This is a genomic window from Paenibacillus sp. 2TAB23 (genome assembly GCF_052115165.1).
In the GTDB taxonomy this organism is placed as follows: Bacteria; Bacillota; Bacilli; order Paenibacillales; family Paenibacillaceae; genus Pristimantibacillus.
Map to the genome: position 1 here is coordinate 1 of NZ_JBFRGD010000014.1, position 115,343 is coordinate 115,343.

Sequence of the window (115,343 nt, forward strand, 5' to 3'; positions counted from 1 at the left end):
ATCTATCTAAGCGTGAAGCCCCCCTCAAGATGAGATTTCCCAGTATGTAAGACCCCTTGAAGACGACGAGGTTGATAGGTTCGGGGTGGAAGCACAGCAATGTGTGCAGCTGACGAATACTAATCGGTCGAGGGCTTATCCTAAACAGTTTGAGAAGCAAACGGACGTCGTAAGCATAGACTTACATTTGCCCCGGACCCATACATCCGGCAAACAGCAGCTATTTAAGGTTCAGCAACCTAATCTTTCGTATCCAGTTTTCAGGGCGCAATGTGCCTGTCCGTGCTTAAACGTTAGATCTTACATAAGATTCATGTTTATGCTTAGGGCCCTTAGCTCAGCTGGTTAGAGCGCACCCCTGATAAGGGTGAGGTCGGTGGTTCGAGTCCACTAGGGCCCACCATATTTTCCCTGATAGCTCAGTTGGTAGAGCACTCGACTGTTAATCGAGTTGTCACAGGTTCGAGTCCTGTTCGGGGAGCCAAGTTTGGAGAGATACCCAAGTGGCTCAAGGGGACCCTCTGCTAAGGGGTTAGACTGCGTAAGTGGTGCGAGGGTTCGAATCCCTCTCTCTCCGTTCTCTATTTTTTCAAGGCCCGTTGGTCAAGTGGTTAAGACACCTCCCTTTCACGGAGGTAACAGGGGTTCGAGTCCCCTACGGGTCACCAATATTTTCTTGTAACGACGCGGGGTGGAGCAGCCCGGTAGCTCGTCGGGCTCATAACCCGAAGGCCGCAGGTTCAAATCCTGCCCCCGCAACCATTCACCCTCCAAAGGTGATCATAATGGATATGCCGTTGTAGCTCAACTGGTAGAGCAACTGACTTGTAATCAGTAGGTTGGGGGTTCAAGTCCTCTCGACGGCACCACTTTTTTTCTAGATACTACAAGGTATTACAAAGTAGTATCGCAAACCGCCTCATAAAGGCGGACATAATCGATGTGCCGTTGTAGCTCAACTGGTAGAGCAACTGACTTGTAATCAGTAGGTTGGGGGTTCAAGTCCTCTCGACGGCACCATTTTTTCTCGGGACGTAGCTCAGCTTGGTAGAGCACCTGGTTTGGGACCAGGGGGTCGCATGTTCAAATCGTGTCGTCCCGACCATCTAACAAACAATGAATAACATATAAACCGCTATTTCAATAAGTCCAACCGACTTACGGAATAGCGGTTTTTTTGTGCATATATGGGGAAATATAATCGCAGCATGCCATTTACCCGCCATAGTGGAACAGATGAAGGAGGTCACTGCTGTTGAGTTTGAGACTTAAAGTAATAACTTGGTGTGCCCTGCTTTTATGCGTTATAAGCCCGATATCTGCTTGGGGACAGCCTGGTGTGTATCATTTCGGCTTTAAGAAAAGCGTGGAGGGACGATTGCCATCGATAGACGAAGAGGGCTTCAAAAATATCGTCACTAAGCACGGAGCGCTTTTTTTAGGCAACACAAGCCAAAAGGAGCTTTATCTCACCTTTGACAATGGCTACGAGAATGGTTTTACTCCGCGCATACTGGATGTGCTTAAGGAGAAGCAAGTGCCCGCCGCTTTTTTTGTTACCGGACATTATGTCAAAGAGCAGCCGGAGCTTATTAAACGGATGGCGGCGGAAGGGCATATTGTGGGGAATCATTCTTGGAGCCACCCTGACATGTCGCAGCTCTCACAGGACAGCATTAAGACTGAGCTTGAGAAAGTTAAAGCACAAGTGGAGATACTCACCGGGCAGAAGGAAATGAAATACCTTCGACCGCCAAGAGGCATTTTTAGCGAACATGTACTTGCAGCAAGCAAGCAGCTTGGGTATACGAATGTATTCTGGTCTGTTGCCTATAAAGACTGGGATGTTAATGCGCAAAGGGGATCCCAATATGCGTACAGCGAAGTAGTGAAGCAGCTTCATCCCGGAGCTATCATATTACTGCACTCGGTATCGAGGGATAACACGGAGGCACTTGGTCGAATTGTGGATGAGGCAAGGCGGCAAGGGTATGAATTCAAGAGCCTTGATCAGCTGTCAACCGAGCAGAACCCAACGAATTAGCAGCAAAAGCCTATATTCACTTGCTGAAGCTTCGCGTAAGCTCAGTGAAAAGAAGGTTTGGCAGAAGCTTTAACTCCTTGCGAGTTAAGGCTTTTTTGCTGCAAACCTATATTCAGATGCTGAAGCTTGGCGTATGCTCAAGTGAAAAGAAGGTTTGGCAGAAGCTTTAATTCCTTGCGAGTTAAGGCTTTTTTGCTGCAAACCTATATTCAGATGCTGAAGCTTGGCGTATGCTCAAGTGAAAAGAAGGTTTGGCAGAAGCTTTAACTCCTTGCGAGTTAAGGCTTTTTTGCTGCAAACCTATATTCACATACTGAAGCTTGGCGTATGATCAAGTGAAAAGCAGGTAGGGCAGAAGCCTGAAACGTCTTTAGAAAGCTGCCCTCAATCCGTGATTTCCCGCATATATCCGTTTTGCGGCAGACGCTATAATGAAAAAGAGTGTGTCTAAAGCAACGTGAGTCGAAAGAGGTGTAAGAGGATGATGAATCAGATGAAGGCAAGAACCGCAGCACAAAGGTTATTTTATTCGATATCGCTCAAACATCGTATTTGGTTGGCCTTTGTCATTCTCATCATGTTCGGAATTACAGCGACCGGAAGCATTGCTTATTTGATAGCCTCAAAGGAAATTCAAAGCAACGCGCTGAAGTCCAGTCAGGAAACAGTGAACCAATCCGCTCAAATTGTGAATGAAAGGCTCAAAAACATCGGCATAGCGGTAAGAGCACTTATGTTCAGCGACCCCTTCAAGCAGGTTATGGCCGATGCCCAGAATAAAGACAGCAGCCGATATTACAAAACGTGGACGGCGCTGCAGCCTGTTTTTTCACAGGTGAAATTTAACGATTCCATGATTGACAGCATTCTGATCGCATCGCCGATCGGTGATTATTATCATACCTCGAATGTACGAGACACAGAGCAATCATTTTATGAATCGGACTTATATGAGCATTTCAAAGATATTAAACGAGGCTTTTGGACGAAAGGCCACGAGGATACTTTTTTTATGGACAAGCAGAACGTCATTTCTCTCGTTGTAGAGGGCGTTAATGATTTAGGCGAGGTTGCAACGGATGTGTATGTGGTCATTAACGTGAAAGAAGATGATCTGCTGGATTTGTTTATGGAGAATCTCTCGACTATAGAAAAACAATACTATTTCATTGATTCCGCTGGGGATGAAGTGAATATGTCGAGGCAAACCGAGGACAAGCCTATTACGAAGCAAGCTGGATTTGTAAATCAGCTGACGGATGCCATGAGCAGCTCGTTTTTTTTCAGCGACAGCAGGAAGGAGTATTTGGTCAACTATTCTCGGCTTGAAGCCAAGGAGGATTGGATGATTGTCGGAGTTCAGTCGCGAACAGATCTGCTTGCCAAGCTGAATGGCATTAAGAGAGGCACTTCGTTTGTCATCTTAGGCTTCCTGCTGCTGTCATTATTTATTGCGAACAATCTGACGTATGTGCTGCTTAGGCCGTTATTTCGGTTGCAGAAATTGATGAAACGCGTAGAGGAGAACGATCTTAGCGTACGATTCGAGAGTGAATACAAGGATGAGGTATCTCAGGTCGGTTTTCGCTTCAACCGCATGCTTGATGAAATCCAGCAGTTGATTGCGGATATGAAGATAAGGGAGAGGGAGAAACGAAAAGCGGAAATTAAGGCGTTGTCCGCCCAGATGGATCCGCATTTTTTCTATAATACGTTAAATACGATTTATTGCAAATCAGTGCTTGGCGAGAATGAGGATGTTAATGAAATGATATTGGCGCTGTCGCAAATGTTCCAGCTTAGCTTAAGCGGAGGCCGGGATCTAATTACGCTGAATGACGAGCTGGATCATGTTCGGCAATATTTGGCGATACAGCAATTATCCTATGAGGAGCTGTTCGTTTGTCATTTCGATGTGCAGCCTGAGCTGCTGGAATACGAGATACCAAAGATTATGATTCAGCCGCTTGTTGAAAATAGCATCTTGCACGGTTTCCAAAACCGCGTGTCGGGCGGAGAAATTCATATTGTTGCGCATGTGGAGGAGCAGTGGCTGTATTTGAAGGTGGAGGACAATGGCGAGGGTCTCGTACCTGAACGGCTCAAGGCGGACATCATACATCCAACAACGCTGAAAGAAGGCTATGCGCTTCGTAACGTTTATCATCGACTGCAGCTCTATTATGGCGAGCTGCAGCGAATGGAGATTAGCAACAACGAACAAGGCGGAGCAGTCGTCGAGATTTGGATTCCGAGACAAATGGAAGGGAATGGTTCAGATGAAGCAGCTGGTTAAACTATGCATCGTTGACGATATTCGCAGCGTGGTAGACATGTTCAAAAACAAAATCCCATGGGGCCAATACGGAATCGAGGTCGTAGGCAGTGCAATGAACGGCGAGGAAGGACTCGAAGTCATTGCGAGAACGAAGCCGGATATTATTCTAACTGACATTCGTATGCCTAAAATGGATGGACTGGAGATGACGCGCCGTATCGTAGAAATGCTGCCGCATAGCAAAATTGTTATATTAAGCGCGTATACCGATTTTGAATATGCGCGTAAAGCGATTCAATATGGTGCGCTCGACTATGTAAAAAAGCCATTTTCGATCGATGACATCATTAAAGTTGTCGTCAAAGCGAAAGAAGCGTGGGAGCAGGACAAGCAGGACAGGCTGCATGTCGTCGAGCTGGAGAAGAAGATGAAGGAGAGCTTGCCGGCGCTTCGCCAGGAGTATATGTCTTTGCTTGTCCACCATCAGACGGATGAATCAGACATCGCGCAATGGTGGGGCTTCCTTGATCTGCCGTCTTTGCAGGCGCCATATGCCGTGATGGTTATTCAGATCGATCAATTTATGGATAAATACGGATCGTTGGTCGTGAAGGAGCTGGAGCTTGCCCGGTTCTCTCTGCAAAATATCGTGGAGGAAACGATGTCCACTTATACGCCGTCTATTGTGTTTCGGGAAACACTCAACCGCTATGTTTGTATCCTTCATGTGCAGTCGCAGGAGCATCTCATTCAGCTTGCTGACGCTTGCTGCGAGAATATCGCTAATTATACGAAATTTACGATATCGATTGGAATCGGGCAAGAAGCAAGCCAAGTGCGTGAGCTTCCACGGAGCTACCAGCAGGCGCTCAGCGCGTTATCCTATCATTTCTATACTGGAGGCAATGGCGCATTCCTCTCCAGCACCCATACGCAAGCAGGCTCAGCAGCTTGGGTATATACGGCGGATAGTGAGAATGAGTTTCTATTCAGCTTCCGTTCCGGCAATCGGGAGAAGACGATGGCGTGGCTGACGGCTATATTCGATGAGATGCAGAATCAGGCCGTGCTGCCTGAGCCTAGCGACGTCGAGCATTTGTTTCACGGGCTTTCTCTCAAAATGCTTCGCGTGCTGCTAGAGAAGCTGCCGCGCCAGCAATTGACGGAGTTTGAAGCCAAAGTTAAGGAAGCTAGAGGGGGCAGTCGCGCTTCTATGTTCGAATATCGGCAATGGCTTTTTGAATTATGCGATATTGGCTGCCGACTAGTGGATAAAGAGCACGCCAGCGAATCACAAAAAATCATTTACCGATCCATCGAATACATCAAATCGCATTTGGAAAAGGATTTGACTTTAGAGCATTGCGCCAGACAAGCCAATCTGAGCTGGGGCTACTATTCGAACTTATTCAAAAAAGTGTCAGGCACCACCTTTCAGCAATTCGTTACACAAGCAAAAATCGAAAAAGCCAAGTCGATGCTCATCGATGATTACCAGGTGCAGGAGATCGCACAGGAGCTCGGCTACGAGCATCGTCGCTATTTCAGCGAGGTGTTCAAAAAACAAACGGGCCTGACGCCTACCGAATTCAAGGAAATTTCGCTCGGCAGATCGGCCAAAACCGAATGAATATAAACACGAAATATCTGCCCCTATTCGCAAGCTACCCTCATTACCTATTCGGGGCCGATCTTTTATAGTTAAGAAGCTAGCAATAAAGCTTCACCTACAAAGGGAGGATTACACATGTACAAAAAAATCGGAACGGTTGTGCTCAGCGTATTTCTAGCGGTTGCACTAGCAGCATGCGGCAATTCAGTGGGCAACGCTGGTAACGAAGCGACGAACAAGCCAGCTGAATCAAATGCAGCGACAGCCCCAGCCAGCAACGAGAAAAAAACAAAGATCGTATACTGGACCGGGGATCGTCATGACATGGATTACATTAAAGAGGTTATTCAAAACTTCAATGACACGAATGATTCCAACATCGAGGTAGAGATGGTCGTTAAAACAGACGACTACAACCAAGCGATTGATCTAGCCTTTGCTTCCGGACAAGCGCCGGATTTGCTTCGCGTCAAAGAAAATACGATCCAAGCTTACGTAACAAAAGGCTACTTGGCTCCAATCGATGATCTGATGACAGAACAAATGAAGCAGGAGTTCCCGCTCATTCAGGACTTTAACCAAATTGGCGGTAAAGTGTACAGCTTGCCGAATTATGGCTCAACACTCCGGCTCGTATATAACAAAGAATTGTTCGCCAAAGCAGGCATTGCTTCACCTCCGAAAAGTCTAGCCGAAATGGTTGACGCAGCTAAGAAAATTACGGAGGTAGGCAAAGCGGATGGCGCATACGGCTTCGCCTTGAACTTTAAAAGCCCTGACAGCGCATTCGGACGTTCGGCTCGCGTCATTGCGGAAGTAAGCGGAATCGGCGGCTTCGGCTATGATTTCAAAACGGCACGTTTCGACTTCACAGGCTTTAAAGATATCATTCAAGCTTATAAACAAATGTATGACGATGGCAGTACGCTTCCCGGTATGGAAGCGCTCGATATCGATCCGTTACGCGCGCAATTCGCAGAAGGCAAAATCGGTATGTACATCTCCTTCTCATCGGAGCCCGGCGTCTACAAAAACCAGTTCCCAGCGAAGATCGAATGGGCTGCGGCACCTGTGCCATCCATTGACGGAACCATCAAAGGCGCAAGCTCTTTTGTAGGTGGTCAGTGGCTTGCAATCAACAGCTCCTCTAAAAACCAAGAGGCGGCTTGGAAGTTCATGGAGTATATGTACGCAGAAGAAATTCTGAAAACATACCATGAAAAAGGTTTCGGCATTTCGATGGTTCCCTCCATTTCCGCAGTAGCAAGCAAACCGGACATTAACGGCATTGAGGGCTTCCTTCCAACTGAAAATGATGGAACCTGGCCGCTGAACCCGACTGTAACCGTGGAAGGCATCAAAAGCAATGACGCATTCTTCAAATACATGCTCGGCGAAGGCAATTTGGATGAGATCATCAAAGACTTGAACACAAGATACAATGCAGCGCTTGATAAAGCGATTGCAAGCGGCGAGGTTAAAGCGGAGCCTAAACCGGATTTCGATCCGATGAAGCTAGGCGCGAAATAATCGCATGGCTATGAAGTAATTAGGAGGGTGGAGTGCAGACTCCGCCCTTTCCTATCTCTAAAAGACAGACTGTACGGGAGTGGAAACGATGAATAAAGTGCGTCAGATCGGGTTTTCTTATGCGTTCCTTTTTCCGAGCTTTATATTAACGCTGGTTCTCGGCATTTATCCGCTTGGGTGGGCCATTCGCTTCATGTTTTACGATTACAAAGGGTATGGAGAAGCGAAGTTTACAGGCTTGTACAATTTTCAAAGACTATTTAGAGACACGCAGTACTGGGAATCGGTCGTCAATACGTTCGTTTATGCAGGCGGCAAGCTAATCATTACGATTCCTCTCTGCTTGGCGCTCGCGGTTATTTTAAACCAGAAGCTGAGAGGCCGGAATTTTCTTCGAGCCATTTATTTCATGCCTACGATTATTAGTTCAGCTGTTATGGCAGTTGTGTTTTTTATCATCTTCAACTCCTATAATGGCGTATTAAACCAATATTTGATGAAGTTTAATATCATTTCCGAAAGAATCGACTGGCTCGGTCCGAAACACGCGATGATGACCACGATCTTGATTGCCGTGTGGGGCGCCGTTGGGAATTACATGCTGTTATTCCTAGCAGGTCTTCAAAATATTCCGAATGACGTCTATGAGAGCGCATCGCTTGACGGGGCAAACAAAAGGCAGCAGTTCTGGTATTTGACGATTCCGATGCTTGGCCCGGTGCTGCAAATCGTTATTATGCTCGCTATCATCAACTCGTTAAAGGGCTACGAGACGATCATGGTACTGACCGAAGGCGGGCCAATCGGCAAAACAGAGGTTATGTATTTGTACGTGTATAAGCTGTTTTTCCCGACCCCGTCCTCAGGAACCGTTGTAGACCAGCAGTTTGGCTACGGCAGCGCGGTAGGGTTTACGACAGCCGTTATCGTGGGCATTATTACGCTTCTGTACCACATGCTGTCAAAACGATTGAATAAGATGCATTAAGGGAGGACGCTATGAAGACGGAAGCAATACCTTACACGAATAAGAACATGAGACGAAATCCGTTTCGGGAAGGCGGCTGGGGAGGACGCGTGCTCCTCTGGATCTTCCTGCTGGCAACGGCGCTTCTCATCATTTTCCCTATCGTTGTGACCTTGTTCGGATCCTTTATGTCCAATGCGGAGCTAACGACCGGGGGAGCGATCCTGCCTTCGGTCTGGCATTTCGAGAATTTTGCGGAGGCTTGGGTACAGGCTAACTTTTCGCGGTTTACATGGAACAGCCTGATGCTAAGCGGCGTGACGACGATCGGTACTCTCATTGTTGCTTCCATGGCGGCTTATGTCGTAGATCGGATGAATTTCCCTGGCAAAGCGTTGTTTGTCGCTATACAAGCTTCGACTATGTTTATTTCTATCGGAGCGGTCGTTATTCGCCCGCAATATGAGCTGATGATCAAGCTGCATCTGCATACCTCCTTGTGGGGTGTCATTCTTATTCTGATTAGCGGACACGCCTATATTTTCTTTATTTTGCTCAGCTTTCTCAAGGGGATTTCGAGAGAGCTCGATGAGGCTGCTAGAATTGATGGCTGTTCCAATGCGGGCATCTTCTGGAAAATTATTTTGCCGCTGCTTCGACCAGGCCTTGGGGTAGGCGCACTTTTCACATTCTGTGGGGCGTGGAACGAATATTTGCGGCCGCTCGTGTTCACGATGAATACGCCCGAGCTGCAAACGTTGACCGTAGGACTGTCCTATTTGCGCTATGGGGCATCGGCTGCGGTACAGACGCACTACATGCTTGCAGGGGCATGCCTGTCGATTCTTCCTTTGCTTATCGTCTATATGATCGCCAATAAATCCTTTATGCAGATGACGGCTGGATCACTTAAAGGGTAAGGAAATAACGAGAAGCGCTTGTGAAGGAGCTGAACGCAATCAATGCGGGAGCTGCGGATGGAACAAGGCGAGAACATTCACGATTTTTTAGCGAATGCGTTTAATCATCCGAGCAGGCTCTTTCATAAGAAGATGGCGGATGAGCTTTTTCGCATGGTATGCGGATATGTAATAGAGCTGTTCAAACGGAAATAGATCCCGTTTGAGCGGCTCTATTTTTTTGCGTTTATCTAAAGCGGGCAACTACGGGCAACACTACATAGGAAGCAAGCGCCAAGATTCAAGGCAGCGTGATTGTGATATATAATGAATATTGAAAATGAAGAAACAAACGAGGAGTTTAGCTTATGAAAAATATGACGTTGCTGCGTGAGCCCAAGCAGCGGAAATTGTTAATAAGCGCAGGTTTTAGCTGGCTGTTCGATGCGATGGAGGTCGGCATGATCTCGTTCATCGTAACGGCGCTTGCCGTGGAATGGCAGCTAGGCGCGCAGCAGGTCGGACTATTGATGGCGATTAATTCTATCGGCATGGCAGCTGGAGCAGCGATTGCGGGGTTAATGGCTGATCGTTACGGACGGCGTGCCATACTGATGTGGACGCTCATTATTTTCTCCGTAGCAAGCGGATTATCGGCTTTGGCGGCAGGTTATGCCATGCTCTGCGTACTGAGGTTCATTGCGGGCTTCGGGCTTGGCGGCGAGCTGCCCGTTGCCTCAACGCTCGTTTCCGAGTCCGTGCCAGCGGCAGAGAGAGGGCGTGCCGTGGTGCTGCTCGAAAGCTTCTGGGCAGGCGGATGGATCGTGGCTGCCTTGATTTCTTATTTTGTGATTCCGCATTACGGCTGGCGGCTGGCTTTCTTGATTGGCGCATTGCCTGTTTTTTATGCGCTCTACTTGAGGAGAGCGATTCAGGATTCGCCAAGCTATATAGCGCAGCAAGGCAAAAGAATTTCCATTAAGGAACGAGTGGCCTCGATCTGGTCTATGAAGCATCGACGGGCAACGATTACTTTATGGATCTTATGGTTTACGGTCGTTTTCTCCTACTATGGCATGTTTCTGTGGCTGCCGTCCGTTATGGTGCTGAAAGGGTTCGATCTGGTTAAGAGCTTTCAATATGTGCTCATTATGTCGATAGCTCAGCTGCCGGGATATTTTGCAGCCGCCTATTTCATCGAGAAGTTTGGGCGCAAGTTCGTATTGGTTACGTTTCTTGTTTTGACGGCTGGAAGCGCGCTATGGTTTGGCAATGCCGAGACCGAAGGAGGCTTAATTGCCGCCGGCGTTTGCTTATCGTTTTTTAATCTTGGAGCATGGGGTGCGATGTATGCTTATACGCCTGAGCTGTATCCGACTGCAGTGCGAGGTACGGGTGTCGGATTCGCGGCATCCTTTGGCCGTGTCGGCGGTATTATCGGCCCGTATCTGGTAGGCATGCTGGTCGCTGGGAAATTCGAAATCACATCGATATTTTTAATTTTCTTCATTACGATTCTAATCGGAGCGTTTGCCGTCCTGATTATGGGTAAGGAAACGAAAGGGACGGACCCCGACAGGGAGGACGCGTAATCAAAAAAATCCGGCCTTGCCGCGAAAGCAGCGTGGCCGGATTTTTTAACATATAAGACTATTTAGGTTACACGCGATAAAGCTTTCTTCTATTTCTACGAGAAACGGATATCCTCATCTTGCAGAGGACGGCGAAGCCGTTTCTTCTTGTTTAGGCTCCGGTTACTTGCTTAGAGAAGAAGGTTTTAAGCGCCTTATAAACCTCGCCTTTTTCCTTAATAACCGAATACATAAATTTTTTATGGCTGATATGCTTATAGGCGGACATAAGCGTACTGCTGCGATTGTATTGGTTAACCTCGCCATAGCCGAACATATTGCTGCGCTCCATAAGCTGCCCGATGAGCTTGACACACCGCTCGTTATCGGAGGTTAGATTGTCTCCGTCTGAGAAATGGAAGGGATAAATGTTCCAATTCGCGGTGGGATAACGGCTGTCGATGACGTCAAGCGCCTTCTGGTACGCAGAGGAGCAGATCGTGCCGCCGCTTTCACCACGGTTGAAAAACTCCTCCTCCGTAACCTCCTTGGCTTCCGTATGATGCGCGATAAATACAATTTCTACATGCTCATATTTACGGCGCAGGAAACGTGTCATCCAGAAGAAAAAGCTGCGCGCGCAATATTTTTCAAAAGAACCCATGCTTCCCGAGGTATCCATGAGCGCAAGAATGACAGCATTCGATTGCGGCTTTACGATTTCATTCCATGTTTTGTAGCGCAAATCATCCGGTGAAATACCGCCGATGCCGGATTTTCCTGCATTGGCATTGCGGCGCAGGTTTTCGATTAAGGTGCGCTTCTTGTCGATATTGGACATTATGCCTTTCTTCCGAATATCGTGAAACACGATTTCGGTCGATTGAAGCTGGTCCTTTTGTTTCTGCTCGAGATTAGGCAGCTCCAACTCCTCAAACAGCATATCCTCGAGCTGATCAATGCTTATTTCGGTATCAACGACATCATCGCCCGGCTGATCGCCGGCATCCTGCCCTTTGCCTGGACCTTTGGCCGCTTGCGGGTCTACGCCTAATACGTCGCCTACCTGCGAATCTCCATCGCCTTGTCCGACATGCTGCTTCTTGTTGTAGTTGTATATAAAGTGGGATTCGTCGAGACTTTTAATAGGAACCTTAATCGTACGCCTTCCGTCTGACAAAACAATGCTTTCATCAGAGACGAGATCGGGAAGATTTTGCTTAATTGCTTCATGCACCTTCTCCTGATGCCTCGCTTGATCCTCATAGCCTTTGCGGTGGAGCGACCAATCCTCTCGTGACACAACAAACAGCGGCTCTGACTCCATTCCCTCACCTCATTCCAATAAGTTAAAGCTGCGATATGCGAGACCCTTAAGCTGACCTTTACTTATTTGTTGTCTGTTACTCAATATATTCAAGAGTGTAGAGGTTATGTGAACGAAAATTAGTCTATATCTAGCAATCTATTGAACAGCTTGAACAGACCGAAGAAAGAATGGATGAACCATTTTCTACGCCCGATGAACCTACAAAGAGAAGCTGCGGCAGCAATCGACAAAACAATTTTGGCAGATGCGGCGAGGTTGCCGCATAGGCTAGTCTGTAAGGATCGCGGAGGCGCTCTTCCGCGGTCCGCTCTACTATAGAAGCGGCTGACGCGAAGAAGGAGATGCAGGCTATGGGCGTGAATGAGGCAGCAGGGGATACGGAAGAAAAGGAAGCGCTGCTGGAGAAGGACCGCAAATATTTGTGGCATCATATTTCGCCCCACAACGAGAATCCGATGGTCATCGTTTCCGGGGAGGGCAGTTGGATTACGGATATGGAAGGGAACCGATATTTGGACGGCATGTCGGGGCTATGGTGCGTCAACGTCGGTCACGGGCGTACAGAAATTGCCGATGCCGCCGCGAACCAGATGAAGACGATTGCTTACTCAACACTCATTCAATCGCATGTTCCAGCAATAGAGCTAGCCGCCAAGCTGAACGAGTGGCTGGAGGGCGAATACCGCATTTTTTTCTCCAACTCAGGCTCTGACGCGAATGAAGTTGCATTCAAGATCGGACGCCAATACCATCACCAGCGGGGGAAGGCTTCCAAGCACAAGTTTATTTCGCGGCACAGAGCCTACCATGGTAACTCGATGGGGGCGCTAAGCGCAACAGGGCAAGCGCAGCGGAAGCTCAAGTATGAGCCGCTTGGAGCTGGCTTCACGCATGTGCCGCCGCCTTATTGCTACCGTTGCCCGTTCGGTCAGAAAAAGGGGGCTTGCGAGACGCAATGCGCGCAGGCATACGAGGATGCGATTGTATGGGAAGGCCCGGATTCCGTAGCGGGGATTATCGTGGAGCCGGTCATTACAGGCGGAGGGATGATCGTCCCGCCTGACAATTACTTGGCGAAGCTTCGCCAAATTTGCGATAAGCATGACGTACTGCTCATCGTAGACGAAGTCATATGCGGCTTTGGGCGCTCAGGCCAAAAGTTCGGGCATCTCAACTTCGGCGTGCGTCCGGATATCGTGACGATGGCGAAGGGGCTGACGAGCGCCTATTCCCCGCTTTCGGCAACCGCCGTGTCGGCAGAAATGTACGAGAGCTTCAAGGAAAGCGGACCCGACAGCCACTTTCGCCATGTCAACACCTTTGGAGGGAACCCGGTATCCTGCGCGGTAGCTCTGAAAAATCTTGAAATACTTGAGCGGGAAAACCTGGTTAGCCGCTCTGCTTTTATAGGGAAAGAGCTTCTAAACCGAATGAAGCCGCTTCAATCACATCCGCATATCGGCGAAATTCGCATATTCGGTTCGGCTATCGGGATTGAGATGGTAGAGGATAAACAAACGAAGGAGCCGGCCTCCGCGGCTAGGGTGACCGCTATCCTAGCAGGCTGCAAGCAGAGAGGGCTGCTTATTGGCAAAAACGGAGATACCGTCCCAGGCTTTATGAATATATTGACGCTCAGTCCTCCTTTATCGACAACCGATGACGAGATTGTGTTTATTGCCGACACGCTGCTTCAGGTTTTTGGCCGGAGTGAGAGTGAGGGGGATGAGCGAGTTGAAAAGGATGAGCATTAACGAAAAGAGGCTGCACGAGCGTATTTATGCGCTAGGGCAAATTGGAAGAATCGGAGATACCGGCGTCTGCAGGCTTGCCCTCTCCCATGAAGACCGTGAAGGAGTGCGACTTGTTCAAGCTTGGATGGCCGAAGCGGGTATGGAAACCTTTATCGATCCCTTTGGCAATTTGATTGGCGTGCTGGAAGGCGTAGATAAGGAAGCTCCTGTGCTTATGTTGGGTTCGCATATCGATTCGCAGCCGTATGGCGGCAGGTACGATGGCGTGATCGGCGTTCTCGGTGCGATCGAAGCGGTTCAGACGATGGTCGAAGCAGGCATCAAGCCTTCCGCGAATATCGAGGTTGTTGCCTTCTGCGACGAGGAAGGCTGCCGCTTCAACAAAGGTTTGTTCGGTGTTAGAGGGATGACGGGAAGGCTGGAGCAGGGCGAGCTTGCGCGAACGGATAAAAATGGGGTAACGCGCAGAGAAGCGCTGCTGGGCTTCGGATGCGATCCTGCAGCGTTCGCTGGGTATGCCTTTGAAGAAGGCAGGATCGGCACATTTCTGGAGCTGCATATCGAGCAAGGCCCCATTCTCGAGGCGCTTGGCGAGCCGGTTGGCATCGTCAGCGGCATATCCGGCCCCGTCTGGTGGACGGTCGAAATGACTGGCTTCGCAGGGCACGCAGGCTCCGTTCCGATGCCGATGCGTCAGGATGCGTTGGTCGGCTGCGCCAAAATTATAGTTGGCCTGAACGAGCTAGCTTCTTCAGATCCTGATGCGCCGACGGTCGGAACAGTCGGCTCGCTTTCTGTATTTCCGGATTCACGCAACATTATTCCCGAGAAGGTCAGCTTTACCGTTGACTTCCGGGATATTGACGTAACACGCAGAGACAGCTTGGAGAATCGGCTGATTGCCCTTATGGATTCAACCTGCGCGGAGCATGGCTTGACGTATACAATTCGGGAGGATACAAGAAGCGATCCCAGGTATTGCGCGCCGCGGCTGCGGACATTGCTGCGTGAGCAGGCAGCTTTGATGGGACTTGCGCCTCCAGAGCTCATGAGCGGACCTTTTCATGATGCATTGATCATGTCTTATGTTTGCGATTACGGGATGATATTCGTCCGGTGCAAGGACGGTATCAGCCACAACCCGAAGGAATTCTCATCTGAGAAGGACATAGCGCTCGGAGTAGAGCTGCTCTACCAGACGGCGCTTCGATTAACGGAATAGCGTCTTCATGATTCTGCTGTCCATGTAGGAGCCTATGTATGATCAGAATGTGAGCTTATAAGGAGGATACGGCATGAGCATGAAGGTCAAAGCGGCGTATATACCTGTTGACTCGCTTAGGCGAAATTTCGCCGAGGTGAAGGCGGGCATGAAGCCAAAGGAAGCGATGGAAGAATCCAACCGCTGTCTATATTGTTATGATGCCCCATGTATTAAAGCATGCCCGACGGGAATCAACATCCCTTCCTTTATCAAAAAAATCGCTTCCGGCAACATGAAAGGATCGGCCCGCGCAATCATGGACGCAAACCCGGTTGGTGCCACCTGTGCCCGTGTATGCCCGACGGAAGAGCTGTGCGAAGGAGCTTGCGTACTGAATCATTCGTCGAAGCCGATAATGATTGGCGATTTGCAGCGCTATGCGACGGATTGGGCGATCCATAATGACGCGCTCTTGTTTAGCGCAGGTGCTGGCAACGGGATGTCGATTGCCGTCATCGGCGGAGGTCCGGCCGGGCTTTCAGCGGCGCGGGAGCTTGCGCGATTCGGCTTCGCCGTTACGATATTCGAAGCGAAGGAGCTGGCTGGGGGCTTGGATACGTACGGCATCGTATCGTTTAGACTGCCGCAGCGCATCTCGTTTTGGGAGATTGAGCAGGTGAGAAAGCTTGGGGTCGATATTCGGACGAGCACCAAAGTCGGCATTGACGTAAGCGTGGAGGAATTGCTAGCGAAGCATGATGCGATTGTACTTGCCATTGGCATGGCGAAGGTGCCGTGTCTCGGCATCGAGGGCGAGCAGCTATCCGGTGTATATGACGCGATCGATTTCATTGAATCGACCAAAGCAGAGCTTCGGGAGGATCTGATCGGCAAGAGGGTTGCGGTAATTGGAGCAGGCAATACAGCAGTTGATGCGGCTACCTGTTCCGTGCGGTTAGGTGCATCCCTCGTGAAGATGATCTATCGCCGGAGCAGTGAAGAGATGACGGCTTACGATTTCGAATTCGAGTTCGCCAAGCAGGACGGCGTTGAGTTTGCATGGCTAAGCTCTCCGCTTCGGATTATCGGGGATGAGGCTGGCAACGTAACGGCTATCGAATGCCAGAGGATGAGATTGGAAGAGGACGAAGAAGGAGGAAGAAGGAGGCCGGTTCCGATCGATGGGTCTACCTTCACGCTGGAAGTCGATGCGGTTATCAAGGCGATTGGGCAGCTGCGGCATCTTCCGCTTATCGAACAGCTTGGCCTTGCGCATAAACGCGGAATCGTAACGATAGACACCGCAACATACAAAACCTCCAATCCGCGTGTGTATGCGGCAGGCGACGTCGTTTTTGGCGAGGGGCAAGGCGAGGCAATGGTCGTATCGGCAGCACAGCAAGGGAAGAAAGCAGCATACGCCATCTATAATACGCTTGGAGCGAGGAGGGAACGGCATGGCTGATTTGCGCATCAACTTGGCTGGCATTGCATCACCGAATCCATTCTGGCTCGCTTCGGCACCGCCAACGAACACAGGTTATCAAGTCCAGCGCGCATTCGAGGCAGGCTGGGGCGGAGCCGTCTGGAAGACGCTCGGCGATCCAATCATCAATACATCGTCCCGATTTGCAGCGGTTCATTTCAACGGGCAGCGCGTTGCGGGCTTCAACAATATTGAGCTCATCTCCGATCGCCCGCTGGAGATTAACCTAAAGGAAATATACGAAACAAAAAGAAAATTTCCGAACCATGCAGTCGTCGTATCGCTCATGGTCGAGCCGAAGCAGGAGAAATGGCATGAGATTGTTAAACGTGTCGAAGACATTGGCGTGGACGGCTTGGAGCTGAATTTCGGTTGTCCCCACGGGATGGCTGAGCGCGGGATGGGTGCTGCTTCTGGACAGCAGCCCGATTTGGTGGAAATGCAGACGATGTGGGTCAAGGAGGTAGCGAGGACGCCTGTAATCGTTAAGCTTACACCCAATATCACCGATATTACGGCAACGGCTAAGGCGGCCGTTCGCGGCGGAGCAGATGCGATCTCGCTTATTAATACGATAAATTCACTTGCTGGCGTTGATATTGATACATGGAACACGATTCCGCATGTTGGCGGGAAAGGAGCGCATGGAGGCTACTGCGGTCCAGCCGTAAAGCCGATTGCATTGAATATGGTGGCGGAATGCGCACGCAATCCGTTAGTCGGCGTTCCAATTTCGGGTATAGGGGGCATCTCTGGCTGGAGGGACGCGGTTGAATTTCTGCTCATGGGTTCGACAGGCGTGCAGGTATGCACCGCGGCCATGCATCACGGCTTCAGCATTGTAGAGGACATGATCGATGGCTTGAACAATTATCTGGATAGCAAGGGGCTTCTATCGGTCAACGAGCTGATCGGCAAATCGGTTGAGCGGTACTCGGATTGGGGAGACCTGGATCTAAATTATGCGGTAGTCGCACGTATCGAACAAGAAACTTGCATCTTGTGCAATAAATGCCATATCGCTTGCGAGGATACGTCTCACCAATGTATCGAGCGGCACACGGACGAGAATGGCGCGGCGTATCTCAAGGTTCGCGAGGAGGATTGCGTTGGCTGCAATCTCTGCTCGATTGTTTGCCCGGTAGAAGGAGCGATTACGATGCTAGAGGTTCCTGCTGCGGAGCTGCCGCTCAGCTGGAACCAGCGGCAAGCGGCAATTGCGGCTCTGGGAAAAGGCAAGGATTCGGATAATCCAGGCAAGCAGGAGGCGGTATAAGTGGCAAAGAGACTCATTAAGAATGGGATCATCGTTACTGCAGCCGATACGTTCAAAGCAGATGTGCTGATCGAGGATGGCGTGATTGCGCAAATCGGTATCGGGCTTGATGAGACTGCGTCGGAAATCATTGACGCGAAAGGGAAATACATATTCCCCGGTGGCATTGATCCGCATACCCACCTGGAAATGCCGTTTGGCGGGACGGTCACGGCAGACGACTTTGCGACGGGGACAACGGCTGCTGCTTTCGGAGGAACGACAACCATCATTGATTTCTGCCTGACGGCAAAAGGAAAGCCATTGCGCGAATCGATTGCCGCATGGCATAAGAAGGCGGACGGGAAAGCAGCGATAGACTACGGCTTTCATCTCATGATCGGGGAAATCAATGACGAGGTGCTTGCTGAGCTTCCATCCATTGTGGCAGAGGACGGCATTACCTCCTTAAAGGTGTTTATGGCATACAAACATGTATTCCAAGCCGATGACGGTACATTGTTCCGGACTATGCTGGCCGCAAAAGAACTTGGCGCAATGGTAATGGTACATGCCGAGAACGGCGATGTCATTGAGTTCTTGATCCAGAAGGCTTTGGAAGTGGGACAGAAAGAACCGATCTATCATGCGCTTACTAGACCATCAATACTAGAGGGAGAAGCGACGGGACGCGCTGCCAAGCTTGCTGCGCTTGCCGGCGCGAGATTGTACGTCGTCCATGTGACCTGTGCGGAGGCGGTGCAGCAAATTGCGGAAGCCCGCTTGCGGGGCGTGGACATATGGGGCGAGACATGCCCGCAGTATTTGGTGCTTGATAAGTCCAGTCTAGAGAAGCCGGATTTCGAAGGTGCGAAGTATGTATGGTCGCCACCGCTCAGGGAGCCATTCCACCAGGATGTGCTGTGGCATGCGCTGAGCAGCGGTCAATTGCAAACGCTCGGCTCCGATCATTGCTCCTTTAATTTCGTGGGACAGAAGGATCTAGGTCTCGGTGACTTCAGCAAAATTCCGAACGGAGGACCGACGATCGAGGATCGGTTCTCGCTCTTCTACTCGGAAGGCGTCCATAAAGGACGGATCACGCTGAACCAATTTGTAGATATCGTATCCACGCGAAGCGCCAAGCTGTTCGGTCTCTTCCCGCAGAAAGGGACGATAGCGGTTGGCAGCGATGCGGATATCGTCATCTTTGATCCGTTGGCGCAGCGAACGCTGTCTGCCGAGAAGCAGCATATGAACGTGGATTACAACCCGTTCGAGGGGATGACGGTCACAGGTCTGCCAGTAAGTGTCATGTCACGCGGGGAGTTCGTGATCCGCGACCGGCAATTCGTCGGCTCTCTTGCTGCAGGCCGTTATTTGAAGCGAGCATCTTTTCATTCAGCGAATGAGGCATTATCCACAGCGGATGATGAGCCTGCCACTTAGGAAGAAATATCTCACTAGCACGCGAGGAGGCTGCCGAATGTCAGCATATGAGCAGTATGCCGAAGAAAAGAGGAAAATTGACGCTTATCTGAAGCAGCAGTATGTGATTGCCGGTGTTCGGGAGGGGCTCAGCGGCGATTGGCTGGAGTTTAAGCATCCCGAAGGAGATCAAGCGGCGATGCTGGTCGAAACGGCGGATGCCCGGAAATATTTCGTCAATATGCTTTTGAAGCAAGCACGTCCCACTTAATCAATGGATTCGTGCACATATGCATAGGCGTGCAGAGCGAGCTCAATCACTCTATATAGTCACTGTTCATATAAACAGTTCGGCTTTCGCTCTCTGCTGCATATGCGGGATAAAATACGGTTCCGCGACAAGCGGGAAGAAGGCGATCTGCACACCAATCGTTTGGTCCAGCTGTTCATACGCTTACGAAAAAAAAGCCCCGAGTTATGCTGCATAAGCATAAGCTCAGGGCTTGTTTCTGTTTCTGTTACAATATCTGCTGCGCACGCCTCAGCATGCGATAAAGGATGAGTGAGATAACCGAGCAAAGCAAAGCGCAAGCACCAATAAACAAATATCCAGCCTGCAAGCCCGCGACGAGACTTTCCTGCGAGCTGCCGCTGCCTGCAAACAGCTGCTTGGTCCATTCGATTATGCCGCCTATGGCTAGATTCCCGATAACGCTCGCAATTCCCATCAGGGTTACGGTGAACGTAATAGCCATGTCGGCATTTCTCGGATAACGTTTCGCCAGCAAAGCCATAACCGTAGGGTAAATGGGGGCGATGCCCACCCCGGCCAAGGCGAATAGGAAGGCGCCAGACTCCCCTGCAATAATGGCAGCAACCGAGCATATCCCTGAAAAAGCAGACAAGATGATAAGAGACATCGTATATCCAATTTTGTCCGTTATCGGACCGAGCACGAGCCGTGCAAGCATAAAGCAGAAGAAGAAGGCGGACAGCATTTTGGATGAGGAATCATTGCTCCAGCCGTATGCTTTCTCCAGGAAATTGACGAGCCAGCCGCCGACGGCGAGCTCGGATACGACGCCGAATGACAATACGGCGACGATTAGCCAAGCGACTTTGTCCCGAGCGAACTCTTTCAAGGAAATGCGTTCTGCCGCAGGCTCCTCCTCATTCTTATAGCGTGCGAATAGTCCTGGCAGCATCGGAAGGATAGAGAGGGCGAGCATGAGCATATACATGCCCCGCCAGCCGAGCTCGGAGCCGAATATTTCAACACCCATGAGCGATGCTGCGATTATCGGGGCGAAGGTTGAGCTGAGCCCATAGAAGAAATGGGCCAAATTCATCATCGTGCCTGTATTTTTGATGAATATTTTTGCTGCGAGTATGGCGAGGCCAATCTCCAGCATTCCGTTTCCTATATACATAAGAAAATAAGCAGAGGAAAGAGCGGTATAATTGGCTGCGAAATAAATACAAACGCCGGAAATAACCATGGAACCGAATGCAAGCGAGAGCGTCAGCTTCATCCCGGCACGGTTGGACAGCCAGCCGGTGAACGTGCAAGCGAGCAAGTACCCTAGAGAATTGAAAGCAAGCAAAACGCCGATTTGAAGCTCGTCGAGTTTTAGATCGCTTTGCATTCTAGGCAATGCAGGACCTTTAATATTTTCGGAAAAACCAAAAATGAGAAACCCGCCGAACACGACGATTAGCAATAAGATGTAGTTTTTGGATAAACCAGCTGAGAAGCGTGACAATGTTGTGAACCTCCAGTTTGCGATAGTCATGAAAATAGGATGGAAAATTGAAGCTTGGTTAACTTTATCGCGTATTGGCGGGATGCGCAAGCCATAAGCTGCCTTTGCGCTGTACGATGTGCTGCACTATGCGATGCATATACACGAATGGTAATATAAAGATTAGGGAGTTAGCGTGAATTGAGTGGATTTCACTGTGCGAGGAAAGGGTGTTTGCAACGAATGAAAATATTTCATACCGCGGACTGGCATTTAGGCAAGCTCGTGCAAGGTGTATATATGACGGAGGATCAACGTTACGTACTGGAGCAGCTGCTCCAAGCGATCGAGCTGGAGCGTCCGGATGCGGTTATTATTGCTGGCGATCTTTATGACAGGGCGGTTCCGCCTACGGATGCCGTTGAGCTGCTGGACGAGCTGCTTAGTCGCATAGTCATTGATCTAGAGACGACGGTGCTTGCTATTTCAGGCAACCATGACAGTCCTGACCGTATCAATTTCGGTACCAAAATGATGGAGAAGCACGGATTGTATTTGGCCGGTCAACTGCGCGAAAGTATAGAGCCAATTGTGCTCCAAGATGAATATGGAGAGGTTCATTTTCACCTCGTGCCGTTTGCAGATCCCGCTCAAGTGCGCTATGTGCTGAATGATGAATCGGTCAAAACACATGATGATGCTATGCGTGCGATCACGAGCAGGCTTGCAGCAGGCATGCAGCAGAATGCGCGGCATGTGCTCGTGGGCCATGCCTTCGTGACGGCTACTGGAGAACCCGAACAGAATACGAGCGATTCAGAGCGGCCATTGTCGGTAGGCGGGGCTGAGCATGTGAGTGCCGCATATTTCGAGCGGTTTCATTATACGGCGCTCGGCCATTTGCATCAGGCTCACTTCGTGAAGAACGATACGATAAGGTATGCGGGCTCGCCGCTCAAATATTCGATCTCGGAAGAGAATCATATTAAAGGATATTTAGTCATTGAGCTAGACGCATCGGGCGGAGCGAAGATTGAGAAGCGTGAGCTGCAGCCGCTGCGCAACATGCGCCGCATCGCTGCTACCATTGAAGAAATCGAGAAACATGCGGTAAATGAGGATTACGTATTCGTCACGCTTCTCAATGATAATCCCGTACTGTTCCCGATGGAGAAGGTCCGCGCGGTATATCCGAATGCGCTGCATGTGGAGCGTCGTTCGTCCTATTCGGGAAGCGGCGCTATAGCTGCTGACGGCTTGGATTGGGGCGGTGCCTCAAGAAGGCGCGAGGCGGATCCGATTGAGCTGTTCTCAGCTTTCTATCAGGAGGTCAAAGGCCAGCCGCTTGCCGAAGCCAAAAGAAAGCTATTCGCGGAAACCTATGAAGAGCTTCTGCGTGAGGAGGGAGGCGCCATATGAGACCGATCAAGCTGTCGATGACCGCGTTTGGATCTTATCGAGACGCAGAGACGATTGATTTCAGCGAGCTGGAGGACCGGCGTTTATTTGTCATTTCAGGCAATACGGGAGCTGGCAAAACGTCCATATTCGATGCGATATGTTTTGCAATCTATGGAACGGCAAGCGGAGAGGACCGGGCGGATGCGCGGATGCTCCGAAGCCATTTTGCCCCTGAGGACGTACATACCTCCGTTCAGTTTGAATTTGCGCTAGGACGCAGAAGCTATATGGTCATCCGGCAAATGCCGCATCGCAAGGGCAGCAATAAAAGCGAGACCGGCGGCAAAGCGGAGCTTTACGAAACGACGAGCGGTGCGGCTGTGCCGGCAGTCGACCGTTTCATCATATCCGATGTCAACATACGGCTGGAGCAAATCATCGGCTTGACGAAGGAGCAGTTCAGCCAGATTGTCATGCTCCCGCAAGGTGAATTCCGTAAGCTGCTGACTTCAGATACGGATAATAAGGAAGAAATATTGCGCCGAATATTTCGAACGGAGCTCTATGAACGACTGGAGAATCGGTTCCAGCAGAAGCACCGCGCACTCCAAGATCAGCTGAAGGAAGCGAAGGCGACTGAACAGGCCTATCTCAAGCAAGTGCAGGAATCACTTCCTGAACGAATCGAAGGACAGCTGTATAGCACGCTCAAGCAGGATATATTCAGCGCGGCTCAGGTGCTTGAGGCGCTGGAGCTGGAATTAGCGTTCTACACCAGGGTTGCAGGCGAAGCAGAGTCGCAGAAGGCTGCGCTTGCGGTGCGGCTCGAATCAGAGGAATTGAAGCTGCGCTTAGCGGCGGCAGTTAACAGCAAGCATGAAGAGCATGACCGCAAGAAGAACCAGCTTGAGCAATTAACCGTACAAAAACCCAATTATGAGGCAAAAGAAAAGCAGCTCGCGCTTGCGGAAAAAGCAGCTAATCTTGCGCCCTACAAGGAGCAGGCGGAGCGGGCAAGCGCGGATGCCTCAGCCAAACAAAATCAGCTGTCCATCCGAACCGCCGAACGGGAGGCTGCCGAACGGGGGCAGCTTCAGGCTGTCGAAATGTATGCCGCAGAGGAGCAGCGGGCAGCAGAACGCCGCGAAGCTGAGCGCGAGCTTAACCGATTGCAAGAGCTTGTGCCAGTCGTTCAAAAGCTTGCTGGCCAGCAGCAAGCGATCGACAAGTTCATACAAGCGGAAGGGCTGTGCGAAATAAGGCTGCAGCAATCAGAAGCGGAGCTTATGCAGCTCCGCGAGACGCGTCAGTCTGAGAATGAGCTGATTAAGGCTACCGAGCTTGAAACAGCTGGGCTCGGTGATCTGCAGGACAAGCTTCGCCTGGTGGAGCAGCAAGGAAAGCAGCTCAAGCGTCTCGTCGAGGTGGAGAAGGAAATGGCGCGCATTGCACAGCTGGAGAAGCAATTCGCATTAAGCTTCTCCAAAGCGAAGGAGGAGCATGACCTTCTCGAATCCGCTTGGATTGAGGGACAGGCCGCTTTGCTTGCTGCTCACTTGCATGATGGGAAGCCATGCCCAGTATGCGGAAGCGAAGAGCATCCTATCAAGGCGAGTTCAGGAACTGAAGTGCCTAGCAGGCAGAGGCTTCAGGAAGTGAAGTCGCAGCTAGCTGCTGTGGAGCGAGAGTGGCTTGAAGCGCGTGCGCAAGCCGCGGCAGCGCTCGCAACAAGGGAAGAAGGGGCGAGAGAGCTTGCGGAATTCGGCCTGCAAGCCGAAAGGCTGGAAGAGCAGCGGGCAGAGCTTGCGAAGCAGTGGCGTTCACTTAAGGATGAATCGGATAAGCTGCTAGCGAAAGCAAAGCAGCTGCCTGAGCTTAAGCAGCTATATGAACGTCAGGAACAGCAGCTAGAGAAACAGATGGTTGCGAAGGATCAGCTTCAACAGGAACGGCAGCAGCTTGCTATCGAGAAAACCTCGCAGCAGTCTGCACTGGAGCGGGAGCTGCTGCGGGTGCCGGATACGCTGCGCTCGACTGAGCAGCTAAGCAAGAAGCTCAATGAGCAGCAGAGCTTGTCGGATCGTATGCATAAAGCCTGGGCTGCCGCACAGGAGCAGCTTCAAGCCAAGACCGCAAAGCTCGCTGAGCACAAAGCGTATGCCGATCAAGCGGAGCAGCAGCTGCGGGAAGCGGTGCTCAGCAAGCAGCAAGCAGAGCAGAGATTGTTGAACGAATTAGAGAAGGCAGGGTTTACGACGATTCAGCAGTACACCGAGGCGGTACTGCCGGAGGGTTCAAGGGAACAGCTGAAGAAAGAAATTTCTGCTTATCAAACTTTGCATGCGTCCGTTATGCAGCAGCTTATAGAGCTGCAAAGCGAGCTTGCGGGCAAACCGCGCATGCCATTAATGCAGCTAGAGGAATCTCTTTCGGCTGCTAAACGCGAGTTGGAGGAGTGGCTGTCAGCCGCGCAGGGCGCATCGCGAACGGCCGAGACCGCGCAGCGGCTGGCTGCATCAATAAACAGAGCGAACGAGCAGGTGAAGAGGCTGGAAGGCATGCTGGAGGAGATGATGGATGTATTCCATATGCTCAAAGGAGATAATGCTTTGAAAATATCGTTCGAGCGCTATATTCTTATCGAATATCTGGAACAAATCCTTCATGCGGCAAACGCGAGGCTTCATGATTTGTCGAATGGCCAATTCTCCTTACAGAGAAGCGACAGGCTGGAAACGCGAGGCAAGCAAAGCGGGCTTGGTCTGGACGTATATGATGCCTATACAGGACAGAACCGCGACGTGAAGACGTTATCGGGCGGAGAGAAATTCAATGCTTCACTTTGCTTGGCGCTTGGCATGACCGACGTCATACAATCCCATATGGGTGGCGTGACGATTGAGATGATGTTTATAGACGAGGGCTTCGGATCGCTTGATGAGGAGTCGCTGCAAAAGGCGATTGCCACACTTGTGGATTTGCAAAAGGCGGGCAGAATGATTGGCGTTATCTCGCATGTGCAGGAGCTGAAGGATGCATTTCCAGCCTGTCTCGAAGTCATAAAAACCAAAGAGGGCTTCAGCAGGACGAGGATGCTGGTCAAATAATACGCAACTAAAAAGTCTGCTTCGAGCACGCTTAGGCGGCTGAAGCAGACTTTATCAAAAGATTTTCTATTGAACGATGTTGGCGGCAAGGGAACCGATGCCTGCTATGAATAAGCTGATACCGCCGACGATGACTGCAACGTTAAGGACAATGCCAATGACTCCGAATATTTTGCGTCGTTTGCTGGAGCATGCTGCAATAATCGCTAGGATCAAGCCTACGAAAGCGATGAAGCCGGCTCCGAATATGCATAGAACAGCGATGACCATCGAAGCGAACACGTTTTCTCCAAGCGAATCAAGGGCTGCCTGAACGGCTGCAGGATCCTCGGGATCCGTGATTAGAATGTCAGAGCCCGCAAGTTGATCCGTGAAACTGCTGCCTGTGACAAAAGCGATGATTAGCAATACAATTGCAACCAACCCAATGATGAAAGCTGCAATGCCGAGACCGGATTGCTTCTTGGGACCGAAGTCTGAAGCCGGTTCGTTGGTGAAAATCGGTTTGGATCCAAAAGGCTCGGTAGGCGAGTTTTGATTAGGGAAGTTATTAGGCTCATTATCCATTTATATCGTCTCCTTTACTAATTACGGTAAAATTATACACAAATTTGAAAGGATTGAAAACTACATGTTTCCAAAATATTTTGCAATTGGCGCGTTAAATGCCGCAATAGCTATCGCTTTAGGAGCCTTCGGGGCACATGGGCTTGAACAGAAACTAACGGAGCATTATTTGGAAATCTTCGAAACAGGTGTCCGTTACCATATGTATAACGCATTGGGACTTATGCTGATCGCTTTGTTTGCGAAGCAAATAGCAGCAGGAAAGCTGGTTCTAAACGGTGGCCGGCTCATTTTAACAGGGATGATTATTTTTAGCGGCAGTCTATATATCCTTGCTCTTACGAGCTTTAGCAAGCTTGGGATGGTAACCCCGCTAGGCGGTGTAGCGATCCTCGCAGGATGGACATGCGTCATTATTGCCGCTATGAAAAAAACTAAAGAATAAGCGTATAAAATGACATTAAAAGGAATGAAGACGTAATACTAGGCATAGAAGTTGCATAATAATTCGTTTTAGTAAATATTTCTATACCAGAAGGCATACTTCGTTTATAATAAAGCGAACACTCACTTGACTCGAAATAGAGGAAGGACGTTTGTGCGTAATGAAACGGATGGATGGTTTTCCTAATCAAACAAAACGGCAGCAGCTGAGGCAATCGTTTAATGGGTCATTTGTTATCAGCTGTTTGCTTACTGCGCTAGCATTAGTATGGGTTGCTGTTTCATTGCTGCTTATATCTAACGACATGTACAAATGGACGGCTGCTGCTATTGCGGCATCGTTATTCGTTACAGCGGTAATCGTCTATATAAAACGAAGCGAATCGTTAAGCTTCCAAAACTATCATACGGCCATCGTAGAAACATTGCTTCGATCAGATGCAGTACCATTAGCTGTGCTTGATAAAAAGGGCATGTTCATGGAAATGAACGAAGCATCAAGCCGCACGCTGGGGTATCATCGCTCTGAGCTGCTTGGCGAGCCTATTGATCGCATCGTTGATCCAGGCAGCAGGCCATTATTGAACGAAACGTTCGAGAGTGCCCTTCAAGGCGAAACGAAACAAATTAATATCAACATTACTCACGGATCAGGCTTCCCGCTCGAGCTGCAGGTCGTTTGCTCACCGATGATGCAAGAGGACGAAGTAGTCGGCACGGTGATCATCAGCCAAGATTTAAGCGATCGCAAGCGGAACGTGGAACGAATCCGTTATATGGCCTATTACGATGACATGACAGGATTGCCGAATCGAACCTTATTTCAGATGAAGCTGACGGAAACGCTGGCGAGAGCAAAGGAAGAGGAACGGGTAGTTGGCATTTGTTATTTGGACTTGGACCGATTTAAGCTAGTCAATGCGTCATTTGGTCGGGAGTTTGGCGATATACTGCTCATGCAGGTTGCAGAACGGCTCAATCGCGACTTTTCCGACAATGATTTCGCGGCTCGGATGGAAGGCGATGAATTTGCCTTATTGTACTGTAACGTGCAATCGGAGAAGCATTTGCTGGAGTTGTCCAGACAGCTGCTGAAGGCCATAGAAGAGCCGTATGAACTTAGCGGGTTTCCCTTACATATTACGGCAAGCATAGGACTTGTCACGAACAAAGATGAGAATGATGACAGCTACTCCATGATTAAAAAGGCAGATATGGCGCTTGTCAAAGTAAAGGAAAGCGGCAAAAACGATTGCATGCTGTATTCAGACAACTGGAGTAATTCTTCGCTGGAGCGGCTTACGCTGCAGCATGAAATGTACCGTGCGATACAGCGCTGCGAATTCGTTCTTCATTACCAGCCGCAATACGATCTTGGATCGGGAACGATGGTTGGCGTTGAGGCGCTCGTTCGTTGGAATCATCCGCAAAGAGGTATGATCCCGCCAGGAAGCTTCATTCCATTAGCCGAAGAAAGCGGCATGATTGTTCAAATCGGTGACTGGGTGCTCGAGGAAGCGTGCCGCCAAAACAAAGCTTGGCAGGAAGCTGGACTTCCATCTATACCTGTATCCGTGAACTTATCGATAAGACAATTCGTGCAGAATGATCTAGCGAGCAAGGTATCCGATGTACTCACAAGAACAGGGCTGGATCCAAAGTATCTTGACCTTGAAATAACCGAATCCATGACGATGGATGTCAGCCATGTATCAAGATGCTTATTGGATTTAACGGAGTTAGGCGTCAATATTAGTGTAGATGATTTCGGTACGGGGTATAGCTCCTTTCATTATTTGAAGAACTTTCCAATTGACCGTTTGAAAATCGATCGCTCTTTTGTACGTGATATCCAGCAGGATCCAAACGATGCCGAAATCGTCGCTGCGATTATCGCAATGGCGCATAACCTTAATATACAAGTTATCGCCGAGGGAGTAGAAACAGAAGGGCAAATGGAATTTTTGCGCAAGCACAAATGTGATGAAATGCAGGGCTTCTTCTGGAGTCCACCCGTTTCGAGCGACAATATCGAACAGATGCTTACCCCCGGCTATGCATAAAAAGAAGGTGATTCAAGCGGCTTTAAAACGCTTGAACCACCTTTTTTTTCGAAATATAAGTCTTTATATGTTGCACGCGATGATATATTCTTCTATTTCTGCGAGAAACGGATACCGCCCTCTTACGGAGGACGGCGAAGCCGTTTCTTTTTGACGTATAGGAAAGTATTTGGGTTTGCTCGTCCTTTCTCTATACGTTTCGCCGAAACGACGGCGTCTATGGAAAGGACGCCGTCAGGCGTTTCTACTTATTCATCAATAAAAAAAGTCTTCAATTTCATTCATTCGAAACGTATAAACCTGCTTCTCGTCAACGTGATAAACGGTTATGATGTTTTCGGATTCATCCATATTGATGATTCTGCAAGGAATATTAAGCTTTATGCCGAGTCCTTTGTTGACGATCAGCCTAATTAACGTGTTGTTTTTCATAATTGCTTTAATTTTGTCAAAGTAGCTTAATTCGTCTAACGGTTCTGCCTTGGGCTTGTCCGTTTGGTTTGCAGGCTTTTTGTCTTCTTTGCTGGCTGGTGCTGCTAGCTGCTGCTCTGAAATGATAACGTTTTCAGTGGTTTTCGGCTGAACAGGGATGTCATGGATCTCTTTAGCGTTCTTTTTCCTTTGATCGATTTGCTCTCCCAGCTGAATGCCGGATAAGATGCGAAAATCAATAAAGCCTGAACGATTGAGCGATTGAAGCAGCTGTTCCAAAGCCTCTGCGTTGTTGTTCCCTTCTACAAGCACCTCGATGTTGAACACAAAGGAAGATTGGTTGTGGGATGAGCTTTGTTTTTCCATAGGACCTCCGGACTGTTTGGTGTAGTACTAATATACCACTAAAAAGAGCATTCATGTAATGCCATTAATGTGCATTTAACCAACACTGCCAAAATATTTTTTGCATATAATGAAGTTGCAGTGCATTGCCTCTTATTATGCGGATTGAAGGGGGTGGATCCTATATGATGCGGATGGTTCCTTTCACACTTGAGAATGGAGAAACCGTTCTTGGCGTTGAAGTGAAGCTGCCCAAAACAACGCTGCTCGCCATTATGACGGACAAAGGATATATTATGTGCGGCGCACTGGACGTATCGCTGCTTAACGAGCGTCTCAAGGACCGGGAAATTTTGGCCGGGCGTGCTGTTGGCGTGCGATCGCTTGAAGAGCTATTGGCTGCCCCGTTGGAGTCCGTTACAACTACGGCAGAGTCAATCGGAATAGTAGCAGGCATGAAAGGCTACGAGGCGCTTCAGTTAATGCTGTAATCGACAGTTAAGAGCCCTAATCCTTCGGCATGAATGATGCATAGCGAAGGAATTAGGGCTTACTTTATGTGCGCTGAATTAAGATTCGAATAATTTGCGCAGGTTGACATCGTATGGTGCCTCGACGATGCCTTTCTCCGTAATGATTGCAGTTACATATTCATTAGGCGTAACATCAAACGCTGGATTATATACTTTAATGCCCTGCGGCGCGGTGCGCTTGCCGAAGCCTTCAGTAATCTCCTCTGCGCTGCGTTCTTCAATCGGAATTTCCGAGCCGGTCGGCGTGTTCAGATCAATGGTTGACAGCGGGCTAGCAACATAGAAAGGGATGCCATGCGCTTTAGCTAGTACAGCAACACTGTATGTTCCGATTTTGTTAGCGACGTCACCGTTTGCTGCAACGCGGTCCGTTCCTACGATAACCGCATCAACCCAGCCTTTGGCCATAATCATGCCTGCCATGTTATCGCAAATGAGCGTGACATCTACGCCTGCCTGCTGCAATTCAAAGGCTGTCAACCTTGCGCCTTGTAGAACTGGTCGGGTTTCGTCGGCAAATACACGCAAGGTAATGCCTCGTTCCAGCGCTAAGTAGAACGGTGCAAGCGCAGTGCCGTATTTGGCAGTCGCCAAACCTCCGGCATTGCAATGCGTAAGCACGCCCATGTCATCTTTGAACAAAGACAACGCATGCTCGCCAATCATTCTGTTCGTTTCCTCATCCTCACTTTGGATCGCGATGGCTTCGGATAACAAAGCGGCTTTGCTTTCTTCGAGTGAGAGGCCATTTGCAGCGAAGGCGGACGCGGCGGCCTTCATGCGGTCAAGCGCCCAGAACAAGTTAACTGCGGTCGGTCTAGACGTTGCCAAATATTCAGCTTGCTTGATTACTTCTGCCAGCCATGCGTCCAAGGACTGCTCATTGCGACTGCCGAGCACGACACCATAGGCAGCCGAAATTCCGATTGCAGGAGCTCCGCGCACTTTAAGATGGCGTATCGCTTCCCATACATCCTCCGCTGTCAACAAAGGCAAATATACAATTTCCTCGGGCAAAAGCCGTTGATCCAGCAAATCAAGTCTGTCTTCTCTCCAAATCACAGATTGCAAGCCAGCATAGTTTGTAGTCATGATGTCAAATCCTCTCCGTCTATTTCAGTTATTTGCTTGCGATAATGCGATATCGATAACTTCCTCGATGGATTGCGCTTCACGGTTGCTCAGGATGAGCGACGTTCCGATTGCAAGCGCTAGGCGCTGTGCCTTCTCTTTGGAAGCCGAATCAGGAATACGGTCGATGTCTACGACATGCGATAGCCCGACAATCCTGCGAACGATTTTACATCCGGCAAAGCCGATCGTATCTTGCAGCAAACGCTGCATGTAATAATCCTTGTAGCCAGGGGCAGAAGAAGCCAATCTGTCCAGCCCTTGTTCGTTCCACAATGCGCGGAATTTACGGTCAAACAGGTTCCACACATCTCGTACCGTATCTGTTAAGTATTGACGGAAATCCGCACGTTGGCCTGAATCAGCGATCCAATGCTCTTGGCCTGCGAAGTTAAGAAGCAAGTTCGCGATTACTGCGCCGATGTCGAAACCAATTGGACCGTAGTACGCGAATTCCGGGTCGATAACCTTGGTGGATTCAGGCGTAACGAATACGCTGCCGGTGTGCAAATCCCCATGAAGCAGCGCTTGCGCGTTTGTTAGAAATTTATCACGAAGAATCGCAACTTCAAGATGGAGCTGCTCATTCTGCCACAATGCTTCTGCGGCGTCTCGAATGGCAGGGTCAAAGCTGTTATTTGGAGAATCCGTGTAAGGATCATCGAAAATCAGGTCTTCGGTAATTTTACAGAGCTCCGGATTAATAAACGCTTTTACCTGCAGCTTCTTCTCCTGCTGATTCATACCTAAATCGGATGTGAAAAATAAAGTGCGGGCAATGAAGGTTGAGATGTCATCCGCGAATTTCGGATAGCGCGTACCTCCGATTAAACCTTGACGCATAATAACATGATCGCTAAGATCCTCCATAATGGTCAAATAAAGCTCTGGATCATACTTATAAACGACTGGTACGAGGCCGGGTGCAAGCTCTCCTTCTAATAAAAGCTTCTCGCTCTCAATGCGTGCGCGATCCAACGTAAGCGGCCAAGACTCGCCTACTACTTTAGCATAAGGCAGTGCTTGTTTCATAATTAGGCTCTTGCCGCTGACGGAGTCTGTTATGTGAAAAACGAGATTTAAATTTCCGTCGCCGATCTCACGGCTGGATAGATTTGCTCCGCTTGGGAAAAATCCGTCGAGGGACGATGCTATTTCAATTGCTTCTTGTTCCGTTAATGGATGATATGCAGACATGGCTGTCCACCTCCGAGTTATAGTTGTAGGGCAGCAATGCCCAGTATTCATCTCAACATAGTATAATGTATATTTTTTCGCCTTGGAATAGTTTCGTTTGATATAATATGATCAATTATAGACAGATGATGGGGGATGCACAATGGAGATACCAAATGAGGTTCTAAACATCGCATTAAAGGAATGGGCGGTCAGTGTAAAGGCGCTCGTTGAAGGTACACAAATCATTGTCATGCGCAAAGGCGGAATTATAGAGGAGACACGGGATTTTCAACTGCTGAGCCCTAACTTCTACTTAATGCCCGCTTACGAGCACCAGAAAAAGCATCTGCTTAAAGATGCTTACCAAGGCGAGATGGATGAAACGCTGGAAGACTGGTCACTCGATATGAAGACCATAAAGCTTGATGCATATGCATCCGTCGTAATGGATATCGAGGTTACCGATCAGAAGACGCTGGATGGTTTGCGCGATCTACATATATGGACAGACGAATTTGCCGAGGAACGGCTGCGCTGGAAGAAAACAAAACCGCTGCATGTGCTGGTCCTCCGCGTATACCGTTTGGAGAAACCGGTAGAAATAGCTAACCTTCCTGCTTATAATGGATGCAAATCTTGGGTAAGACTGGAAGATGAAATCATACAGCAGGCACACATCCCCGTATTAAGCGATGAAGTGTTTCAAGCTGAAGTGGACAAGGTCAAGCAGGCACTTCGCATATAAGCATTGATCTTGATAGGGGGCGGACCGTTTTAATTGAGAATAAAGGAGTGGGATATATTTTTTTTGCTCAAAAATAATCTTGACGAAGAGCAGGCTTTCATTGCATTTTCATTGATTTAAATAGACATAATCAGCTGCTGAAGGACAACTCGCATTGATTTATAACAAAAACTATATTAAAATGATTATTGAGAATCATTGAGAATCACTCTATAATAGAAAGTCTATTCTTTATAGATGTGAATGAGCGAATTAAACCAACCTTGGAGGGATCAGCATATTATGGCAACGCATTTTGTCATCGAGGGCCTGAAAGCGGCTATCGACGGAAAAGAGATTTTAAAAGGAATCAACCTTGAAATTAAAGGTGGAGAAATTCACGCGATCATGGGCCCTAACGGTACCGGTAAATCTACGCTGGCATCCGCTTTGATGGGACATCCTAAATATGAAGTGACGGAAGGCACAGCAGTGCTTGACGGTGAAGACATTCTAGAAATGGGTGTTGACGAGCGTGCGCTTGCTGGCTTGTTCCTTGCCATGCAATACCCAAGTGAAATTCCAGGCGTAACAAATTCCGACTTCCTGCGCAGCGCATTGAACGCACGACTTGGCGAAGGCAATGAAATTTCACTTATTAAGTTTATCCGCAAAATGGAAAGCAAGATGAAGGAGCTTGAGATGAACCCTGAGTTCGCTCACCGTTACCTGAATGAAGGCTTCTCCGGCGGCGAGAAAAAACGGAATGAAATCCTTCAGATGATGCTGCTTGATCCTAAAATCGTCGTGCTTGACGAGATCGACTCCGGTCTTGATATCGATGCGCTTCGTATTGTATCGCAAGGCGTTAACGCTATGCGCTCGGAAGATCGCGGTTTCTTGATTATTACTCACTATCAGCGTTTGCTTAACTATATTACTCCTGATTACGTACACGTGATGATGCAAGGCCGCATCGTCAAATCAGGCGGTCCTGAGCTTGCAGAGCGTTTGGAAAACGAAGGTTATGATTGGGTAAAAGAAGAACTTGGCATCGAAGACGAAACGGTCGGCCAGGCTTAAGCGGAGAAGGAGGCATAACGGATGAGTACACAATTAACTACTCCGACAACCCGCCAAGCTGCTGAAGCACTGGCACGCAGCAAAGGCGAGCCGAACTGGCTTGTCGAGCTGCGCGGAGAATCGGCTGAGCTTGCTGCAACATTGGGCTGGCCCAAGCCGGAAAAGGTAAGGATTGAACGTTGGAATTTGACGGCAGTAGGCAGCTACGAGCAGCCGACAGCGGTTAGCGCTACAAGCGAGCTTCCTGAGGTCGTTCGTGAATTGATTACTGAAGGCACAGAAAACTTGCTTGTTCAACGCAATTCCGGCATCGTCTGGAACGGGTTTTCAAGCGAATATGCCAGCAAAGGCATTATTTTCACGGACTTGGAGACGGCATGCAAGGAGCATGGCGAGCTCGTTCAGAAATATTTGTTCCAAGCGGTAGCGAAGAATGAAGATAAGCTGACAGCTCTTCATGCAGCATTGTGGAATGGCGGCGTATTCGTTTATGTTCCTAAAAACGTAGAGGTTGAGCTTCCATTGCAGGCTATTTTCTACAACGATTCCGCAGAGGCGACATTCGCACCGCATATTCTAATCGTTGCAGACAGCAACAGCCGGGTTACTTATGTTGACTGCGTCGTGTCTGAGCCAGGTGCTGGCAGCGCTCCTTTCGTACATCCATCCATCGTTGAAGTGTTCGTGAAGCCTGGCGCTCATGTTCGTTTCAGCTCGATCCATCATATGGGCGAGACCGGTGTAGATATGTCGATTAGACGCTCCATCATTGAGAATGATGGCCAAATGGAATGGATTATCGGTGACTTGAATGACGGCAACACGTTGTCCGACACCAAATCCATCCTAAAGGGAACCGGCTCAACTTCCGATGCAAAAGTAATTAGCGTTGGCAAGAACGCGCAGCAAAACAGCTTGACGACACAAGCCGTTCACTTCGGCAAAAGCTCGGACAGCAACATGGTTACTCGCGCAGTTATGAAAGATTCCGCTTCGGCGATCATTAATGGTATTACAAAGATCGAGAAAGGCGCGACGAAAGCGAACGGCGTTCAGACGGAGAAGGTACTCATGCTGAGCCCGAAAGCGCGCGGCGACGCTAACCCGATTTTGCTTATAGATGAAGATGACGTTACTGCCGGACATGCAGCAAGTGTAGGGCAAGTTAACCCCGAGCAGGTCTATTACCTGATGTCGCGCGGTATATCTAAGCAAGACGCTGAACGTTTAATTATTTACGGCTTTTTGGCACCGGTCGTATCGGAAATTCCAGTCGAGGCGGTTCGCGGTCAACTTCAGCGTTTGCTCGAAAGGAAGCTTGAGGGATGAATATAAATGCGATTCGGGAGCAATTCCCGATATTGCATCAAGAAATAAACGGGCATCCGCTCGTTTATCTGGACAGCGCGGCATCTTCGCAGAAGCCGCGCTCCGTCATTGATGCGGTTAATCGGTACTATGAGCTGGATAACGCGAACGTTCATCGCGGTGTGCATACGCTTGGTTCCAGGGCGACTGATGCCTATGAGGGAGCGCGCGAGAAGGTCGCTAAGTTTCTAAACGCAGGTGCGCCAGAGCAAATCATTTTTACACGGGGGACAACGACTGCTCTGAATTTGGTCGCTTCCAGCTATGCCCGCGCCATGTGCGGCGAAGGCGATGAGATCGTTATCACGCAGATGGAGCATCACAGCAACCTTATCCCTTGGCAGCAAGCTGCGAAGGCGACAGGAGCAACCTTGAAATATATTCCGATGCAGCCTGATGGTACACTTTCTTTGGAGGATATTGAGAAAACGATCACGCCGCAGACTAAAGTGGTGTCCGTTACTTACGTTTCCAACGTACTCGGTTTGATTAATCCAATTAAGGAAATAACACAAATCGCACACCGTAATGGCGCCATCATGGTAGTCGACGGGGCGCAAAGCACGCCGCATATGAAAATCGATCTCCAAGATTTGGACGTAGATTTCTATGCTTTTTCCGGTCATAAAATGTGTGGTCCTACGGGCATCGGTGCATTATATGGCAAGAAGGCGCTGCTTAACAAAATGGAACCGATCGAATACGGCGGCGAGATGATTGATTTCGTTGATCTATACGAGTCCACATGGAAAGAGATCCCTTACCGCTTCGAAGGCGGCACGCCGATTATTGCAGGCGCCGTCGGACTTGGCGCAGCAATCGACTTTTTACAGGATATCGGACTTGAAGAAATTGATCGGCATGAGAGACGTCTGGCTACTTATGCCTACGAAAAGCTGTCATCACTCGATGGCGTAACTTTATATGGTCCAAAAGAAAACCGTGTCGGCCTCGTGACTTTCAATTTGGAGGATGTGCATCCGCATGATGTTGCAACGGTGCTTGACTCCAAAGGAATTGCGATTCGCGCGGGGCATCATTGCTGCCAGCCGCTCATGAGATGGCTGAACGTATCGGCAACGGCTAGAGCAAGCTTTTATTTATATAATACAGAAGATGAAATTGACCGCTTAGCCGATGCCTTACTACAAACAAAGGAGTTCTTCGGTCATGCAATTGGATGATTTATATCGTAGAGTTATAATGGATCATTACAAGAACCCTCGTAACCGTGGAACAATGGATGAAGAATCCGTTACGATAAACCTGAACAACCCAACCTGCGGCGATCGGATCTCGCTTCAGCTCCAGGTCGTTGAAGGCAAAGTGACGAACGCGAAATTCAGCGGCGAAGGCTGTTCGATCAGCATGAGCTCTGCTTCCATGATGACAGAGGCGGTTAAAGGAAAAACATTCGACGAGGCGCTTGCAATGGCTGAGAAGTTCTCAGCGCTAATGAAGGGCGAACCGGTTGAATTTGATGAATATGAGGAGCTGGATGCACTTTCTGGTGTAAACAAATTTCCTGCACGAATCAAATGCGCGACGCTCGCGTGGAACGCTTTGCGCAAGGGCATCGAGCAGCAGCAAGAATCACATTAAAACAAGATTGAAAAGGAGCGTGAATGACCATGGCTAAATCAATGCCGGAAATGGAAGATTATAAGTATGGTTTCCGTGACGAGCACAAAGCCGTATTCGAATCAGGCAAAGGGTTAACGGAAGAAGTCGTACGTACGATTTCGGAAATTAAAGGCGAGCCTGAATGGATGCTGGACTTCCGTCTGAAATCGCTGGAGCAGTTTTTCAAAATGCCGATGCCTACTTGGGGCGGCAACATGGATGAGCTTGATTTCGACGATATCCAATATTATGTTCGTGCATCAGACAAACAAGGAAAAACTTGGGAAGAAGTTCCTTCCGAAATTAAAGAGACTTTCGATAAGCTTGGTATTCCTGAAGCAGAGCAAAAGTTTCTAGCTGGCGTATCGGCTCAATACGAGTCTGAAGTTGTTTATCACAGCATGCAAGAGGATCTTGAGAAGCAAGGCGTAATCTTCACGGATACGGACACGGCGCTTCGCGAATACCCTGAGCTGATGAAAGAATATTTCGGAACGATTATTCCTCCGAATGATAATAAATTTGCAGCGCTTAATAGTGCAGTATGGTCAGGCGGAAGCTTTATCTATGTGCCTAAGGGCGTCAAATGTGAGGTTCCGCTTCAAGCTTACTTCCGGATCAACTCCGAGAACATGGGCCAATTCGAGCGTACGCTGATTATCGCGGACGAAGATAGCTCCGTTCACTACGTTGAAGGCTGTACGGCACCGGTATACAGCACGAACTCGCTTCACAGCGCTGTTGTTGAGATACTTGCGAAGAAAAATGCACGTATCCGCTATACGACGATTCAAAACTGGGCACCGAACATCTATAACCTTGTTACGAAACGTGCAATAGCAGATGAGAATGCGACGATGGAATGGGTTGATGGCAACATTGGCTCCAAACTGACGATGAAGTACCCAGCGGTCGTTCTACGCGGTCGCGGCGCGAAAGGCATGGTATTGTCAATCGCAGTAGCCGGCAAAGGCCAGCATCAGGATGCAGGCGCCAAAATGACTCACCTTGCACCGGATACAAGCTCCACGATTATTTCGAAATCAATCAGTAAACACGGCGGTAAAGTAACGTACCGTGGTCTTGCATCCTTCGGTCGCAACTCTGATGGCGCGAAAGCGAACATCAAATGCGATACGCTCATTCTTGATAATGAGTCAACATCGGATACAATCCCTTACAATGAAATTATGAATGACAACATTACGCTTGAGCATGAAGCTACTGTGTCGAAAGTTTCAGAGGATCAGTTGTTCTACTTGATGAGCCGTGGTCTTAGCGAAGCAGAAGCAACGCAAATGATCGTAATGGGCTTCATCGAACCGTTCACGAAAGAGCTGCCGATGGAATACGCGGTAGAGATGAACCGTTTGATTAAGTTCGAAATGGAAGGTTCCATCGGGTAAAAAAAACGTAGGCGTATCAAGGGCCGAGAGGTTTCCAAAAGTCGGTTGATACCATTCGGGTAAAAATGCCTTAGTTTTTTGAAAATTTATTTGTAGTACTAGTAAAATCCGCAGATATTTTCTGTGGATTTTTTTTGTTATTCGTTAATGAGAAATGCTGAGTTTTTGGCGCACATTCTATTATTCTATGAAATTATTCGTAAGTCTGCTCATGTGAATTTTCAAAGAGTCTATAAAGTCAGTACAGATGTACCTCCGCAATTGCCTCTTTATAGAAAAATGGATAGTAGTCTACGTGATTACTAGGTATATGACATTCCAGATAGCTGCATCTCAACGTAGGATATTTCAAAATCCTAGGAGGTGCTGAATTGAGTTGTACAGGAAATAAGTTTAAGAAAAGATGTCACAAAAAAGTTGTGGTTGTGTGTAAACCGAAAAGACATGCAAAGAAAAATATCATTGTAAAAAAGAAAATCGTAAAGGTAACCTGCCCGAGACCGATTGTAAATGTAAGACCTATTGCTGGTCCAGCGGGACCACAAGGAGCACAAGGAGTACAGGGAGCACAAGGAGTGCAAGGTGCACAAGGTGTGCAAGGAGCACAAGGAGTACAAGGAGTTACAGGACCTCAAGGAATACAAGGGCTCATTGGTCCAGCTGGTGTAACGGGGCCTGCAGGACCTGCAGGAGGAATATCGGACTTTGCTTTCTTATGTAGCACAGAAGAACAAACCATTGCAGCAGCGGAAGTTCCAGGCGGGCAAGGAGGAGCAGTTACTTTCACAGATTCTCTTATTAATGCTACAGCTCTTACTTTTGCTCCTCCTTCAAGTATCGTTATTAACGAGTCGGGTATTTACAATATTAGCTGGGAAGTATTTCCTACAGCGGGTGACAGCGCGTTTGGATTGTTTTTTGATCCTGCTGGTGCGGCACCTGCAGCGCTGGTTCTTTGCAGTAATTATGGTTCTGGTTCAGGAAATCAACCGTACCAAGGCCAAGTCGTTACTCAATTATCGGCAGGCGGAGTTTTAACTTTAAATCGTATCGATAACATGGGTGCTCAGACATTGCAAAACGCTATCGGTGGGGGTACACCAACGGTAAGTGCTTCCATTGTAATTGAGAAATTAGCTTAAATACTGTTTTTGAATAATTAAAAACACTCATTGCTTCGTGCTTTCTTTCCGTGTATAAGTGGCCGAAAGTGTTGGCTGTTTGCTGAAAATCATCTTGTCGCAACCAACCTTTAACAAGATAGATAGCTACACCTTTGTTAATATGATATGAAGCATAGCTGTGGCGAAGGTCATGAATCCATCATTTTAGAAATGCCTTTTTATAGCGCTTATGAAAGTTCGGAAAATGGCAAGGTGTTAATCCACCAAAGACAAATAAAAAATCATTGAATCCGTAGATTTTTCTGCGGATTCTTTTGTTAGGTGGTAAAGCTCCAACAGCTGTTGGTCATTTGCAATAGCTCGGCGCTTCCCGCGTCCATAAGAAGATATCTTGAGTGCACTCAATGGTTTATTACTCAAAACGAATTAGCCGTAATACTGGGAGATCGCTGTTGCGTAAACATGTAAAAATAACGATAAGCTAAGAGAAATTTGAGTGTATCAACTTATTAGGATGCAATGTGATATAGGTTTAACCCATTTAAATCATCTCCTCTTGTTAAGTTAATCCAGTATGTTCATAGATTGCTGGATTTGAATGGGTGTTTTCATATTTCGAAGGAAATAGGTATGTAACAAGGATTTTGAAACAAAATGAGCCTTGTACAAAGCATGCCATTCCATAAAGAAGTCATTCAATCAATAATGGGTTACTTCACTACTTTAATATGCCCTCTAGCAATTAACCATGCTGCCGTAACACATAGATACGCAATGGAGTAGGAAATGAAAGTCCATCCTATATTCCATCCGTTCCCGTATTTTACGAGCCCGAATAGGAGAGCCATGTATTCAAGAAAAGTAGTAAATAAGCTGAAAATCATAATCACAATGACTGGATGGAGTCGAAAAGTTCTTTTACAAAGTGCGTAAATTAATAAAGTACCTAGAACAGCGTATAGACCAAAATCTAAAGGCATTGCTGAAATGGTTTCAATCTTACTGAATTTTGGTTTGTAGTTCCAAAATCCAAAATAGAAGCCAATTGTATTTATTACATTAGAAACTACTGCTGCAATAGGACTAATGATAATAAATAAGGTCGGTTGTTTTCGAACCATGAACGAGGCCAAAACCCAAGGGGTTATAAAGCCGAAAATAATGCTGTAAAGCAAATTTTGCTTCACTCCTTCGTTAAGGGTTTTAATTAAGAAGTATTGTCAAAAATCGAATATATATTCAATTAACATTATGTTCAAGTTTGAAAACGCATATGCATAGGAGGTGCGTTTATTGCGAAGTTTATTGCGAAGTATTTCCTTGCAAATAAAAATCCCCCAGCTTGTGGGGGATGAAAGGGGAACAGACATATTGCTTATACGCCTACATCAACGGCTGTAATGGCAGAAAGCTTAATATAGCGTGGTGCTCCACCTTCATTAATAATAGCAGAACCGTTGCTGATTCCTAAATAGACGCCCGTAAAGGTAGCATCCTCTGTATGAATGCGGATGTTAGGTGTGCCAACTCCGATTTTTGAAAGAATACTTTGAGTGGACATCATCCCGCCCGAACGGTTGCCGTTGCTTCTATTGCCGCCCGAACGATTGCCGTTGCTTCTATTGCCGCCTGAACGACCACCGTTGCTTTTATTCCCGCCTGAACGACTTCCACCGCTTTTGTTGCCGCCGCTATTGTTTTTAGGCAATTGAACCATCTCCCTATTCCTATTATGCGTGTTGCTGTTAGCGAAGTGACGAATGGGCTAGTACATCAAGATCTTTAGATAAATGAGTGCCGATATAGCCTTAAACGCCAACTTCAACAGCCGTAATTTTAGACAGCTTAATGTAACGAGGGACGCCATTCTCATTAATAATGGCAGAGCCATCCGTTATTCCTAAATATACGCCAGTATGTTCCGTGCCTACTGTTCGAATGCGGATATTAGGTGTTCCAACACCGATCTGTGAAAGAATGCTTTGAACATTTCCACCTCCTGAACGATTTCCACCTCCTGAACGATTCCCACCTCCTGAACGATTCCCACTGCTTCGGCTGCCACTGCTGCTGTTCTTTGACATATCCTATCAACTCCTTTGCTAGAATTAATAGTATTCTATGAGATTGATAGATTTGCGTGCGTTACTGCCATGCCCAATTTCATTTTGATCTGATCAGAAAAAGTAAGCCCTGTCGATTCCGAACATTAAGGAAATAGACCGATAACGTAAAGAGCCCGTCTCCAAAAAGAGGAGGAGGGCTATGAAAGGGTAATTCATGTTCTATAGCTGCTTGATATTATTGATAATATATACAGACCATATAATAAAAAAAATTCAACCCCGTCATAAATCGGAGTTGAATTTTGAGAGTGTTTACAGATATACGTGCTGGATTTCATATTCGCGTTCAACGGCCATATCGATAAAATCTTCACCGACTTGGATTAGCGGACGAAAGAACTCCGTTGGGTGCGTCATGACGATAATGCCGCTCTCGCCGCTCACAAGCTCTACGCGCTTCCCAATAAAGTTAGGCATCATATGGCGAATAAAAGTATGCGTAGTGGAAGGGTCAAGCTCTTTGAAGCTTAAACGGTAAAGCTCTCTTAATACATAGAGCAAATCTCGTTTCTGCTGATAAACGCGCTGGGAGATCATGGCGCTATAGATGTCGACAACCGCGATGATTTTGGATACGGGATGGATCTCATCACCGGATAATCCATAGGGATAACCGGTACCATCATTGCGCTCATGGTGCTGAAGCGCTCCGTAAGCGACAAAGGGTTCGTCGAATGATTGCAATATAATTTCATGGCCATATATCGTGTGTTTCTTAACTTCTTCGTATTCTTCTTCCGTAAGCCGTCCTGGCTTGTTCAGGACTTGATCCTCTATGCGGCATTTTCCGATATCATGGAGAAAGCCTGCCTTGCCCACCTTAACCGCTTCTTCGTTTGTATAGCCAACCCATGTAGCCAAATAGTAGGAGAGCATGCCAACCTGAACAGAATGCTGGTAGGTATAATCATCTTTCGTATTAAGCAAAAGCAGCATCGAAACAACGTCGCGTTCAAGCTGCAGGTTATTTAGAAGCGGTCCGAACATGGACGAAACCTCGGCATCATCGATCTTTCCGGAGGCAGAGGCTTTCGTGAAAAGTCCCTCGAAATTTTTGACAGCGTTTTCGTAGAGAGGCTGCACGGTTGGTAGCCATTTGGGGTTTATCGTTGATTCAATCGTTCGACCTTCAGAAGCTTCGTTAGCCCTCAAATCGATATCAACATAATCAATTCGATGTTGAAATAGTCTTGATATATCCTGATTGTTAAGTACTGTTCCTTTGGAGAGTACGTGAAGACCATAATCGTTGAATGTATCATTCGTTAAGCGGTCTCCATCTAGTAATTCTGTAACATGAACCCTCATCAAGACACCTCAATTGCATATAGTAGCGATATATACCTACAATAGTAGCAATGAATGATCATATTGGCAATATGAGGATATTACAATAGCGACTAAATACCTATTATTTCAGCATAAACTGACCTTGCGTTCGTTCGTTTATCCGCAACTTGAACTAATGCAAGGCCATTGCTATATGGGCTTATTACATGCATAGCTGGATTGTTACTCCATGTCAATCGTTTAGTTGTTTGTAAGCTGAGTTGTCGGATTCCAGGGCCCGAGCTGATGCCCTTTCCATTCCGAGCCATCCTCCCATATTTCTTTCTTCCATATAGGTACAATTTGTTTGAGGCGCTCGATCGCATAACGGCTAGCCTCGTAGCAGCTATCGCGATGCGGAGAGGATACCGCAATGACGACACTCGTCTCTGCGAGTCCAACGACACCGATGCGATGACTGATTGCGCATAAAGCACCAGGCCAGCGCTGGGCAATCTCATCGCCTATTTGGCGCATCGTAGCAATAGCCATAGGGGCGTATGCCTCATATTCAAGCCTAACTGTACGTTGTCCATGCGTCCATTCGCGGGTCGTTCCTACGAATGTAATGGCAGCTCCATGCTCAGGAACGATGACTTTGGCAAGTACGTTATCCGAACTGATGGAATCTGAGGTAATCACATATCGCTCCACGTCCTCGGCAGCACCTTCTCCGCCAGAAACCGGAGGAAGCAAAGCAAGCTCGTCTGAAAAGCACAGTATCGTTGTATCGGCTGCGTACGCATGATTACGGGCTATAAAGGCAGTCTGAATGATAGCCTTATGTTCAGGGTAGAGGGCTATGATCGCTGTTTTCAAATCAAGCGCGTTCATTTCTTCACTCTCGGTTTGCACATGTATAGAAGCAGTGCCCAGCCGCTCAGGAAGGCCGGCAAATAGTTTAATAGACCAGTCAAATGTCATGATATATAACCTCTCATCATCTAGGGTCAAAGCTGTTTATAGAATATCATAATTCAAAAAAAAATGTTATGCTAATACGTAGACAGAAAGGAAGTGAGATTCATGCCGGCATTGGTGGATCGTTTTGGACGGGTACACGATTATTTGCGAATTTCAGTTACCGATCGTTGTAATTTGCGATGTTTATATTGCATGCCAGAAGAGGGAATGGAATTCACGGAATCCGAAAACTTAATGTCTTATGACCAAATCGTAGAGGTAGTTGAGGCAGGCGCAGCGCTTGGCATTACGAAGCTGCGTATCACGGGCGGAGAACCATTGATTCGACCAGGTCTAGACGGACTGATTAGCCGATTATCTGCCATTCATGGGATTCAAGATATAGCATTAACGACTAATGGAATATTTCTTGCCAAGCAAGCTGAAGCACTGCGCGCCGCAGGCTTAAACCGAGTGAATATCAGCTTGGATACGCTGGATTCTTCAAGATTCCGTTTTATTGCGCGCAGAGGCGAATTAAAACGCGTCATGGAAGGCATAGAAGCGGCCGCAGCTGTTGGCTTCGATCCGATCAAGCTCAATTGCGTGCTGCTTAAGGAAGTCAATGAGGATGAAATTGCTGATTTCTTGAAGCTTGCCTACGAGCAGCCGATGCATGTGAGGTTTATTGAATATATGCCGATTGGCCACGCGGATGAAAACTGGAAAAAGCATTATTTGCCGCTTTCCCGTGTACTTGAAGTTGCGGAGAAGGAAGGGTATGCGATTAGCCGTAGAACTAGCGTGCACGGCAACGGTCCTTCTGATGATTGGCAGATGGAGGGAGCACGCGGCTCCTTCGGACTTATTCATCCGATTAGCGACCATTTCTGCAGCAATTGCAATCGCCTGCGACTAACGGCAGATGGATCGATTAAACCTTGCTTATATTGGGTGGATGAGCTGAATATAAAGGATGCTTTCGGCAAACCCGATGAAATGAAGCGTTTGCTGCTGCGGGCAATGGACATTAAGCCCGAGAATCATGAAATGGCTGCAAAACTGGCAGACGGCGCCCAAACCCATGTTCCTACGGAGCGCCGTATGTCCCAAATAGGAGGATGACCTTTATTTATGCATGAGATACGAATTGAGCATTTCATGCTCGGCTCCTTCAAGGCAAGCCCGGAGGATATGGCAAGCTTGGCTGGAAGCAGCTTCAAGATCGCAAATAGAGTTCCGGATACCGAAGGAGAGGCCTTCGACTGGCAGCTTTGGTATGCGAAGTGGGTAGAACAAGCAAGCGGATCAGTTTCCATTCCAGCACCGACACATCTCATTGTGGAAGCAGCGGATACGTTCGAGGCGCTAATCCCTTGGGAGGAGCTTGGCGATGCCGCGGTGCTTTATGCACTTGAAGGACAACGATTGAGCCAAACTGGACCGATTCGGCTGTATGTGCCAAACGGAAGCAGCAAGTGCCTGAACGTCAAAAGCATTGTTAAGCTGAGTATGGTGAAGCATAATGCGGAGGCGGCAACAGAAAAAGCAGCATATGGCTTTAAAAATACATTTTCTGTGAATGAATTGCGTAAAAACAAATAGAATGGCTTGCTGCGCTGGCATGATGGAATAGGGAGGCGTGCATGAATTTGACGGACAGCTTTCATACAAGAGTGGTGCTTCTGCACAGTAATGATATTCATAGCCGCTTGGAGCAAGCCGCCCGAATCGCAACGTTTATCGCCGAGGAGCGTCGATTATACGGCAGCGATCATGTGCTGGCTGTAGATTGCGGCGATCATATGGATCGGATGCGAGTGGAAACGGAAGGCAGCGACGGAGCCGTAAATGTAGAATTATTGAATCAAGCGGGTTATGAGGTCATTACACTTGGCAACAATGAGGGGCTTACTTACTCCTCTCAAATAATAAGCGATGCCTATCGCGACCGGGCGAAATTCTCGATTGTATGCGCCAATATGCTGGACTCGCAAACGGGAGAGCTGCCGGAATGGCTGCTTCCGAGTACCATTGTCCATAAAAATGGCCTGCGTATTGGATTGATAGGTGCGACCGCGTCTTATACGGAATTTTATTCTTTGCTCGGCTGGCAGGTAACTGATCCATTCAAGGCTGTACAGGAGCAAGTTAGCAAGCTGAGAGAGCATGTTGACGTTATTGTAGTCATGTCGCATCTAGGCATAAATGTAGATAAGCTGCTAGCGGAGAAGCTGGATGGCATCGATCTTATTATTGGGGCGCATACGCATCATTTATTGGAAGAGCCGCTCTTTATTGACGGAACGACGATATGCGCAGCCGGGAAATTCGGAGAGTATCTCGGCCGTGTCGAAATCGGAATCGATCCGATTTCGTCACGGCCTGTATTCCGCGCAGCAGTCGTGCCTACGGCCGCCTTGGCGGAGCATCCGGAAGCTGCCGCGATTATCGGCAGCTATCTGAAGGCGGGACAGCAGCGACTGAGCCGGGTCATTGCCCGGCTGGAATCGCCGCTGCCCGCCAGAGCCGAGCGAGAATCGCCGCTCGGCAACCTGCTGGCCGCTGGCCTGCGCCGCTGGACCGATGCCGAAATCGGCATGGTCAACACGGGGCAGCTGCTTGGCGGCCTCGCGCAGGGGGACGTGACAGCAGGCGAGCTGCACGCCCTCTGTCCTTCACCGATTAATCCGTGCCTGATGACGATTGCAGGCATGGAAATACGCATAGCGCTAGAGCAAGCGCTGCTGCCGGAATTCATTCACAAGCCGATCAAAGGTTACGGCTTCCGCGGTGAAGTACTCGGCACACTTGCAGTGGATGGCTTATCCATCACTTATGACTCCGCGAAGCCGCAGATGACAAGGCTAACCAGCGTTTCCGTCAACGGAGAGCCGCTCGAGGATGAGCGGCTCTATAGGCTGGGTACGATTGATATGTTTAGTTTCAAAGCAGGCTATGAGTCGTTAGCTAATGCCGTTCAGCAGCAGTATTATTTGCCAGAATTTATAAGAGATGTAATTGCCGCACAGCTGCAGGATCCGTCGGCAATTATCGAAAGTCGTCGTCTGCGATGGGAAAATAGATCGTTATAGTCAAAATTAGAAGTATTATCGACAATTAATGTCGAAAATATAGAATAAAATGGTTGCGATTTTCTCGATTTTCCCGTACATTAACATTACGAACGGCTTTTTCCGATGTAATAGTTAGCATATCTTTTTATGGGGAAGGATCGAGAAAATGCGTTTGCTGCCAATTACGAGATGCAGGCCGGGAATGAAGCTGGCCAAAAAAATATTTTCTCAGGAAGGTCTAGTCCTTCTCGGTGAAAACATAGAGCTTACCGAAAGACTCATTTCCCGCTTAGAGCAGTGTGGAATACAATATGTTTATATAGCGGATCCCAAGACAGAGGATATCGTATCTCCGTCCTTAATCAGTGAGGAAACGATGCAAATCGCGCTCAAAGAAATTCGAACCAATTTCCGCGAGATGATGGATCGTCCGAAACGCAAGAAAGGTGTCACGTATCCCTATATAGCGCAGCCGTTCAAACAAATGATGAATATGATTATCGATGATTTGTCCAGCCACAAGGATGCGATGATTATGCTGATGGACATGAGCTCTGTCGACCATTATTTGTTCCAGCATTCATTGAATGTATGCGTATATACGACGCTTCTCGGCATGGCTAATGGTTATTCGCGAGATGAGCTGACGACGCTTGGAATGGGAGCATTGCTACACGACATCGGAAAAACACAAATTTCCATCGATGTGCTGAAGAAGCCCGGCTCGCTCTCGAGCGAGGAATTTAATGCGATCAAGCAGCATGCGAGAATCGGTTACGAGCTGTTGAAGGATGAGCCCAACTTGCCGCTGCTTGTTGCCCACTGTGCTTTTCAGCATCATGAGCGCATTGATGGGAGCGGCTATCCGCGAGGGATCAAAGGGAACGAGATCCATGATTATGCGAAGTGGATCGGCTTAGTCGACTCTTATGACGCTATGACTACCAATCGAATCTACAGCGCTCCAATGCTTCCCCATCATGCGATTGAAAGATTGTATGCGGGCACAGGAACATTGTATGAGCAGCGGATGCTTCAGCTGTTCCGAGACAAGGTTGCCATATATCCAATCGGGATCACGGTGAAGCTGCAAACGGGGGAATCAGGAATCGTTGCTGATCTGAATCATTCTTATCCGCATCGTCCGATTATCCGCATCCTTTATAATGAAGCAGGCGAAGAGCTGAAATTGCCTTATGAGGTAGACTTGTCCAAGCAGCTGACGATGATGATCGTTAGCGTCAATGACGACTCCAATGAAGTACAGCAAGCTGCGGGTATTTAAAGGGTTTTGAGCTTAGGAGCCGAGATGGCTCCTTTTTGCTTCTTTTTTACCGTTTTATTTGCTTCCTTTACGGGCTGGCATTACAATAATTAAAGAATGTTTCATTCCAGATAATAAGTCAGGTGTTGAAGAAAATGACCATGATTGATATGCAACAAACACGCAAGCCGTTATCTATACTTTCGCCAACGAATGATCCTTGGGATCCTATTCGTTCATTGCAGGAATATGGAAGACATCGATTAACCAGTGTTGAAATGACGGTATCCAATCTATGCAATATGAGATGCGAGCATTGTGCAGTTGGCGATACGCTCGTACTATCAGAGCCGGCTAAGCTTCCGTTGAAACAAATGCTTGAGCGTCTGGATGAGGTGGAGCATCTGGAAACGATCAGCATTACAGGCGGGGAGCCGTCCTTCTCCGATCGCACGGTTCGCGAGTACATGGTACCCTTGCTTCAGTATGCTCGCAGCAGAGGCGTCCGCTCCCAGATCAATTCCAATGTTACACTCCCATACAGTCGATATGAGCAGCTTGCCCCGTATTTGGATGTCATGCATATCTCGTTTAACTACACGTCTGCGGAGGATTTCCACCAAATTGGCTTCGCCAAGGCTGGGCATCAAGTTTCGCTTGATACAGCGACAAAGCTGTATGAGCGGATGATTGAGAATACGCGCCGTCTTAGCGACACTGGAGTGCTCGTTTCAGCAGAATCAATGATTAACTATAGAACCTTTGACAAAATGGACGAGATTCATAGGCTTATCGTCGAAATGGGTTGCCAGAGGCATGAGGTGCATCCGATGTACCCAAGCTCCTTCGCCAAGGATTTGCCGGTACTCTCGCGTCAGCAGATGCTCGGGGCGATCGACCAGTTGCTGCAGACGAGGGATAAATCGGTCTGGATGCTGTTTGGGACCTTGCCATTCTATCAATGCAGCGACCATTCATCCGAGCGTGAGCTGCTGCGGCGGTTGGCGAATGAGCCTAATGTCACCGTTCGCAACGACCCAGACGGGCGCAATCGCTTGAATGTCAATTTGTTTACAGGCGACGTATTCGTAACCGACTTTTCCGATGTGCCTGCATTTGGTAACATCAACAACACCAAGCTTGAGGAGTTATTCGATAAGTGGCTGGACCATTCCTTGGCACAGAGCGTTAACTGCCATTGTCCGGCGGCTGCTTGCTGTGGACCGAATTTGCTTGTGAAGGATATGTATTACAAAGGTGTTAATTTCCATGAGCGAACTGCAATTTCCGATTAATATCAGCAGGTATAAAGGGTAGGATTAACAACGGATTTTGCAGCATATAGAAATAAAGAAAGGAGGAGAAGCTGTTGTCAATCAAGACGATTGTATTTATTGGATTAGGATTGCTGCTGCTGTACTTGTTTTTTACGGTGGGCGCTCCGTTCCTGCTCGCGCTTATCGTAGCGATATTTCTAGAGCCTCTTAATCAGCTCTTTATGAAAAGGTTTCGAATGAACCGACTACTGGCGGCAACGATTTCTAGCAGTTTATTTACGATTATTCTCATCGGTCTAATCGCGCTGCTTGGTGTCAAGGTAGTTGCAGAGCTAATCGCTTTTTTCAAAAAGGTGCCTAATTATTTCGAGGATGCCAACGGCATGGTTGATGATTTGATGAATCAAGCGCAATCGTTGTACCAGAACTTCCCGCCGGATGCGATCGAAACGCTGGAAAACTGGCTGATGGGCTTAACAAGTACATTGACTAAGATGGTCGGAACCTTATCGAACACAGTCATTGCTTTCGCATCGAGCATCCCTGGGATGTTTATCTTCTTTATTGTCTTTTTGGTCGCGGTCTACATGATGAGCTTTAGCCTGCCTACGATGAAGACGACGATATTGTCTTTGTTCGAGGAGAAATCGCAGCAGAAGGTCGACGCTTTGCTGAATAACCTCAAGAAATCGATATTTGGATTTTTGCGCTCGCAATTTATATTGAGTGCTCTTACATACATCATTTCTTTAATCGGCTTGCTCGTGCTTAATGTCAAATATCCGCTAGCTATCGCACTGCTCATCATCATCGTGGATATTATGCCGATTCTTGGCACAGGCTCGGTGCTCGTTCCTTGGGGGAGCTATTTAATTCTGACGGGCAACCTTTACGTAGGCGTAGGGCTGATCATTCTGTTCTTGGTCATTACAGTGTTCCGCCGTATCGTGGAGCCTAAGATTCTAGGTGATTCCGTAGGGATTGGATCATTGTCAGCGCTTATCAGCTTGTATGTCGGATTTAAGCTAGTCGGCGTCATTGGCGTATTCATCGGACCGCTTGTCGTTATTATATACATGGCAGCGCGGAAAGCCGGATTATTCCAAATGAAATTCAAGCTTTAGCCTTGGCGACAGGCCGTGTCAAAGCCTTATATCGATGCGTATGATACTGCAAAATAGCAGATCAGCAGGAGGCATACGATTAAATGGCACCCATCAAAGTGGCAATTGTCACCCCGGGCTCGTTCCCGATTCCATCTTCAGGAAGCAGCTCCGTCGAGCGGGTGGTAGAGAAATTCGCACCGCTGCTCAAGCCTTATGCTGAGCCGCGCATCTTTGGTAGATTAAGCAAGCGATTGCCGCGGAAGGGTCACTTCAACGGTGTCGTTTGCGAGCGTTTTGCAGCCGGCAACAAGCAGCGATATATCCGTGAGGTCGGCCGTGCGGTCAAAAGGTTCTCGCCGCAAGTGATTGACGTCGAGAACCGTCCACAATTCGTACTCCAAATGAAGCAGATGAACCCAGGCAAGCGTGTCTGGCTTTATTTGCATTCCTCTACGTTCATTTCTTCCCCTTATATTTCATCCGCAATGCTTCATAAGTGCTTACAAGCGGCTGATAGGATCATCGTCAACAGTGAATTTCTCCGGCGCGTAGTCGTATCCAAAGCTCCTGAAGTAGCGTCAAAGTTGCGTGTCATCTATCCGGGCGTAGAGACGAACCGTTTCCAGTCACAGTATTCTGCGGAAGGCTCGGCAAGACGCGAGAGCTTGCGTGAGAAGCGGGGACTAAGCGGCAAAAAGGTCGTGCTCTTTATGGGCCGGCTGATTCCGCTTAAAGGTGTTCATCACTTACTGAATATCGTGCCTCAGCTCGCCAAAAGCCATCCAGAGCTGGTTGTTGTTATTGTCGGCAGCCCCTTCTACGGATCCCATCGCAAAACAGCTTATGCACGCAAACTTGAGCAGTTGGGCCGCAGAAGCGCTGGCCACGTAAGGTTCGTTCCTTATGTTCCTTACAGCGAGGTTGCGGGCTGGATGCTGTCCGCTGATGTAGTTGTCGTTCCTTCAGGAGCACGGGAGGCATTCGGCTTAGTCAACGTGGAGGCGATGTCCTGCGGCGTTCCCGTTGTTGCGACTCGCGCTGGCGGCATGAAAGAAATTATTCGTAACGGAGATACCGGATATCTTGTTAATCCGCATCATGTCGAGCGTGAGCTGAGAGAGAGGCTCCATGAGCTGCTGCGCGACAAGCAGCTGCGGCAGAAAATGGGCAGACGCAGCAGGGAACGCGTGGAGCAGACCTTTACTTGGCGCCATACGGCGGATCGCTGGGTGAAGCTGCTTAAGGAAAGTGGCCTATAGCTTCCATATTTAAAGCTTCTTGGAAAATAGAGGGTTGACACCGCTCTCGCCGAAACGGTATAGTCAAACAAGGAAATCCACTAGGGGCGCCGTCATGGCTGAGATAAAGCGAATCGCTTTGGTCCCTTTGAACCTGATCTGGGTTATGCCAGCGTAGGAAAGTGGAATTGTGCGTTTATGAAACAACGCGTGAAAGCTCTGCTTGGCAATGGGCCGATTGGACGGCTTGTTTTTGAAATATAGAGAATGTATATCCTTAGGCTATACATTCTCTATATTTCTCGGAATGAAACGCGCCGCCAAAGTTCGGCGATAGCCGTTTCACCTTGCTCAGTCTAGTAGAGTCGTGTCTGCTCCTAGAAATTTCGGACGGACCGCACACGTTTAACGACACACTTCGACCGCTCCTTTGCTGGAGCGGTTTTTTTGTGCGGATAGCAGTTAAAGCTTCTGATAAGGGGAGCGAAGCAGACGCACATGAATCGCTTCAGCGTAGGATGCATGTGCATCGATTTGCAGCGGCGGTATTTTTAAGCTTTCTTATATGCTCGTATATGCCACCAGGGGAACCTGAAATGATTTCACTTGGGAGGTTATTATTCATGGCTATTGTAATGAGACCGCTGCCAGGCAGCCGCAAAGTTTATGTTACGGGCTCGAAGGCAAGTATTCGTGTTCCGATGAGGGAAATCGCACTTTCACCCAGCACGGCAAGAAACGGTGAGGAGCTGCCGAATGAGCCGGTTAGGATCTATGATGCAAGCGGCCCTTATACGGATGAAAGCTACGAGGCTGATGTAAGGCAGGGACTGCCGGCATTGCGCAATGAATGGATTTGCTCACGCGGAGACGTTGAGTCTTATGAAGGCAGGAACATAAAGCCGGAGGACAACGGATTTATTTCGGAGAAGCGCGTGATGGAGCGTGGGGCAGAAAGGTTTCCCGGACTGTCGAGAAGACCTCTGCGGGCAAAAGCCGGGGGAAACGTCACGCAGCTTCATTACGCACGCAAAGGCATCGTCACTTCTGAAATGGAGTATATCGCTATTCGCGAAGGAATGGATCCCGAAGTGATACGCAGTGAAGTAGCAGCGGGGAGAGCGATTATTCCATCCAACCTAAATCATCCTGAGAGTGAACCGATGATTATCGGCCGGCATTTTCACGTAAAGATCAATGCCAATATCGGGAATTCGGCTGTAGCCTCCTCTATTGAGGAGGAAGTGGAGAAAATGACATGGGCAACGCGGTGGGGCGCGGATACGATTATGGACTTGTCCACAGGCCAAAATATTCATACCACAAGGGAGTGGATCATTCGGAACTCTCCGGTACCGGTGGGCACAGTACCAATCTATCAAGCACTGGAGAAAGTGAATGGGAAAGCCGAGGAGCTAAGCTGGGAAGTATTCCGAGACACGCTGATTGAGCAAGCGGAGCAGGGTGTTGATTATTTTACGATCCATGCTGGCGTATTGCTCCGTTACATTCCGCTTACAGCTAAACGCGTGACGGGAATCGTGTCCAGAGGCGGATCGATTATGGCTGCTTGGTGCCTTGCTCACCATAAGGAAAATTTCTTGTATACGCATTTTGAAGATATTTGTGAGATTATGAAAGCATATGATGTGTCCTTCTCGCTGGGTGACGGGCTGCGCCCAGGCTCGATTGCGGATGCCAATGATGCGGCACAGTTCGCTGAGCTGGACACATTGGGCGAGCTGACCCATATTGCCTGGAAGCATGACGTGCAGGTCATGATAGAAGGACCCGGCCATGTGCCCATGCATTTGATCAAGGAAAATATGGATCGACAGCTCGAGGTGTGCAGCGAGGCTCCATTCTATACGTTAGGACCCCTGACCACAGACATTGCTCCTGGCTACGACCATATTACATCGGCGATCGGGGCTGCAATGATTGGCTGGTTCGGTACTGCAATGCTTTGCTACGTAACGCCGAAAGAGCATTTGGGATTGCCAAACAAGGACGATGTGAAGGAAGGCGTTATCACGTATAAAATCGCGGCGCACGCTGCGGATCTTGCGAAAGGACATCCGCGGGCAAAGCTGCGTGATGATGCATTGTCCAAAGCGAGATTCGAATTCCGTTGGCGGGACCAGTTTCATTTATCGCTAGATCCGGAGCGTGCAATGGCCTATCATGACGAGACGCTGCCGGCAGACGCTGCGAAATCGGCTCATTTCTGCTCGATGTGCGGACCGAAGTTCTGCAGCATGCGCATCACTCAGGATATCCGAGATTATGCGGCTCAGAATGGAATGGAAACAACGGAAGCGATTGAAGCGGGTATGAAAGAGAAGTCGGATGCATTTATTGCGGGAGGCAGCATCATTTACGGGCAATAAAGAAATCTGAATATGTACGGTAGATAAGTGGTAGAAGGTATTGTGTGTTGACGAGACAAGCGTGCTGCTTATGGAGACGGGCGGCACCGTTTCGTCACGATATGGTGTAATAATTGGATTGAAAAAACATATTAAATCTGCTATATTGAAAACGAGAATCGTTATCAGTGTAGCGGGTTTTTTGTTGTTATCCATAAAAAGTATACATACAGAAGGGTAGTTAGCAGATGTCTTCTCCATTAAACTCCAAAGCGCTGGCAGGCAGCAAGCTGCGCACAAGGCCTCTAACGGCTACGATTATTTTGTTCGGCGGTTTTGCAGCACTCTTATTCTCCTTGGCTTTATCCATTTCAGTCGGAGCAGCAGATATTAGTTTGGGTACGGTATGGAATGGTGTTTTTCACTTTGACGCGGAAAACATTCAGCATCAAATTATTAAAGAGCTGCGGATGCCGCGTGCACTCGCAGCAGCATTGGTCGGAGCGGCATTCGCGGTAGCCGGTTCCGTCATGCAAGGAATGACCCGCAATCCGCTTGCGGATTCGAGCTTGCTTGGCATCAATGCAGGAGCAGGTTTCATGCTGGCGCTTTGCTTTGCATTTTTCCCATCTATTTCGTATACAGGACTTATGTTGGTATGCTTTCTTGGAGCGGCTGTGTCTATGGGGTTGGTGTATGGCATAGGCTCAATGGCCAAGGGAGGACTAACGCCAGTCAGACTAACACTTGCCGGAGCTGCGGTAGGTGCGCTTCTGCTGGCTATTACGGAAGGAATCGCGCTTTATTATAAAATCGGGCAAGATTTGGCCTTTTGGTACGCCGGCGGGGTAGCCGGAACCAAATGGGAGCAAATCCAAATCGTCTCGCCATGGGTAATCGGCGCTTTGATTGGCGCCATCGTGTTATCGCGTTCCATTACTTTGCTAAGCTTAGGCGAGGATGTAGCCGCAGGGCTTGGCCAGCGTACGGGATTAGTAAAGGCAGCAGGCGTTATTATCGTTTTGCTGCTTGCGGGCACGGCCGTATCCGCAGTTGGCTCCATCGGCTTTGTCGGACTCATTATTCCGCATATCTCCCGCTTTCTAGTAGGCGTAGATTACAGGTGGATTATTCCTTCCTCAGCGGTACTAGGCAGCTTGCTGATGGTGCTTGCCGATATTGGCGGGCGCATCATAAATCCGCCTCAGGAGGTTGCGATCGGCATTATTATCGCTGTACTCGGCGTTCCGTTCTTCCTCTATCTTGTAACTAGAATGAAAGGGGAATAAACGTGGAAACTTTATACCTGACAGCAACGGAGCAGCGCAGAAGAAAACGCGCGGTGCTCGTTATGACCGTGCTAAGCACGCTGATTGTGGTTTCTTTTATTATTAGTATGAATACGGGCTATATTCGACTAGCGCCGATCGATGTTCTGAAGACGCTGTTCGGTGCAGGCACGGACAAGCAAGAGCTCATTTTGTTTGATTTCCGGCTGCCGCGGATCGTCATTTCCATTTTGATTGGAGCAGGCTTTGCGGTATCTGGTTGTATCATCCAAGGCATATCGCGCAACCCGCTGGCTGATCCCGGACTTCTCGGCATTAATGCGGGCGCAGGTTTAGCTGTTATTTTGTTTATTTCCTTCTACCCGCCTACGCAAAAAGGTTCGATTTTTCTGATGCCATTCCTTGCGTTGATCGGTGCGGCGTCAACGGCATTGCTGATTTTCGTGCTTTCCTACAAGCGTCATCGGGGGCTCTTGCCGACTCGTATGATCTTGGTCGGTATCGCGGTTGCGGCTGGGATCAGCGCAGCTATGCAAATTTTGATTCTTCGCCTAACGCCTGAGAAATACCAGTATTTCGCGGTTTGGATGGCGGGAAGCATTTGGGGAACGAACTGGAAATACGTGCTTGCTCTACTGCCTTGGCTCATTATTATTCTGCCATTCGTACAATACAAGGCAAAATCCTTGAATGCTTTGAATCTAGGGGATCAAATGGCGATCGGACTCGGTGCCCAGGTGAATAAAGAAAGAGCATGGCTGCTTGCCGCATCTGTGGGACTTGCCGGATCCTGTGTCGCAGTTGGCGGCGGCATCGGTTTCGTAGGACTTATTGCCCCGCATTTGGCAAGACGATTGGTCGGTCCGCAGCATCAGGTGCTTGTGCCGGCATCGGCTTTTGTCGGAGCTCTGCTCGTTATCGTTGCAGATACGCTGGCTAGGTGGGCGTTCCAGCCTAATGAGATTCCGACGGGCATCGTCGTGGCAGTTATCGGCGCTCCTTATTTCTTGTATTTGTTATCCAGATCCAAATAATCAGTATGAAATTAAACCGCGGAAGCACGCTGCTTCCGCGGTTTTTGCTGTTTGAATGGACGTTTAACCATATTTGCCATCGATTTCAGTATCCAGCCCATGGGTACCTGCATATATTACCTATGACATTTCAGGTGGAAGAAGGAGAGGACTATGACAAAAAACAGAAAAGGGAAAAGCCCGAAGGGGCGAAAGCCGCTTTTTTATGTTGATAATCCCAATACTTCCGAATTAAAGTGGTTGGATGATTTGAACAAAAGGAAGGCTGCCATTCAAGCCCAAGCCGTTAAAACATCCATAAAAACAGCTGACGAAACGGAACCGATAGCCATTATTAAAGCGCAAGCCATTCTTGAGGCAGAATTCGAGCAGGATGTTGAGCCGGATGTAGAACAGGATGCCGTGCAGGATGCCGAAATGCATGCCGTGGAAGAGGAAATGCAAGAAGAACTGCTCGAGGAGCTTCTTCCCGAGCAGGAAGAGGAGCAGGCAGAGGAGCAGGCAGAGGTATTTACTCTGGAGCAAAAGCTGGAGAAGATCGAAGAGAAGAAGGAACCAGAGGGTCCGCCTGCCTTCATTTATACCGATGATCTTGTAGATCTGTCGGTTACTTCTGAGAAGATCGCTCCCGGTTCCATAGACAGCAGCAAGCTGGCGCCGGGAAGCGTGCTAGCAAGCTCGCTTAGCGATTATGCCATACAAGCGATACATCTTAACAATGGCATTATTCATTCAGAGAAAATTGCGAACGAAGCGGTTACCAATAATCATTTGGCAGGACAGTCGGTGACCGGAGACAAACTTGCAGATAACTCGATCTCTGGCAGCAAGCTGCAGAATGGAAGCATCACCTCCGATAAGCTTGCGGATCGAACGATTGACGCAGCCAAAATCGCAGAAGGCTCAATTGAGCCAAAACATCTGAAATCGCTGATCGTTACGACAGAGCTGCTAGCTGACCAAGCCATTACTTTCGAAAAAATAAAAAGCGGTGCGGTGCGTCCTGAAAATTTGGCGAATGAAAGCATTAACAACTCAAAGCTCGCCGAGGGTGCAGTAACGACCTCTAAAATTCGCGACGCAGCGGTTACAAGTGCCAAAATTGCAGCAGAGGCAATAGAAGCCGAGCATCTGAAGCCAGGCTTACTCTTAGCCGAGCATATTGCTTCAGGCATTATTCAAGGATTGCATGTGGCCCATGGTGAAATAACAAGCGATCATCTTACAGAAGGATCGGTTGGAACAGTAGAACTGCAAGTAGGAGCCGTGAGAGCTGAACAATTAGCGTTTGGCTCGGTGTCTGCGTCACATCTCCAGCAAGAATCTATTCTAAGCTCACATATCGGAGCGGGTCAAATTGAAAGTGAGCATCTCGTTGATCAGTCCATCAATTCTTCAAAGTTAGCGGACCAATCCGTTACGACAATCAAAATCGTCGATCACTCTATTACGATTTCCAAGCTCTCCGATCAAAGCGTGAACGCGAAGAAGCTGGCTAACGATTCCGTCCTAGCCCACCATTTGGGGAGAGGGAGCGTAACGTCGGACAAAATTGCCGAGGGGCAGATTGTTGAAGGGCATTTGACGGAAGGTGCAGTAAAAGCAAAGCATATCGCATCCAGTGCGATTGCGCGCAAGCATTTGCAAAGGGGCATTATAAACGAGGATAAGATCGCTCCACAAGCTGTCAAGGAAATGCATATCGGTGATGCAGCGGTTGGAACAGCGCAGCTGGCCGAGGGCTCAGTCATACGCGGCAAGCTAGCGGATGGAGCCGTCGATGGCTTGGTATTAGAAAACGATACGTTAGAAACTAGACATCTCAAGGATGAAATCGTAACCTTTCAGAAGCTGGCACCTGAAGCGTTAAGAGCTTATCATTTCGCTGCGGACTCCGTGACGTCAGAGGCGATTGCAGATAATGTCGTTGGTAAAGAGCATATGAAGCCAGACAGCATCGAAGCCAATCATCTTGCATCCGATGCGGTTGGCAACAATCATCTGCAGGACGGCTCCGTAACGAGCAGCAAGCTGGCACAGGGGGCAGTATCGGACCGCTATATTGCACCCGGCGCAGTGTTCTCCCATCATTTGGCGGACCATGTGGTCAATTCTCTCAAGCTTTCGCCGGAGTCGGTTACAACGGATAAACTGACGGATCTAAGTGTAACATCAGCTAAGCTGGCAGACGGCAGCGTAACGAGCGGGAAGCTTGCATCCCATTCCGTTCTGCCTAGCCATATCGCAATCAAAACGGTAGGCTCCCAGCATATCCAGCCGGATGCGATTCGCTCGGCCCATATCGAAGCTAGGGCAATCATAGCGAGTCACTTATCTGAGCAATCGGTCGGTACGGACTCGCTGCAGGACAATGCAGTAACGTCATCAAAGCTGGCATTTGGCGCTGTTCAATCGAAGCAAATCGAAGACGAGGCGATACACAGCCGCCACCTTGGCAATGCGTCAGTGCTTGGCATTCATCTTAGTGAGGGCTCGGTTCATGGACCGCACTTGGTTAATGATTCGGTAACTTCAGAGAAGCTCGCTGCGGGCAGCATCGTTTCCGATCATCTTCAGAACGGGTCTGTCGGTGCGGAAGCGCTGCGTGCTGAAGCGGTATGTACGGACCATATTGAAGCGGGAGCTGTCACCTCGGATAAGATTGCTGAGCTGTCGATCAGCTCGAAGCAGCTACAGCCTCAATCTGTACACGCCGCTCATTTGACTCCAAACAGCGTAGGAGAGAAAGCGCTGCTGGATGAGTCTGTGACAAGAGCAAAGCTGGCGCAGGATTCGGTTTCCAGCGAGCATGTTCAGTTGGAATCATTGGCCGGGAAGCATCTGAAGTCGGACACGATTCAAGGCTACCACATTCGCAAGGGCACAATTACGCTGGCCCATCTAGCTGGCGACGTGCTTGCGTTCGATAAGCTGGCCGATGAGCTCATTCCGGGCAGCAAGCTGAAAAAAGGGACGATTGGGAGTAAACAGCTATCTATTAGCAGCGTAAGAACCGAGCAGATTCATGACAGATCGGTTACACAGGAGAAGCTGGCTGTGGATGCTGTAGGCAGCGAACAGCTTAAGGATGGCAGCGTAACGGGAGCGAAGCTGGCAGCAAGCAGTGTAGGAAAGTTACAGCTGACCGACGGAAGCGTGACGGAAGCGAAGCTGGCAGCTAGCAGCATAAGCGAAGCACTGCTGAAGGATGGAAGCGTGACAGGAGCGAAGCTGGCAGCAGGCAGCGTAGGTGAGGCGCAGCTGACGGACGGAAGCGTGACAGAAGCAAAGCTGTCCGTTGATAGCGTAGGCGAGGCACAGCTGAAGGATGGAAGTGTAACGGGAGTGAAGCTGTCCGTTGACAGCGTAGGCGAGGCACAGTTGACGGATGGAAGCGTGACAGGAATGAAGCTGGCAGCCGGCAGTGTAGGTGAAGCGCAGCTTAAGGACGGAAGCGTGACGGGAGCGAAGCTGGCAATAAGCAGCGTAGGCGCAGCACAGCTGACGGATGGAAGCGTGAGCGGAACGAAGCTGTCAATAAGCAGCGTAGGCGAAGCACATCTGAGGGATCGAAGCGTGACAGAAACGAAGCTGGCAGCAGGCAGCGTGGGCGAAACACAGCTGACGGATGGCAGTGTGACAGGGTCTAAGCTGGCAGTAGGCAGCGTAGGCGAGGCACAGCTGAAGGATGGCAGTGTGACGGGAACGAAGCTGACGGCTGGAAGCGTAACAGGAACGAAGCTGGCAGCAGGCAGCGTAGGGTMGGCGCAGCTGACGGACGGAAGCGTGACAGGAACGAAGCTGGCAGTAGGCAGCGTAAGTGAGGCGCAGCTGACGGACGGAAGCGTGTCAGGAGCGAAGCTTGCAGCGGGCAGCGTAGGATCGGTGCAGCTGGCGGACGGAAGCGTGACGGGGACGAAGCTGGCAGCRGGCAGCGTAGGTGAGGCGCAGCTGACGGACGGAAGCGTGACGGGAGCTAAGCTGGCAATAGGCAGCGTAAGTGAGGAGAAGCTGACGGACGGAAGCGTGACGGGAGCTAAGCTGGCAATAGGCAGCGTAGGGTCGGCACAGCTGACGGACGGAAGCGTGACAGGAGCGAAGCTGGCAGTAGGCAGCGTAAGTGAGGCGCAGCTGACGGACGGAAGCGTGACGGGAGCTAAGCTGGCAATAGGCAGCGTAGGCGAGGCGCAGCTGACGGACGGAAGCGTGACGGGGACGAAGCTGGCAGCRGGCAGCGTAGGTGAGGCGCAGCTGACGGACGGAAGCGTGACCGGATCGAAGCTTACGGATGAAAGCGTGACAGGGTCAAAACTAGCACTAGGCAGTGTAGGATCGTTACAGCTGATGGACGGAAGTGTAACGGGAACGAAGCTGACAGCCGGCAGCGTAGGTGAAACACAGCTGATGGACGGAAGCGTGACGGGAAGGAAGCTGACTGCTGGCAGTGTTGGCGAAGCACAGCTGATGGACGGAAGCGTGACGGGAAGGAAGCTGACTGCTGGCAGCGTAGGCGAAGCACAGCTGATGGACGGAAGCGTGACGGAAACGAAGCTGTCAGAAGGCAGTGTTGGCGAAGCACAGCTGATGGACGGAAGCGTGACCGGGACGAAGCTGACTGCAGGCAGTGTAGGTGAAACACAGCTAATTGACGGAAGCGTGACCGGATCGAAGTTGGCACTAGGAAGTGTTGGCTCGTTACAACTGACAGACGGAAGCGTGTCAGGAACGAAGCTTGGCGTTGATAGTGTAGGTTCATTACAGCTGACGGACGGAAGCGTGACGGGATCGAAGCTGGCACTTGGCAGCGTAGGTTCGTTACAACTGATGGATGGGAGCGTAACGGGGACGAAGCTGGCAGTTGGCAGCGTAGGCGAGGTGCAATTGACGGACGGAAGCGTGACAGGAACGAAGCTGGCGTCTGGCAGCGTAGGGACAGAGCAAATCGCACCGGGCAGCATCTCAGCGGATAAGCTTGCGCCTGATTTGCTTTCAAGCTTGATTCCGAGTGTGGTGGCATCGCCGCAGGAGCAAATCGCGAACGACTCCATTGGTGCCGTGCATATCCAGCAGCAATCGGTTGAGTTATCTGCATTGCGTTTCAATCCCGTAATCACCGGCTCAGCACTTGGGGTTATAAAGCAGCAATTTGGCTTGGCTCCATACAGCTTTGCGGTTCAAGCCGAGCAGGTAGAGCTGATCATCCCATTCGATGAGCCTTTTGCAGACAATCGGTATGTATTGACAGTTACGACTGACAATCCCGTATGTTATGCTGTGGTTCATTCCAAGGCTGTTGATAAAGCTGCCATTGTTATTATTCGTACTCGGATTAGCCATGAGCCTAGAGGAAGCATCAATTGGATCGCAATCGGAAAAGGTTAAATTTGAAAAAGGATTGCTAGCTAAGGTCGCAAAGTGACTTTGGCGGCAGTCCTTTTTTAAAATACGGCAATACTCTTCGGTTCTGTATCATGGTCTCTCTATTCCTCAGCCTTCTCATACAGACATTCCAAATGCAGCAGCATTCGTTCCAAGCCCCATGATAAGTTGTACGGTTGCCGTTACGGATCATATTCCCTTACATACAATATGATGTTGAAACGCACGACTATATGACGGATTGGAGAGGTTGACGATGAGACGCAAAAAGAGGCCGGTCCGACGTCTCAAGACGAATACTGGTTTGCGAAGCAATGCTGAAAAGCGGATGGAGCGTTATAAGTCTGGACTAATTGAGGGCTATAAGCAAGGCGTGCAAGCAGGCTTAGAAAGCTATGAAGCGTACTTTGATGGAACGAGCATCATCATTCCAAGTCATAACGAGGTCAATTCTGTAAAAGCATGCATTGAAAGCATTATGGACCAGACTGATCTGCCTTATGAGGTTATCGTCGTTGATAACGGTTCTACCGATGGAATCGAACACTATTTGAAGCAATTGGACGGACAGGTCCGATATCGTATATTACCAGATTCATCAGGCTATACCGGTGCAGCAAACGTTGGTTTCATGATGGCAAAGGGGACTACGATTTTGTTGCTGGATAACCGAATCCGTCCGACTGAAAACTGGCTTGACAATCTGCTTGTCTGTTTGAATAGCGATTCCAGTATCGGCATTGTTGGACCCGTATCTGCTGGACTGACCGGAAAGCAGCACGTGGCGCTACATGAGGATGATATGGACGATATGCAGGAGTTTGCGAGAATGAATAATAAAAGCAATTCTTCCAAATGGCATCAAGTAGAGCGGCTATCGAGCAGCTGTCTGCTGTTCCGCCGGGAGCTGCTCGAAAGAGTCGGCTATTTGGACGAAGGCTGTACGGCAGCTCCATTCGAGTCGGCGGATTATGGCTATCGAGCACGCCTTCAAGGCTATTCGCTCGTTTGTGCGAGAGATGCGTATATTCATATGCAGCCAAACTCAAATGAATCGGAGGAGCATTTCGCTGATGAACGTGAACGACAAGCATCGATGGACATTTACGAAGGTGCAAGCACGTATTTTATGAGCAAGTGGAGCGGTCTTGATGAATCCTATTTCGAGCACGATGCTTTTGCACCTTCTATCCAAGCACTGATGACCGATGAGGAGATCAGTCAGGCGAAGAAGCTGGGAGAAGCTTTATTTTATCCGCAGCAAATGGTCGTCAAGGGTCTTGGCGAAACGTCATATTGGATTGATGGCAGCATGAGGAGACCCATTGAAGGACATTATGACCAAATGTCAATTCGGTTGTCGCAGCTGGATTTATGGAGATGGTCCGTTGGCGAGAAAATAGATGCTGAAAAGGTATACGTATATATGGAAATGCTGAACGATGCAGGAAATGAAAAATTGTACAATAAAAAGGTTTGCGAGTGTGGGGACGGCAGCAGCTACTATATCGAAAACGGAAAAAAACGAATGCTTTTAAGCCGACTGGCGGCAGAGGGCTGGGGCTTGCAGCATGACCTTAACAGCATAATTCCCAAGGAGGAGCTTGAAGCTATTCCGGAAGGACTGCCCATAATAGCACCTATTACGCTCCGCCAAGCTTTGTAGCTTGCTATAAAGTACCTATGCATCGGAGCCCGCATATGCTATAGGAGCAAGGAGGGGATTAGCATGCACGATTCGATTACGGAAATGATGCAGCATATGTCCCACGCAAGTGTACAGCTCGCCCGCGTATTAGAGGCAGAACGCCATGTAACGGTCCGCCTCTCTGAAAACGTACAGGCGATTCCCGATGAGGAGCCCGGCTTCGGCGGTCTAAACGGGATACTTGAACATTCGCAGTCGGTGGGTCAGAGCGTCGTCGCTTATTTAAATAGCTTAGCTGAGTTTCAGGAAACACTTGCCGCTCAGCTTACCTTTGTTATCCGAGAGCTAAAGGAACCAAGCGCGGAAGAATAGCGGAATTATGAGGAGGTATGGTTAGCGATGACCCGCGAACAGGCGTATTTGCGGATGCTGGAATCAACCGCAAATATGCAGTGGAACATAGCTATTATGCTGGAAGCCAAGGCAGCGGAGGCCGAGAAGATGCGAAGCTGGATTTGCAATCATTTGCACAGCCATAGCTTTGACTCCGAGCAGGCGCAGCTTGGGCAGTCCATTCAGATGCATGATCAAGTCATTGAGGTTATCGACGGTATCGCCAAGCTTAATCAAGGCATGGTTTTGATTCTAAAGGCGGTACTGCAGCAGGAGGAAGAAGTGGGTGAAAGCTATGGAGATGCTATACCTTCTTTAGGAAAAGGCTTCTCTTTCGGGGATAAAAACTAATGGTCAGTCCGCATAACGAACAGGAAGCCAAAATTGCGTTTTTGACCGCGCTTGCAAGAAGCCAGAATGCGCTAGCGAGCATGCTGGAGAGCATGGCGGAAATAGCCGATAGCTCTCCTAATGCGAGCAAGCTGCTAAGAGATAATGTCAGCACGCTGACAGCGATGCAAGAATCGATTGCAGAGGCGGTTACAGGCCTTGCCTGGCGTAAACGGATTAGGCGGAGGGGGAGACCTGCTCAGCCTTGGGTGCAGCCAAAGTTATCCATATACAGCGTTTCATGGTCAGGGGGTGAAGCGGGTGCTGAGAAATAAGAGAAGTACGGCTGCGAGCATAAGCAAAGGCTCGAAAAATACGCGCAAGACGACAGGCCGAAGAAGCATAGCTTCCCAAAAGACGCTTCTGCGCCGCAAGCCTGTTGCGAGAAAGAGGTTTACCCAGAAAGAAAATGAACGGGCGGAGCTGGGGCAAACCTTTAACGATGGTTATAATACCGGATTTGCCAAAGGCTTTGAAGATGGCCATCAGGCTGCTTATAAGAAACGGCAATGAGCTGGGGCAATAAGAAAAGCGGTAATGAGCAGGGCAAAAAGAAAAGCCATATTTCTTAACGTTCGGAGCGTTAAGGAATATGGCTGACTTGGCTTGTGTTATAAAGACCAGCGAAGGATGACGCCGGCTTGGGTTAATCCACCGCCGAAGCCATAGAGCAGCATAAGCTGGCCAGGCTTTACGGTACCTGCCCGAACGCCTTCATCAATCGCAAGCGGAATTGAGGCTGCGGATGTATTGCCATATTGTTTGATGCTGGATAAGGTTTGTTCGAGAGAGAAGCCGGTTCTCTCACATAGCGATTCAATGATGCGCAGGTTGGCGCTATGCGGTATAAACCAATCGATATCGTTCGTGCTGTACCCGCTGCGGTTCAAAAGCTGTTGAATGCCTTCTGCGACGTGACTGACGGCCCAGCGGTATACTTCACGGCCATTCTGTACAATAAAGCCGTTCGTTTGTATAGCATTCTCGCCAATGACAGAAGCTAAGCTGCTGCGATAGAGCAGATGTCCACGCGCACCGTCGGTTTTGGTGAAAACAGCCGAGACGTCTCCGTGACCGTCATCAGAGGCCTCCATTAAGAATGCACCGGCGCCATCGCCGAATAAAATACAAGTGGTTCGATCCGTGTAATCCGTAATTTTGGTTAAGGTTTCTGCGCCGAGCACTAATATTTTACGATGCGCTCCCGACAGCAGCAATCCGTTGGCCAGCTGGATTGCTGCTGCAAAACCGGCGCAGGCAGCTTGAATATCGACAGAACCAGTATGAATGATTCCATAATGCGATTGAATCTGCGAAGCAACGCTCGGAAAGACGGCATCTGGGGTCGAGGTTGCTACGATTATATAATCAACATCGGAAAGCTGCACGCCATAACGCTCAATCATGTTGTCAACGGCCCCGAAGCAAAGGTGGCTCGTGAATTGGCCGTCAGCGGCCATGCGCCGCTCCTTGATGCCTGTGCGCTGGACAATCCACTCATCGCTTGTTTCCACAAGCTTCTCCATATCAACATTCGTTACAATTCGTTCTGGTACATACGTTCCGATTGCGGTGATGACTGCGTTGGATTGAAGGTTAATCGATTGTTTATCGTTCATGGCGAGCACACTTCCTTTCAAAATTAGTACCAAGTACTAGTAGTTGATACTAACTTACTTGATTCTTTGCCAATTGTCAATGAAATGATGGGTGGTGACATAATTGTTGAGAAAGTTTGCAATATTATTGAAAGTTAATTTTCAAAAATTCAGATAATATTCATTATTGTTCATGAATATTCAAATCTTTTTTAAAGTGAATACTTATGATCTAATTATTTATTTTCGAAGCATATATGTACAACTCCTATAAATGGGTCATTTTAAACTTCGGTTAGAGCAGGTTTTTTGCTGTATAAGCCTAATCTTTGCCACGCATTCATGGTAAGAGTTTTCTAATTTTCTTCCAACGCATCATTTTATATGCATCTTCATTCATCGTTCTAATTCGTCACAGGAGCAAATACGGCTCATTTTCATCACGGAGTATCCACATAAGGCTGAAGGCGTATGAAAGCCTTATAGGTAGGTTTTCAGGCTTCTACAAAGGTTTTATGGTGTTTGAATAAGTCCCAAATGGTGGATTGTTAATACAATTTATAATGAGTTGCTAAGCTGAACCTTTTGCTTTTCGTGTGGTGACACGATCGATGACTATAACTATCTTGGTATGCTCTGTACCCAGTGGTTCTGTAGATTGGGCTTTAGACACTTGACTCTAAGCGGAGTGAAATAATGAAATCGCTTCAGCTTTGGAGTCGATAATTTGGTGCGATCTGAGGAAACATTATTTTCTTTCTCAAATGAGCGTGTATCCAGGTTAATGAGTGTTTTTTTGAATTCCTTTAATTGGTACATAAAGGAAGTAGGCGAAAAATGACGAATTATAAGGGAAAAGTGTAATTATGAGGCGATTAATATGCGAATTAAAAGAGTACAGGTTAGGAACTTTAGATTGCTTCAAAATGCTGAAATCACGCTTGATGAAAAAACAACTGTTATTGTAGGTTGAAATAATTAAGGTAAAACTTCATTTACAGAAGTTTTCAGACGGTTACTGTAAGATACTACTGGATCGTCTACACTAAGTTGGACATAAAAAAAGAGGACTAGTAGAATTAGTACATAAGGAAGAAGGAGCGGATCTACTATGTCCAAACAAAGAAGAACATTTACAATGGAGTTTAGGAAGCAGATGGTCCAACTATACGAAAATGGAAAGTCGAGGGCGAATATTGTTAGAGAGTACGACCTGACCGCATCCGCATTGGATCGCTGGATTGAACAAAGCAATAAATCAGGTTCCTTCACGGAAAAGGACAATCGAACACAAGAAGAAAATGAACTGCTTGCCTTGCGTAAGGAAATCCAACAGCTTCGGATGGAGAACGACATTTTAAAGCAAGCCGCGCTGATCATGGGACGAAGGTAAAAGTGATTCGCAACAACGCGCACAAATACCCGGTATCAGCAATGTGCAAAGTCCTGGAGCTGCCACGCAGCACGTATTACTACAAACCAGAAACGGCAGATACGGAAGAAGAACAACAGCTTGAAACGGCTATCATCGAGATCTTTACGAACAGCCGAAGCAATTATGGGACACGTAAAATCAAGGTAGAACTCAGAAAGAAAGAGATTTACGTTTCTCGCCGCAGGATTGGCCGAGTCATGAAAAAGTATGGTCTGGTCTCCTATTACACAGTTGCACAGTTCAAACCGTCAAAAAGCAATCCTAACGAATCTACAGCCCGTAACGAACTCAAACGTAAGTTCCAGCAAGATGAGCCTTATGCGGTAATCGTAAGCGATTTGACTTACGTACGCGTTGCTGGAAAATGGCACTATGTTTGCTTATTCGTTGATCTATTTAACCGCGAAATCATTGGATTCAGTAGCGGACCTCATAAGGACGCCTTGCTCGTTTACAGAGCAGTAGCAAGCCTCTCCGTACCTCTTGATCGCATTCAGATGTTCCACTCCGACCCGCATAGCTTCATAATGGACCTCATTTTATTCATCTTCTTGATCTGCACTATTATAGGCGTGCATCTCTTGAAACTCCGAATTATTCATGACCAAACTCATCGTGGTTATGAAGAGAACACGGCGAAGGCGAGATCGTCCGCGTTTGCTGATCTTCATTTGCCCCGTCCATTTGCCAGAACTCACTTCCGCGAGGTTGAGTCCGGCATATCGCAGCAACGCATTTCCATGAACAAATCCACTTAAATCCCCAGCCTCACCAAGAATATCAGCAAGTGAAATGACACTAATCCCTTTAACCGAGAGCATTGATTTTGCAAAGGGAATGCGTTCTAATACGGTTGAATTCTCCTTCTCAACGACTTGCAGTTGTCCAAAAGCAGATGTTCTGTATTAGGAAAGTTTACCTAAGCACAGTCGATAATTAAAAACATTAGACCTAGATTGTTGAATATTTTATTTGTCAGTCGCTTGATCCGTTACGGTCATGAAGATCAAGCAATGGATCCAAGAGCATTTCCATGAAGAGATTACCCGCGATACGATCGCAGCGATCGTTCAATTGAAAGCAGGTTACGTCTCCCGTATTTTTCGCAGAGAAACGGGGTATTCCTTGTCGGAGTATATTTTGAACGTCCGGATGGAGGAAGCGAAATGTCTTCTTTCCCAAACAAACTTGAAGATCAGCGCGGTCGCGGAAGCAGTCGGGTTCTCTCATTTTTCTTATTTTGCCCAGCAATTCAAAAAGTGCTGCGGCTACTCGCCTCTCGATTACCTCAAGTTGACTTTGATGCGGGATGAATAATAACGGCTTTCATATAGTGGAAAGGTGTGGTTGAGATGCGTTGGCAGAGGGGAGTTAGCATGGCGATCGCCACAACATTGACCGCGGCTTTGGCTTTGGTCGCCTCTTGTTCCGGCGGGAGCGCCGAATCGAAACCGAAGGGGAATGCTGCACAGATACCGCCCGACAACTCTTCGAATAGCATGTCGAATGTAACCGTCAAAGCCATGTGGATGTATGTCTGGTTTAAAGGAAAGAAGTGGGGTGCAGATCCGGTCACGAAACGTATTACCGAAAAAACTGGCGTTCAATTCGATTTTAGCGGTCCCGACGGTGACGACGATCAGAAGGCTAATGTCATGCTCATATTCGGAGACTATCCGGAAGTGATGTGGATGGACCGCGGGCCGACGTGGGACAATTATATCAATTCGAAAGCGCTGTTGCCAATTGACGTGCTTGCGGCAAAGTACTGTTGATCATGATTTACAGAAAGGGATCTACGAGGAGAAGAAAGTGCCTGATCAGGTACAGGTCACCTATGATGACGGTGTTGTCGAGATATTAGCGGCAACAGACGAATATTGGGAGCTGACTGACAGTCCGATTACTTTCAATAACTGGTATGGTGGCGAAGATTACGATGCCATGTCAGAGGTGGTTGGCTGGGACCTATCGGACATGGTCCGATAGGTTGAAACGATGCGATCTTCACATTGGGAAAAAGATCAGATTTAACGTTACTAGGCTTGAAAATACTTACTAGGCTTGTAATACCATAACAAATGTTTGTTTTGTTATTTATTATTACTATTGCATAACATATGTTATTTATGTTATGTTGTTGATAACGAAAAACCTGTTTATCATCCTTCTTAGATGCCTGAAATAGAAAACGACGAAGTTTAGCTCTCTAAATACCATCAAAAGCTTAAGAGGAATTGTTTTTTTTTGAAAGCGTTTTATAATTTGAACGGATGGAGATAGCTACTCGAAAAGCTCAGAAAGCAGTTCTAACTAATATGATGCAGGAAAATGCAAGCGGCAAGTTATGAAGGGGGTGATTCGCAAGAATAAATAGTAAAATATTTTTCTACTATCATCCAGATTGAACACTAAGAAGCAATGCAAAATATAAAAATAGTTGGAGGGATTTAGATATTATGATAATCAGGAAACTAAGAATGACATTTATGGTTGCAATTATTTTGGCTTTAGTTGTTCCATTTATCGCTAGTGAGCAAACCAGTGCAGCTAACGGATTTTATGTAAGCGGTACCAATTTGAAGGATGCCAACGGCAATAATTTTGTCATTCGTGGTGTCAATAACCCTCACGCTTGGTTCGATACACAAGCTTATAACGCTCTAAGCACAATTAGCTCCAAAAAAGTGAATGCTGTCCGAATCGTATGGTCGACGAGCGGCTCGGCATCGCGTTTACAGCAAATTATTGATCGCTGCAAGGAGCTAGGAATGATTGCAATCGTTGAATTGCATGATGTTACAGGCTCTAACAGCGCATCCGGTTTAAATGACATGGCCAATTACTTTGCCAGCAGTGCGGTGAAATCTATTTTGACGAGCAATGAAAAATATGTGTTGGTTAATATCGCCAATGAATGGGGGGATCACAGTCTCTCGGACATCGCATGGCGCGATGCTTATAAAACAGCAATTTCGACGATTCGAAATGCGGGCATCCATAATACAATTATTGTTGACGGTTCGGGTTGGGGACAAAATGCTTCACCTATAAAAGCATACGGCAATGCGCTTCTTGCGCATGACCCGGATCATAACATCATGTTCTCCATTCATATGTACGGTTCATGGAACGATTCCAGTAAAATTGGGACCGAACTCCAAGCGATCAAAAATTTAGGATTGGCTGTCATGATAGGGGAGTTTGGTTATAACTACAATAACGGAAACAATAATCTTGGCAGTCAGGTCAATGCTCAAGAGATTATGAATCAGAGCCAAGCTAAAGGAATTGGTTACATGGCTTGGTCATGGACAGGGAATGATTCGGGCAATGCTTGGCTGGATATGACGACTAGTGATTGGCAAACGCTTACAACTTGGGGGAATCTTATTATTAACGGAACAAATGGGATTTGGGCCACATCCGTAAAGGCAACTGTATTTAATGGAAGCAGCTCGGCCTTATACGATTTTGAAAGCGGTAATACGCAGGGGTGGACGGCCTTAAACGTTACTGGCGGTCCTTGGTCGGTTACCGATTGGGCTGCTACTGGGAGCAGCTCATTAAAGGCTGATGTCACGCTCGGCGGTGGTCAATTTACGCTGCAATATACAGGTTCAAACAATTTTAGCGGTAAATCCTCGGTTTCTGCTAAAGTGAAGCATGCTGCTTGGGGAAGCGTAGGAAGCGGTCTGCAGGCGAAGCTGTTCATTAAGACGGGATCCAGCTACACTTGGTACGATTCTGGAACGGTGAATATAAATGCAACGGGGACATCAACACTCACATTAAGTCTTTCCGGAGTATCCAATTTGGGCGATGTGAGAGAAATAGGCGTTCAGTTTCTGTCACCAACGAACTCCAGCGGAACATCTGCCGTTTTTGTGGATAACGTAGTGTTGCAATAACGATTCTCTCGTAACCTAATCTGTGAGATAAAGCGAGGCTGGCTGATTCTCTATTTTTGATTGAATGGAATAGGCTGACGGAGAGTTGGGAGACATCGAAAAGAAGGTTTATCTTTAAGGCTTAAACGCTTTAAAGAGAAACCTTCTTTAATATGCATTAACTTCTTACCATAACCTCAGCTTGAATAAGTATTTTCTCATAGCTTGTGGTGGGATTGAGAAGGCGCCAAAGCATTTGATCAACAGACCGTTTTCCTAGCAGCTCCTTATCGACATTTACGGTTGCCAAAAATGGAATTTGCGGATGCATATTATCGAAGCCGGTAAAAAAAAGATTTTCAGGTATCTCTATGCCTATATCCCTCAAGGTATCCAATGTGAATAATGCAAAAGTATCATTGGCGCAAACGAACACCTCAGGCAAGCCATGCTCTAAGACAGCAGCTTTAAACGTATCATGGAAAGTATCGATCTCAGGTCCCATTAGCGAGGGGATCTGTTTTAATTCGATATCATGGTCTTCAAGAGAAGAGCGGAATCCAAGATAACGTTCGTAAAAACTTTGTGCGTCTCTGATGTTACCTATAAACTGATAGCTTGTATATCCTTTTGAAATAACGGAACTCATAATCTCTCTCATGCTGGATAAGTTATCCGTAAAAATAGAATCGCAATGAAATTTTGGATCATAATGGTCCACCATCACGACCGGAATGCCTAATCTTTTGATGTCTAACAAAACAGGCGTGGAAATTGATCCGACTGTTATTATTCCCATAATTGCTTCGGGATTCAACAGAGAAAACATGGAGTCATCCGTTGGCTCAGTTAAGGTTAAAATGTTAATGCCTTTCTGGTTGAGTCTTAGGGATATGCCGTTAAAAATTGGACCCCAATATAACGAATCAGTATTCTGATACCGCACATTCGGAAAAAGGACAAGAATCGTGCCTGACCAGCTCCGCGATTCAATGTCCAGAAGTTCTTTTGGAACGGGTGCGGTCTGTGTATCCTTAAAAAAACCGAGCTGTCCTGCCGCTCTTAATATAATCTCTCTTGTTTGCGGGCTTACGCCTGATTTTCCGGATAATCCTCTAGAGACCGCGAATTTTGATAGCCCCGTATAATCAGCAATAGATTGAATGGTTACTTTACGCCTCATGATTGTCATCCTACCTTATTTTGTTTTCATAGTTTGTAAGATTATTTTCTCATCAATGAATCATTCATCTTATTTCATTAATGAAATTTCGCATTTTGTTATTTTGTTATTTGATATAATATAACGGGTTTTTTTGTAGATTACAAGCGCTAAATCGATAAAGTGTGTTCATTGAAGAAACTCGATTTTGTTATTTAAATAACAAATAAAAAACAATTGACCAATTTTGTTATCGATGATACATTTGTTATGCATAAAAATAACAAAACGAAAAAACGGAATAACAAAAAAGAATGAGGTGGTTACTAGTAAGGTTTGAGTTACGATTTTTTTCGTATGTTATGCAAGCGCTTTAAAATGGAATTGATTACTTTATACCAACTGATGAATGTAGAAAACGGGAGGTTCGGTCATGAGAAAAATACAAGGGTTATCTATTTTGGTGTTATGTTTCATGCTTATTCTTACAGCTTGCAGCGGTGGGAACGGCGGAAATAAAGGAACGAATAACGAACCAAAAGAAAGCGCCATCACAGATGCAACAGCAGCTCCTGAGGAAGCAACTGCGACGCCGGAGCCAGTGGATATGGGTGGCCGCGTGATCAGAATCGCAGCATGGTGGGATTTGAAGCCAGCTGGAACAACAACCTCTGAGAAAGAGCGACTAGCAAAAATTGAAGAAGTAGAGAAAAAATATAACGTTAAAATTGAATTCGTAAACGTTCCCTTTGAAGAATACATGCCTAAATTCACGGCTACCGTTTTGACAGGTGAACCGTTTGCCGACATCGTTCAAATGGAATATAAAGCAGCACTGCCTGCAGTTTTGAAAGGCCAACTGCTTCCGATTAGTGAATATACGACAACGGCTAATAATATAAACAATGAAGCAAACCTAATGGCGAAAGCTCCTCCAATTGCCGGCGAGGTTTATGCATTCGATAACCCGGGCGCAGGCGGAACAGCTATGCACTACAACCGGGATTTGTTCAAAAAGCTTGGGCTTCCCGATCTTCAAGAACTATACACTGGCGGGCTTTGGAACTGGGATAAGTTTTTAGAGATCGCTAAGTTGGCGACAAAGGATACAGACAATGACGGTAAAAATGACGTGTATGGCTTTTCCGGCTGGTCGACTGACATTTTTCGTAACTTCACTGCCGCAAACGGTGGGAAAATTGTTGACGAGGCGACTGGCGTTCAAGGCTTGACAGATCCAAAAACGATTGAAGCAGCTGAATTTATAAACCGTTTATACAATACGGAGAACGTTGTTAAAGTAAAAACAGGCGACAGAATGAATTATGAAGAATTTAATACCTTTAAAGATGGCGACGTAGCAATGTTTCAATCCCCTGCTTGGAACATCGGCGAATTAACCTTTGATATCGGCGTTGTGCCAATTCCAAACGGTCCGCAAGGAAGTCCGGAAGTAACCTATGCTAACCCAGGTCAAGCCGCGAAGTTTATTCCAAAAGGCGTTAAGGATGCACAGTTGGTTTACCAGATTTATGAAGAAACATTTGACATCACTCAAACGGAAGAGTTCCCTAGCCAAGAGTGGCTGGAGGGTCTCTATAATCATGAGGAAGACGTAGCCATGCAGCGTGATCATATCACTGGCACTGGGCAAATTTTGCTGGACGACGCTTATCCTGAATTTCCTACCGGAAAGTTTCTTACCGATATTCTTGTGAATAATCAATCGGTCACTGCGACTGCAGAGAAATATAAGCCGGAAGCAGAAGCTTCGATAGCCAAGCTTGGCAAGTAATCATACGCAGCGATTTTAATGTACAGGCGGGGGGACGTCTATGTAACCTCCCCCCGCTTGTACGATTACGCGGAAAATAAACGATTGAAGATACATGGTCATATATTTCACCATAAAACGTAAGCTTCCCCGCCTAAGGACGGAGAAACCGTTTACGCTTGTAAGGAGGACTACTCGTGATTAGCAATTTGCGGCTAACCAATGTAGCAAGGAAGATAGTCCCTTTTGTTTTGGCGGTATTCATTGCACTTCCTTCAGTACCTAAGGTACATGCAGTCGGAAGTCCGAATCTTGCTTTAACGGAGGATACAGCCAGAACTGAATCTAACAAAAAATCGTCCTATAATGAACAAAAATATCATGATTATTTATCGCAATATGAAGCGGCTGCGAGACCAGAACGAGTGATTATATTGGAAGCAGCAAAATATTCCCGTGTGGAAGGGACTGAATTTAAGAAGCTTGAAGATTTCGAGGGGATGGACGGAACCTCCCTATTAACAGGGGAATCGGGCAAAGTGGAATGGTCTGTCGATGTGGAAGAAGCGGGTTTATATCATTTGTCCTTGCTCTATTATCCTATTGAAGGGAAAAGCTCGGCTATCGAACGGGATTTGAGCATTGATGGAGAACGTCCTTTCAGGGAAGCTGCCTTCTTACAGTTTGACCGTATTTGGAACAATCAGAAGTCTCAGGTTGTACGAGACAACCAAGGCAACGAACTAAGACCAAAGCAAGTAGAAAAGCCAAGATGGAGCGAAAAGTCGTTTCAAGATTCAGACGGATATGAGAACGAGCCATTCCTATTTTATTTTTCGCAGGGCAAACATACGATTACGCTTGAATCGACAAGGGAACCGATGGTAGTTAAGCACTTGAAATTATTTCAACAGCCTACGCCATTAACCTACGATCAAGTGCTTCTACAATATGAAGCGAAGGGCATGAAGGCGACGGAGGGCCAATTGATAACGGTTGAAGGGGAAGCCTCGATTGCGAAATCATCACCAACCTTATATCCTCTCAGCGAACGTTCAAGTGCTGCTGTAACTCCGTATAGCGCTTCGAAAATAAAAATCAATACCATCGGCGGCCTAAATTGGCGTCTTCCGGGCCAATGGATGGAATGGGAAATCGACGTACCTGAAACAGGGTTTTACAATATTGCATTTAAGACACAACAGAATTACGTCAGAGGCATTTACTCGACTCGAAGATTGACGATCGACGGCGAAATTCCTTTTAAGGAAATGGAAAAGGTTGCCTTCCGCTATAAAAGCGCTTATCGGCTTGATGTGATGGGCGGTGATTCTCCCTATATGTATCGTTTGGCAAAAGGCAAACATACGCTCAGGCTCGAGGTTAGCCTTGGCGAATTCGCGCCATTAATCCGAGAAGTCGAAGGCAGTCTTTATAATCTGAATGAAATGTATCGAAAAATATTGATGATTACAGGAACGAAACCAGATGAATACCGAGATTATCAGATTGACAAGAAAATTCCTGACTTGCTTAAGGTATTTGATGAAGAAAGTGCACGTCTTAAAGAAATTGCCAAACAGCTTGTCAAATTATCCGGACAGTCCAGTGACCAAGAAGCTCTTCTCAAAACGATGGCCGTTCAATTGGACGAAATGATTGAAAAACCGGAGACGGTTCCTAGAAGGCTCGGGGCCTACAAAACAAATACAGGCGGACTTGGCACATGGGTTCAGCAGGCAAGGCAGCAGCCACTTGAGATCGATGCGATTTATGTAGCATCACCTGGAAAAAAGTGGCCGAAGAAAGGAATGGGCTTTACTTCTAAGTTGAAGCATCAGACATCGACTTTCATATCCTCGTTCTTCACCGATTACAACCAGATCGGAAATATTTCTGAAAATGACGAGCAAAAATCGATTACGGTTTGGATTGGAAGCGGACGAGATCAAGCCAACACCATGAAGGCGATGATTGATGAAAATTTCACTTCGGTGACGGGCATCAATGTCAATCTCAAGCTTGTTAATATGGGTACTCTTCTGCCTGCTACTTTGGCGAATCAAGGTCCTGATATCGCAATGCAAATCGAAAATGATTTGCCGGTCAATTTTGCGATGCGCAACGCTTCAGCCGATTTGACTCAGTTTGCCGATTTCGAAGAAGTAAAAGAACGGTTCCGTTCTAGCGCTATCGTTCCTTACAGCTATGATGGCGGAGTTTACGCATTGCCGGAAACACAAACATTCAACATGCTCTTTTACCGCAAGGACGTGCTTGACGAGCTGGAATTAGATATCCCCCAAACCTGGGATGATGTGTCTAACCTACTTGCCGTGCTTAGTAAAAACCATATGCAATTCGGTTTGCCTGTCGTCGTGCAGGCTGCTGTGCAGGGGCAGAATATTCCGCCTAACTCGATGTACGCAACGCTGTTGTTTCAAAACGGCGGGGAGCTTTACCGCAACGGAGGCAAAGAATCCGATCTCGATTCACGGATTGGAATTGAAACGTTCAAGCAATGGACTGAATTTTATACGGATTACAAATTAGAGCGTGAGTATGATTTCTCGAATCGCTTCCGTACAGGCCAGATGCCGATTGGGATCGCGGATTATACCACGTATAACCAGCTTTCCGTATTCGCACCTGAGATTCGCGGTATGTGGGGCTTCGCGCCCATACCGGGAACGATTCAACAGGACGGCTCCATTCATCGCGATGTTCCAAGCGGGGGAAGCGCGGTTGTCATGATGAAAAAAGCCAAAGACAAGGATGCGGCATGGGAGTTCATGAAATGGTGGACAAGCGAAGCGACGCAAACAGTGTTTGGACGGGAAATGGAAGGTTTAATGGGCGCCGCGGCGCGTTATCCGACAGCGAACATTAAAGCTTTAGACAGCTTGCCATGGCCTGTGGACGACTATGAGAATTTGAAATCGCAATTTGAATGGGTACAAGGCGTTCCGGAAGTGCCAGGCGGTTATTTTACGGGGCGGCATCTATTTAATGCCTTTTATAAAACGGTAGTCGGGCAAGTGGAAGCTCGCGAATCCATTATGGACTATGTCCAATATATGCAGGATGAGATCAGCACGAAACGGAAAGAGTTTGGGTTACCGCAATAATGAGGGGAGGGTCAAACGTGCAAAATTGGTGGAACCTGAAGTTGCGGGAAGTGAAAGCCAATAAGCATTCCTATGTTTTGCTGGCTCCGTACATGGTGTTGTTCGCCTTGTTTACCGTGCTGCCGGTTTTGGTGTCGGTCGTACTTAGCTTTACATACTTCAATATGCTCGAGTTTCCAAGATTTGTAGGATGGCAAAATTATACGCGATTATTTTTAGACGATGACGTGTTTCTCATTGCAGTGAAGAACACGCTGCTGTTCGCCGTCATTACCGGGCCTATCAGTTATATCGCTTGTTTTGTTTTTGCATGGATTATTAATGAACTGTCACCGAAGCTTAGAGCGGTCATGACGCTAGTATTTTATGCGCCGTCCATTTCCGGGAACGTATATTTCATATGGCTCATGATCTTCTCCGGTGACCGTTATGGCATTGCGAACGGAATTTTGCTCAAATTTGGCTTTATACTAGAGCCGCTGCAGTGGCTGAAAACCGAGGATTATATATTGCCGATCATTATCCTCGTCCAACTGTGGCTCAGCTTAGGAACAGGCTTCCTTGCTTTTATTGCCGGACTGCAAACGGTTGATAGAACGTTGTACGAGGCGGGTGCTGTAGACGGCGTTAGAAACCGTTGGCAAGAGCTTTGGTTTATCACATTGCCTTCGATGCGTCCGCAGCTCATGTTTGGAGCTGTCATTCAGATTACGACCGCCTTTGCGGTTGCCGACGTTTCAATAGCTCTCGCAGGTTTTCCAAGCGTGAACTACGCGGCCGAAACGATTGTTACTCATTTGATCGATTTCGGAACTACCCGTTTTGAGATGGGTTACGCTTCTGCCATCGCATCTGTCTTATTCATGATTATGGTGGGATCGAATCTCATCGTTCAAAAACTTCTTCGCAGGGTAGGTGAATGAGTACATGAACTTCACTTTTCGAATCCCAAGAAAACGGGTCAATCGATCGTTTTGGGGCAGCTTCTCGTTATTCGTTTTACTGACTGCGTTTGGAGCATTTATGGTCGTGCCGCTTATCTATGCGGTCAACAATGCGTTCAAACCGTTGGATGAAATTTTCATGTTTCCTCCAACACTATTTGTCCGCAATCCGACTATGAATAATTTCATTGACTTATTCGGGTTGTTGGGCAATTCCTGGGTTCCGTTCTCGCGGTACATTTTCAACACCTTTTTTATAACGGGAATGGGAATAATCGGTCATGTCCTGCTCGCATCGGCTGCCGCTTATCCGCTAGCCAAGCATAAGTTTCCAGGTAAAAGCTTTATGTTCAGCATCGTAGTTCTATCACTGATGTTCACGCCAGCAGTTACTGCTATACCAAACTATATGATTATGTCGTGGTTAGGCCTGATTGACACCTATTGGGCAGTCATCATACCCGCATTCGCTTATTCACTTGGTCTGTATTTAATGAAGCAATTTATGGAACAAATTCCCGATGTGCTGCTTGAAGCAGCTAAGATCGACGGAGCGAGCGAATACCACATTTTCTGGACCATTGTTATGCCAAATGTAAAACCGGCATGGTTGACGCTTATTATTTTGCTGTTCCAAATCCTTTGGGGCAGCGATGGCAATGGTTTCATTTACAGCGAGCAGCTTAAGTCGCTCCACTTTGCCGCTAACCAGGTTGTAGCTGGAGGCATTGCCCGCGCAGGAGCTGCAGCAGCGGTAGCGCTTATTCTGATGAGCGTTCCAATCACGCTGTTTGTTTTCTCGCAAAGCAGAATCATCGAAACGATGGCTACTTCTGGAATGAAAGATTAAAGGGGGAAACGCACATGTCAGCGAAAAAATGGTTTCTCGTCATCGCGGCGGCTTCCCTATTGCTCATTCAAGCTGCGCCTGCACCAGCGTCTGCTGCGTCGACGCCATACGAGAGCTACAATTATAACTTTTGGGAAGAAGCGGTTCCTGCTCCTGCGGCATATGTACCTAAACTTTCGATTTCCGGAGCAGACATTGGCATAGGCGACTTTGTGGAGCCAAGCGATATGGTTGTCTCTTCAAGCGGCATGATCTATGTCGTTGACAGCGGCAACGCTCGCATCGTCAGCTTAAACGACCGGTGGAAAGTTCAGCATTTGTTTAACGGGTACGAGAAAGACGGGGAGACGGTAGGTTTTAAAAATCCATCGGGGCTGTTTGTTGATGAAGAGGAAAATCTTTATATTGCAGATACGGATAATGGCCGAATTGTCGTGCTTTCGAAAGATGGCAAGCTGCTAAAAACCATTGAGCAGCCTGCGTCCGATGTTTTACCGAAGGATTTTAAATTCATCCCGTTAAAGGTGACGGTCGACCGAGCCAAAAGGATCTACGTCGTAGCCAAAGGCATTTACGAAGGCATTATGCAGTTCGATGAAAAAGGCCAATTTATCGGCTATGTCGGTACAAATAAAGTTCAGCGCGACTATACGGAAGTATTTTGGCGCTTGCTTTCGACCAAAGCGCAGAAAGCGCAAATGGTGCTGTTCATCCCAACAGAATTTTCGAATATTGACATTGATGCAAAAGGTTTTGTGTACGCAACAAATATTGATCCTGATTCTAAGGAACCGGTTAAAAGGCTTAACCCTTCAGGTGAAGACGTGCTGAAGCGGTTTGGCTACTTCGATGTCGTAGGCGATATTCGCTACCGTATTGCCGTAGGCCCATCGAAGTTGATCGATGTAAAGGTGATTGGGAACGGCATGTACAGCGTTCTTGACGCTAATCAAGGTAAAGTATTCACCTATAATGACGAGGGCGATTTGCTCTATGTATACGGCGGTAAAGGAAATCAGAACGGTACCTTTAAAATTCCGGTAGCTGTCGAGCATTTGGGCGAAAATCAGCTTGTGCTTGATCGCGGCAAAAGCAATATCGTTGTCTTTGAACCGACGAAGTTTGGTTCCAGCGTAAATAAGGCTGTGAAGCTGCACTATAACGGCGAAGATAAGCAGGCAGTACCGATTTGGCAAGAGGTTCTGCGATTAAACAGCAACTATGATATTGCCTATATAGGCATAGGCAAATCTCTGCTTATGGATAAGAAGAACGGAGAGGCGCTGAAATACTTCAAGCTCGGCATGGATCGGGATAGTTATTCTGTTGCGTACAAAAGGTATCGCAGGGAAGTTATGAAGGAGCATTTTGGAACATTCCTGACAGTACTGTTGGTTTTAGCAGCAGCATGGCTGGCGTTCAGATTGGTAAACTTTCGCAGGCAAAAGAGGATGCTTACGATTTCGAATATCGCTTCGCAAACCCTTAAGGAGGGCAAATCGCTATGAAGCAGGATTTCATCACGTTTCCGCTGCATGTCATCGTCCATCCGTTCGACGGCTTTTGGGATATGAAGTATGACAGCAAAGGAAAAGTAAAGGTTGCCTTGACTTTTYTGCTGCTTGTTATCATTGCCGTTATATTGAGAAATCAGTTTGCTGGGTTTCTCGTCAACTATAACGATCCGCGTTATTTGAATAGCTTGACGCAGCTGGTAACGATCGTATTTCCATTCTTTCTGTGGTGCATATCCAATTGGGCAATAACCACATTGATGGATGGAGAAGGAAAGTTTAAGGAAATCTTGATGGCAACAGGGTATGCGTTAGTTCCACTCGTGATTATAAACGTACCTATGACGATTGCCAGCCGTTTTATGGTTAAGGAAGAAACGGCTTTTTATTATTTGATGATGACGTTATCAACCATATGGTTTTTAGTGCTGCTGTTTGTGGGGACGATGACCGTGCATCAATATTCAGCTTTTAAAACGATTATAACGATGGCGCTGACGGTCATTGTCATGGGAATCATCGTATTTCTAGGTACGCTGGTGTTAAGCATGCTCCAGCAAATGGCGGATTTTTTCATTAACATTTATCGAGAACTCATTTTCCGTACGTAAAGGAGGCCGCATCCGTGAAAAATCGTAAAATGCTGGTTGCGGTGCTGGCCTGTACCGCAGCCATTTGCATTGCCGTCATCTCCGCAATATGGTTTGCGAGTCGTGGAGTTAAAGCCGTTGAAGCAGCCGCTTATATGAAAATGACAACCGAATTAGAGGCAGGAAGCGCGATAAAGGCATTGCCAGATTCATCACAAGGATTACCGGGAATGAAGCTTGTGGCTGACAACTCTGAATTATCGTTGTATTATAACGCCGAAACGACGGAGGTAGCCGTAAGGGATAAGCTGCAAGGCCAGGTTTGGTATAGCAATCCGCCTAATCGGAGTAAGGACACTATCGCTTCAGGCTTTGAGAAAGAGATATTATCATCACAAGTAACTGTTTTATTCCGTGACGCGGTCGGCACATTGGATACCTTCACCAACTTCTCACAAAGCATCAGGAATAAGCAGTTTACGGCCGAAAGCATCGAGAACGGGATTCGTATTACGTATACGATTGGCGATACTTCAATCGGCGTAGATGCTTTGCCGAAATATATAAGCAAAGCCAGAATGGAAGAGAAGGTACTCTCCAAACTCGATAAAACAACGGCCAAATATGTCGGGCTTCGCTATTATCCGAAAGAGGATAATCCGGATATTTTAGAACGTCTGGACGCGCAGGTGTCCAAGCAGCTCGTGCTGAACAAAATGACGGCTGCTTTTGCGAAGGCGGGCTATACTGAGGAAGATCTTGCTTTTGACAATCAGGAAAATGGAGGGGCAAGCGCAGGCGGATCGTCCAAGCCGAATTTCGTTATTCCTTTAGAATACCGTATTGACGGCGGTTCACTGGTTGCATCCGTTCCGGTCAATCAAGTCAAAGAAAGCGGCGAATATCAAATTCGCAGCATAGAACTGCTTAACTTTTTTGGAGCGGCGGATAAAGAGAATGAAGGCTACATGTTCGTGCCGGACGGAACGGGCAGCCTGATTCATTTAAACAACGGTAAAGTGAAGGAAGAGCAATACGTGCAGAAGGTGTATGGCTCTGATCCGAACGATAACAGCTTCAGGCGCGGCCAAGTGAGCGAGAGCGCCCGAATGCCTGTATTCGGAATGAAGGCAGGCAGCGCTGCATGGTTTGCCGTTATTGAGGAAGGCGATGCGGTCGCCAGCATATCGGCAGATATTAGCGGCAAAAAAAATTCCTACAATTATATTCATAGCAGCTATACGCTGCGCGGTGAAGACGAGCTGGAACTTTATACGGGTTCTACCATCCAAGAGATTCAACTTCTGAATGAAGAAATTTATAAGGGCGATATTCAAATCCGCTATAGTTTTCTCTCTGGCGTCAAGGCGAGCTATTCGGGAATGGCAGAGCTTTACCGCGACAGGCTCGTTGAGGAGGAAAAGCTCCAGCCAATAAAGGAAGATCAAAAAATTCCATTTTATCTGGATATTCTAGGAGCCGTCGACAAAAAAAAATCGTTTCTTGGCGTTCCTTACAGTTCCGTCATTTCGATGACCTCCTTTGAGCAAGCCTCTCAAATGGCTGAGCAATTGAAAGCGGACGGAATCGATCGGCTGATGATGCGGTATACAGGCTGGTTCGGCAACGGCGTCAATCATCAAACGCCTGATAAGCTGAAAGTAGACCGCGAGCTTGGGAGCAAATCGGATTTCATAGATTTATCGAAGCAGCTGGTACAGTTAGGCGGGATGTTGTTCCCGGATGTCGCTTTCCAACAAATTTATCATGATGACGGCGGGTTTACGCCTTCCTCCGATGCTTCAAGATTCGTTACTCGCGAAGAAGCGGAGCTACATCCATACAATAGGGCGCTGAGCCGAATGGACATGATGCGGGGCTCTTACTATTTGTTATCGCCGGCAAAGCTTCCTTATTACGTGGATACTTTTATGAATAAGTATGAATCGTTTGGGATGCAAGGATTAGCGCTTCGCGACCTTGGCAGCTTGCTAAGCTCTGATTATCGCTCAAGCAGAGTGATTCAACGCGAAACGGCCAAAAAAATCGTGGAGGAACAGCTTGAAAACATCGAAGAGAGTATTGATCAGGTGATGCTTTCTGGAGGTAATGCTTATACTTGGCCATTTGCAGATCATTTGATTAATGTGCCGACGGGATCGAGCGGGTTCGTCATAACGGATGAGGAAGTTCCTTTTTACCAAATGGTCATTCACGGTTATTTGGACTATTCGGGAGGCGCGGTTAATCTGGATGACGAACAGGATTTGCAGCGTCAGCTGCTACGGTCTATCGAGCTTGGATCGGCACCGCATTTTGCATGGAGTTATGAATCGTCTTCGAAATTGAAATTCACTCATTTTGATAGGATGTTCTCTACCTATTACAAAGATTGGTACGAGCAAGCGGTGTCGATGTACAAGGAAGTGAATGACGTCCTCTCCGGAGTAGAAGCCGTACAAATGGTAAACCATATTCGCCATCAAGAAGGCGTGGTTGAGGTGCAATACAGCAATGGGCAATCGATTATCATAAATTACACCGACAAAAAAGTCATTGTTAATGGCAATACGGTCGAAGCTCAAAACTATTGGGTAGGGAGTGAACGTTCATGAACGGATATAAGCTAGCTTTACGGCATAAGCGCTCACTTCTAGGTTTGGCATTTATATTCCCATGGTTGCTTGGGTTCGTATTCATGTTCGCGACGCCGCTGATCCAATCCATCCGATTTAGCTTCAGCAAATTAACGGTAAATCCAAGCGGTTTTATGCTGGAGCCGGTGGGGTGGGCCAACTTTAAAGAAGCCTTGTTCGTTGATGCTACCTTTAATCGGATATTGACGCAGTCGGTTTCGGAAATGGTGCTAAACGTGCCGATGATTTTATTTTTCAGCCTTTTCTCAGCTACGCTTCTAAATCAGAAGTTCCGGGGAAGAGTACTCGCGCGAGCCATATTTTTTCTGCCGGTCATACTCGCTTCCAATGCGATATCGGCAGCCGAGACGGCGGGATTAATCAATTTGGTAGGCGATTCAACCGTCGTCAATGAAATGGGCGAGACCTCTTCTACGTACAATATTATGTCCATGGTCATGATCCTAAGCGATATCGGGTTGCCGCTTTCTTTCGTTGATTATATCGTTCAAGCCATTACAAGAATATATGACATTATTACTAGCTCGGGCGTTCAGATTCTTATTTTCCTAGCTGCTCTGCAATCTGTTCCAGGAGCGATGTATGAGGTAGCCAAGATGGAAGGGGCAACGGCATACGAATCATTTTGGAAAATTACATTCCCGTTAGTTAGCCCGCTAATCCTGACAAATGTCATCTATACGATTATTGATTCATTTACGGGAAGCGCAGTGACCGATATGATTTTCTCCACAGCGTTCACGACGCAAAATTTCGGACTCAGTGCTGCAATGTCTTGGATATATACGATAATCATAAGTGTCATTTTGGTCATAATCGGCGTACTGCTATCGAGAAGAGTGCATTACAACTGAGTTAAAAGCAAAGGAGGAGGCTGCATATGGAGGCTTCACAAGCTGCTCGCACCGAGGACAATAAATATCGGCTGCTGAAAATAAAAAATAAAACGATCGATACCTTGTACGCCTTTTTTCGTTATGCACTTGTTATCGGTATATCGTTCATCATTATTTACCCACTGCTCATGAAGTTTTCTGTAGCTTTCAAAGACAAAATCGATATATACAATCCAACGATTTACATGGTACCCGTCAACTTTACACTCGACAACATTAAGATGGCCATGGAAATTCTGAACTACTTTCCGCTTCTTGGGAATACTTTGGTATTCGTCATCGTGACCACATTGTTAACAACCGCTTCCTGCGCATTGGCAGGGTACGGCTTCGCCCGGTTCTCCTTCCCGGGCAGCAACTTGTTGTTCGCTTTGGTCATCCTGACGATTCTTGTTCCGACTAGCACGCTAATGGTACCGATGTATCTTCATTTTAGAAGCTTTGACATTCTTGGCGTGCTTCATTTATTTACTGGCAAGCAAGGCGTTAATTTGCTGAATACGTATTGGCCTTCGATCATTACTTCGGCGACTGCGATCGGACTGAAAGCGGGATTGTTCATTTATATTTTCCGCCAGTTTTTTAAAGGGATGCCAAAGGAAATCGAGGAAGCTGCATTGATCGACGGTGCTGGCGGCGTGAAAACATTTTTAAAAATCATGCTGCCAAACGCAGTGCCGCCGATGATTACGGTCGTATTGTTTTGCTTCGTTTGGCAATATAACGATACCTTTTTCACTTCCTTATTTATGAGTGAATCTGCTCTTATGCCGATTAAAATATCGACATTATCCGCCCAAGCGAATGCATTGATTCCAGGATTGATGGGTGCCATAAGCGGCGCCAACGTGAAGGCCGATCCGAACCATGTGGCGATGATTATTGACACGGGCATTTTGCTCGCTATCATTCCGCTTATCATTCTGTATTTGGTCGTTCAGCGTTATTTTGTTGAGAGTGTCGAGCGCAGCGGCATTATCGGTTAGCGCATTTCTTGCTTTGCATAGAATGAAAAACATAAACAGAAGACTAAGAGAAAGGTGAGAAACCAGAAATGTTGAATACGGAAGGACGATCGCGTTTTAATGTACAGCCTAACCTTGTAAATCCGAATGCTGATGAAAATACTCAAAGGCTGATGACGTATTTGTGCGACATTTATGGTACCCGCATACTGACCGGCCAGCAAATTGGGGTAGTGTCCACACCAGAGCTTGAAATCCTGCATGAAGTTACGGGTAAATATCCAGCCGTATACGGCTTTGATTTCATGAATTATTCCCCCTCGCGCACAGAGCGCGGGGCAGAATGCTCCGATACAGATATCGCTATCGATTGGTGGCAAAGCGGAGGCATCGTCACCTTTTGCTGGCATTGGAATGCGCCGAAGGATTTAATTGATTTGCCGCCGGACAGAACTTGGGGAAGCGGCTTTTATACGAAAGCAACGACGTTTGACGTTCATAAGGCGATGGCTGATGAAGATTCCGAGGATTATAAGCTGCTTATTAGGGATATTGACGCTATTTCCATCCAGCTGCATAGGCTTCAGGATGCAGGAGTGCCGGTACTGTGGAGACCGCTGCACGAGGCATCGGGAGGTTGGTTTTGGTGGGGGGCGAAAGGGGCTGACCCATGCGTTCGGCTGTGGAAGCTAATGTATGAGCGAATGACGAATATGCATAAGCTGAACCATTTAATTTGGGTGTGGAACGGCCAGCATGCGGATTGGTATCCGGGGGATGAATACGTCGACATTATTGGTGAAGATATATATCCGCCTGATCGAAATTACGAGTCGCAGCTTGACCGTTTTCAGACGGCTCTCTCTTATACGGCGATGAACAAAATAATTGCTTTATCCGAAAACGGAACTATTCCTGACCCGGATCTCATGCTGCGGGATCAAGCCCTTTGGGCATGGAATTGCACGTGGTACGGCACTTTTGTCTACAATACGGTGGATGGTCGCAAAGTATATGCAGAAAAGTATACGGAGCTAGACCAACTCATTAAATTTTACCATCACCCCTTCTCCATAACGAAGGACGAACTGCCAAATCTTCACAACTATCCGTTGCGGGATTAACGTATGGCGGCAGGGCTCGGTAAGGCCCTGCCGGGTTCGGATTTCGAGTTTGGCAGGTTCTGATTTACAGAGAAGATGGACTAAGGTCTGATAATGAAGCGACTGCAGTGCCGAACGCTCATCTTGACAGTGGGCAGTGAGCAAGCCGGTGTACCCCAATAGGAGCAGCGGCGAAGCTTAGTAGAAGAACTTAGTGCGAGCCTTCGTCTGCTGGATGGGACCGACGTGATTACGGTAAACGGACGAATGATCATTCAGTTTCAGCACGATAATGCTTAGGGGAAGCTCCTTTAATCTTTTTAAACATTTTGGAGAAGAGCAAAGGGTCATTGTAGCCGACGGAGCGGGAGATATCACCTATCGTCAACTCAACGTTCCCCATCATTTCACATGCTTTTTGGATCCTAATACGAATTAAGTATTCCTGAATACTAGTATTCATTTGTTGTTTGAATAACGAACATAGATAGCTGCGATTGAGTCCGATTATGCTGGCAATGTCTCCAATGGTAATTTTCTGAGCAAAGTTAGTTTCGATGATTTCCTTTACCTTTTCAACGTAAATTTCCGCACGACTTTCCTTTTGCTCTATAGGCGTTACTGGACCAGATTCTGCAAGCAGGGATAATAATAGGTAAAGCAAACCGGTCAGTCTGGTTTCTTTCGTTTTATGATTTTCATTGGGCTCTGCCATTAACTTCAAATATTTGTGAATCATATCGTCTTTACCACAGTTGAGAATGGGGCATTCCCTCGTTAATCCTGCTTGCTTGAGGAGCAATTCTGCCAATGTTCCGTCAAAACCAAACCAGCAATAAGACCAAGGGCTTCTGGAATCGGCTTGATAATAAGTAATGACAGCTGGGCTAATAAGAAAACCCTGACCCTTCTGAAGCCGGTATTTGTTTCCGTCGACTTCAAAGATTCCTTCTCCGTCCAAAATATAATGAAGAAGAAAATGACTTCTTATGGCTGGCCCAAAAAAATGACTTGGAATACATTCTTCAATGCCAAATTGTGTTAAATACAATTCAGTGTGCTGTTTGCTTCGTGACAAATACTCAATCATGGTAGATCCCCTTCATATTAAATTCCAAGCATTATAACATAACTAGTGAGCATCAAGCTATGTACGTAATATTAAGTATTGATATATTATTCCTGTATAGTTGACAAAGCATCAATTAATTAGTGCCAAGCTTAAAACCATATTTTATTTTGAAAATATATTAAAACATTTGCTCTAAGAGGGTAGTGTTGAGAGGAGAAGTTTAATGGGCATCATTGTTCAAGAGAATACGGGGCTTTTTCACCTGCAGTCGGTCGGCATGAGTTATCTTATTCAAATTAAGGATGGATATCCTGTCCATGTATATTGGGGGGGCAACCTGATGCATAGGGAACCCATGGCGGATTTATTAATTCATACTCCCGAGAAGGCTGGATTGGATCGCTTATTCCAAGAATACCCTCAATACGGGAGCGGGGATTTTCGTAACCCGGCATATCAAGTAGAGCTTGAGGATGGAACCCGAATTACGGAGTTAAAGTACGAAGGTTATAAGCTCATTAAGGGGAAGCCTTCATTAGCTGGACTTCCAGCCGTTTACGTAGAAAATGAAACCGAAGCAGAGACTTTGGAGTTGGAGCTGAAGGATGCCTATTCGGGTCTAAAAGTTGTCCTTATCTATACTGTTTTTGTTGATCGGAATGTCATTATCCGTTCTGCGCGGTTCAGTAATGAAGGGGAAAAGAAGCTTAGGCTTCTCCGTGCTTTAAGTGCAAGTGTAGACTTCCCGGATAAAGAGGATTTAGAAATCATCTATCTCACCGGAGCCTGGGCTCGAGAGGGTAATATAACCCGTAGAGCGTTACATCAAGGTGAAACTCGAATCGATAGCAAGAGAGGCATGAGCAGCCATCAGTTAAACCCCTTTTACGCGTTGGTAACTCCGGAAACAACAGAAAACCATGGTGAGGCTTACGGCTTCAGCTTAGTATACAGCGGTGGATTTGAAGCGGTAGCTGAAGTGGATTCATTCGGCTCTACGCGAATTAGCATGGGAGTGAATTCCTTTGATTTCACATGGCTATTGAATCCAAGTGATAGTTTCCAAACACCGGAAGTCGTTATGGTTTACTCTAAGCAAGGGTTGGGCGATATGTCGCGTACTTATCATCGCTTGTACCGGACAAGGCTATGTCGAGGGGAATATCGGGATAAAGAGCGGCCGATTCTAGTCAATAACTGGGAGGCTACTTATTTTAATTTTAATGCTGAAAAGTTGTTAGCAATAGCGGAAGAAGGGGAGAAGCTAGGAATTGAACTGTTCGTCTTGGATGACGGCTGGTTCGGCAAGAGGGATTCGGATAATTCATCTCTTGGTGATTGGTTCGAGGATCGCCGGAAGCTGCCGGACGGACTTGCGGATGTGGCGGAACGCATTAATCGACTTGGGCTTCAATTCGGACTTTGGTTTGAACCCGAGATGATATCGCCGGACAGCGATCTTTACCGTGAGCATCCGGACTGGTGTCTTCATGTTCCTGGACGCAGGCGCAGCGAAGCAAGGTGGCAACTCGTGCTGGATTATACTCGAAAGGAAGTTCGAGATTATATTTACGACTCCCTTTCAGCGATCTTCTCCAGCGTGCCGGTTTCTTATGTGAAATGGGACATGAACCGTGCTTTAACTGAAATGGGTTCCGCTTCACTGCCCTCTGAACGTCAATCGGAGACTTCCCATCGTTATGTTTTAGGATTGTACGAGCTGTTGGAACGCATCACCACGGCATATCCGAATATTTTGTTTGAGAGTTGCTCAAGTGGAGGAGGCCGCTTCGATCCTGGAATGCTCTACTACATGCCTCAAACATGGACAAGTGATAATACGGATGCTGTAGAAAGGTTAAAGATACAATACGGTACCAGCCTTGTTTACCCTGTAAGCGCAATTGGAGCTCATGTATCAGCCGTACCTAACCACCAAGTTGGACGGATTACGCCACTTGATTTTCGAGGGAACGTCGCTATGTCTGGAAACTTTGGATATGAGCTTGATCTAACCAAATTCAGCAATGAAGAAAAAGAGATCGTCAAAAATCAAGTCATCACCTACAAGCAAATTCGTGGTTTAGTTCAAAAAGGCGATATGTATCGCTTGAAGAGTCCATTTGAAGGGAACGAATCAGCTTGGATGTTTGTATCCGAAGACAAAGAGGAAGCCGTTGTGTACTATTTCCAAGTGATGGCCGTGCCGAATGCAAGGCGAAGAACCTTGCGGCTTGATGGGCTTAACCCGGAACTTGAATACGAAGTTTGGTCAGGTGACGATGGTGAAAAGTCAAGCTATGGAGGAGACAGGCTCATGCAATTAGGACTACACCTTGCTTATCATCAGAAAGACTATGAAAGTGGATCGTTTAGACTTAAAGCAATTAAGCTTGGGTAAGACTCCATTAAATGTTCTTGAGAACTTGCAATTGACTGATGTCCCTCGAAAACATTCGAAAAGAGTATAGAACGAAATTCATCATGTCCAGAAGCGACGAGCAGTTCGAAGCAACCTGGATTTCCGCGATGCCCTTGAGAAACGTGGGCACTGGACTGAAATAAAGCAAGAATGGCAGGAGCAATATGAAGTATTTCTGAAAGAGCAAGGATAGCTATAAATGATGAGGGAGCAACCCTTGTAGTGAACTTCACTTCGTCAAGTAGACAAAACAATAAATAAAAATCAATTAAGCGGCCTTAGTTCTGTATTTCATCGGACTGAGGCCGTTTGGTTTTGCTTTTAACCGTTCGTTAATGTAAAAGTGAATATAGTCTGCGGGGTATCTTGCGCTTTAAAGCTACAGGGACAAATTTCTGTTTTCCATTTTTTTGATTATGAACAGTGCTGAAAAATGTCGTGTGGTGCATTTATAAGCTGGGAACGCGTATGTACGATTTCAATCAAGACCAATTCGATGTCAGCATCCGCAACACGGCTAAAGTTGAGCTTAGAGATTTTGTTTAATTCGATGCCCAGCCGTTTAGGTATGCTTGTGGAATATAAAAAATGCGGGATTTCCAACAGCGAGACTACTGAGTTCTCTTAGTAGTTTTTTTGCGCGAATCTTTAATAGTAAGTGGGCTAGACGGATATCGGAAATATGAAAGTGAAGTCGGAATTGTCTCATTGTTACACATCTTAAGTGATGGGTATAATGAAATATTACATTGTAGGATGGAAAGGAGACGGAGATGAAACTTTCACAAAAAGTTTGGCAATCTTCGGTTTACAAGCGGCTAATCATTGCCTTTATTATTGCAACGATACCCATATATATCCTTGCCGGCATCTTATACAGCTGGGCATCAAATTTACTTCGCCAGGATATTATGGACTCAGCTAAAACTCAGTCCGAGAATTATTTAAGGGAGCTAAATGATACGATTAGCCGTTTTAACTCGCTTCAGTACGATATGCTAAATGATAACTATCTGAATAAGTTAGTTAATACATACGACATTCTTGAGTCATATCGTCGAATAGAACTTATTCACTTCTTGCGATCCAAGCTTGTCTCCATGCGCAATAGCAGTGAATTAATCGTTGACACTCGTCTGTACCTTCCCGGAATTAACGTGGAAATTTCGGCGGTCGATGGGTATGGACATTTGAAAGATGAGGACGTGCCTGTTGAGAAGCTTCATGATCCTTATAATGTTATCAGTTATAATAATAAACTGCTCATCGTGGCTTATCCATTGGAAAGCGAGTTTGACACCATCCCAAACATAATAATTGAAATGGAATTGCGGCCGAGCGAGATTCAGCGCGGTTTTCAAGCTGCGTTAAAAAAGGACTATTCAGGAGCACTGATTTTGGGATTGGGTACGAATGCTGAAAATATGTACATAATCAATGATGAGAAGTTGGAAGAGCCAATTAGAAATCATTACGGACGGTCGTTGCCATCTAAACAAGCAACGGGTAGACAGCCTCCGGCCAAACTTGATCAAACCTATATTTTCACACATTCCAGCCTTATGGATAGCAGCTTATACGTAGACCATTACTTATATAAACCAACTATGTTTAAAACGATTTCGGAGTATTACAAATGGTTCTGGTTGTTTTTCTGCATGACCATCCTAATGGTCGCCTTATATCTGTATTATATCAACAAAATCATTAATAAACCTATGGTCAAGCTTGTAAGAGCATTTAAACGAATCGAGGAAGGTAATTTAGAGCTGAATATCCGGCATGATAAAGAAGACGAATTCGGTTATATATATGAACGTTTCAATGAAATGCTGATTAATTTGAAAATCTCGATAGATGAAGTTTACAACCAGCGAATTCATTTGCAGAATGCAGAGCTGAAACAATTACAGTCGCAGATCAATCCACATTTTCTTTATAATTGCCTATTCAGCATCATTCGTCTCATTAAGATGGAAAAAGATGATGAAGCTGTGAATTTTACCAATCAGTTGGCTAAATATTTTCAGTTCATTACTCGTAATTCGAGAGATATGGTACCGCTCGAAAATGAAGTCGCTCATGCACGTAACTACGTCATGCTTCAGTTAGCAAGATTCTCAGACCGTGTTTCCGTTGAATTTGAAGAATTACCGGCAAGTCTTAAGCCATATTCGGTGCCTCGACTAATTATTCAGCCATTAGTGGAGAATGCATTTGTTCATGGATTAGAGAACGTTCTGGAAGGAGGTATTCTCAGAGTGACGTTTGTGGATGTACCGGAACATGAAAGGTTTGTTATTGTCGTCGAAGATAACGGGGAGAATAGCGAAGAAGGATTAGAAAGGCTTTCTGCTCTAGTAATGGACGAGCAGAATAAACAGATTACGCAAGAAATTACAGGCATTCTGAATGTCCACAAAAGGCTCCGTTATAAATATGGTCCGGAGAGTGGGATCAAGGTTGGCAGGAGCGAATTAGGCGGCGTCAAAATAGAGTTAATCATTAATCCGAAAGCGGTGACTGCGGATGTATCGAATGCTAATCGTGGATGATGAGAAGTTGATTCTGGACGGCTTGTATGAATTATTCTTGGAAATGGAAGGACACAGACTTGAACTATATAAGGCTTCGACTGCATTAGAAGCCTTAAAAACCATGTCCGAAAAACGTTTCGACATCCTGTTGACTGATATTAAAATGCCTAAGATGTCAGGATTAGAACTCGGTGATCGGGTTAAGCAAAGTTGGCCGGAGTGCAAATTAATATTTTTAACCGGCTTTGATGAATTTAATTACATTCACCATGCAATAAAGCAAGGTGCAGAAAATTATGTCTTGAAGTCCGAGGGTGACGAGGCAATCCTTGAGGTCGTTCGCAAATCGATAGCCCTGCTTGACGAACAACAGAAGATGGGAATGCTAATTAAGCAAGCACGCGAAATACAAAGGGAACAAGTCGCACACCATCGAGCCATTTATCTATCTGACTTGTTAGATGGCATGTTGTCGCAGTCAGAGTTTAATCAGCCAACGCTGGAAGGGCTAGGTATTAGACTCTCTATGGATAGCCCAATTTCTATGGCAATAGCCAGAATGGATTTAGCCAGCTCGAAGATGCGTCTACCAGAAAAGGATCTCCTATTCACGGCATTGCATTCCGTTAACGTTCGTTTATTATCGCCCTATCTAAAGTTTACGGATGTTAGCTACAGTCGGGAGTATTACGTTATTTTCATTCAAGATCGCGAAAACTCTTTTCAGACACTAGAGGGGCTAATGACTTTCTTGCACGGCTCACTCGAAACGATTCAACAGACAGTGGAAAAATCCACAGGACATACGTTCTCGTTCGCTCTTACCGAAAGAGCAATCGAATGGAAGGATGTGGCTAAACAGTTTATCGTGCTTAAGGCCTTTTTGTCACGCTATTTTGATGCCAAACAAATTATTGTAACGGAAAAGAATGTGCAGTCGAAAGTGAAGCAATACGAAGACGATGTGCGTGGCTTCATAGAAGTATTCCATAAACGTGCGAATGCGCTAGATACTTATATTGAATCAGGACGCAAGGATGAGGTTCAGATGATTCTCACTGAACTTGCCTCATTTACAGAATGGGAAGCCATAGATGAGATGAGGTACCTGGAGTTGTATTACGCGGTAGCGCTTCGGATTTTGTCATCAGCAAACAAAATAGGTTTAGACCGTGATTCTACTGCTGCTCCGCATCTTATCAAGCTTTTACAGCCTTCTTCATTTCATTCTCGCAAGGAAGGGCTTGATTTACTTCAACATATCGTTAATTTATTTCATCATTATCACGCAGAACAGTCCTCGAAGATGCGCGTGGATGTATTAGGTACAATCATTCAATATATCGTTGATCATTTAGATGGGGACCTTTCGGTAACAAAACTTGCTGAACAAGTTTACTTGAATCCAGATTATCTATCAAGAATGTTCAAACAATCGAAAGGCCTAACAATAACCGAATACATCGCGGCGTTAAAGGTTCAAAAAGCTAAGGAAATGCTTTCCGATCCGCGTATGCTAGTTCAAGACATTGCTAAGACGCTAGGATTTACATCGGCGGGTTATTTTAGCCGTTTTTTTAAGAAGGAAACGGGACAAACCCCACAGGAGTTCCGAACAACCTAAAACTCGAGTTGGAATTGCATATTCACGACAACCATTCATGGAAGTCGGAATAATACAAGGATAATCGGAAATTTGAAATCGTTTTCTATTGCGCAGAAAAGTATGATTATCTTGTAAGCAATCAGGACTGAATGGGGGAGCAAGCATGAACTACAGAAAACAGAAAGTGTTTACAATGGTATCCGCAGTTACGCTGAGTATCGCTCTGCTGGCGGGATGCAGCACGAACAATGCAAACCAGACAACAAATAATGGGGGCAATAATAGCGTCAGTACGGAGACGAATACTCCTATTGATCCTATGGCTAAGTTTGATCCGCCAATCGAATTAACCGTTGGGGTGGCGATCGGAGATCCAATGGCTGACGATTTTACAGAAGAAAAATGGGAAAATAGCGTATGGATTAAAGCCTATCGGGATGAACTGGGCATTATAATCAAGCCTCTTTGGTACACGAAGGGTACTGACGCAAGTAAACAAAAAATGAGCGTTGCCATTGCGTCTGGTGATATTCCTGATCTTATCGGCGTTAGCACGGAACAACTCGCTACATTGTCCAGAACGAAACTGTATACCGATTTATCAGAAGTGTATGAAAACTACGCGACATCATTAACGAAGGGAATCATTACGGAGGAAGGTAATTCGGCTCTGGAGTCCGCTACCTTCGGAGGAAAGCTCATTGCGATTCCGGGAACGAATTCGGCAATCGACGGCGCCTCCTTCCTGTGGGCTAGGCAAGACTGGCTGGATAAGCTTGGACTTCCAGCTCCAAAAACGACAGATGAACTTTATACAGCTATCAAAGCAGTTGTAGAAAAGGATCCTGACGGCAATGGTAAAAACGATACCGTTGGTCTGATGATGAACAAAGATTTTCTATCGCCGGGCTTGGCAGAAGCAATTGGTTTATTCAATGCATTTGATGCATATCCGAAAACTTGGGTCCGCGGAGAAGATGGCAAGCTTGTTTACGGCAGTGCATTACCTGAGGTGAAAGACGCTCTAACCTATCTAAATAAACTTTATACAGAAGGATTAATTGAGAAAGATTTTGCAGCTAAGGATTCAAACAAAGCAGCCGAATTGGCTGCTGCAGGACGAGTTGGTTTCAATATCGGCGCAATGTGGAACGGGATGTTTCCACTTCAGCAAACAAAGGATAACTTCCCGGATTCCAATTGGCTGGCAAATCCGATTGTTTCCAAAGACGATCAGCCAGCCAATCCTCAAATCAAGCTGAATGTGGAGAACTACTATGTGATGCGCAGCGGGTACGAGCACCCAGAAGCCATTATGAAGCTGATTAATTTCTGGACAGAGCTGAATTACGGGGATACTTCTCAAGAGGAGTATGACAAATTTCTAGGTCCTGCTCCGGCTCCAGGTCATCACTGGACGGTGGCGAAAGCATGGAAAGCGCAAAAAAATCTCCAAGCGCATCTAAAGCTTAAAGAAGCGTTCAAAACAGGAGATACTTCCAAGCTTAATGCAGAGGAAAAGGGATATTATGACAATATCCAAAAATATAAAGCCGGAGACAACGCCAATGCCCAATTCGAGAAGGTATTCGGCGAAACCGGTTCTTTCAAATCCATGAATGAGTATGTAACCAACAATTTATTCAAAATGGACGAGTTCTATGGGGCTTCGACTGACGTCATGAAAAATCGTCTCAAAACGATTGAACAAGCGGTCATAGAGTATTACACAAAAGTGATTATGGGATCGGATTCGGTTAATAACTTTGAGAAATTCGTTAGCCAATTGAACCAGTTGGGTCTTGAAGAGGTAACGAAGGAAGTTAATGATTGGGATGCAGCGAAGTAATTATCGATAAGTAACGGTGGAGGAGGAGGACCTCGGTCATTCCTCCTTCTTCTATATAAACATAGGGATGGAGTGTGCATGTCGATGGAGTTGAAAGGAACCCGCAAACGTCGGTTGTCTACAGGCGCTTATCATTTGATGCTGCTGCCGGCGGTCATCTTGGTTCTCATATATAGCTACGGTCCGATCGTTGGCATCGTAATCTCTTTTCAGGATTTTATCCCATCTAATGGCTGGTTTGGGTCGGAGTGGATTGGACTTGATAATTTCAAGTATGTATTTGGTATGCCTAATACGATGCAGGTTATAGGGAACACTTTATTAATCTCTTTATTGAAAATGATAGTGGGTATCGTATTTCCGCTTGGCTTGGCGATTTTGCTTAATGAAGTCAAAAGTGTGCTATTCAAGCGTACCGTTCAAACCGTCGTTTATATGCCTTACTTTCTTTCATGGATTATCTTATCCGGTATTCTGATTGATATTTTGTCACCATCGGGAGGCATTGTAAACAATTTTCTTACGTTTCTGGGATTTGAACCGATTTATTTTCTTGGCGAGGGCCCGTGGTTTCGTTTTATATTAGTGGCTTCACACATTTGGAAAGAACTTGGCTTTGATACGATCGTGTATTTGGCCGCCATTCTAAGCATCGATAAATCATTGTACGAAGCGGCCTCATTAGACGGTGCGGGACATATGAAACAAATGTGGCATATTACGTTGCCCGGCATGAGACCGATTATCGTGTTGCTGAGCGTGTTGAGTCTTGGAAATATTTTGAATGCGGGATTTGATCAGGTATTCAATTTATATAGTCCTCAAGTCTATTCTAGTGCTGATATTCTGGACACTTACGTTTACCGGATTGGAATGGAACAGATGCAGTATGGCGTAGCAACGGCTGTTGGACTTTTCAAGTCGTTTGTTTCTTTTGTCTTTATCTGCACCTCCTACCTGCTAGCCTACAGGCTCGCGAATTATCGGATTTTTTAATCATTGTCACATAAGGAGGTATTCAGAATGATTGAAAGACGTACGATTTCTCGTAAATTGTTTATATACGCCAACTATATTTTCCTTGCCCTATTTTCATTAACCTGTTTGTTTCCGATTGCACATATGGCCGCGATGTCGCTCAGCAGCAATGCCGCCGTAACCGCTGGTTGGGTTACGGTGTGGCCGATCGGATTTAACCTGGATTCTTACAAGTACATTTTCAGCAACAATGTATTCATGAACACGGTAGGCGTATCGTTTCAAAGGCTTTTTCTCGGCGTTTCAATAAGCTTGACACTTACGGTTCTAGCTGCTTACCCGCTTTCCAAATCCCAATTGAAGTTCAGATCAAGAACGGCATACTCGTGGTTTTTTGTTGTGACGATGATCTTTAACGGCGGCTTAATACCGACCTTTATGGTGGTCAAAGAAACGGGGCTTATGGACTCCATTTGGGCGCTTGTCCTACCCTCGGCGGTTAATGTATTCAATGTTGTACTGATGCTGAATTTCTTCCGTACGCAGCCGCATGAGCTTGATGAATCGGCGCAGATGGACGGAGCCGGAGCTTGGAGAACGTTATGGAGTATTTATTTACCAATCTCTATGCCGTCATTGGCGACTATAGCTTTGTTTACAATCATCTTTCATTGGAATTCTTGGTTTGACGGCATGATATATATGAACTCGCCTAGCAATTATCCTCTACAAACCTATTTGCGAACCGTTATTGTTTCTAGAGATTTAACGAATATGAACGCAAACGATTTATCGCTTATCGCCAATATTTCGAATCGAACCGTCATGGCTGCTCAGCTGTTTGTCTCCATGCTGCCGGTATTGTGTATCTATCCATTTCTGCAAAAGTATTTTGTTAAAGGAATTGTACTCGGAAGCGTAAAAGGGTGAGGTGCGTAATGAATCGAGAGAAATTAAAGCAATCATTTGAGCAACCTGATAATCAATATAGAGGAGTTCCTTTCTGGGCTTGGAATGATGAGTTAAAGCAAGAGGAATTGAATCGTCAGATTGATGGTTTCAAAGAACAAGGCATGGGCGGATTTATGATGCACGTGCGCGAAGGGTTAGAGACCCCTTACATGAGCGAACTATTTATGGACCGAATCAAGGATAGCGTCGCCAAAGCAAAGGAATCGGAAATGACAGCCTGGTTATATGATGAGGACCGATATTCCTCCGGCATGGCCGGAGGAATGGTTGCGAAATTAGGCGGGGATGCTGTTCGCGCAAAGGCGCTGACTCTGACGATAAGCCGAAGTTTTGACCCTGAAGATCTATCGATCCTAGTTGCTTACCGTGCCAACATCAATGGAGATGATCTCACTCATATTAGTCGAGTAACCGTTAAACAAGCCAGGGAAGAACTTATGCAAAGCGATGAAGTGTATCTCTTATTCCGTGTAAGGGTTGCTAAAAAAAATGATTGGTCTCACGGTGACACTTATACGGATCTAATGAATCCAGAAACGGTTAGATTATTTATCGAAACGAATTATGAACCATATAGAAAAGCAGTAGGAGAAGAATTTGGAAAAACAATTCCAGGGATATTTACGGATGAACCTACGGTTAAAGGTTTTTCCGAGCGTTTGGAAGAACCAGATCTAACTTGGATTGCATGGAGCGAGGTATTAGCCGAGGAGTTCGAAAGGAGAAGGGGTTATTCGATATGGGAGCTCCTCCCGTTCCTGTTTTTCCGGGGAGCGGGTTCTTCGCAGATTCGTTACGATTATTGGTTAACCGTTACGGAAACATTTAGCGAGTCGTTTACTAAACAAATTGGAGATTGGTGCAGGGAGCACGGTCTTCAATTTACCGGACATTTTCATTCCGAAGGGAGTATCGTCGGTCAGGCAGTGCACAGCGGATCGGTTATGTCCCATTATCGGTATCTAGATATACCCGGGATCGATACATTATGTGAAAAAACGGACGAGCATCTGACTCTGAAGCAAGTATCTAGCGTTGCGAACCAGCTGGGCAAGAAGCAGGTCATTACCGAAACTTATGGCGTAACCGGCTGGGACTTAACTTTCGAGAACCGCAGGTGGATAGGAGATTGGCAATTTGCCTTAGGTGTTAATTTGTTGACGCACCATTTATCTTGGTACTCGCTCAGAGGCTGTCGTAAACGCGATTATCCTCCTTCTTTTAACTATCACACGAATTGGTGGAATCATAATAAAAGCATGGAAGATTATTACGCCAGACTTAGCGCCGTACTAAGTGAAGGGAAGCTAACTCGAAACGTACTTGTTATTCATCCAGCTACATCTGTATGGTCAAGGTTAGGGCAAAGCGTGAATGCGGCCTCGTGGAAAAATAGTGCTGGAAATGAATCTATACTTGCCGAATATGATCGTTCGTTTAATGCATTCGTAAACCGATTGGTCGAATTGCACATTGATTTCGATTTAGGCGATGAGCTAATCATGAAGGACTTCGCCGCAGCTGTGGGAGGAACTATGCATGTCGGTGAGGCGCAATATCATTTAGTTGTGTTGCCGTCTCTTCACAATCTCATGTCTTCCACACTTGAATTGCTGCTTGCCTATATGAGCAGCGGAGGGAAGGTTGTTTCGTTCGGGGAAATCCCTTATTTACTAGATGGAACAACATTCAATTGTCATCGGCTGGACGCATTTTTGAATCATAAAAATCTTATTCGTTTGCAGAATGCAGCTGAACTTGAGTCGTATGTGATGAATACGGTGTCCCGAGGAGTTGCCATTACGGATATGTCGGGCAAGGAATCCGAACACTTCCTGCACATGCATCGACAAGTCAATGATGGATCGGTTGTTTTCATTGTGAATAATGACCGTCATCATACTCATCAAGTAGAAATTGAAATCTCGGGCGGACAATGCTTGGAAGAATGGGATGCTTGGACGGGAAAGGTTACTAGACGGTTCACTGATTCAGCAGGCGATTCAGTCAAATTCCGCGAGACATTTGGCCCTGCCGAGTCCAGGTTATACGTCTTGGCGAGCGACTCCGTCGTTCATACCAATAATGAAACAGATGCGGTCGAAGGTCTTGTTGAGAAATTAACCACGGGTGAGCAATTCGTTGCGGAGCTCGCACCTGTTGCATTCCAACGAACCGCACCTAACGCCTTTATTCTGGATCAATGTCAATTCCGTATGGACGACGGAGAGTGGTCGGAGGTGATGGAGGTATGGAGAGCTCAGCGGATCATCCGTGAACGCCTCGGCATGCGTCAAGTCTTCCATAATGGCAATCTGCAAAGGTATATGTGGATTCATGAGGAGCATCCTTGCGATCAATCGGCGGTTGAACTCCGGTTTACTTTCGAGGTAACGGATATCCCTGCGACAGATACCTACCTGGTATTCGAAGATGCCGATCGTTTCGTATTCGAACTAAACGATAGGCGTATTGAAGCCTTGCCAGACGGCTACTATATGGATATTTGCATGAAAAAGATTAAATTGTTGGATTTGCGAGAGGGCATTAATACCCTTGATGTTCATATTGCTTATTGCCATGATATGGAGCTCGAAAATGGTTATATCATCGGTGATTTCGCGGTGGATCACAATCGTAGAATCACTCGCGAGCCTAGCATGCTCTCGTACGGCGACTGGCGCGAGCAAGGATATCCTTATTATTGCGGCAGTATGAACTATTGTTTTGAAATCGATAACGATGCTGTAATTGGAAATGGATACAAGCTGGAGCTCGGAAAGTATGAAGCTGTTCTGCTCGACGTCAAGGTGAACGGAGAAGCGTGTAAGACGATTCCTTGGAGATGCGAATCATCGGTGGATTTGGAACCTTTCTTGATGGATGGGAAGCTGAGTCAAGTTGTTATCGAAGTAATTGGAAGTCCTCGGAATTTGTTTGGTCCGCTTCACGATCTGGATGACACGCCAAATTGGTTGGATTGGTGGTCCTTCCATCCCACCGAAGATGGGTATACGCCCGAATACAAGGGAGTTCCCTACGGACTAATTGAACCGATAAAGCTTTTTAAAAAGGTGGAGAAGCGTTGAAACCGGTGCGATTAAGGATCAATAATTATTACTCCCCCTTTGGTATAGATACAGGTGTTCCTTTATTCGGATGGCAACTGGATAGCGAGGAGCGGGATCAATGCCAATCCCATTACCGAATCATCTTCGCTGAACGGGAAGTTTCTCTCGAACGTTGCGAAGATTTACTTTGGGACAGCGGGAAAGTGTATTCTTCCGAGCAATTCGGCATCGGCTACCAAGGGCAGCCTTTGAAAAGTGTAACGACTTATTACTGGAGGGTCGCCGTCTGGAATCAGAACGGAGAGATGAGCTGGAGCGATCCGAAGTCCTTGTTTACAGGATATTTATATGAAGAAGCTTGGAAGGCAAAATGGATTGGAGATGGAGGGGCCAAGCCCTTCTATGCCCGCATGAGATTTGCGGCCGAAGGAAAGGTTAAGCGTGCTTATGCGCTTGTGTCTGGCCTTGGTCATTTTAAAATCTATATGAACGGGGAGAAAGTCGGACCGGGTGAGATGGATCCGGGCTGGACGAACTACAATAAATCCGTACAATACGTATGTTTTGATGTAACGAACCAGATGCGTGATGGCAACAATGTAATAGGTTTATCGGTTGGCAACGGCTTTTATATGGGAGATGCCGGAGACCGGCATTTCTATACCCTCGATAAAGGTTATGAGTCTTATGGATCCGAGTTGCTTGCAATAGGCGAATGGCATATCGAATATGAGGACGGTTCCGTGCAACATGTACGAACGGAGTGCGAGAATTGGAGAGTCAGAGAAAGCGCGACTACACTCGCTAATGTTTATGGTTCCGAGAACTTCGACGCAAGGCTTTATCCGACAGGATGGTATGATCTTTCCTATGACGATTCATCGTGGGAAATTCCCAAGATACTCACGCCACCTAAAGGAAAGCTAGTAAGTCAAAACCAGCCCCCGATTACCGTGAAGACCACCTACGATACGATCAAGATTGAGGAGCCAAAGGATCAAGTTTATGTTTTTGATCTAGGTCAAAATATGTCGGGCATGTTCGAGATTTATGTCAGCGGTCCTGCGGGGAGCAAGGTCACAATCAAGCCTGGCGAGCTTCGGAATGAAGACGCTACAGTAGCTGCACCGTGGGATATTGTCACATATTCGGAATATACTCTTGCCGGAAGCGGAGAAGTGGAAGTATGGAAACCCGACTTTTCCTGTTATGGCGCGAGATGGGTGCAAATCGAGGGATGTACGCGTGATGAGTCGAATACATCAAAACCATTCATTCATGATGTAAAAGGGCATTTTGTGACGTCGGCTTCAATGGATGCGGGGCATTTCGAAACCGATGATCCTCGTATTAACAAGCTGGCTCAGATTATTATTAAGGCGATCGAGAGCAATCTGCAAAGCGTGCATTCGGATTGTCCTACTATCGAGAAACTGGGCTGGATTGAAACGGCAAGTCTGATGGGGCCTTCCATTATGTTTGTCAAAGATGTTGAAGCCCTGTGGCTAAAAATAACACGAGACATGATCGAAGCTCAGTCGGAAGAGGGCTTAATTCCCGATATTGCGCCGGAATACTCCAAATTTAGTGAAGGATTTCGTGATTCTATCGCATGGGGCAGCGCTATTATTCTCGTACCCGAATTATTGTTGAAATGGTATGGCAATCGAACGGCAATGGTAGAAGCGTATCCTGCCATGAAGGCATACATGCGATATCTGAAGAGCAAAGAAGTAGAAGGCGGACTCATTAACCACGGGCTTGGTGATTGGGGAATCGTGCCTCAAAGCGGCGGGGATTATATCGAAAATGTCGAGACGGCGTTTTATTATGAGTGCTACAAACGATTGTCGCAGTTTGCGACTATGCTCGGTCTGGATCACGATGCCGCGCATTATGCGTCAGAAGCGGAACGGGTAAAAGTGGTGTATAACGCCAAGCTTTTGCGCTGGATACCGGATGAAGGCCGTTATGCTTACTGCAGACGGAATGGAGAGTTTGATCCGCTCAACCAAGTGATTCAGGCAATCCCGTTATCTTTTGAACTGGTGGACGAAAACTATCGTTCCGATGTAGAAGCGTCGCTACTGAATGCCGCAGCAGGGAGGCAATTTAAATCGGGAGAGATCGGACTTCGTTATTTATTCCATGCTCTCGCAGGTATGAAGCGCAATGATATCATCTTCGATATGATGATGCAGCCTGAGCACCCAAGTTATATCCGCTTCGTGGAGAAAGGCGAGACGGCCTTGCCGGAGTTTTGGACGGACAATGCAAGATCCCGTAATCATGATATGATGGGTCATATTTTGGAATGGTTATACAGAGAGCTTCTAGGCATCTCTTCTATTACAGATGCTTACAAAGAAATAAACATTTCTCCTCTGCATCTGGATTCCGTCCAAGATATCAAAGGCAGTTATCTATCGGCAAGAGGGCTGATTGACGTTCATTTTTCTTACGACGAAGCTGGATCCAGACTCAGCGTAAGCATCCCTCCAAATACAACGGCACTAGTCAAGATTCCGCTTCTCTCATTCGGGGATGATCTATTTGAGAGCGGACAGAAAGTCGATTACAAGCCGGTAAGCGAACAAGGAAAGCATTATGCCGTAACGTCTATCCATTCGGGGGCGTATAGGTTCCGTACAGGGGATCTGTAAGGCTGAATTTACTCATTCAAACGTATGAAAAGGCGTCAAGAACATTGCTAAAGGATCGTCCTTAGGGAGGGTCCTTTTTCCGGCTCGTGGGCAGAAACTGGTAGAGTCGGAATTGTATAAGAGCTATCGGAAGTTTGCAATAGTTAATATGGAAGCGCTTTCTATCTATCCATGCTAGCGATGTTTCAATCCACCTTGGACGGATATTGCCACGTGAAGTAAGTATCAAGAAATTAAATCGTCGGGAATTCGTATGTTGGAATATATAGACCGCATGCCTTGTTCTCGTGGCACCTGTAAAGTAATTCGCGAACATGTCTGGGAAGTTCGAGATTTATGTCAGCGGACCAGAGGGAGCAAGGCGATCAGTTCATTCCTATTTAGTTGTTCCGGAGGGGAACGGTCATGTTAAAAGTGCTGATCGTAGAGGACGAGATAATCGCAAGGAGCAATATAAAGCTGATTATGAATTGGGAGCATAACGGCTACCGTATTTGTGGAGAAGCGAAAGATGGAATTGAAGCGCTGGATCTCATTAGAGTAAACCTTCCGGATATTGTATTTACAGCTGTCCAAATGCCCCGTATGGGTGGAGTTGAATTGACAAGTGTGCTTTCGAGTCAATTTCCGAGTATTCAGGTCATAGTATTAAGTCAATATGACGATTATCAATACGTTTGTAACGCTTTAAAAAACGGGGCGATTGACTTTATACTCAAACAAAATCTCAGCGCGTCGACAATCCTAGAAACCTTAGATAGAGCCAGGGAGTTTGCAATAAAGAAAAGCACATCTTGGAAGCTTGATCAAAATAGTCTTCTCGTTTTGCGCAACAAATTTATGATTGATTTGCTTTCCGGACTTTACAGAGAGGAAGAGTTCGAGAAACGAATTACGTTCCTCGATATTCAACTCGATCTAAATAACATCAGAACGATTATGATGATGATTGACGAATATAAAAATATGGTGGAAACTCGAAGCTTCAAAGAAATATCAATGCTTCATTTTTCTGTCCTTAATATTGTTGAAGAAATATTAAAGAACAAGGAAAATGGAGCTGTTTGCCATGTTACCGCCGACCAGTTCGTCATTTTTTTTTCCTATCCATCGGTAAGAAGTTCATTGGTTATTGAGCAGAGTACTTATCAAGTACTCGACGAAGTAAAAAGTTCATTGAAAAAGTACCTAAACTTATCGGTCAGCTTTAGTATTGGCCCAATAAGACGCGGAATCGAAGGGCTGAAAATCAGTTATGTTATTGCACGCAAACTGCTCAGTCAAAAGTTTTACCATGGAAAAAGCTTAATCATCACACAGAGTTTATCACATTTTGACACTAAAACTTCTGAGGGCATTAGCCTCCGGGAGGAGAAAAGCCTGTTAAAGGTAATTAAATTAAAGGACAAGCATAGCGCCTTTTTTACACTGGATCAGATTTTTGAGTCGATTTTGAAAGAAAAATTGGATTTTCAGAGTTTGCATTTATTGTTTAATGATCTCATCAGTATCGTAAATAGGGCCTGTAAAGAAACGCGGCTGGAACTTACGAGAGTATATGGAGAGCAACCGCCATCCGAAGTGATCCGTAACTTTGATACCCTTGACGACGCCAAACGGTGGTTCCATCAAGTATTCGTCAAGTTATTCGAAGCACAGTCGGAAGCGGACCTCGTATACGCATCCGTTCATGTAAACAGAGCAATAGCTTACATTCAGAACAACTATGCGCAAGAGCTATCTCTGGTTACCATAGCGCAAGAGATTCGTATTAGCAGCGTGCATTTGAGCAAAGAATTCAAAGAAAAAGTAGGAATAGGGGTTAATGAGTATTTGAGCGAATACAGAATGAAGAGAGCAGCTATCTTGCTGGAAGAAGGAGAAATGGATCTTAGGAGAATCGCAGAAAACTGCGGGTTTCGGAACTATCCTTATTTCTTTAAGGTTTTTAAAAAACGATACAACTTAACCCCAAAGCAATATATGAATAGCGGAGATTGATGAGTCGAGTCGTTCAAAATCTTTGTATCAGTATAATGGAAGCTGAAAAAGTGAAATGACAAGCGCTTCGTGGATGATTAAGATAAACATCAGAAGCGCTTCTTTAATTGTAGAATAATAATTTCTGGAAAGTGGGTTAATTATGCTTAGTAGGAAAATGAAAAGAAATGGGATCGTTTTATTGGCGTTGATTATCGCATTGTTGAGCTTCAATTTTGACTTATCCGAGGTAAAAGCGGCTAATTCCTCGGTGTCCTTGACTTCAAATTATGTAACGAATGCTGGTAATTACGATAAAACAAAAATATTAAATGTGGCACGCGGAGGACATTTAATCAATAAAAATCTGCATTGGCTGCCTTCCTATTATGATTACATGGCAGCCGATGGGATTGATATGATGAGGATTGATTGGGTGTTATCCGATCAGTTCTACCGTGTAGTATCGCGAAATGGGTCAGGACAGCTGGTGTACGATTTTACGAAGTTGGATGCGGTCGTATTGCCGCTTGTTCAAAAGGGAATCAAACCTTTAATGGTCATGTGTTACCTGCCAAGCGTAATTGGAGGGACGGGAGTTGCGGGTCTAGGCTATCCTACGAATTTGAATGAGTATCGGTCCATCATTCAAGCAGTCGTTCAGCATTATGTCAATCTTGGATATACAGGATGGTACTGGGAATCTCACAATGAGCCAGATAACAGCGTTGGTGGACCGTTATCGGCCAGCCAAATTAATACGATGTATCAATACTTCGCAACTGGAGTTCGTGCCACTGATCCGGCAGCAAAAATTGGAGGAGCAGGATTCGCGAATAATGAAAGCTCAAATTCTCGAATCAATGCATTTTTAGATTTTATTGATGCTAATCCAACAATCCCGTTTGATTATCTTTCCGTCCACGATTATGGGCAAGCGAATTTTAATGATTCATTGAATGCCTTATTCACAAGGCGTGGGATGCCTCAGAAGGATATCATCTATTCCGAATGGAATTATGATTGGACCTCAGGTTCTCCAGGTACTCAAAAGGATACGAATGTTAATGCTGCCTATTTGGCAAAGAGAATGTATAGTGCGCTTTTACGACCGGAACTTAAGAAAGTCATGTATTTTACGCCGGCGGATGCACTTTCCGCAACAGGTTTATATTATGGCGATTCCGGTATTTATACCATCGACGGACATCGGAAAGCGGGAGCAAATACATTTAACATGTATAGTAAATTGTTACCCACGATACTAACCAGTACTTTATCGGGTATTGGTACAAGCACGAACGACACTTACGGAATCGTGACTAAAGATCCGGTTACCAAAAAAGTTTCCATGCTCTTGTGGAACTATACCGCAACTCCAGCAGACATGACAATTAATCTGTCAAATTTGCCTTACTTAACTGATAATACCAATGTTAAAGTGAACAAGACTTTGATAGATAGCTCAAATGGGAATTATTACTATAATTACGCCTCGGGCTATAGAGGGACACAAGTCGGACCCAATGAATTGCCGGGACTCAAGGAAAGTTCGATTATAGAGAAGACCTCAACGTTTTCCAGAGTAGAGACTTTGCCTGCTTATAGCGTTATGCAAATCATTTTAACGCCAACGACAAGCTCTCCAACAGCAGGTCCGGTAGATACTATTCAAGCATTGCCTGCATGCAATTTCGCAGCCGGTCAGCCTGTGACAACGAGTTCTTCACTTGAGTCGCCTACAGCCGGGTGGAGAAAAGCAAGTTTAACGGACGGGATCAATTATTCGTTCGAAATGGCCGATATCGGCAATCCCAATATGGGCTGGACTAGTAATCCGGGCTATGCGGATGCAAACCATACGGAATGGGCTTACGTCGATCTAGGAGCTTCCAAGACCATAAATAATGTCACGCTATACGCAAGAAACGACTCATCTAACGACGGCAAAGGATTTCCCGTTGATTTTAAGATACAAGGTTCCGCTGACGCAGTTGCATGGACGGATTTAGTAACACAAACGAATTATAATTCCGGCCAAACGGTGAATTGGAAGCAATTGTTCTCATTTGCAAGCGGGAACTATCGTTTTGTACGGGTGTATGCAACGAAACTCGGCAACTCAGCCGGAGACTATAGAATGCAATTGGCGGAATTCCAAGTATTCAACACGAGCAGCAGCTCCTGCTCGTCTACTGCTCCTGTTAACTTAGCGTTAAACAAAACCGTTACTTCAACAAGCAGTGTAGAGAATTATGGATGGTTCAGAACAAAAATCAATGATGGAGTGCGCGGGAGTTCATCCAGTACCGCACGCGGTTGGTCCAGTAGTCTAGGCGTAACGACGAATCATACGGAATCCGTCACGATCGATTTGGGGTCAGCCAATATGGTTAGTAAAGTCGATCTGTATCCTCGAAACGATAGCGGACAATTGGGGAGCTTTTTCCCAATAAACTTTACAATCCAAGTATCGACGAACGGCACAACCTGGTCAACGGTTGCAACCCAGACCAATTACCCAAAACCAACTTCTGGTGGAGTTCAAAGCTTTAACATATCCCCGGTAAACGCGCGTTATGTAAAAGTAGAGGGGACAAATCTTAGACCCGAAACCGGAACGGAATATATGATGCAAGTTGCCGAATTGGAAATCTACTAACTAACAAAGGCGATTATTCCTTCGGGGATAATCGCTTTTGTTCGAATTGAAGACTAAAGCGACAAGCCTTGGAGAAAAAGCCGTTGTTTATGTTGGTGAAGTCAATGGGTAGCAACTCTTTGGTAAACGAAGCTTCTGCCTGGTTTTCCGGTTGTATTTCTGACATTGCTTTTGGTCAGTTTTCATTGGAAAAGAACAGACGGCACGAATCGTAATAACAGAACGGAAAAGTGAAAGAAATGTCGATATTTTGAAATTGTAAGCGCATTCTTGAAAGCGTTATCCTTAATGAGTACAAACAACAAACTTAGAGGGGGAGTGATAGTTTTTGAGTAGAAAGATTAGACGATTGGGAACAGGGAATCACTGCAAACACAATCGAAAACGAATCAACTCGCACGAAATATTCCGCAAAGAAGTTACATTCCGAATTGAGTTAATTTTATTTATAAGATAGGAGGAGGAAAAAAAGTGAATTCTAATAGATTATCAAAAAAATTAGTCTTACGTTTTCTCGTATTTGGCCTGGCATTGTTGAGTATCTTTTACCAAATGCCCTTGATCCCCGCGCAGGCGGCATCACAATCCGGGTCTCCGATGGGAATGAATGGCGGTACAAACCTTGACTTCTCCAGTCTTGCCGGATGGACCACAACTGGTAATGTGACTCATTTGGCAAGCGGTGGTCAAGGAGGAAGCGGAGCCGCTTCTTTAGCCGCGGATTCATCCATTTCGCAAACCATCACAGGCATGCCTCAAGGCTCGTATACCGTTTCTATATGGGCCAAAGGCACGGGGACTACCAACGGTAACACCGCTACAAGGATGGTAGTCAGCAATACCGGCGGACCTGAAACCGTTTCGAAGATGTCAAGTTATACGAACAGCAACACATTTACTGATATAGGACTCAGGACTGTTCTCGTTTATAATGGCCAAATGACCATAACGGTTTCAACCCCGTCAGGCCATACTCTAGTCGTGGATAAAATTGAAATTACCCTTGATTCAAATGATGAGAATACGATTCAAAACTGGGATTTTGAGAGTAGCTTATCGAACTGGACTACAAGCGGTGATGTGTCAGTATCCAATGATGCGGATGCAGGAGCAGGTGCTGTAAAGCTCGGTGGAGGCGCTGAAATCAGCCAGACAGTCGAAGTACAACCCAACAGCAGTTACATATTAACCATGAGAGCAAAGGTCGATGTGGCCGACGCATTCAGGCAGGATCTGGTTAAAGTTCATTTGGGTGAAGGTCTTAATGTAGTGCGACTTGCCACAGGAAATCGCGTTAATCTGGGTGTGAAAAATGGCATCACGGTTCTTAGACAAGCCCCTTCCTCAACAGAAGGCTATTCCCTGATTTCCGTTTCTTTTAAAACAGGTCCGAGCGATACCCGTGTGACGATTTACGCTAACACGATATACGATCAGGCGTATAAAGATTCCATCACGCTGTATACAACCGACACGCATGAATCTGGTGGTTTTTTAGCTGACGATTGGACCGGCAACGGGGCGAACAATTCGCATGTGGACAACTTTAACCTTTTCCGTGTCAACAACCATTATATAAGGGGCGCAGAAGCATCGTTTTTGCCTTTAATTGAGGATAATAATGGAAAATACTTCGCTAACGGTGTTCAGCAGGATATGCTCCGCATTATGTCGAATCACGGGGTAAACTCTATTGCCAATATGGTATTTGTAGAAGCCGGAGCTCTCGTGTATGAGGAATCGGGCGGCAAATATGTGCAGAGATGGGTTGGCTCGAATGACGAAGAGGGCAATCCGTATCCGTTAACAATGGTACCCGGTGCCTTTGACAAGATAAGAACGGCTAACATTGGCGAGCGCGCCACGGCATTGGGTATGAGTTTTATGCCCGGCCTCCATTACAACGATACCTGGATGTCCCAGGCACAGGCGAATACTCCTGTTTCATGGATCGAAACCAGCTATGATGACGTCATGACGACAGCTCCTCTTGAATTGCTGAAATCGGCAGTTTACAATTACGTCTACGACTTCATGAAGGAATTAAAGGACAGGAATGTCGATGTAATCGGCGTCAAACACGGAAACGAGCAGAACAGCGGCATACTCCGGCCTATAGGCAGTGGCGCCAGTTCCAATGGACATGTACAACTTGTAAACGCCTCCATTGAAGCGGCGCAGGCGGCATATCCAGGCTTGCCGGCATCTGTCCACTCAAACAATGGATATGGTGTAAGCAACTACACTTCATGGTTCACAAGTATAATTAACAATGGTGTGAATGTAACAGCACAAGCGGGTACTTCATATGGCGGTCACCCCACAAGTGACACGATGTCGATCAACCGAGCCATGAACGGCAACAACTCTTTACGATACAATGACCAAATCGTCGCCGAGACCGCTCACGCATTTACAAGCTATGCGCTTAACGGCAGCGCTTCCACTATGGGGATTACCAATCATTACGACAGAAACTCCCCGAACGGTCATAATGGGCAATACAACTGGCTTTTAGATTTTATACAGAGCGCATCGGATGTTCCTAATCCCTACGGGCAGATGCGTGGGTTCTATTGCTGGCCGGCAGAGTGGATTCCCACTGTAGGCGCGAACTGGTTCGAATACGGTCCGCCAGCCGAAACAGCCCGCACCCTTTTCAACAATGGCGACACGAGCATCCGGGAAATGGGAAGCGTCAAACCAGGTAAAGCGGGCGACATGATGGACAGTATGTACGCCTTCATGGCTCGCGGATGGCCCAAAGATAAGGCGGATACGATGCAGACTCCTTTGCAGGGATATGGTACGTATACCGTAGCACAAACGGATCCGACCGGAATTACACTGACAAAGAGCAGCACAACGATAAGGGTCGGTCAGTCTGAGAAACTGCTCCCGACGATTACGCCTACGAATCAGGTTCTAACGGATAGTGAAATTCTCTGGACTTCTAGTGCCTCAGGTGTTGCCACAGTGAACAGCAAAGGTTTCGTCACGGGTGTATCGCCTGGAAGCGCCACTATCACGGCAAAAGTAGGGAACGTTTCTACTGCCATCAGCGTCACAGTCAATGCCAACACGTTGGCGGACACGAATGTAGCAGGTGATTTGACACTCAATTATTCAAATAATAACGGTTCTGCTTCTGTGGTAGCAGACGGCACGACCATAAGCGTCAATGTATTTGATAAAATTAGACTTACTCCATCGCTGGCGGCATCCGTAACCGATAAGGTCGTATGGTATAAATCCAGCGACCCTGAAGTCGCTTCGTTCTTCGGTGAGACATGGCAGACTCCTCCAGGGGAGATGTTCCATCTGACCTCAGCGACTGGCACCAACAACGGAGGCACTCCATTTGTGCAGCTGAATGCCAAAAAGGGCGGTAAGACGACGATTACGGCGCGCAACTCCGACGGTGAAGAGTTGCTTAGCTTTGAGGTAGTATCCAATCATATTGCTGTTACAAAGGTAAACGTAAGCCCCAAGGATAATGAACTAGGTGTCGGACGGACGGTGCAGCTGTCGGCAGCCATCGAACCTGCGAACGCCTCGTTATATAAGATCCATTGGAGTTCCTCTGACGAAGCGGTAGCAACCGTAAGCGACAAAGGCGTTGTAAAGGGCGTGGGACTCGGGACAGCTATCATTCGAGCGACATCTGATGACATCGGAACTGATTTGTATGATGAGAGCACAGTCGAAGTTGTGCCCCAAAAGGTTGAGTATATAGATCTCGACAAGACAACAATGACTATGCAGATAAACTCCAGCAGGACCTTGAATACAATCATTCAGCCTGTTAACGCTTATAATAAATCAGTGAAATGGGAATCAGACAATACTGCTGTAGCAACGGTGGACGAAAATACGGGATTGGTGTCAGCTGTAGGGTTAGGAACGGCCAATATTACGGCAACGACCCAAGACGGCAGCGAGCTTACCGCTTCATCTCTCGTTAAGGTCCAAGCGCATGCCATACCCCTCACGGGTATAGGCGTTGGGGAGGAGCTCAGAAGCGGGTACCACTTCAAATCAAACTATTTCTCAACATATTCTGACAGCAGCTATAATCCCAAGGTGGATGAAAATAAACCCACATATCTTTTGAGGGTGACCTCTGCACCTGATGATGCCACCAATACCGACGTAATATGGACATCAAGCAATCCGGGTGTTGTCTCAGTGGCTTTGGATGGTATGCTTACAGCGCATAAGCCTGGCTTCGCAATGATAACCGCGACCTCAGTGGAAGGCGGCCACACCGTCAAGGTGCCGATATACGTGCCGACGATCAGTGAAAATTTCAATAATAGAGCCGTTGATAACGCATGGGGAGATAATGGACCAGCCATTACAAATGCAAGTAGTGTTATAACCGGCGCTACCGGGGCTATGGGTGGATCAATAAAAGAGAGTGTATCAAACACCGATGACCATTATTTGAGCTACTCTGTAAATGCCGGCGGCGACAGAGGTTCGTTAAAGACATTTTCTCCCGCTGTCAAAAATGACAAGGTTGTAGTTGATTTTGATTTCAATGCAGCTAATCCTACAGGTAGTACAAACGGAGCGTATTTTGCGCTTCTGGACAACAATAAAAATATTTTATTCGGCATGGAAGCAAGGAACGGGGTGCTTAATTACAGTGCGGGTGGAAAACCATTACGGTATAATGGGCTTACTACCTCTTCAGACCCCTTAACTCTCGCAAATGCCAAACCTGTCGGAACTAATTTCAATTCATTCAATGTTTGGAATAATCTTCATATTGAACTGAACATGAAGACGAATACAGTTGACTTTACCATTACAAGAAAAGATGATCCGTCGATCACGACGTCCCATACTGGAATATCATTAGGAACTGATCATACCGGCACGCTTAACAATCTACTTCTTTACGCAACTCGCAGTAGTGGCAACGTCGTTTGGAATGCGTCGATCGATAACTTTAACGTATATGCGGCGGCGCCAGTGCCCGATCAGGTGCTTTTGAATACTAAAACGGTAAATCTTGTGCCTATCGAGGGTACAATATCCTCTGATTACCAGCTTGAGGCGAGTGTCGCACCAGCCGAGGTTAGCCAAGGTATCACATGGAGTTCAAGTAACCCAAGTCTAGTAACTGTGACGGACGGACTTGTTAAACCGACAATCATGGTAGACACCGTAGGCGATATCGTGTCTGGTGAAGCTGTCATATCGGCAAGGTCAACGGAAGACTCGACCATTTTCGCTACCGCTATAGTCAACATAGTCAATCCCACAGATATATCCTATGAATGGTTTAAGTTGACGGACACTCAGGGTAAACCTTACGAAGACGGCACTTTTGACGTGGAAACCGGAAACGAATTATTATTAACGCCTAGAGTTGGTGTCGCGGGTACCGACAGGCCGATAGCCTCGGCAAATTGGACGACCTCGACTCCTGATTTAGTCAGCATAACACCCGAGTCGAACGGGGGAGCCAATATCCGTTTCCTAAAGATGGGTGAAGCCAAGATTAGAGTAACGGCTAATTTCTATTATGAGACGGATCAGGTGTTTGATGTAACATTCAATATTACTGGCTCCAAACTACTCGACACCTCCGCGCTCATAACCGCTATACAAAATGCGGAAGCGGCCAAAACATATAAAGACAAGTATTACAAGCAGGACACACTATTGGCGTACAAGACTGCGGTGGAACAAGCCCAGGAACATTTAGTCGAAGCAATAACCGAGGAATGGGATCATCTATACCAAAGCATCATCGACACGGATGTACAGAAACTAAACGCAGCCGTTAATGCTTTGCAGTTGCTTGATGTCATTGAAGTTGAAGCGATCAAGATTAACTCCATTGCCCTTTCGTTTGCGGTTGGCATGACTAGAAACGCCAGCGCGGTCGTAACACCCGCATTTGCCACTAACGACAGGGTAATCTGGTCGTCCGGAAACGAAACCGTTGCTACGGTTGATGAGTATACCGGTGTAATTAAAGCCGTAGGACCAGGCTCAGCAACGATCTATGCCAAAGATATTACGGGAATGATTACCGACAGCATAACCGTTACTGTGAATGCTCTCAATAATGGAGATATTTCCTCTTACTTTGATTCTTATGCAGGAAGCGTATCGGCTGGTGGGACTCATGGTGTTAATACACCTAATAACCCATTGCTTAACGCAAAGAATGGAACAACTAATCTAGTTTGGACAACAGGCAATAGCAACGAGTCATGGTGGATGGTGGATCTTGGTGAGGAAGCTATTATCGAGCAGATCGATATAGCCTTCTGGGGGCAGCCGAGCAGATTCGTCCTACAGGTAGCGTCAGATAGCTCAGGTCCATGGACTACTTTACATGACACCCTAGGTGAATTAGCAGCAGATGGAGGTCCAACAAATCCGACGTCGTATACCGCGCCTGCCAATACGAAAGGGCAGTATATAAGGGTAAACAACTTAAAGGCAACTGGATCTCAATGGACCGCAATGACCTATTTCAGAGCTATTGGAACTTTTGAGATTGAGGGAACGGGCGAAACGATAGATAGGTCGGCGCTTGCTGCTTTAATT

At 46.8% G+C, this 115,343-nt stretch carries 83 protein-coding genes, 8 tRNA genes, 1 rRNA gene, 2 pseudogenes and 1 riboswitch (1 of these 95 running past the window's edge); of the genes and pseudogenes, 78 read left to right on the plus strand and 16 right to left on the minus strand.

What is annotated here, in order from left to right; all coding sequences use genetic code 11:
- The 17 genes from AB4Z29_RS19540 to AB4Z29_RS19620 all read left to right on the plus strand — a co-directional run.
- Positions 1 to 143 (plus strand): 23S ribosomal RNA (locus AB4Z29_RS19540); the annotation flags it as partial.
- A gap of 183 nt (positions 144 to 326) precedes the next feature.
- Positions 327 to 403: transfer RNA gene (locus tag AB4Z29_RS19545), tRNA-Ile, on the plus strand.
- A 5-nt stretch (positions 404 to 408) separates the two neighbouring features.
- Positions 409 to 484: transfer RNA gene (locus AB4Z29_RS19550), tRNA-Asn, on the plus strand.
- 5 nt (positions 485 to 489) lie between these two features.
- Positions 490 to 577 (plus strand) — tRNA-Ser (locus AB4Z29_RS19555).
- Positions 578 to 593: 16 nt separating this feature from the next.
- Positions 594 to 668, plus strand: a tRNA-Glu gene (locus AB4Z29_RS19560).
- Positions 669 to 685: 17 nt separating this feature from the next.
- Positions 686 to 762 (plus strand) — tRNA-Met (locus AB4Z29_RS19565).
- Positions 763 to 793: 31 nt separating this feature from the next.
- Positions 794 to 869: transfer RNA gene (locus tag AB4Z29_RS19570), tRNA-Thr, on the plus strand.
- Between the two features lie 75 nt (positions 870 to 944).
- Positions 945 to 1,020: transfer RNA gene (locus AB4Z29_RS19575), tRNA-Thr, on the plus strand.
- Between the two features lie 8 nt (positions 1,021 to 1,028).
- A tRNA-Pro gene (locus AB4Z29_RS19580) sits at positions 1,029 to 1,105 on the plus strand.
- A gap of 186 nt (positions 1,106 to 1,291) precedes the next feature.
- Entirely contained in the window at positions 1,292 to 2,044 is a 753-nt protein-coding gene (gene pdaA, locus AB4Z29_RS19585; protein WP_441944822.1) for a delta-lactam-biosynthetic de-N-acetylase, read from the plus strand.
- A gap of 481 nt (positions 2,045 to 2,525) precedes the next feature.
- A complete protein-coding gene (locus AB4Z29_RS19590) occupies positions 2,526 to 4,340 on the plus strand; it encodes a sensor histidine kinase (protein WP_441944686.1) in 1,815 nt (604 codons plus the stop codon).
- A complete protein-coding gene (locus AB4Z29_RS19595) occupies positions 4,324 to 5,952 on the plus strand; it encodes a response regulator (RefSeq protein ID WP_441944687.1) in 1,629 nt (542 codons plus the stop codon). The genes AB4Z29_RS19590 and AB4Z29_RS19595 overlap by 17 nt, the downstream gene beginning before the upstream one ends.
- A 117-nt stretch (positions 5,953 to 6,069) precedes the next feature.
- A complete protein-coding gene (locus tag AB4Z29_RS19600; protein WP_441944688.1) occupies positions 6,070 to 7,464 on the plus strand; it encodes an ABC transporter substrate-binding protein in 1,395 nt (464 codons plus the stop codon).
- Positions 7,465 to 7,552: 88 nt separating this feature from the next.
- On the plus strand, positions 7,553 to 8,452 hold the full coding sequence (locus AB4Z29_RS19605; protein ID WP_441944689.1) for a carbohydrate ABC transporter permease: 900 nt from the start codon (positions 7,553 to 7,555) through the stop codon (positions 8,450 to 8,452).
- Between the two features lie 47 nt (positions 8,453 to 8,499).
- Positions 8,500 to 9,351 (plus strand): carbohydrate ABC transporter permease, encoded by an 852-nt coding sequence (locus AB4Z29_RS19610; protein ID WP_441944823.1) that lies wholly within the window; start codon positions 8,500 to 8,502, stop codon positions 9,349 to 9,351.
- 42 nt (positions 9,352 to 9,393) lie between these two features.
- Positions 9,394 to 9,546 (plus strand): hypothetical protein, encoded by a 153-nt coding sequence (locus AB4Z29_RS19615; protein WP_441944690.1) that lies wholly within the window; start codon positions 9,394 to 9,396, stop codon positions 9,544 to 9,546.
- Between the two features lie 152 nt (positions 9,547 to 9,698).
- Entirely contained in the window at positions 9,699 to 10,922 is a 1,224-nt protein-coding gene (locus AB4Z29_RS19620; RefSeq protein WP_441944691.1) for an MFS transporter, read from the plus strand.
- A 151-nt stretch (positions 10,923 to 11,073) separates the two neighbouring features.
- Here the strand turns inward: AB4Z29_RS19620 and yhbH are convergent, their stop codons facing one another.
- Entirely contained in the window at positions 11,074 to 12,228 is a 1,155-nt protein-coding gene (gene yhbH / locus AB4Z29_RS19625) for a sporulation protein YhbH (RefSeq protein ID WP_441944692.1), read from the minus strand.
- Positions 12,229 to 12,581: 353 nt separating this feature from the next.
- Between yhbH and AB4Z29_RS19630 the strand changes: the two genes are divergently transcribed.
- The 6 genes from AB4Z29_RS19630 (at position 12,582) to AB4Z29_RS19655 (ending at position 19,629) form a co-directional block, all read left to right on the plus strand.
- Entirely contained in the window at positions 12,582 to 13,985 is a 1,404-nt protein-coding gene (locus AB4Z29_RS19630) for an aspartate aminotransferase family protein (RefSeq protein WP_441944693.1), read from the plus strand.
- Complete coding sequence (locus AB4Z29_RS19635; protein ID WP_441944694.1) at positions 13,957 to 15,207, plus strand: M20 family metallo-hydrolase; 1,251 nt, start codon at positions 13,957 to 13,959, stop codon at positions 15,205 to 15,207. Before AB4Z29_RS19630 ends, AB4Z29_RS19635 begins: the two co-directional genes overlap by 29 nt.
- 79 nt (positions 15,208 to 15,286) lie before the next feature.
- Positions 15,287 to 16,654 (plus strand): NAD(P)-dependent oxidoreductase, encoded by a 1,368-nt coding sequence (locus tag AB4Z29_RS19640; protein WP_441944824.1) that lies wholly within the window; start codon positions 15,287 to 15,289, stop codon positions 16,652 to 16,654.
- Positions 16,647 to 17,951: an NAD-dependent dihydropyrimidine dehydrogenase subunit PreA gene (preA, locus tag AB4Z29_RS19645; protein ID WP_441944695.1), complete on the plus strand. Its 1,305-nt coding sequence runs from the start codon at positions 16,647 to 16,649 to the stop codon at positions 17,949 to 17,951. Before AB4Z29_RS19640 ends, preA begins: the two co-directional genes overlap by 8 nt.
- Positions 17,952 to 19,379: a dihydropyrimidinase gene (gene hydA / locus AB4Z29_RS19650; RefSeq protein WP_441944696.1), complete on the plus strand. Its 1,428-nt coding sequence runs from the start codon at positions 17,952 to 17,954 to the stop codon at positions 19,377 to 19,379.
- A 37-nt stretch (positions 19,380 to 19,416) separates the two neighbouring features.
- On the plus strand, positions 19,417 to 19,629 hold the full coding sequence (locus AB4Z29_RS19655) for a hypothetical protein (protein WP_441944697.1): 213 nt from the start codon (positions 19,417 to 19,419) through the stop codon (positions 19,627 to 19,629).
- Positions 19,630 to 19,876: 247 nt separating this feature from the next.
- Here AB4Z29_RS19655 and AB4Z29_RS19660 read toward each other — a convergent pair whose 3' ends face one another.
- A complete protein-coding gene (locus AB4Z29_RS19660; RefSeq protein ID WP_441944698.1) occupies positions 19,877 to 21,121 on the minus strand; it encodes an MFS transporter in 1,245 nt (414 codons plus the stop codon).
- 222 nt (positions 21,122 to 21,343) lie between these two features.
- On the opposite strand from AB4Z29_RS19660, the gene AB4Z29_RS19665 reads away from it, so the two are divergent.
- Together AB4Z29_RS19665 and AB4Z29_RS19670 are read left to right on the plus strand one after the other, a co-directional pair.
- Positions 21,344 to 22,519, plus strand: a complete 1,176-nt coding sequence (locus AB4Z29_RS19665) for an exonuclease SbcCD subunit D (protein WP_441944699.1) — start codon at positions 21,344 to 21,346, stop codon at positions 22,517 to 22,519.
- Positions 22,516 to 25,608: an AAA family ATPase gene (locus AB4Z29_RS19670; RefSeq protein WP_441944700.1), complete on the plus strand. Its 3,093-nt coding sequence runs from the start codon at positions 22,516 to 22,518 to the stop codon at positions 25,606 to 25,608. Before AB4Z29_RS19665 ends, AB4Z29_RS19670 begins: the two co-directional genes overlap by 4 nt.
- Positions 25,609 to 25,674: 66 nt before the next feature.
- Here the strand turns inward: AB4Z29_RS19670 and AB4Z29_RS19675 are convergent, their stop codons facing one another.
- Positions 25,675 to 26,175: a hypothetical protein gene (locus AB4Z29_RS19675; RefSeq protein ID WP_441944701.1), complete on the minus strand. Its 501-nt coding sequence runs from the start codon at positions 26,173 to 26,175 to the stop codon at positions 25,675 to 25,677.
- Positions 26,176 to 26,239: 64 nt separating this feature from the next.
- Here AB4Z29_RS19675 and AB4Z29_RS19680 point away from each other — a divergent pair, with 64 nt between their 5' ends.
- Both AB4Z29_RS19680 and AB4Z29_RS19685 read left to right on the plus strand, forming a co-directional pair.
- Positions 26,240 to 26,620 carry a DUF423 domain-containing protein gene (locus AB4Z29_RS19680; RefSeq protein ID WP_441944702.1) on the plus strand — a complete coding sequence of 127 codons (381 nt, stop codon included), beginning with the start codon at positions 26,240 to 26,242 and terminating at the stop codon, positions 26,618 to 26,620.
- 160 nt (positions 26,621 to 26,780) lie between these two features.
- Positions 26,781 to 28,682: a putative bifunctional diguanylate cyclase/phosphodiesterase gene (locus AB4Z29_RS19685; RefSeq protein WP_441944703.1), complete on the plus strand. Its 1,902-nt coding sequence runs from the start codon at positions 26,781 to 26,783 to the stop codon at positions 28,680 to 28,682.
- A gap of 255 nt (positions 28,683 to 28,937) precedes the next feature.
- On the opposite strand, the gene AB4Z29_RS19690 is transcribed toward AB4Z29_RS19685, so the two are convergent.
- Complete coding sequence (locus tag AB4Z29_RS19690) at positions 28,938 to 29,480, minus strand: hypothetical protein (RefSeq protein ID WP_441944704.1); 543 nt, start codon at positions 29,478 to 29,480, stop codon at positions 28,938 to 28,940.
- A 164-nt stretch (positions 29,481 to 29,644) separates the two neighbouring features.
- Here AB4Z29_RS19690 and AB4Z29_RS19695 point away from each other — a divergent pair, with 164 nt between their 5' ends.
- Entirely contained in the window at positions 29,645 to 29,950 is a 306-nt protein-coding gene (locus AB4Z29_RS19695) for a YunC family protein (RefSeq protein ID WP_441944705.1), read from the plus strand.
- Positions 29,951 to 30,028: 78 nt separating this feature from the next.
- Here AB4Z29_RS19695 and mtnA read toward each other — a convergent pair whose 3' ends face one another.
- Both mtnA and mtnK read right to left on the minus strand, forming a co-directional pair.
- Positions 30,029 to 31,084, minus strand: coding sequence for an S-methyl-5-thioribose-1-phosphate isomerase (gene mtnA / locus AB4Z29_RS19700; protein WP_441944706.1), 1,056 nt, complete (start codon positions 31,082 to 31,084; stop codon positions 30,029 to 30,031).
- A gap of 24 nt (positions 31,085 to 31,108) precedes the next feature.
- A complete protein-coding gene (gene mtnK / locus AB4Z29_RS19705; RefSeq protein WP_441944707.1) occupies positions 31,109 to 32,320 on the minus strand; it encodes an S-methyl-5-thioribose kinase in 1,212 nt (403 codons plus the stop codon).
- Between the two features lie 142 nt (positions 32,321 to 32,462).
- On the opposite strand from mtnK, the gene AB4Z29_RS19710 reads away from it, so the two are divergent.
- The 7 genes from AB4Z29_RS19710 (at position 32,463) to AB4Z29_RS19740 (ending at position 39,648) form a co-directional block, all read left to right on the plus strand.
- Entirely contained in the window at positions 32,463 to 33,047 is a 585-nt protein-coding gene (locus AB4Z29_RS19710; protein WP_441944708.1) for a DUF1802 family protein, read from the plus strand.
- A 282-nt stretch (positions 33,048 to 33,329) separates the two neighbouring features.
- On the plus strand, positions 33,330 to 34,109 hold the full coding sequence (gene sufC, locus AB4Z29_RS19715) for a Fe-S cluster assembly ATPase SufC (protein WP_441944709.1): 780 nt from the start codon (positions 33,330 to 33,332) through the stop codon (positions 34,107 to 34,109).
- A 21-nt stretch (positions 34,110 to 34,130) separates the two neighbouring features.
- Positions 34,131 to 35,438: a Fe-S cluster assembly protein SufD gene (sufD, locus tag AB4Z29_RS19720; RefSeq protein ID WP_441944710.1), complete on the plus strand. Its 1,308-nt coding sequence runs from the start codon at positions 34,131 to 34,133 to the stop codon at positions 35,436 to 35,438.
- The gene (locus tag AB4Z29_RS19725) at positions 35,435 to 36,661 is read left to right on the plus strand and encodes a cysteine desulfurase (RefSeq protein WP_441944711.1); all 1,227 of its coding nucleotides are present in this window, start codon (positions 35,435 to 35,437) and stop codon (positions 36,659 to 36,661) included. The genes sufD and AB4Z29_RS19725 overlap by 4 nt, the downstream gene beginning before the upstream one ends.
- Complete coding sequence (gene sufU, locus AB4Z29_RS19730; RefSeq protein ID WP_441944712.1) at positions 36,648 to 37,079, plus strand: Fe-S cluster assembly sulfur transfer protein SufU; 432 nt, start codon at positions 36,648 to 36,650, stop codon at positions 37,077 to 37,079. Before AB4Z29_RS19725 ends, sufU begins: the two co-directional genes overlap by 14 nt.
- 29 nt (positions 37,080 to 37,108) lie before the next feature.
- Positions 37,109 to 38,506, plus strand: coding sequence for a Fe-S cluster assembly protein SufB (gene sufB / locus AB4Z29_RS19735; protein WP_441944713.1), 1,398 nt, complete (start codon positions 37,109 to 37,111; stop codon positions 38,504 to 38,506).
- A 371-nt stretch (positions 38,507 to 38,877) separates the two neighbouring features.
- A complete protein-coding gene (locus AB4Z29_RS19740) occupies positions 38,878 to 39,648 on the plus strand; it encodes a collagen-like protein (protein WP_441944714.1) in 771 nt (256 codons plus the stop codon).
- Between the two features lie 692 nt (positions 39,649 to 40,340).
- Here the strand turns inward: AB4Z29_RS19740 and AB4Z29_RS19745 are convergent.
- The 5 genes from AB4Z29_RS19745 to AB4Z29_RS19765 form a co-directional block, all read right to left on the minus strand.
- On the minus strand, positions 40,341 to 40,751 hold the full coding sequence (locus AB4Z29_RS19745) for a CBO0543 family protein (protein WP_441944825.1): 411 nt from the start codon (positions 40,749 to 40,751) through the stop codon (positions 40,341 to 40,343).
- A 254-nt stretch (positions 40,752 to 41,005) separates the two neighbouring features.
- Positions 41,006 to 41,338 (minus strand): hypothetical protein, encoded by a 333-nt coding sequence (locus tag AB4Z29_RS19750; protein ID WP_441944715.1) that lies wholly within the window; start codon positions 41,336 to 41,338, stop codon positions 41,006 to 41,008.
- Between the two features lie 100 nt (positions 41,339 to 41,438).
- A complete protein-coding gene (locus tag AB4Z29_RS19755; RefSeq protein ID WP_441944716.1) occupies positions 41,439 to 41,714 on the minus strand; it encodes a hypothetical protein in 276 nt (91 codons plus the stop codon).
- 294 nt (positions 41,715 to 42,008) lie between these two features.
- Complete coding sequence (locus AB4Z29_RS19760; RefSeq protein ID WP_441944717.1) at positions 42,009 to 43,064, minus strand: HD-GYP domain-containing protein; 1,056 nt, start codon at positions 43,062 to 43,064, stop codon at positions 42,009 to 42,011.
- Positions 43,065 to 43,286: 222 nt separating this feature from the next.
- A complete protein-coding gene (locus AB4Z29_RS19765; RefSeq protein ID WP_441944718.1) occupies positions 43,287 to 44,009 on the minus strand; it encodes a molybdenum cofactor biosynthesis protein in 723 nt (240 codons plus the stop codon).
- A gap of 102 nt (positions 44,010 to 44,111) precedes the next feature.
- Between AB4Z29_RS19765 and moaA the strand changes: the two genes are divergently transcribed.
- The 16 genes from moaA to AB4Z29_RS19845 all read left to right on the plus strand — a co-directional run bounded on the left by moaA (position 44,112) and on the right by AB4Z29_RS19845 (position 64,965).
- A complete protein-coding gene (moaA, locus tag AB4Z29_RS19770) occupies positions 44,112 to 45,113 on the plus strand; it encodes a GTP 3',8-cyclase MoaA (RefSeq protein ID WP_441944719.1) in 1,002 nt (333 codons plus the stop codon).
- Positions 45,114 to 45,122: 9 nt separating this feature from the next.
- Positions 45,123 to 45,593, plus strand: coding sequence for a hypothetical protein (locus AB4Z29_RS19775; protein ID WP_441944720.1), 471 nt, complete (start codon positions 45,123 to 45,125; stop codon positions 45,591 to 45,593).
- A 41-nt stretch (positions 45,594 to 45,634) separates the two neighbouring features.
- The gene (locus AB4Z29_RS19780) at positions 45,635 to 47,083 is read left to right on the plus strand and encodes a bifunctional metallophosphatase/5'-nucleotidase (protein WP_441944721.1); all 1,449 of its coding nucleotides are present in this window, start codon (positions 45,635 to 45,637) and stop codon (positions 47,081 to 47,083) included.
- A gap of 148 nt (positions 47,084 to 47,231) precedes the next feature.
- Entirely contained in the window at positions 47,232 to 48,350 is a 1,119-nt protein-coding gene (locus tag AB4Z29_RS19785; protein ID WP_183569258.1) for an HD-GYP domain-containing protein, read from the plus strand.
- A 134-nt stretch (positions 48,351 to 48,484) separates the two neighbouring features.
- Positions 48,485 to 49,624: a radical SAM/CxCxxxxC motif protein YfkAB gene (gene yfkAB, locus AB4Z29_RS19790; protein ID WP_441944722.1), complete on the plus strand. Its 1,140-nt coding sequence runs from the start codon at positions 48,485 to 48,487 to the stop codon at positions 49,622 to 49,624.
- Between the two features lie 74 nt (positions 49,625 to 49,698).
- On the plus strand, positions 49,699 to 50,730 hold the full coding sequence (ytvI, locus tag AB4Z29_RS19795; protein WP_183569254.1) for a sporulation integral membrane protein YtvI: 1,032 nt from the start codon (positions 49,699 to 49,701) through the stop codon (positions 50,728 to 50,730).
- An 83-nt stretch (positions 50,731 to 50,813) separates the two neighbouring features.
- The gene (locus tag AB4Z29_RS19800) at positions 50,814 to 51,971 is read left to right on the plus strand and encodes a glycosyltransferase family 4 protein (protein WP_441944723.1); all 1,158 of its coding nucleotides are present in this window, start codon (positions 50,814 to 50,816) and stop codon (positions 51,969 to 51,971) included.
- Between the two features lie 72 nt (positions 51,972 to 52,043).
- Positions 52,044 to 52,148, plus strand: a riboswitch (TPP riboswitch).
- A 425-nt stretch (positions 52,149 to 52,573) separates the two neighbouring features.
- Positions 52,574 to 54,340: a phosphomethylpyrimidine synthase ThiC gene (thiC, locus tag AB4Z29_RS19805; RefSeq protein ID WP_441944724.1), complete on the plus strand. Its 1,767-nt coding sequence runs from the start codon at positions 52,574 to 52,576 to the stop codon at positions 54,338 to 54,340.
- Between the two features lie 227 nt (positions 54,341 to 54,567).
- Complete coding sequence (locus tag AB4Z29_RS19810; protein ID WP_441944725.1) at positions 54,568 to 55,608, plus strand: FecCD family ABC transporter permease; 1,041 nt, start codon at positions 54,568 to 54,570, stop codon at positions 55,606 to 55,608.
- Between the two features lie 62 nt (positions 55,609 to 55,670).
- On the plus strand, positions 55,671 to 56,642 hold the full coding sequence (locus AB4Z29_RS19815; RefSeq protein WP_441944826.1) for a FecCD family ABC transporter permease: 972 nt from the start codon (positions 55,671 to 55,673) through the stop codon (positions 56,640 to 56,642).
- Between the two features lie 153 nt (positions 56,643 to 56,795).
- The gene (locus AB4Z29_RS19820; protein WP_441944726.1) at positions 56,796 to 62,024 is read left to right on the plus strand and encodes a WIAG-tail domain; all 5,229 of its coding nucleotides are present in this window, start codon (positions 56,796 to 56,798) and stop codon (positions 62,022 to 62,024) included.
- Positions 62,025 to 62,277: 253 nt separating this feature from the next.
- Complete coding sequence (locus AB4Z29_RS19825; RefSeq protein WP_441944727.1) at positions 62,278 to 63,687, plus strand: glycosyltransferase family 2 protein; 1,410 nt, start codon at positions 62,278 to 62,280, stop codon at positions 63,685 to 63,687.
- A gap of 63 nt (positions 63,688 to 63,750) precedes the next feature.
- Entirely contained in the window at positions 63,751 to 64,041 is a 291-nt protein-coding gene (locus tag AB4Z29_RS19830; RefSeq protein WP_441944728.1) for a nucleoside-diphosphate sugar epimerase, read from the plus strand.
- Positions 64,042 to 64,068: 27 nt separating this feature from the next.
- Positions 64,069 to 64,413, plus strand: a complete 345-nt coding sequence (locus AB4Z29_RS19835; RefSeq protein ID WP_441944729.1) for a restriction endonuclease subunit S — start codon at positions 64,069 to 64,071, stop codon at positions 64,411 to 64,413.
- The gene (locus tag AB4Z29_RS19840; protein WP_441944730.1) at positions 64,413 to 64,727 is read left to right on the plus strand and encodes a hypothetical protein; all 315 of its coding nucleotides are present in this window, start codon (positions 64,413 to 64,415) and stop codon (positions 64,725 to 64,727) included. The genes AB4Z29_RS19835 and AB4Z29_RS19840 overlap by 1 nt, the downstream gene beginning before the upstream one ends.
- Positions 64,714 to 64,965, plus strand: coding sequence for a hypothetical protein (locus AB4Z29_RS19845; protein ID WP_441944731.1), 252 nt, complete (start codon positions 64,714 to 64,716; stop codon positions 64,963 to 64,965). The genes AB4Z29_RS19840 and AB4Z29_RS19845 overlap by 14 nt, the downstream gene beginning before the upstream one ends.
- Before the next feature lie 98 nt (positions 64,966 to 65,063).
- Here the strand turns inward: AB4Z29_RS19845 and AB4Z29_RS19850 are convergent, their stop codons facing one another.
- Positions 65,064 to 66,071 (minus strand): ketoacyl-ACP synthase III, encoded by a 1,008-nt coding sequence (locus AB4Z29_RS19850; RefSeq protein ID WP_441944732.1) that lies wholly within the window; start codon positions 66,069 to 66,071, stop codon positions 65,064 to 65,066.
- An 859-nt stretch (positions 66,072 to 66,930) separates the two neighbouring features.
- On the opposite strand from AB4Z29_RS19850, the gene AB4Z29_RS19855 reads away from it, so the two are divergent.
- Both AB4Z29_RS19855 and AB4Z29_RS19860 read left to right on the plus strand, forming a co-directional pair.
- The gene (locus AB4Z29_RS19855) at positions 66,931 to 67,023 is read left to right on the plus strand and encodes an AAA family ATPase (protein ID WP_441944733.1); all 93 of its coding nucleotides are present in this window, start codon (positions 66,931 to 66,933) and stop codon (positions 67,021 to 67,023) included.
- 138 nt (positions 67,024 to 67,161) lie between these two features.
- Positions 67,162 to 67,997 (plus strand): annotated as a pseudogene (locus AB4Z29_RS19860) (IS3 family transposase); the annotation flags it as partial.
- Here AB4Z29_RS19860 and AB4Z29_RS19865 read toward each other — a convergent pair.
- Positions 67,997 to 68,369: pseudogene (locus AB4Z29_RS19865) on the minus strand (IS110 family transposase); the annotation flags it as partial. The pseudogenes AB4Z29_RS19860 and AB4Z29_RS19865 overlap by 1 nt on opposite strands.
- A 115-nt stretch (positions 68,370 to 68,484) precedes the next feature.
- On the opposite strand from AB4Z29_RS19865, the gene AB4Z29_RS19870 reads away from it, so the two are divergent.
- The 4 genes from AB4Z29_RS19870 (at position 68,485) to AB4Z29_RS19885 (ending at position 71,396) form a co-directional block, all read left to right on the plus strand.
- On the plus strand, positions 68,485 to 68,802 hold the full coding sequence (locus AB4Z29_RS19870; RefSeq protein ID WP_441944734.1) for a helix-turn-helix transcriptional regulator: 318 nt from the start codon (positions 68,485 to 68,487) through the stop codon (positions 68,800 to 68,802).
- A gap of 59 nt (positions 68,803 to 68,861) precedes the next feature.
- The gene (locus tag AB4Z29_RS19875; protein ID WP_441944735.1) at positions 68,862 to 69,260 is read left to right on the plus strand and encodes a hypothetical protein; all 399 of its coding nucleotides are present in this window, start codon (positions 68,862 to 68,864) and stop codon (positions 69,258 to 69,260) included.
- Positions 69,241 to 69,474: an alpha-L-rhamnosidase N-terminal domain-containing protein gene (locus AB4Z29_RS19880; protein WP_441944827.1), complete on the plus strand. Its 234-nt coding sequence runs from the start codon at positions 69,241 to 69,243 to the stop codon at positions 69,472 to 69,474. The genes AB4Z29_RS19875 and AB4Z29_RS19880 overlap by 20 nt, the downstream gene beginning before the upstream one ends.
- A gap of 470 nt (positions 69,475 to 69,944) precedes the next feature.
- Positions 69,945 to 71,396 (plus strand): cellulase family glycosylhydrolase, encoded by a 1,452-nt coding sequence (locus tag AB4Z29_RS19885; protein ID WP_441944736.1) that lies wholly within the window; start codon positions 69,945 to 69,947, stop codon positions 71,394 to 71,396.
- A gap of 157 nt (positions 71,397 to 71,553) precedes the next feature.
- Here the strand turns inward: AB4Z29_RS19885 and AB4Z29_RS19890 are convergent, their stop codons facing one another.
- Positions 71,554 to 72,558, minus strand: a complete 1,005-nt coding sequence (locus AB4Z29_RS19890) for a LacI family DNA-binding transcriptional regulator (RefSeq protein ID WP_441944737.1) — start codon at positions 72,556 to 72,558, stop codon at positions 71,554 to 71,556.
- A gap of 412 nt (positions 72,559 to 72,970) precedes the next feature.
- On the opposite strand from AB4Z29_RS19890, the gene AB4Z29_RS19895 reads away from it, so the two are divergent.
- The 10 genes from AB4Z29_RS19895 (at position 72,971) to AB4Z29_RS19940 (ending at position 86,979) form a co-directional block, all read left to right on the plus strand.
- A complete protein-coding gene (locus tag AB4Z29_RS19895) occupies positions 72,971 to 74,332 on the plus strand; it encodes an ABC transporter substrate-binding protein (RefSeq protein ID WP_441944738.1) in 1,362 nt (453 codons plus the stop codon).
- A gap of 176 nt (positions 74,333 to 74,508) precedes the next feature.
- Complete coding sequence (locus AB4Z29_RS19900) at positions 74,509 to 77,439, plus strand: extracellular solute-binding protein (protein ID WP_441944739.1); 2,931 nt, start codon at positions 74,509 to 74,511, stop codon at positions 77,437 to 77,439.
- Positions 77,439 to 78,362: a carbohydrate ABC transporter permease gene (locus AB4Z29_RS19905; protein ID WP_441944740.1), complete on the plus strand. Its 924-nt coding sequence runs from the start codon at positions 77,439 to 77,441 to the stop codon at positions 78,360 to 78,362. Before AB4Z29_RS19900 ends, AB4Z29_RS19905 begins: the two co-directional genes overlap by 1 nt.
- Before the next feature lie 4 nt (positions 78,363 to 78,366).
- Entirely contained in the window at positions 78,367 to 79,233 is an 867-nt protein-coding gene (locus AB4Z29_RS19910) for a carbohydrate ABC transporter permease (RefSeq protein WP_441944741.1), read from the plus strand.
- Between the two features lie 14 nt (positions 79,234 to 79,247).
- Entirely contained in the window at positions 79,248 to 80,741 is a 1,494-nt protein-coding gene (locus tag AB4Z29_RS19915) for a gluconolactonase (protein WP_441944742.1), read from the plus strand.
- Positions 80,738 to 81,358, plus strand: coding sequence for a Yip1 family protein (locus AB4Z29_RS19920; protein ID WP_441944743.1), 621 nt, complete (start codon positions 80,738 to 80,740; stop codon positions 81,356 to 81,358). Before AB4Z29_RS19915 ends, AB4Z29_RS19920 begins: the two co-directional genes overlap by 4 nt.
- Positions 81,359 to 81,372: 14 nt before the next feature.
- Positions 81,373 to 83,952 (plus strand): DUF5696 domain-containing protein, encoded by a 2,580-nt coding sequence (locus AB4Z29_RS19925; protein ID WP_441944744.1) that lies wholly within the window; start codon positions 81,373 to 81,375, stop codon positions 83,950 to 83,952.
- Positions 83,949 to 84,848 carry a carbohydrate ABC transporter permease gene (locus AB4Z29_RS19930; RefSeq protein WP_441944745.1) on the plus strand — a complete coding sequence of 300 codons (900 nt, stop codon included), beginning with the start codon at positions 83,949 to 83,951 and terminating at the stop codon, positions 84,846 to 84,848. The genes AB4Z29_RS19925 and AB4Z29_RS19930 overlap by 4 nt, the downstream gene beginning before the upstream one ends.
- Before the next feature lie 26 nt (positions 84,849 to 84,874).
- Positions 84,875 to 85,876: a carbohydrate ABC transporter permease gene (locus tag AB4Z29_RS19935; RefSeq protein ID WP_441944746.1), complete on the plus strand. Its 1,002-nt coding sequence runs from the start codon at positions 84,875 to 84,877 to the stop codon at positions 85,874 to 85,876.
- A 68-nt stretch (positions 85,877 to 85,944) separates the two neighbouring features.
- Complete coding sequence (locus AB4Z29_RS19940; RefSeq protein ID WP_441944747.1) at positions 85,945 to 86,979, plus strand: glycosyl hydrolase; 1,035 nt, start codon at positions 85,945 to 85,947, stop codon at positions 86,977 to 86,979.
- Positions 86,980 to 87,229: 250 nt separating this feature from the next.
- Here the strand turns inward: AB4Z29_RS19940 and AB4Z29_RS19945 are convergent, their stop codons facing one another.
- Positions 87,230 to 88,048, minus strand: coding sequence for an AraC family transcriptional regulator (locus AB4Z29_RS19945; RefSeq protein ID WP_441944748.1), 819 nt, complete (start codon positions 88,046 to 88,048; stop codon positions 87,230 to 87,232).
- Between the two features lie 205 nt (positions 88,049 to 88,253).
- Here AB4Z29_RS19945 and AB4Z29_RS19950 point away from each other — a divergent pair, with 205 nt between their 5' ends.
- Positions 88,254 to 90,431 carry an alpha-galactosidase gene (locus AB4Z29_RS19950; protein ID WP_441944749.1) on the plus strand — a complete coding sequence of 726 codons (2,178 nt, stop codon included), beginning with the start codon at positions 88,254 to 88,256 and terminating at the stop codon, positions 90,429 to 90,431.
- A gap of 289 nt (positions 90,432 to 90,720) precedes the next feature.
- On the opposite strand, the gene AB4Z29_RS19955 is transcribed toward AB4Z29_RS19950, so the two are convergent.
- Complete coding sequence (locus AB4Z29_RS19955) at positions 90,721 to 90,801, minus strand: hypothetical protein (RefSeq protein ID WP_441944828.1); 81 nt, start codon at positions 90,799 to 90,801, stop codon at positions 90,721 to 90,723.
- A 424-nt stretch (positions 90,802 to 91,225) separates the two neighbouring features.
- Between AB4Z29_RS19955 and AB4Z29_RS19960 the strand changes: the two genes are divergently transcribed.
- The 10 genes from AB4Z29_RS19960 to AB4Z29_RS20005 form a co-directional block, all read left to right on the plus strand.
- Complete coding sequence (locus tag AB4Z29_RS19960; RefSeq protein WP_441944750.1) at positions 91,226 to 93,007, plus strand: sensor histidine kinase; 1,782 nt, start codon at positions 91,226 to 91,228, stop codon at positions 93,005 to 93,007.
- The gene (locus AB4Z29_RS19965; RefSeq protein WP_441944751.1) at positions 92,991 to 94,613 is read left to right on the plus strand and encodes a response regulator transcription factor; all 1,623 of its coding nucleotides are present in this window, start codon (positions 92,991 to 92,993) and stop codon (positions 94,611 to 94,613) included. The genes AB4Z29_RS19960 and AB4Z29_RS19965 overlap by 17 nt, the downstream gene beginning before the upstream one ends.
- A gap of 145 nt (positions 94,614 to 94,758) precedes the next feature.
- On the plus strand, positions 94,759 to 96,444 hold the full coding sequence (locus tag AB4Z29_RS19970) for a hypothetical protein (protein ID WP_441944752.1): 1,686 nt from the start codon (positions 94,759 to 94,761) through the stop codon (positions 96,442 to 96,444).
- 78 nt (positions 96,445 to 96,522) lie between these two features.
- Entirely contained in the window at positions 96,523 to 97,440 is a 918-nt protein-coding gene (locus tag AB4Z29_RS19975; RefSeq protein ID WP_441944753.1) for an ABC transporter permease, read from the plus strand.
- A gap of 27 nt (positions 97,441 to 97,467) precedes the next feature.
- Positions 97,468 to 98,352 (plus strand): carbohydrate ABC transporter permease, encoded by an 885-nt coding sequence (locus AB4Z29_RS19980; RefSeq protein ID WP_441944754.1) that lies wholly within the window; start codon positions 97,468 to 97,470, stop codon positions 98,350 to 98,352.
- An 8-nt stretch (positions 98,353 to 98,360) separates the two neighbouring features.
- Positions 98,361 to 101,483: a glycosyl hydrolase gene (locus AB4Z29_RS19985; RefSeq protein ID WP_441944755.1), complete on the plus strand. Its 3,123-nt coding sequence runs from the start codon at positions 98,361 to 98,363 to the stop codon at positions 101,481 to 101,483.
- Between the two features lie 5 nt (positions 101,484 to 101,488).
- Positions 101,489 to 104,128 (plus strand): family 78 glycoside hydrolase catalytic domain, encoded by a 2,640-nt coding sequence (locus AB4Z29_RS19990; RefSeq protein WP_441944829.1) that lies wholly within the window; start codon positions 101,489 to 101,491, stop codon positions 104,126 to 104,128.
- A 405-nt stretch (positions 104,129 to 104,533) separates the two neighbouring features.
- Positions 104,534 to 106,129 carry a response regulator gene (locus tag AB4Z29_RS19995; RefSeq protein ID WP_441944756.1) on the plus strand — a complete coding sequence of 532 codons (1,596 nt, stop codon included), beginning with the start codon at positions 104,534 to 104,536 and terminating at the stop codon, positions 106,127 to 106,129.
- A 142-nt stretch (positions 106,130 to 106,271) separates the two neighbouring features.
- Positions 106,272 to 108,770 (plus strand): discoidin domain-containing protein, encoded by a 2,499-nt coding sequence (locus AB4Z29_RS20000; RefSeq protein WP_441944757.1) that lies wholly within the window; start codon positions 106,272 to 106,274, stop codon positions 108,768 to 108,770.
- Between the two features lie 471 nt (positions 108,771 to 109,241).
- Positions 109,242 to 115,343, plus strand: the 5' portion of a protein-coding gene (locus AB4Z29_RS20005) for an Ig-like domain-containing protein (protein WP_441944758.1). Its footprint extends 2,778 nt past the window's final position; only the first 6,102 of its 8,880 coding nucleotides appear in the window; it begins with the start codon at positions 109,242 to 109,244; its stop codon lies beyond the right edge, outside the window.

Coding starts and splice junctions, on each gene's coding strand:
- AB4Z29_RS19630 (WP_441944693.1), top strand. CDS start 12,582: ATGGGCGTGAATGAGGCAGCAGGGGATACGGAAGAAAAGGAAGCGCTG.
- AB4Z29_RS19640 (WP_441944824.1), top strand. CDS start 15,287: ATGAAGGTCAAAGCGGCGTATATACCTGTTGACTCGCTTAGGCGAAAT.
- sufU (WP_441944712.1), top strand. CDS start 36,648: ATGCAATTGGATGATTTATATCGTAGAGTTATAATGGATCATTACAAG.
- AB4Z29_RS19600 (WP_441944688.1), top strand. CDS start 6,070: ATGTACAAAAAAATCGGAACGGTTGTGCTCAGCGTATTTCTAGCGGTT.
- AB4Z29_RS19975 (WP_441944753.1), top strand. CDS start 96,523: ATGTCGATGGAGTTGAAAGGAACCCGCAAACGTCGGTTGTCTACAGGC.
- AB4Z29_RS19875 (WP_441944735.1), top strand. CDS start 68,862: ATGGCGATCGCCACAACATTGACCGCGGCTTTGGCTTTGGTCGCCTCT.
- AB4Z29_RS19965 (WP_441944751.1), top strand. CDS start 92,991: ATGCTAATCGTGGATGATGAGAAGTTGATTCTGGACGGCTTGTATGAA.
- AB4Z29_RS19725 (WP_441944711.1), top strand. CDS start 35,435: ATGAATATAAATGCGATTCGGGAGCAATTCCCGATATTGCATCAAGAA.
- AB4Z29_RS19605 (WP_441944689.1), top strand. CDS start 7,553: ATGAATAAAGTGCGTCAGATCGGGTTTTCTTATGCGTTCCTTTTTCCG.
- yhbH (WP_441944692.1), bottom strand. CDS start 12,228: ATGGAGTCAGAGCCGCTGTTTGTTGTGTCACGAGAGGATTGGTCGCTC.
- AB4Z29_RS19915 (WP_441944742.1), top strand. CDS start 79,248: ATGTCAGCGAAAAAATGGTTTCTCGTCATCGCGGCGGCTTCCCTATTG.
- AB4Z29_RS19745 (WP_441944825.1), bottom strand. CDS start 40,751: ATGGTTCGAAAACAACCGACCTTATTTATTATCATTAGTCCTATTGCA.
- AB4Z29_RS19760 (WP_441944717.1), bottom strand. CDS start 43,064: ATGAGGGTTCATGTTACAGAATTACTAGATGGAGACCGCTTAACGAAT.
- AB4Z29_RS19995 (WP_441944756.1), top strand. CDS start 104,534: ATGTTAAAAGTGCTGATCGTAGAGGACGAGATAATCGCAAGGAGCAAT.
- AB4Z29_RS19815 (WP_441944826.1), top strand. CDS start 55,671: ATGACCGTGCTAAGCACGCTGATTGTGGTTTCTTTTATTATTAGTATG.
- AB4Z29_RS19610 (WP_441944823.1), top strand. CDS start 8,500: ATGAGACGAAATCCGTTTCGGGAAGGCGGCTGGGGAGGACGCGTGCTC.
- AB4Z29_RS19980 (WP_441944754.1), top strand. CDS start 97,468: ATGATTGAAAGACGTACGATTTCTCGTAAATTGTTTATATACGCCAAC.
- AB4Z29_RS19855 (WP_441944733.1), top strand. CDS start 66,931: ATGCGAATTAAAAGAGTACAGGTTAGGAACTTTAGATTGCTTCAAAAT.
- AB4Z29_RS19905 (WP_441944740.1), top strand. CDS start 77,439: ATGAGGGGAGGGTCAAACGTGCAAAATTGGTGGAACCTGAAGTTGCGG.
- AB4Z29_RS19800 (WP_441944723.1), top strand. CDS start 50,814: ATGGCACCCATCAAAGTGGCAATTGTCACCCCGGGCTCGTTCCCGATT.
- AB4Z29_RS19635 (WP_441944694.1), top strand. CDS start 13,957: ATGAGCGAGTTGAAAAGGATGAGCATTAACGAAAAGAGGCTGCACGAG.
- AB4Z29_RS19655 (WP_441944697.1), top strand. CDS start 19,417: ATGTCAGCATATGAGCAGTATGCCGAAGAAAAGAGGAAAATTGACGCT.
- AB4Z29_RS19840 (WP_441944730.1), top strand. CDS start 64,413: ATGGTCAGTCCGCATAACGAACAGGAAGCCAAAATTGCGTTTTTGACC.
- AB4Z29_RS19985 (WP_441944755.1), top strand. CDS start 98,361: ATGAATCGAGAGAAATTAAAGCAATCATTTGAGCAACCTGATAATCAA.
- AB4Z29_RS19710 (WP_441944708.1), top strand. CDS start 32,463: ATGGAGATACCAAATGAGGTTCTAAACATCGCATTAAAGGAATGGGCG.
- sufB (WP_441944713.1), top strand. CDS start 37,109: ATGGCTAAATCAATGCCGGAAATGGAAGATTATAAGTATGGTTTCCGT.
- AB4Z29_RS19885 (WP_441944736.1), top strand. CDS start 69,945: ATGATAATCAGGAAACTAAGAATGACATTTATGGTTGCAATTATTTTG.
- AB4Z29_RS19590 (WP_441944686.1), top strand. CDS start 2,526: ATGATGAATCAGATGAAGGCAAGAACCGCAGCACAAAGGTTATTTTAT.
- AB4Z29_RS19615 (WP_441944690.1), top strand. CDS start 9,394: ATGCGGGAGCTGCGGATGGAACAAGGCGAGAACATTCACGATTTTTTA.
- AB4Z29_RS19910 (WP_441944741.1), top strand. CDS start 78,367: ATGAACTTCACTTTTCGAATCCCAAGAAAACGGGTCAATCGATCGTTT.
- AB4Z29_RS19810 (WP_441944725.1), top strand. CDS start 54,568: ATGTCTTCTCCATTAAACTCCAAAGCGCTGGCAGGCAGCAAGCTGCGC.
- AB4Z29_RS19825 (WP_441944727.1), top strand. CDS start 62,278: ATGAGACGCAAAAAGAGGCCGGTCCGACGTCTCAAGACGAATACTGGT.
- AB4Z29_RS19675 (WP_441944701.1), bottom strand. CDS start 26,175: ATGGATAATGAGCCTAATAACTTCCCTAATCAAAACTCGCCTACCGAG.
- mtnK (WP_441944707.1), bottom strand. CDS start 32,320: ATGTCTGCATATCATCCATTAACGGAACAAGAAGCAATTGAAATAGCA.
- preA (WP_441944695.1), top strand. CDS start 16,647: ATGGCTGATTTGCGCATCAACTTGGCTGGCATTGCATCACCGAATCCA.
- AB4Z29_RS19595 (WP_441944687.1), top strand. CDS start 4,324: ATGAAGCAGCTGGTTAAACTATGCATCGTTGACGATATTCGCAGCGTG.
- AB4Z29_RS19775 (WP_441944720.1), top strand. CDS start 45,123: ATGCATGAGATACGAATTGAGCATTTCATGCTCGGCTCCTTCAAGGCA.
- sufC (WP_441944709.1), top strand. CDS start 33,330: ATGGCAACGCATTTTGTCATCGAGGGCCTGAAAGCGGCTATCGACGGA.
- AB4Z29_RS19895 (WP_441944738.1), top strand. CDS start 72,971: ATGAGAAAAATACAAGGGTTATCTATTTTGGTGTTATGTTTCATGCTT.
- AB4Z29_RS19930 (WP_441944745.1), top strand. CDS start 83,949: ATGAACGGATATAAGCTAGCTTTACGGCATAAGCGCTCACTTCTAGGT.
- AB4Z29_RS19785 (WP_183569258.1), top strand. CDS start 47,232: ATGCGTTTGCTGCCAATTACGAGATGCAGGCCGGGAATGAAGCTGGCC.
- AB4Z29_RS19870 (WP_441944734.1), top strand. CDS start 68,485: ATGAAGATCAAGCAATGGATCCAAGAGCATTTCCATGAAGAGATTACC.
- AB4Z29_RS19780 (WP_441944721.1), top strand. CDS start 45,635: ATGAATTTGACGGACAGCTTTCATACAAGAGTGGTGCTTCTGCACAGT.
- AB4Z29_RS19680 (WP_441944702.1), top strand. CDS start 26,240: ATGTTTCCAAAATATTTTGCAATTGGCGCGTTAAATGCCGCAATAGCT.
- AB4Z29_RS19835 (WP_441944729.1), top strand. CDS start 64,069: ATGACCCGCGAACAGGCGTATTTGCGGATGCTGGAATCAACCGCAAAT.
- AB4Z29_RS19685 (WP_441944703.1), top strand. CDS start 26,781: ATGAAACGGATGGATGGTTTTCCTAATCAAACAAAACGGCAGCAGCTG.
- moaA (WP_441944719.1), top strand. CDS start 44,112: ATGCCGGCATTGGTGGATCGTTTTGGACGGGTACACGATTATTTGCGA.
- AB4Z29_RS19765 (WP_441944718.1), bottom strand. CDS start 44,009: ATGACATTTGACTGGTCTATTAAACTATTTGCCGGCCTTCCTGAGCGG.
- AB4Z29_RS19935 (WP_441944746.1), top strand. CDS start 84,875: ATGGAGGCTTCACAAGCTGCTCGCACCGAGGACAATAAATATCGGCTG.
- AB4Z29_RS19945 (WP_441944748.1), bottom strand. CDS start 88,048: ATGATTGAGTATTTGTCACGAAGCAAACAGCACACTGAATTGTATTTA.
- AB4Z29_RS19690 (WP_441944704.1), bottom strand. CDS start 29,480: ATGGAAAAACAAAGCTCATCCCACAACCAATCTTCCTTTGTGTTCAAC.
- mtnA (WP_441944706.1), bottom strand. CDS start 31,084: ATGACTACAAACTATGCTGGCTTGCAATCTGTGATTTGGAGAGAAGAC.
- AB4Z29_RS19695 (WP_441944705.1), top strand. CDS start 29,645: ATGATGCGGATGGTTCCTTTCACACTTGAGAATGGAGAAACCGTTCTT.
- AB4Z29_RS19830 (WP_441944728.1), top strand. CDS start 63,751: ATGCACGATTCGATTACGGAAATGATGCAGCATATGTCCCACGCAAGT.
- AB4Z29_RS19670 (WP_441944700.1), top strand. CDS start 22,516: ATGAGACCGATCAAGCTGTCGATGACCGCGTTTGGATCTTATCGAGAC.
- AB4Z29_RS19890 (WP_441944737.1), bottom strand. CDS start 72,558: ATGAGGCGTAAAGTAACCATTCAATCTATTGCTGATTATACGGGGCTA.
- AB4Z29_RS19970 (WP_441944752.1), top strand. CDS start 94,759: ATGAACTACAGAAAACAGAAAGTGTTTACAATGGTATCCGCAGTTACG.
- sufD (WP_441944710.1), top strand. CDS start 34,131: ATGAGTACACAATTAACTACTCCGACAACCCGCCAAGCTGCTGAAGCA.
- AB4Z29_RS19620 (WP_441944691.1), top strand. CDS start 9,699: ATGAAAAATATGACGTTGCTGCGTGAGCCCAAGCAGCGGAAATTGTTA.
- AB4Z29_RS20000 (WP_441944757.1), top strand. CDS start 106,272: ATGCTTAGTAGGAAAATGAAAAGAAATGGGATCGTTTTATTGGCGTTG.
- AB4Z29_RS19940 (WP_441944747.1), top strand. CDS start 85,945: ATGTTGAATACGGAAGGACGATCGCGTTTTAATGTACAGCCTAACCTT.
- AB4Z29_RS19960 (WP_441944750.1), top strand. CDS start 91,226: ATGAAACTTTCACAAAAAGTTTGGCAATCTTCGGTTTACAAGCGGCTA.
- yfkAB (WP_441944722.1), top strand. CDS start 48,485: ATGACCATGATTGATATGCAACAAACACGCAAGCCGTTATCTATACTT.
- AB4Z29_RS19665 (WP_441944699.1), top strand. CDS start 21,344: ATGAAAATATTTCATACCGCGGACTGGCATTTAGGCAAGCTCGTGCAA.
- AB4Z29_RS19850 (WP_441944732.1), bottom strand. CDS start 66,071: ATGAACGATAAACAATCGATTAACCTTCAATCCAACGCAGTCATCACC.
- thiC (WP_441944724.1), top strand. CDS start 52,574: ATGGCTATTGTAATGAGACCGCTGCCAGGCAGCCGCAAAGTTTATGTT.
- AB4Z29_RS19950 (WP_441944749.1), top strand. CDS start 88,254: ATGGGCATCATTGTTCAAGAGAATACGGGGCTTTTTCACCTGCAGTCG.
- AB4Z29_RS19755 (WP_441944716.1), bottom strand. CDS start 41,714: ATGTCAAAGAACAGCAGCAGTGGCAGCCGAAGCAGTGGGAATCGTTCA.